Source organism: Roseateles sp. UC29_93 (genome assembly GCF_042695725.1).
Taxonomy (GTDB): Bacteria; Pseudomonadota; Gammaproteobacteria; order Burkholderiales; family Burkholderiaceae_C; genus Roseateles; species Roseateles noduli_A.
Genome location: NZ_CP170545.1, coordinates 1,932,232 through 2,043,950 on the forward strand (window position 1 = coordinate 1,932,232; position 111,719 = coordinate 2,043,950).

Consider the following 111,719-nt stretch of genomic DNA (forward strand, 5'->3'; position numbering starts at 1 on the left):
TCACGCAGGCCGCCGCCCACCTGGACATCCCCCGGGCGACGGCCACGCACGCCATCAAGGCGTTGGAGGCCCGTTTGGGCACGCGACTGCTGGACCGCACCACGCGGGACGTGCGGCCGACGCTCGACGGCCAGGCGTATTACGAGCGCTGCGTGCTCGTGCTCAACGAACTCGACGACGCGGAAGCCTCGTTGAAGCAGGTGGCGGCGAACCCGCGCGGCGTGCTGCGCGTGGACATGCACGGGGTGCATGCGTCGCACATCGTGTTGCCGCGCATCGACGAGTTCCGCGCGCGCTTCCCGCAGATCGAGCTGGTGGTCAGCGGCGGCGACCGGCTGGTGGACCTCGTGCGCGAGGGCGTCGACTGCGTGCTGCGCGCGGGCACGCCGCGCGACTCGACGCTGATCGCGCGCAAGCTGGCCTCGATGCCGCAGGTCGTGTGCGCGAGTCCCGACTACCTCGCCCGCGTCGGCACGCCGCGGCATCCCGAAGATCTGCCGTGGCACCAGACGGTGCGCTTCTTCGCCAGCGGCGGCGGCGCGGACTATCCGCTCGAACTCACGGTGGATGGACAGTTGCGGCGCTATCCGCTGCCGGGATGGATCTCGGTCAACGACGCGCAGAACTACGTCGCCTCCGCGCTGCGCGGCTGCGGACTGATCCAGGTGCCGCGCTTCCACATCGAGCAGGAGCTGGCCGACGGGCGACTCGTCGAAGTGCTGTCGGACTGGGAGAGTCCGGCGATGACGTTGTCAGCGCTCTATCCGCAGCATCGGCAGCTGTCGCCGCGCGTGCGGGTGTTCGTCGACTGGCTGGCGCAGCTCTACGCGGAGAAGTTTCCGGTGCCGTCGGCTGCGGCCTGACCGAGCGCCCACGGCGTCCTCTGCCTCCGTAATCGCAAGGGCCAGGTTGCCCAGGCCGATGCGCGACGTCCCGGAGCGCCGCGGCCTCACCCCCACTTCATCTCGCCCTTGGCCACCTTGGCGCCGATCTGCAGCGCGACGCCCATGCCCGCATTCGGATAGCGCCGGGTCATGGCGGCGATCAGTGCGGCGCTGTCGGCGGCCTTGGCCAGCTCTTCCTCGAACGCCACGAGATAGTCGCGCGTGTATCGGATCGCCGAGATGTCTGTCGCCGCGCCGGGTGCCAGGTGGCCGGGGACCACCACGGCCGGCTTGCGCGCGGCCATGGCATCGAGCGTCCTGATCCACGCCGCACGCGCCTGCGCACCCTGCGTGTCGGCCGTCCAGACGTGAACGCCGGAGAACACCAGCACCCCGCCGACAACGGCGTTGAGCGAGGGCACCCAGAGGTAGCGCCGGTTCTCGAGACCCTCGGCATCCACGATCTCCAGCGGCTGGCCCTCCACCGTGAGGGTCCGGCCGTCGAAGGGCTCGGGCATGACGACGTCCGCCAGGACCTGCGGACCGTTTTCCTTGAGCTGCGGCCCCCAGGTCGCCAGCTTCTTGGCCACATTGCCCTGGATGGCCGCGATCGTCGCCGGCGCGGCGATCACCTTGGCGGCGGGAAACGCCGCCTGGATGGGCGCGAGGCTGAAGTAGTAGTCGGGGTCGCTCTGGCTGATGTAGACGGTCGTGAGCGTCTTGCCGCTGGCCTTGATGGCCTCCGCCAGCGCCCTGCCGTCGGGGAGCGTGAAGCCGCCGTCGATCAGGATGGCGTCGTTGGCGCCGGAGATCAGCACGGGAGCACGGAAGAAGCCGTTCTCGCCGGCAGGGAAGTGCTTCCAGGTCAGTCGTGTCGTTGCAGCCAAGGCGTTCTTCACGCCCAGCATTGCCGTCGCGACACCGGCGGCGCCTGCCGTCTTGATCACATCTCTGCGCGTCGTCATGGGGGTCGTGCCTTCTTCAAAAAGTGGAGGGGGGGTCTGGACCCCATCGTAGGCACCGAGAATTGATCATCAAATACACACGTGATAAACACAATGTATGTTCAAGGCAAACAATCTGGCTGAGAACCGCGCGGGAAGCCACGGCAACCTGAGGCGGCTGACCTACTTCGTGGCCGTGGTGGAAACCGGCTCGTTCACGGCGGCGGCAGAGCGCCTGGGCATCACCAAGGCCGTGGTCAGCCAGCAGGTGGCGCGGTTGGAAAGCGAGTTCCGGACCTCACTGCTGGTGCGGACCACGCGCCGGGTGCAGCCGACCGAAACCGGGCGCGCTTTCTACCTGCGTTGCGCCATGATCCTGCGCGAAGCCGAGGAGGCCTTCGACGAACTGGCCGAGGGGTCGACCGAGCCGTCGGGCGTCCTGCGCTTGACGGCGCCGTTCGACTACGGCGTCGGGATCGTCGTACCGGTCATCGCCGCCTTCATGCAGCGGTACCCCGCCTGCAAGGTCGACGCCATCCTGAGCGACCAGACGCTCAACATCATGGACGGCAACATTGAACTGGCGATCCGTGTCGGCTGGCTGGCGGAAACCGGGCTGCAGGCGCGCAAGATCGGCTCGTTCAGACAAGTGCTTGTCGCCGCCCCGGCGATGGCGCCGCAGCTCGCGCCGCTCACCGGACCGGAAGACATCGCCCGGCTTCCTTTCGTCGCCAACACCGCGTTGCGCGACCACCTCCACTGGGACTTCTCCCTCGGCGAGACCGAACGCCGGGACGTGACCGTGCAAGCGTCCGTCCGTCTCGATGCGACGCTGGCCGTGCGCGAGGCCGTGCGCCATGGCATGGGACTCTCCGTCCTTCCGGATTTCGCCGTCGAAGAAGACCTGGCCGCAGGACGTCTCATCGAGGTCCTGCCGCAATGGCGCCTGCCTTCCGGCGGCATTCACGCGGTGTTTCCGTCGGCGCGCTTCCGCCCCGTGAAGGTGAGAGCCTTCGTTGATCTGTTGGCGGACAGCGAGCAGCGGCGACGGGCCCTCAACGGGTCACAGGCATAGGCGCGATGGTCGATGCCGGATGCAGCCCACTGCGCTTCAGGGCGTCCGCATTCGCTGTCGCGGCCAGATAGCGGATGAATGCCTGTGCTGGCCCGTGATTCCGACTGGAGCTCACCACGCCGGCCGCATAGGGCGTGACCTTCTGAATCTCCTCCGGCAGCTCGCCGACGATGCGGATGCCCTTCACGGCCTGGAGTTCGCTGCGCTGCTGGCATCCGAAGGCTGCCTGGCGTGAGGCCACGATCTCGCCCACAGGCGTCGCCGGGATCTGGCGGCCCTTCGCCTTCACCTCTTCCTCGATGCCGAGCCGCTTCAGCAGCACGTGCTGGATGTACTCACCGCTCGCGCTGTCCGACCAGGCGATGGAGGCGGCGCCCAGGAACGCTGCCTTGACCTTCTCGACCGTGTCCAGCTCAGGCGCCGGCTCCCCGGCCGGCACGGCGCAGGCGATGTACGAATCGGCGAGGACGACCTTCGTCGCCCCGTCGACCAATCCTTGTGCGATCAGCTTGTCCAAGGCCGGGCCCACCATGATCACGACGTCCAGCGGTTCGCCGCGGGCGAGCCGCGCCGGAATCGCCTGCTTCGTCTCTCCCATGGAAGGCCCGAACTGCCGATCGACGATCGCGCCGGGCACGTCCTTCTCATAGCGGACGGAAAGTTCCTTGAACGCCTCGGCGAAGCCGCCCGAGGACACCGCGACGATGCGGTCGGCGGCTTGCGCCAGCGGCGCGGCGGAGAGTGCCGCCATCAGGACGGCAGGGAGAACGAGACGGCGGCGGCTGGACGAGGTCGGGCGTTGCATGGGGAGGTCCGGAATCAAGATGCCTGGATCTTGAGGACCCCCTGCCGATGCGTCCAGTGCAACGTTCAGCACATTCATTGCGCGGCATGCATCACGCCTACCGCGTCAAGCCGCTGAAGCGCCCTTTCGGCGGTCCTTCGGCGTCGCGTTCTGCGCCACGCCCGCCTTCTTCAGCGCCTGCACGAGCAGCTTCGCCAGCACCTCGGCCTGGGTCGAGAGCCGATGCCCCTTGCGCGTGATCAGGCCCAGCGTCCGGCTCACCAGCGGCCGCGTCAGCGGCACGCCCACCAGGTCCTTCGACGAGGTCCCGGTCAGCGCGAGCCGGGGAATCGCGCTGACGCCCAGCCCCGCCCGCACGAGCGCCAGCGCCCCTTCCACGTGATTCACCTCGACATGCGTCGTCGGCCGAGCCTTGGCCTGCGCCACCGCGTTGTCCAGCAGCATCCGGTTGCCGCTGTCCGCCGCCAGCGAGATGAAGCGCTCGCCGACGAACTCCTCCCACCCGACCGACCGCAGCGTCGCCAGCCTGTGCCGCGCTGGCACCGCCAGCACGTAGCGCTCCTTCACGATGGCGGCGAAGTCGATCGACGGCTCCTGCGCGCCGAGGAAGTTGACGCCGAAGTCGGCCTGCTTCTCCACCACGGCCTTGAGCACCTGCGGCGCGCTGTGGTCCAGCATCTTGATCCGCGTGTCTGGCTGCAGCTTCGCGAATTGCGCCAGCACTTCCGGCAGCAGGTGATTCGCCACCGACGGGATGCAGGCCACGGTCACCAGCCCCGCCCGGCGCTCCGCCCGGTCGCCCACGTCGGAGATCGCGTTCTGCAGCGCGGCCAGCGCCTCGCCCGCATGGGTCAGGAACTGCTCCCCGTCCTCGGTCAGGCTCACCCGCCGCGTCGTGCGGTCGAAGAGCCGCACGCCCAGCGCCTCCTCGATGCGGTCGATGCGCCGACTCAGCGCCGACGGCGAGATGAACAGCGCCTCCGACGCTGCCCGGAAGTTCATCCGCTCCGCCACCGCGACGAAGGCCGCGAGCTCACCCAGGTCGAAATTGATTCTCATGGCGCATCAATCGTTCCGTTCTTTGCACTTCCCGCAACTTTGAAGGAAAAGCATGATGCCCCACAAGAGAAAAACCGATTCCGGAGACTGCCATGACCTCTCTGACCGCGTCGGCGACGACTGCGATGCCGCCCAGGATGCCCCGTCGCGCTGCCCTCGGCGCGGTGCTCCGCGTGACCAGCGGCAACTTCCTGGAGATGTTCGACTTCTTCCTGTACGGCTTCTACGCGACCTACATCGCGCAGACCTTCTTCCCCAGCGACAGCGAATACCTCTCGCTGATGCTCACCTTCGTGACCTTCGGCGCGGGCTTCCTGATGCGGCCGCTGGGCGCGATCATCCTCGGCGCCTACATCGACAAGATCGGCCGCCGCAAAGGCCTGATCCTGACGCTGGCCATCATGGCCTGCGGCACGGTGTTGATCGCCTTCACGCCGGCCTACGCGACCATCGGCGTGCTGGCGCCGGTCCTCGTGCTGACCGGCCGCCTGCTGCAGGGCTTCTCCGCCGGGGTGGAACTGGGCGGCGTGTCGGTCTATCTCGCGGAGATGGCCACGCCAGGCCGCAAGGGCTTCTACGTCAGCTGGCAGTCCGCCAGCCAGCAGGCCGCCATCATGGTCGCCGCCGCGCTGGGCTACGGCATCAGCCAGTGGTTCTCCACCGCGCAGATCAGCGAGTGGGCCTGGCGCATCCCCTTCCTGATCGGCTCGCTGATCCTGCCCTTCGTGTTCCAGATCCGACGATCGCTCGCGGGAGACGGAAGCCTTCCTCGCCCGCAAACACCACCCGTCGATCGGGGAGATCGTCGCCTCCATGCTGCGCAACTGGGCCCTGGTGGGCGCCGGGATGATGCTGGTCGTCATGACGACGGTGTCCTTCTACCTGATCACCGTGTACACGCCGACCTTCGGCAAGTCCGTCCTGCACCTGTCCGCCACCAGCGCCTTGCTGGTGACCTTCTGCGTCGGCCTGTCCAACTTCGTGTGGCTGCCGGTGATGGGCGCGGTGTCCGATCGCATCGGCCGCTGGCCGCTGCTCGTCGTCTTCAGCCTGCTCACGCTGCTGACCGCCTACCCGGCGATGTCCTGGCTGGTCCAGGCGCCCAGCTTCGAGCGCATGCTCGCGGTCGAGCTCTGGCTGTCCTTCCTCTACGCCAGCTACAACGCCGCCACCATCGTCGCGCTCACGGAGATCATGCCGGTGGAAGTGCGGACGACGGGGTTCTCGCTGGCCTACAGCCTGGCCACCGCCATCTTCGGCGGCTTCACGCCGCTGGTCTCGACCTGGCTGATCCAGACCACCGGCAACAAGGCCGCGCCCGGTCTCTGGATGAGCGGCGCCGCGGCCGTCGGCCTGGCCGCCACCGCGCTGCTCTATCGCGGGATCGTCAAGGCGCGATGAACGCACGGCCATCCACTTGACGTCTCCCGGAAGAAGTCCGGTCCCCGAGTGAAGTCCTCCGCCGCCTGCGGGATTGACACATCGTCCTGTTGTGTATTACTGTACTGATACACGCTGACGATGCCGTCGGCGCCGCCAATCGCCACTTGCCGATGGACGCCGACCTCCTCTTCAGCATCAACCCGGGCTCCCCCGAGCCGATCTACCGCCAACTGGTGGAGCAGCTGCGCCGCCGCGTGGCCAGCGGGCAGCTGGTGGCGGGGCAGGAGATCCCGTCCGTGCGCGAGCTGGCGCAGGCGCTGGCGGTGAATCCGATGACGGTCTCCAAGGCCTTCGGGCTGATGGAGGCCGAGGGGCTGGTGGAGCGTCGCCGCGGCTTGCCGATGGTGGTGGCGGCGCAGCATCAGAAGGCGATGAAGACGCGCGGCCGCGTGGAGCTGCTGCGCCCCACGCTGGAGAAGGCCGCGGCGGAGGCGCGCCAGCTGGAGCTGCCGGCGGATCAGGTGCTGGCGCTGTTCAAGGCGCTGCTCGAGGACCAGGGAGAGACGCGATGACTCACACGCTGAAGCAGACACTGCACGAGACGCTCGATCACTCGATGACGATCAGCCCGGCGCAGAGCCGGGCGCTGGCCGATGACGCCCTCGCCGCGCCGCCGGTGAGCGCGAGCGGCCTGAGGGTCGACTTCAAGGGCCAGCCGGGCGTGCTGGCGGGCCTCGACTGGACGCTGGCGCCGGGGCAGGTGGTCGGGCTGCTGGGCCGCAACGGCGCCGGCAAGACCACGCTGCTGGAGACGCTGCTGGGCCTGCGCCAGCCGCAGGCCGGCGAGGTGCGTCTCTTCGGCCAGCCGGCGCTGACCCCGGACGACGCGCTGCGCGCGCGGCTGGGCTACGTGCCGCAGCAGGCGGCGCTGTTCGAGGACTTCTTGGCCGGCGACCTGCTGCGCTACTTCCGCAGCTTCTACACGCGCTGGAACGACGCAAAGGTCGACGGCCTGATGTCGCGTTGGGAGATCCCGCGAGATCGCCGTGTCGGTCAGCTGTCGCAAGGGCAGCAGCAGCGGCTGTCGATCATCCGCGCGCTGGCGCACGAGCCCGACCTGCTGGTGCTCGATGAACCGGTCGCCAGCCTCGACGCCGCCGGACGGCGCGACTTCCTGCGTGAGCTCGTCGATCAGGTGCTGGACCGCGGCACGACGGTGCTGTTCTCGACGCACATCCTGTCGGACCTGGAGCGCGTGGCCTTCAACGTGGCGTTCCTCAGCCGCGGCCGCATCGCGCTGCAGGCGCCGCAGGATGCGCTCGCGGACGAGGTCCGGCTGCTGGCCGGGCCGCTGGGCCGGCTGCAGGCGGCGGTCGACGCGCATGGGGGTCAGGTGCTGAGCCGGCGCGACCTTGGCGAGCAGCCGCGCTGGCTGGTGCGTTTCCCCGAGGGGGAAGCTCCCGCAAGGCGATGCCGCGCTGCGCTGCGAGGCGCTCAGCCTTGAGGACCTCTTCCTGGAGCTGACGCAATGAACGCGGCGCTCCCGCTGCCCGGCGTCGGCGGACACGTCGCGGTGCTGCGCGCGACGACGCGGCCCTTGCGCCGGCTGTGGTGGCTGCTGCTGCCGGTGGCCGGGATCACGGGCCTGACTTCGATGAAGTCCGCGTCCGCAGCGGGCGTCGCGTTCTGCATCATGGTCGCGATCGGACTGCAGTTCGTGTGGTGGCTGTGCGCAGGTGCCTTGAGCATGCAGAACCACCCGATCACCGCGCGTCTCGTCCCCGGCCACCTGCGCCTGTTGCGCGAGGTCGGGGTCGCGCTGTTCCTGTTGATCGCCACGGCGACCGGGTTGCTGCTGCATGCCGTGTTCGGCCACTTCCTGCTGTTCACGATGCTGGCGGGGGCTGTGCTCGTCAGCTTCTCGGTCGCGCTGCGCTGGCCGATCGCCTGGTTCGTGATCTGGGTCTTTCCGTGGATCCCGAGCGCGCTGCTCAAGGACACCGTTGTCTGGCGCGAGACCGCGGCGGTGCTGCGCGGCTGGCACGAGCAGCAGCCCGTGACGCAGGCCGCGCTGGCGATGATCGCGCTGAGCGTGATCCTCTGGCACCTGTTCCAGGACGGCGGCCCCGGGCACTTGCGCTCCTGGCAATCGGCCAGGGTGTTCAGTGACCTGATGTCGATGAAGGCGACCTGCGCGACGCGCGCCGCGCGGCCGCCTGCCCACCCGTTCGTGCGACTCCTCGGCAAGCCATTCACCTGGGGCCTGCCGACCTGGACCCGCCACCTGATCCGCACCGCCACGCCGACGACCGACAGCGTGGCGGCGCGTGCCGAGATCGCCGCCATGCGGAACCTGCACTGGTCGGCGACCGTGGGCGTGGCCGCCGTCATCTTCCTGGCGCTGCTGCTTGCGGAACTCGCGGTGCTGTACTGGCTGCCCGCACCGCGCGCGGCGACGGTGCTGCACAACGCGCTGCCGGGCGCCTCGTTCGGCGTGATGTGCGCGTTGTTCGGGCCGACGCTCAGCCTCTCCGCGATGCTGCGACGGACCCGGATGGAGCAGTCCTTGCTGACCCTCGTGCCGGGCATGCCGCGCGGCGAGGCGATGAACCGCGTGTTCGCGCGCCGCATGCTGACCCAGTTCCTGCTGGTGCTGGGCTTCGGGGGCGGCGGTGTTGATGCTGATGGTGGCGCTCGTGCCCGGCGACTGGCCGCGCGACCAGCCGCTGATGGGCCTGCATTTCGCCGCCATCGCGCTGCCCGCGGGGCTGCTGTTGTGGCAGGACTGGTCGCGCAAGCGTCAACCGGGAGCGACGCAGGCCGTGCTGCTCATGCTCGGAGGGATGCTGGTGGCCGGACTGAGCATCGGCGCGAACCGGTTCTTCGAGATCATGCCCTGGCATGTCGTGGCGATCACGGCACCACTGACCGTCGTGCTGGCCGCGTGGCGGTGGCGCGCGGTTCGGCGCATGGCGCCGTTCTGGCCGGTCGGGCGGCACGCAGGCGATTGAGCGGTCGAAACCGCCGCTCAGGTCGTCCGTTCAGGTTGTCTGCTCAGATCGGCAGCTCGGTGTAGTACCGCCCGCCGTGGAAGATCAGCGGCTGCGCCTGTTCGGCGCGGGTGCAGGCCTCCACCTCGCCGACGAAGATGACGTGGTCGCCTTCCTCGTACTGGCTGCGGTTGGCGCATTCGAAGACGGCGGCGCAGCCCTCCAGCACCGGCGCGCCGCCGCAGCCTTCCCGGAATCTCACGCCCGCGAAGCGGTCGATGTCGCGCGTGGCGAAGCGCTGCGCGAGTTCCTTCTGATCCGCCGCCAGGATGTTGATCGCGTAGTGCGAGCCGCGGCTGAACACCGGCATCGATCCGGCCCGGCGCGCCAGGCTCCACAGCACCAGCGGCGGGGACAGCGAGACGGAGTTGAACGAGTTGGCCGTCAGGCCGACCAGGGTGCCGTCCTCGGCGCGCGCGGTCACGATGGTGACGCCGGTGGCGAACATCCCGAGCGCCGCGCGGAACTCCTGCGGGTCGAGCGGCGAGGTGGCGCAGGTCGGAGACGGCGTGATCAGGGGCGACTGGGACATGATGACCGGGATTGTCGCCTGCCTAGAATCTCGCCATGGTTGATGCTGACTTCTCTCCCGATGCCGAGGTTCACCTGCCGTCGGCCCCCGCCTACGGCTTCGGTCGTTGCGATTGCCGCCGCTGCGGCGCCGACGGCGCGCCGCGCCAGCCCGCGCGGCGCCTGTTCACCGGCCTGATCGCGGCCGGCGGCGCCATGGCGCTGTCGCCCGCCTGGGCCCAGGACGGGGTCGACGTCGGCAAGCAGAGCCGCTTCACGAAACTGATCTCGGCCGAACAGGTCGAGGCCGCCGCCCAGCAGCAGTACGTGCAGATGATGCGGCAGGCGCAATCGCAGAAGGCGCTGGCGCCGCCCAACAACGCGCAGCTGATCCGCCTGCGGGCCATCGCGCAGCGGATCATCCCGTTCGCGGCGGCGTGGAACCCGCGCGCGCAGCAGTGGCGCTGGGAGGTGAACCTGATCGGCAGCAAGGAGCTCAACGCGTTCTGCATGCCGGGCGGGGAAGATCGCGTTCTACTACGGCATCCTGCAGCAGCTGCAACTGAGCGACGACGAGGTCGCGATGATCATGGGCCACGAGATGGCCCACGCGCTGCGGGAACACGCCCGCGAGCGCATGGGCAAGAACATGGCCACCAGCGGCGCGATCCAGCTGGGCGCGGCGATCTTCGGCCTGGGCGACTTCGGCCGCGGCGTGGCCAACATCGGCGGGCAGTTGCTGTCGCTGACCTTCAGCCGCGAGGACGAGAGCGAGGCCGACCTGGTCGGCATGGAGCTCGCGGCGCGCGCCGGTTACAACCCGCACGCGGGCATCACGCTGTGGGAAAAGATGGACAGGCGAGCAAGGGCGCGCCGCCGCAGTTCCTGTCCACGCACCCGTCGGGGCCGACGCGGATCCGCGACATGGAGCGCACCCTGCCTCGGGTGCAGGGCCTCTACGCCCGCGCCGCCAAGCCCGAGCAGCGCTACCAGCCGCCCGCGCCGGCGGCCAGGTCCTGACGGAGGTCGGCGGGGGACCTCGGGCAAGCACGGGGAGACACGCCCGGCCTTTCGGGGCCTGATGGCTCGAAAGGCCGATGCCATCGGGCTTCCCTACGGTTAGGTGCTGGCACAGCGATTGCCCACGCGGCCCACGGGGTCCACACTGGCACCTCGTCCAGAAGGGGTCCACATGCCGGGTCAGGAGCCGTCGTCGCACGGGTCGGGTGCATCCACCGCACCCGAGGAAGGCGCCGCGCACGTCGGGGCCGCGCTCGACTACGTCACCGACGCCGTCATCCTGCTGGAACACGACTGGACCATCGAGTTCGTCAATGTCGCCTTCGAACGCGCGAGCGGCCGGCAGCGCGAGGCGCTGATCGGCAGGAATTACTGGGCCTGTCTGGCCGGCGCGATGGGCGACCGATTCGACGTCGAGGCCCGGTCCGCGATGCAGACGCGCGCCGCGCACATCTACGAGGAATTCAACGCCCGCCTCAGCAAGTGGTTCGAGTGCCGGGCCTTCCCGTGCGAACACGGCCTGGTGGTGCTGTTCATCGACGTCACGATGCGCAAGGCCGATGAGCTGACGCGCGTGGACTTCGAGGAAAAGCTGATGCGCATCCAGCGGATGGAATCGCTGGGCACGCTCGCGGGCGGCGTGGCGCACGACTTCAACAACATCCTGGCGGCGATCCTCGGACACGCGGGGATGATGCTCGACGAGCTGCCGGCGGCGTCGCCGCTGCGCGCGCACATGCAGCAGATCAAGCGGGCCGGCGACCGGGCACGCGACATCGTGCAGCGCATCCTGGCCTACGCGCGCGGCGGCGGACATGAGTTGTCCAAGCACCGCCTGCGTCCGCTGGTCGAGGACAGCATCGGTCTGCTGCGCTCGACGCTGCCGGCGTCGGTGCGGCTGACGGTGGACCTGCACGGGGACGACTGCGTGGCGACGGTCGATCCGGCGGAGGTCCAGCAGGTGGTGCTGAACCTCTGCACGAACGCCTGGCAGGCGATGCCGGGCAGCCATGGACGGCTGCATGTCGGGCTGCGCGCGGTGCAGTTCGACGTGCCGCACGCGTTCGCGATCGGCCGCGTGGCGCCGACGCACTACGCGGAGCTCAGCGTGCGCGACGACGGGCACGGCATGGAGGAGGACGTGGCGAAGCGGCTGTTCGAGCCCTTCTTCACGACCAAGCCGCGGGGTCAGGGCACGGGGCTGGGGCTGCACATCGTGCACGGCATCGTGCATGCGCACGGCGGCGCGATCGACGTGCAGTCGCGGCCGGGGAAGGGGACCGTGTTCTCGGTCTATCTGCCGGTGGTGGGCAGCGAGGCGGCGCCGCTGGACACGGCGGCGCTGGCGCGGGTCGCTGACCCCGGCACGGGCGAGCATGTGCTCTATGTCGACGACGATCCGATCGTGCTGATGATGGTCGAGGCGCTGCTGAAGAAGGCGGGCTACGACGTCCGCACCTACGCCGAGCCGGCCGACTGCCTGGCGGACATCGAGCAGGGCCGCGTGCCGGTGCAGCTGCTGATCACCGACTTCAACATGCCGGGCATGAACGGCCTGGAACTGGCGGTGGCGGTGCGCGCGACCCTGCCGGCGGTGCCGGTGATCATCACGACGGGCTACATCGGGGACGAGCTCACCGACTCGGCCGACCGCATGGGCGGCGTGGCGGTGCTGCAGAAGGAGCGCAGCTTCGAGGAGCTCGTGGAGCTCGCCGCGTTGGCGCTGCGGGGCTTCCCGGAGTCGCGGTTCCTCGATACGGGGTTGTCGCCGCTCTGAGCGCGCCCCCGGGCCGCTGCAAACGCTGTCGGGAGACGGCGAGGCCTCAGCCCCAGCGCCCGCCGACGAAGGGGTTGGTGCGGCGTTCCTCGCCGAAGCTGCTTTCCGGCCCGTGGCCGGGCACGAAGACGGTGTCCTCGCCCATCGGCCAGAGGCGCTCGTTGATGGAGCGGATCAGCGTGTCGTGGTCGCCGCCGGGGAAGTCGGTGCGGCCGATGCTGCCGGCGAAGAGCACGTCGCCGACGAAGCAGCGCTTCGCGCTCGCGGAGTGGAAGACGACGTGGCCGGGCGTGTGCCCGGGGCAGTGGCGCACGGTCAGGGTCTCGTGGCCGATCTGGACGGTGTCGCCGTCCTCGAGCCAGCGCGTGGGCGTGAACATCTCGGCCGGCGGGAAGCCGAACATCGCGGACTGCTGAGGCAGTCCGTCGATCCAGAACTGGTCGCCCTGATGCGGTCCGATGATGGGCAGGCCGCGCAGGCGCGCGAGCTCGCCGGTGCCGCCGGCGTGGTCGATGTGGGCGTGGGTCAGCCAGATCGCCTTCAGCGTCAGGCCCAGGCGCTCGACTTCGGCAAGCAGGCGCGGGATCTCGCCGCCCGGATCGACGATCGCGGCTTCCTGCGTGACGTCGCACCAGACGATCGAGCAGTTCTGGCGGAAGGGGGTGACGGGGACGGTCTGGTCGCGGAGGGGCATGGGGGGCGGAGGTTCTGCTGGGATGCAGACTGAAGGATGCCATGACCCCTCCAAGCAGGACGCGGCGCCGACGAGGGGTCGATGACATCCTGGCGGTAAAGGAGTCAAGTCCGCAGCCGCGCCACCGCCCAGCCCAATGCCGGCCACGCGACCCGACGGACGAGGAACGAGCTCAGCGCCAGCACCGAGCCAACGAGGATCGGCAGGATCGGACCGAAGGTCCACGCCATGCCGAGCACGAAGCCGAGCAGGTACTCCGCGCGATACGTTGGCAACGCGACGCCGCTGAGCAGGATCGCGAGGAGCACGACCGCCGCGTGATCGGACGTTCCGAGGCTGAAGGCCAGCGACAGTCCGATGCCCGCGCAGGCGGCGCCCAGCGCGGCGATCAGGATGGCGCGTGTCGCCGGGCCGGAGGTCGCTCGGCGCAGGAAGCGGCCGGAGAGGATCCACGCCAATGCCGGCAGGGCCACGATGCCCCAGCCGTTGGACACGGACGGCAGGTCGGGATTCGCGAGCAGGTGAGGGCTGACGATGCCGCCGTGCGTCCACTGCCACGCGAGATGCGCGAGCTCGAGCACCGCGACCAGGATCGTGATCAGCGCGCGGGTGCGGCGCGTGCCCGTGGCGGTGGTGAGGGACATCGCTCGCTCCTTGAATGGAAGAAGCGGCGATGGTCCGTGAGGGGGCCAGGCGTTGCGCGGCGAATGCGATGAGACGTCGAATGCGTCGGATGGGACGGCGATCAGCGCGGCTGCGGTGCTCGCGTGTTCACCGCCAACTGGTCGGCGAACGCCCGTTGGTAAGCCGGCCGCGACTCGCCGCGCGCGACATAGGCGGCCAGTCGCGGGACCTCGTCGAGGAGACCGGTCGATCGCAATCGCAGCAGCACGTGCACCATCATCAGGTCCGCGGCGCTGAAGGCGCCGTCGAGCCAGTCGGCATCGCCCAGCCGCGCCGACAGCTGTTGCAATCGCGTGCGCACACGCGCTTCCAGCGTGGGGAGTCGGGCGGCGTACCAAGGCTGGTCGCGCTCGAACAACCGGGCCATCGTCAGCTCGAGGATCGGCGGCTCCAGGGTGTTCACCGCGGCGAAGACCCAGGCGACGGCGCGCGCTCGCGCATCGGCGTCGTCAGGCAAGAGGCCGGGATGCTGGTGACCGATGTGCAGGACGATCGCACCCGTCTCGAAGAGCGCCAGCCCGCCTTCCTCGTAGGTGGGAATCTGGCCGAAGGGGTTGAGCGCCAGGTGCGCCGGCTCCTTCATGGCCCGGAAGGAGACGAGGCGGACGTCGTAGTCCAGCCCCGCCTCCTCCAGCGCCCAGCGGACGCGCGTGTCGCGTGCCAGCCCTTTGCCCCCGTCGGGTGAGCGTTCGAAAGCGGTGATGGTGATGGTCATGGCGTCGATCCTTGCACGAGGCGTGTATGGGAACGACGAATGACCCTCGCCGCGATCGACAGTTCAGCGCGAGAAAGCGCGCGCTGGGAGTGTCTTTACCGACCGGCGCGGAAGCCCCGAGCTGCCAGTCGCGCGAGGACGGCAACGACCACGAGCGCAACGCCGTCAAGGACGAACAGCTCGACGCCCGGACCTGCCCGCTTGGCCATGTCGGTGGATTGACCGAAGTGGCTCGCGCCGATGCCATAGGCTTCAACGAAGCTCATGGCGGTGATCCACGCCGCCGTCGCGGCAATCGCGATGGCGGCCACGGTGGCCACGTTGGCCTTCAGATAACTCGTCTTCCTCCGCGTGATGGTCGGCACGTGGTCCGCGCCCGCCGCCACGTCGAGATCTGCCTGCATGTTCATTCCTCCGTCTGTTCGAGGAGGCGTTGTATGAGGAGAGCCCTTTTGAATGGCCCGGCGTGTCGTGAACTGCGGAATGGGGCGTTGAATGGGGCCGAGCCGAGGCCAGACGGAGGCGCGCCTGGGGCGCGTGAGCGACGATGGTTGCGGGGCGAAACGCTCGCATGCTTCAATCACCGCATGCCCCAAGACGCCGCCTTCCTGTCCGGCACCGAGAACCTCTCGATGTCCTCGGCCACGGTCATTCCGGTGCTGCACTACCCCGACGTGGCGGCCGCGGCGGCGTGGTTGGTCCGTGTCTTCGGCTTCACCGAGCGCCTGCGCATCGGTGGCCATCGCGTACAGCTCGATATCGGCGCCGGCGCGATGGTGGTGGCGCAAGGCGATGCGCCAGCGGAGCCCGTCTTCTCCATCATGGTCCGTGTCGCGAGCGCGGACCGGCACGCCGCGCGAGCTGCGGCGGAGGGCGCCAAGGTCCTGTCCCAGCCGCACTCGTTCCCGTACGGAGAGCGCCAGTACACCGTGTCGGACCTGGCGGGCTACGTGTGGACGTTCTCGCAGTCCGAGCGCGATGTGCATCCGGGCGATTGGGGCGGGGAGCTCGTCGCCGACGGGCCGGGTGCGGGCTGATCCCGGTTCGGCGCCAAAGAGTTCGGCGGGCTCAACCGATCTCGAGCAGGTCCACGCAGCCGAGTGGATCGGCCTTCGTCATGAGCGCGATGGCCAGGTTTGCCTTGGCTACCAGCTCCAGCGGTCGGAGCTTCTGCACGTAATGTCCATGCGTGATTCGGTCCATGCCGGCACCGGCCAGCTTCGACACCGTGCGCAGGCTCGCGTTGAGCGCCACGCTGTCCAGACGTGCGCCGTGCAGGATCAGATTGCGCTGACGGTAAAGGCGATGGAAGGAGTCCCCGATCGTGTCCCGAATGACCAGCAGCTCGGGGCCAGGGTTGGCGAGCAGCTTCCTCAGGCGGATCACCGCGGCCTGGTCGGCGACAGCAGGCATTGGTGGCAGACCACCGTCCAGGATCAGTTGCGCTGTCACGCGGGAGCGCGTTCGGTTGACGGTGAGCCCCTGTAGCGCCACGGTCGAGTCCGGATGTTTTCGCTGCGCTTTGTACGACAGTGCAGTCAGCTCAGCTCGGGGGAAAGAGCACGTCACGAGCGTGGCCAGGTTATCGGCCGCGAGAGAGCGATCACTGGGATCGGCGAGCAGCCCCTCGATCGCGGCCCATCCACCGGCGATCGCTGCCGGCGCTGAACTGCTCTCCATGTGTGCGAGCAGTTCCAGGGCCGCATCCACGCTCTGGCTGGCATCTGTCGAAAACACGCGGTCCTCCCGGAACAACTCTTTGACGCCAACACCCCGCGACGCTTCCATCATCGCGGCAGGTTCGGGACTTCCCGCAACCCATAGCAACGGCACGCGGTTGAGGAGGCGGCCGGTGGCGATCAGCGCTCGGGCGGCATACCGGTCCGACTCCTCACGCGCTGCCTTGGCGGCGCCAACGACATCCCGCGCTTTCACCCTCAGTATCTTTGCCACCGGGGCGCGCACGTCGGTGGTGTCGAAGCCGTTGGCTTGCAGCCATGCCGGCACCTGAGGGCCTTGCAGCCAGTCGAGGGGTACTCCGTTGGGAAAGTCCGGAATGCTTGTGAACGCCAGCAAGACTTCGAACGTCCTTGGCGGACTGCTCACCATCTGGGCCGCCAGCTCCTCGCACAGCTGGGCCAGGGAGATCGGCTGCTCTGCGCTGAGCCAAGTGCGGATCAAGTCGTTGAGGTACTGTGCGGCGAAGCCCGCATCCAGGAGATGGGCAGCCACGCTGCGTGCAAGGTGTTCGACGGCGAAGCGTCCGTCGGTGACCGCTTGACTCCAACGCAGGAGATAGTCCCTGCTTACGCGCGACGAAAGTTCTCGGATACCAAAATGGGCTGCGCCATCGGCACGCGGTACTTGCTTCACCTGTTCGCGCAAGAAGGCCTTCTCCGCTTCAGTGAACGCGGGGTGTACACCGACCCGGCGCTGAAGCGAAGAGGCGATGCGCTTGATCGACGCTTCGCTGAGGTGCCCCTGCCTCATGGCCTCACAGGCTTCGAACAATTCCTCCATCGCAAGCACCACGCCGATGCCCCACAGCGAGCGATTCCACGGCATTCGATCGGAGAGAAACTCGAGCAACCGACCCGCAGCGACCGTTCCATCGGATTGACAGACGTCAGCATGGCGCATAATCTTTCCTCAATGGTCAAGACACCTTGACCGACCGTCTAGCGGGGTACGACCTGAGCGGAAGCGGCAGTCTGACTGCTCAATCCAATTGGCTCACGCCCCCAGTTCTGAAAGGCCTCGCGTTGCGGGGCCTTTTTTTCGTCTCGACTCGTCCATCCGGCGACGACGAGGCTTGGGGCCCATGCTCCGTCCGATCACGACTTCGATTTCTGATCTGGATCAAAGACGCCCTGCCTTCACTCCTCAGAGGGAGCAATGGGGGAAGCACGTCCCTCCAAAGGGTCAGTCCTTGACGACGAACAACAAACACCCGCCCGACGCGAGTGCGTGACGAGGAGGCTGATCAAATGAAATCGGCCTGGTGCGCCCCCGAGCTCGAAGACGCCATGAGCGTCTCCCGCTGCGAGTTGCGCACCAGGCCGTCGCCTGGGCGGGGGAGTCGCCTCCCCGTCCGACCCTTAGAGCGAGTTGAGGAACGCCAGCAGGGCCTCCCGGTCCGCCGTGCTCAGCTTGACGAAGCGCTGACGGCTGGCGTCGCCTTCGCCGCCGTGCCACAGCACCGCCTCGGTCAGCGTGCGAGCGCGGCCATCGTGCAGATAGCCGACTTTCACGCCGGTGCCCGCCACGCGCTCGGTGTACCCGATGCCCCACAGGGCCGACGTGCGCCACTGGCTGCCGCTCGCCTGCGATTCGGCGAAGTTGTCGGCCAGCTCGCTGCCCATGTCATGCAGCAGCAGGTCGGTGTAGGGCTTGATGGTCTGGTTGCGCATCTCGGCCAGCTCGGTGCCCGCGCCCGTCTTCATCTCGGCGATGTGGCAGGCCGTGCAACGGATGGTGGAGAACACCTTCGATCCCGCCGCGACCTTCACCGGATCCACGTCCAGATAGGACAGCGGCGTCACGCCCTTCGGGAAGCCGCTGACCACGCTGCGCTGCGCCGGCACGCCCAGCTGAGCCACGTAGCGCGAGAGCAGCTGCAGCTCGGCCTCGGACACGCCCTTTTCCACCTTCTTGTTGTTGCACTGGGCCGGGCCGGCCAGGCAGTCGCGGTTCGGGTAGACCGGGGACGTGACCGACATGTCCAGCAGCAGCGCATTGGCCGTCTGGTGACGCAGGCTCACCTTGGCCGCCTTCCAGCCGTAGCGACCCACGCGCACGGCGCCGGTCTCCGGGTCGTAGACCAGGTTGGCCTGACCCTTCACACCGTCCTCGTCCGGCGTGCTGCGCACCCGCGACAGGATGTCCGCGTCGGTGACCGCCTCCAGCAGACCCATGCCGATCACGGGCTGCGCGCTGCGCAGCGAGTACACCGTCGGCGTCGGGCCGTCGAAGCTGACCTTGGGCTTGCTCAAGGTCACGACGGTGCCGTCGGCCAGCGTGACGTTCTTCGTGTCGAAGCCGGCGACGCGCACGCCGTTGCCCCAGTCCTGCGCCGCACCGGTGCTGAGCGAGCGGGCGTTCATCTGCACGGCCTCGCCGTAGACCGGGTGGGGCAGCTGCTTGCCGTTGCCGTCCAGCGCGGCCACGCGCACGGCCATGGTGTCCAGGCGCTGGTTGAGCACCTGCGGCGCCAGGCTGCGGCCGTTGTTGATGTGGCAGCCGAAGCAGTTGGTCTGGTTGAAGCGCGGACCCTGCAGCTTCACCGCGTCGGTGTTGCGATCGTTGCCCTGCTCGTTGTGATCGCCGGTCCACATGTTGGTGTGGAACCAGCGCCGGCCCTCGACGAAGGTCTGCATGTTCTTCATGCCGATCTGCGTATTCGGCTGCTGGAACATGAAGGTCGAGTTGTCCGCGTAGTCGTAGGAGATCGACCCCGTGCCGCCCGACAGCGTCTCGACCGGCAGCGGTGCGTTGTTCAGCCGCGGCTGGATGCCGTACTGCGGACGCAGGCCGCTGCCCACCACATAGGTCACCTCGTTGGTGTAGTAGCGGAAGTTGCCGTTGTCCTGGATCGCGTCCATCGCCGCGCGGCTGGAGAAGAACGAGCCGGTGAACTCGATCGCGTCGCCCACCTTGAGGTTGCGCGACGGGATGTTGACGCCGTTGGGCACCATCACGCCGTTGGCATTGGGCGCCAGGTCCGAGTGACCGGGCACGTTGTCCAGCACCACGGAGCAGCCGTCGTTCGCGCCGACGATGCCGCCGTAGCCCGTGGTGGGCCGGGCCAGTGCGCCTTCGGGCGGCTTGGGCACCACCGGGCAGGAGGTCTTGTCGACGAATCCGTCCGTGTAGGTGGTGTTGTCCAGCAGCCGACCCGGCGACATCCAGCCGTAGCCGGTGACGTTGGGATCATCGATGCGGCGGAAGAAGGAATGACCGCCGCCGCGCTGCGCCTGCTGGTAGTACTGGTTGACGATGATGCTCGGCTTGGTGACGCCGGCCACGCGGCTGTTGTCGATGAACTCGACGCCCCAGGTGCGGTTCTTGAAGTAGTTGGCGATGAAGTTCAGGTACGCGCCCGGGCCCTTGTCCTGCGGCTTGCCGTTGGCATCCACGGTGTCATTGGGGCCGAAGCCGATCTCGTTCCAGTCCTCGCCGCGCTCGCGTCCATGGCGCGAGCGGCCCACGAAGCCGAAGCGCGTCACCAGCGTGCCGTCGGGCAGCGTGAACTGCACCTGCTCCAGCGTGGGCGGCGTCGCCGGCGTGACCACGGTGCTGTTCGCGGGCGGCGTCGGCACGGCCGAGGCGGTGAGCATCGGCAGCGTGTTGTCGCTGCCGGGCGAACTGAAGCTGACCTCGAGCAGCGAGTAGCCGTACTGCGTGCCGCGGGCCACGCCCTGCAGGCGCACGTAGCGCGCGTTGGCGTTCAGGTTGAAGAACTCTTCCGTCCCGCCCTTGCCGCCGGCCACGTAGCGCAGCTGGTACCAGGTCTGGCCGTCATCGGAGACCTGGATCGCGTACTCCTTGCCATACGCGTTCTGCCACACCAGCTTCATGTAGCCGACCGGCGTCTTGGTGCCGAAGTCGAACTGGATCCAGGCCTTGTCGTCGAAGGCGCTGGCCCAGCGCGTGTTCAGGTCGCCGTCGAGCGTCTTCTGGGCGGTGTCGCCGTTGTTCTCCAGCGCGCTGGACGTCGCCGTGATGCCGGTGATGGCCTTGCCGGGCTTGCTGATGTCCAGGCCGGTGGGCGATTGCAGCGACGGGGGCAGCGCGGGCGTCGTGGGGCTGCCGCTGTCGCCGCCGGTGGGCAGGCTTGGCGGCGCGGGCGCGGGCGGAGGCAGTTCGGGTTCGTCGCCGACGGGCGCGGACGCCGGAGGCGCGGGGGCCGGACCGGGCGCCGGCGCGGGTGCCGGCGCGCCGGACACCGGCGGGCTGCCGCCCGCGTCCGAGCCGCCGCCACCACCACCACAACCTGCCAGCGTGCCGACGGCGCTCAGGGCGACGACGGCGCTGAAGACGATTCCCCAGGGGTTTCGCGGGGAAGGGCATGCCGACGTCGGGTCAGCCTCTGAAATGTTGTGGCGCATGGCGCTCCTGCAGGTCCGTAGAACGAGACACCCGGGGAGCGCGCACGAACGCCTGACCCGGGTGGACTTTCACCCCGTTCAAGCAGAGAGCGTGCCGGTTGCGGTTGGTCACAGAGTGCGGTCAGCGTTGCAAAACGCGAGCGCGCGACGCCTGACCCTAATCCCAAAGAGGTATTTGCGCGATGTGCGGATCGAGGGGCAGGGTCAGGTTTTGTCACGTCTGACATCAGACGCGACAAATAGTGTCACTTCGACTGGCTGGCGCTGGCCGTGGTCACGAGGAGCGCGCGTTGGCCGGCCGCCTCGACGCGGGCGAGCTGCTCGGGTGTCGCGATCACGAGGCCGTCATTCCCCTGGGTGTCCAGCAGACCCAGGCGACGCGCTTCGGACGTCTCCGCCCGGACCTGCTGCCGGGTCTTGGGCGTGCCGGTCAGCGCGGGTTCGTAGTTGTCGCGCTGCGAGCGCTGGAGCTCGCCGCTCGCTTGCGCGGCGGCCAGTTCGGCCAGCACCTCGGCGCGCGTGCGCGGCGTGCCCACGTCGCTGGTGCGCGAGAACGGCGCGTCCTCTTTCCAGTCGCCGTTGTCGCCGGCCGCGTGGGCGCGGATCAGGTCGGCCTGGACCTGCACGCGGGGGAGCGCGGCGGTCTGCGCGGCGGCGGGTTGCGCGATGGCGGCGAGCGTCGCGGCGATGAGGGTGGCGGCGAACAAGGTGCGGGACGTGGCGGTGGTCATGTCGGACTCCAGTGAAGGGTTGGGGTTGGCGTGGGATGGATTTCATCCGTCGCAGGTATCTGGGGTTTGTCCCCGCCCCGTGCTTTCAGCAAGAGCCTGTATGCGCGCCGACGCGCGATACATGGCGGTACAAGCGCGATCCGCCGATGCCCGCCGCGCTACGCGATGGGCGCGAAATCGTTCGCCAGGCCGCGTGCCAGCGCGATGGCCGCCGCATGGGTGCGCGAGTTGGCGCCGAGCTTGCTCATGATGGCGCCCACGTGCGACTTGACCGTGCCGAGCTCGATGTCCAGGGAGCGCGCGATCGTCTTGTTCGACTCGCCGGCGGCCACGAGACGCAGCACCTCCGTTTCGCGCGAGGTCAGCGCCGTGCGCGTCAGGCTGTCGGCCATGCGCTGCGCCACGGTCAGTCCCAGATAACGCTGACCGCGCGCCGCCGCGGTCACGCCTTCGACCAGCTCGCTGAGCGGGCCGCCGAGCAGCAGGTAGCCATGCACGCCCGCCTCGATCGCACCGCGGATGTCGGCCTCGCGCCCGTGGCTGGTCAGGGCGACGACCCGTGCGCCGTCCAGGCCCTGCAGGGCGCGCTGTCCCGGCGCCGCGAGCCGCAGGGCGTCCTGCAGGTCCGAGACCACGACGTCGATGGGCGGATCCTGCCGCCGCTCGTCGACGCCGTCCTTGAACACGTCGATGCCGCCGTGCTCCCCGAGCGCGGTGGTGATGCCCACGCAGAGCAGGGGATCCGGATGCATGACCAGGACGCGGATCCGGGGCGTCGTGGAACGGAGCGTCGTGACATGGGGCGGTTGGGACGGGAACATCATGGACTTGCCTGGCGAAGTGGTCGGAATGCTTGGCGCCGCCGGCATCGGCCGACGGGGTGTCATGGCGCCGACTCTAGAAGTGGAGCCCCCCGCGCAGCAAGACGCTGACCGCCAAAGTGCTTTTGTGATCTCGACAAAGATCGCCGCGGCGATCTAATCGAGTTCGCGCACATGAGAGTCCGGAGGTCCCCATGGATCGGATCGCTGCAATGAACGCCTTCGTCCGTGTCGTCGAGGCCGGCAACTTCACCAAGGCCGCGGAGTCGCTCTCCCTGCCCAACGCGAGCGTGACGCGCCAGATCCAGAGCCTGGAGCAGGACCTGAAGGTGCTCCTGCTGCACCGGACGACCCGCGCCGTCACCGTGACGGCCGAGGGCGCGACCTACTACGAACGTGTCGTGCGGCTGTTGTCGGATCTGGCCGACATCGAGTCCTCGACCCGCCAGTCGAGCGCGAAACCGGTCGGCACCGTGCGTGTCGACGTGCCCGCGGCGATCGCGACGATGGTGCTCGTGCCGGCGCTCGGCGATTTCCGGCGTGCCTATCCGGACGTGAAGATCGAGCTGGGGGTGGGCAACCGCCACACGGACCTGGTCGCGGAAGGTGTCGACTGCGTGATCCGCGCGGGGGAGGTCAGCGAGCAGTTCCTCGTCGCGAGGCGCATCGGCGGCTTCCGCTTCGCCACTTGCGCGACGCCGGCCTTCCTCGACGAGCACGGCACGCCGACGTCTCCGGAAGAGGTCCCCTTCTATCCCACCGTCGGGCTGGCGGGCGGATCGGGCGGGCGCGTGCAGCCGTTCCGCTTCACGCGGGGCGAGGTCCAGCACCGCTTCACGCTCGAGCACACGCTCGTCGTCAACGACACGAATGCCTACCTGGCGGCGGGGCTCGCCGGATTGGGACTGATCCAGGCGCCGTGCTACACGATCGATGCGGCGGTCCTGGACGGACGGCTGGTGTCGCTGCTCGACGAGTGGCATCCCGACGAGAGCCCCGTGCACGTCCTCTATGCGCCGAACCGCTACCTCAGCGCCAAGGTGCGGGTCTTCATCGACTGGACCGTGGACCTGTTCGAGCGCCACGAGCACCTGCGGCGCGGCTGAGGGTTCAGTTCCGCCTACGACTTCGGTCGCAGCGGCGGACGGCGTCAGGTCGGATGTGGTCTCCCTCGGGATCCGCGAGCCTAGCGGCTCCGAACTCCCGAGGACCCACCAAGCATGAACACATACCCGAGCCGACGCCGCCTGCTTGCGGCGGCCGCCGTCGTCGGCGCTTCCAACATGGCCTTGCCCTGGCTGCCCGCCAGCGCCCATGCGGCTGCGCTGAAGGGCGCCGCCATCGGCGACAGCACGGCGATCCGCCCGTTCCGCGCCAGCTTTGCGCGCGCGGATCTGGCCGACCTGCGCCGGCGCATCGCATCGATGCGCTGGCCCACGCCGGAGACCGTCACCGACGCGTCTCAGGGTGTCCGGCTGAGGACCATGCAGCAGTTGGCCCGCTACTGGACGCACGGCTACGACTGGCGGCGTCTCGAAGCGCGCCTCAACCGTCATCCCCAGTTCGTCACGACCATCGACGGCGTGGAGATCCACTTCATCCATGTGCGCTCGAAACATGCGAACGCGCTGCCGGTGATCGTGACGCACGGCTGGCCGGGCTCGGTCGTCGAGCAGCTCAAGCTGATCGAGCCGCTGACCGATCCGACGGCGCATGGCGGCCGCGCGGAAGACGCGTTCGACGTGGTGATCCCGTCCCTGCCGGGCCACGGCTTCTCAGGCAAACCGCGGACGACCGGCTGGGATCCCGTGCGCATCGCCCGCGCCTGGGTCGAGCTGATGCGCCGCCTCGGCTACACCACGCTACGTGGCCCAGGGCGGCGACTGGGGCGACGCGGTCACGGAGCAGATGGCCTTGCTCACGCCGCCCGGGCTGATCGGCATCCACGTCAACATGCCGGCGACGCTGCCGCCCGACGTGGCCCGCGCGCTGAAGCTCGGCGAGCCCGCGCCGGCGGGACTGTCGACCGACGAGCAGCAGGCCTTCGACCAGCTCGACGACTTCTTCAAGCACGGCCTGGGTTACGCGCTCGAGATGTCCAACCGGCCTCAGACGCTCTATGCGCTGGAGGACTCGCCGATCGGCCTGGCAGCCTGGATGCTCGACCACGATGCCCGCAGCCAGGCGCTGATCGCCCGCGTGTTCGACGGTCAGGCCGAGGGACTCACGCGCGACGACATCCTCGACAACGTGATGCTGTACTGGCTCACGAAGACGGCGGTGTCCTCGGCCCGGCTCTACTGGGAGAACAAGCTGGAGTTCTTCGCGATCAAGCAGGTCGCGATCCCCGTCGCGGTCAGCGTGTTCCCCGACGAGATCTACGCCGCGCCGCGCAGCTGGGCGGAGCGCGCCTACAAGCAGCTCATCCACTTCAACCGCCTGGACAAGGGCGGGCACTTCGCGGCGTGGGAGCAGACCGAGGTCTTCGTCCGCGAGCTGCGCACGGGCTTCGCCAGCCTGCGCTGAGCGCTGTCTGAGCGCCCGACAAGGCGTCGCCCTCGTGCGGCGCCTTGTCATTGCGCGTTCAGGCGCAGGGCGCAACCGCCATCGAGAGCACGTACCCCGCGCTGCGCACCGTCTTGATGTAGCGGGGTTCGCGCGCGTCGTCCCGCAGGCGCAGGCGCAGGCGGCTGACCAGCAGGTCGATCGAGCGCTCGAAGGGCTCCGTCGGGCGACCCTGCGTGAGGCCGAGCAGCTGGTCGCGGCTGAGCACGCGCTGTGGATGGTCGAGGAACACGCGCAGCAGCCGGTACTCGGCGCCGCTCAGATCCACCATCGACTCCTGGTCGTCGAGCAGGTGGCGCTCGACGGTGTCGAGCTTCCAGGTGCCGAACGCCAGGCGCGGGACCGTGTCGGTCGACCGCATGTTGGGCGGCAGCATGCGGGTGCGTCGCAGGACGGCGCGGACGCGCGCCAGCAGCTCGCGTTGCGCGACCGGCTTGACCAGGTAGTCGTCGGCGCCCATCTCCAGCCCGAGGATCCGGTCCACTTCGTCGCCGCGCGCGGAGAGCATGAGGATGGGCATCGTCCGGTGCTTGCCGCCGCGCAGTTCGCGGCAGAGGTTCAGCCCGTCGTCGCCGGGCAGTTCGAGGTCGAGCACGATCAGGTCGAACGGGCCCGACTGCTCGAGCGCCGCGCGCAGATGACGTCCGGTCGCGACCGCCGTCACGTGCATCCCGTGTTGCTCGAAGTAGGCCTTCAGCTGCTCGCGCTGCGCGCGATCGCCGTGGACGAGGAGGAGGTGGTCGCTGGTGTTCATCGTCATGCTCGTCGGAACTCGACGCCCATTCTTCGCAAGGAACGGGCACGCGCCATCCGACCTTCGTCGAAGTGCCGGCTGCATCGAACGGTCGGCCGGCGGCAGGCCGGGACCGTCTGCGACTTTGGAACGAGGCGTCGATGCCGAACCAGTCGGATGGCAGGCGGCGGCGGCCTCCGTAGTCTTCGATGCATGGACGTTATCAGGACGTTCTCGCGACAAGGAGCGCCGACGATGGCAACACTGAAATTCCAATTCGACACCACGCTGACGCCGGAGCAGTTCATCGCCGGGCTCACGGATTTCGGTCCGGGTCGGTCGAAGATCTTCCGCTTCAGCACCGACGACTTCCTGCGGGTGCATCGTCAGGGGCGCACGCAGGCGGTCGTCACCGAGGGCTCGCCCAGCCTCTGGGAGCGGCTGCACTACGACTGGTCCGTCCCGACCCGCGTCGTGCTGACAACGATGGATTCGAATGTCTGGGGCGGCCGGTCGGGACACAGCTACACCTTCCATCCGTTGGCGGGCGGCAGGACACGGCTGGAGGCGGTCGTCGTCCGCGAAGGCCGCAACCTCAAGGGCCGGCTGCTGGGTCTCCTGCTTGGCAGCGTGGGCCGTGGCACCTTGAGGAACGCCTTGGCCGCGGCGATCGCGGCCATGGAGGCGCGGTACGCCTGATGTCGCCGCGCCCCCGACGCACCCATGACAATTTCTTCAATGCAATGAACGAGCGATCCAGGACGACCCCATGGAACTGACCGCCACCACCATCCTGGTCGCCTTCGCCGGCGTCTTCCTGATCTGCTTCATGAAGGGCGCCTTCGGCGGCGGCTTCGCCATCGTCGGCATCCCGCTGCTGTCGATCGTGATGGACCCGGTGACCGCGGGCGGCCTGCTCGCGCCGCTGTTCATCGCGATGGACCTCTTCAGCCTGCGCTACTGGAAGCCGTCGACCTGGTCCAGGCCGGACCTGCAGCTGCTCGTTCCCGGTCTGGTGGTGGGCATCGGGGCGGGTTACCTGCTGTTCCGCGTGCTGGACCATCGCGCGATCGCCATCCTGATGGCGGTGATCACGCTGGTGTTCGTCGGCCTGTGGTTCGTGCGAGGCGGCGAGGTGGTGGTGCAGCCGCGGTCGCCGCGCAAGGCCGTCGCCGCGGGGCTGACGTCGGGGATCACCACCATGGTCGCGCACTCGGGCGGACCGCCCCTGGCGATCTATCTGCTGCCGCTCGGCTTGAGCAAGCAGGTCTATGCGGGCACGACCAGCCTGTTCTTCACGGTCGGCAACCTGCTCGAGGCGGCCCCGTGGCTGATGCTGGCCAAGCCGGCCGGCGCCGTCTGGAGCCTGATGGCGATCTGCCTGCTGGCCATCCCCTCGGGCGTCTGGCTGGGGTGGCGCCTGCATGCCAGGCTGGATCAGCGCCAGATGTACAGGGCCTGCTACGCCTTGCTGGTGGTCACCGCCATCAAGTTGCTGTGGGATGGCGTGTCGGGTTACCTGCGCTGAGCAGCGCGGCGGACGACGCCGCTACGCGAGCACGCAGTGCGCCACTGCGCCAAAGTGACAGCCGCTGCCCACCACGACGAACAGGTGCCAGATGCCGTGGGCGTGACGACTGCAGCCCGGGTTGGCGAAGAAGTAGGTGCCGGCGGTGTACGCGCCGGCACCGGCGACGAACAGCGTCACGCAGGCCACCGGCAGTTCCTGCAGAGCGGGGATGCACACCATCGTGGCCAGCCAGCCCATCGCCAGGTAGACCTTGAGCATCGGCCGTTCGACATCGCCCCACACCGTGCGCCGGATGCCCCACAGCGACACGATCCAGATGCTCGCCAGGGCCACCCACCGCCACCAGCCGTCGCCGGTCAGGACCGCGAACGGCGTCATCGTCCCGGCGATCAGCAGGAAGATCGCGCAATGGTCCAGACGGACCCACAGGCGTTGCCGCCGACCCCGGGTGCTGTGGCAGAGCGTGGAGGCCGCGAACAGCGCGATCAGGGCCGCGCCGAAGATGCAGGCGACGGCGAAGCGCCGGCCGCTGCCCGTGCCCAGCGCCTGATGCGCCAGCCACGCGACGGCGGGAAGGGCCGCCAGCAGCCCCAGGAGATGGGTGCCGGCGTTCAAGCGCTCGCCTGGGTACATCGCCGCCTTCACGGTCATGGGATCCCCCAGCGTAGCCCGATCATGTGACGCCACGTCGGGCGTCCGTCCGGTTCAGTCCCGCAGCGCGTGCGCCAGTGTCTTCCGGACGCGTTCGAAGCGATCGGGATCGGTGGCCCGCAAGGTCTTCAGATCCTGCGCGACCCGCTCCAGCCGGTCCTCCGCGCCATCGGCCTTGAGCGCCTCGATGTCCTCGCGCAATTGCTCGAAGCGCGCGAGGGGCCCGTTCGGGCCATCGGGCGCGCCCTCCGGATACAGCACGTCCATCAAGGCCTGCACCGCGTCGGACAGCCGGCCGAGCTGCCGCCCGTAGCTGTGCTGCGAGACGATGCGGGCCTCGGTCTGCGGCGCGCTCGAATTGAACGCGTTGATGTTGTAGGTGATGGGCAGGATGGGCTGGGTCAGCTGGCTCGGCGCCAGCGTCAACGCCCGGAAGGGCCAGCCGATCAGCTGCGAGACATCGAAGGACGGCGACGACGTGGTCATGCGGAGCTCCCTGGGTGCGTGTGGCACGCCGAAGCCTACGGAGATCGCCGCGCAAGCGAATCCCTCATCGAGGGGACGCCCGATCAGGCCAGGATCACGGATCAGGGCAGGCCGCGCGCCGGTGCGTCGCAACGCAGGCCCGCCACGCCGAGCGCCCGCGCCGCCGCGCAGGCATTGATCGAGCCGGACACGCCCATCGAGCCCAGCAGCGCGCGTTTGAGCCGCTCTGCGTCCGCGCCCGGCGCCGCCGCGCGCAGCAGCGCGATCACGCCGGTCGCGTGCGCCGCGGCCAGCGAGCTGCCGGCATCGATGTCGTAGCCGCCGCCCGGCACCGTCGTCAGGACCGATCGGCCGGGCGCGGCGAGCCAGCCTTCGGAGCCCGCGGCCTCGCCCGTGCTGGCCACGACCAGCGCGCCGGGCACCTCGCTCGGAAAGCCCTTGCCGAGCCGCCCCGGCGGCGCCGCCGCCACCAGCACCGCGCCGCGCGACAAGGCGTGCTGCGCGAGCTTCGTCAGCAGCGGATCGCTCGGACCGCCCAGGCTGAGGTTGATCACCTCGGCGCCGTCCGCGATCGCCGCGCCGAGCGCCTGCGCCAGCGTGAAGGAGTTGCAGCGCGCCGGCGCCGGGCCCGCTGCCGGGCCGGCGCCCGCCCGCGCGGCGTCCGTCCAGCACGCGCGATAGCTCGTCACCACGGCGCCCGGCGCGACGCCGACGATGCCCTGGTGGTTGTTCACCTTCGCCACGATGAGGCCCATCACTTCGGTGCCGTGGCGCTCCGGCACGGCATCGACCAGCGCGCCGCCGCCGGCGACGTAGTCCCGCTGACCCGACACCTGGCCGAGCAGATCCGGATGCCGCGCGTCGACGCCGGTGTCGATCACCGCGACCTTCACCCGCGCGCCGACGCTCACCTGCTGCAGCGCCGCCGCGGACATCTGCTGGAAGCCCTTCTGCAGGCCGAAGTAGGGATCGTTGTAGAGCGAGATCGGCGCGGATGCTCCCAGCGCAGAGGCGGGCGGGGACGCCGGTGCAGACGGCGAAGACGGCGACGACAGTGAAGACGGCGAAGGCACCGGCGCTTCCGGCGCGGGGTCGTTCAGCGTCTCGAATTCGTTGAGCGGCTGTGCCAGCTTGACGCGGGCGTCCTGGCGCAGCCGCGCCAGCACCGCGTCAGCGTCATCGCCCGCGCCGAGCGCATAGAGCATGCAGCGCAGGTTCAGCGGCGCGATGGTCCATGCGGACTGCTCGCGCAGTCCGTACTCGCGCGCGAGCGCCTCCGACATCGCCAGGGCCCGCGCGCTGCCGGCGTAGCCTGCCATCCGGCGATAGTCGCCGCGCGCCGACCCGCCGGCGCCGGGCAGCGGCTCGCCGCGGTCCTCGACGGCCAGGATGATCAGACGGGCGTCAGAGGGCGCCTTCGCCGGCGAAGGTGCCGCAGCGGTGATGGCAGCGGCGGACGCGTCGCCGCCGCCCTCGGCCGCACGGGTCGGACTCGCGGACGCCAGCGCGGCGACCAGGATGGCCAGCGCGATGGGGCCGACGGTCCGCAGGCGGCGCGCGATCGCCGATGGCATCGCTCAGCGTCCCGGCGCCGCGGCGCCGACCGGCTCCGCGAGCAGCACGCCCGGCTCCGCGCGCAGGCGTTCCACCATCGCGGGCACGGCCGCCACCGGCGCCGGCTGCAGCGGCGCCAGCAGCAGGCTGCTCGCGTCCTCGTCCGCGCCGACGATCCTCAGGCCGTGGTGCGTCAGCACCTGCCGCAGCCGGCCCATGTCCACACGCTCTTCCGGCACCAGCCTCACGACCGCGCCGGCGGGCAACGCGGCCGGCTGGCTCAGCGTCACATAGTCGGCCGGCGGATGGCCGTCGCTCCACAGGCGCAGTCCGAGCACGCACATCGCCACCGCCTGCACCGCCACCGCCGCCGTCAGCCAGCGCGTCGTGCGCGATCCGCCGTCGTTGGCCGAGGCACCGCGTCGTCCTTCCACCGGCGTCGCCGGACCCGCGTCGCGATCGCGCGCCCAGAGGCGGTCGAGGCCGGCCTGGATCGAGGCCTCCTCGGCCTCGCTGGCCGCCGCGCCCACTTCACCCGCGGCACCCGCGGCGTTCGCCGAACGCGCGTCCTGCATGCCGCGATGGATGTTGCGCTGGAGTTCCAGCTCATCGCGGCAATGCGCGCAGTGCGGCAGATGCGCCTGCACCAGGCGGCGCTGCTCGGGCGTCGCCGTGCCGGCCACGACCCACGCGATCGCGTCCCACACCTGGCGGTGCTCGTTCGGCTGACCCATCGCCGGATCGCCGGCAGGCAGTCCCGTGGGGTCGGAGGGGGCGTCGTCGTGGGAAGTCATCGGGTCGGTCCTTCGGTGCCGCTGGCCGGGCGGTCTTCGCCGCCCAGCTCGGGCAGCACGTTGCGCAGCCGGACGCGCGCATGGAACATGCGGGCCTTCACGGTGCCGGTGGCGCAATTCATGATGCGGGCGATGTCCTCGCAGGTCTCGCCCAGGTAGTACGCCAGTTCCAGCGTCACCCGCTGTTCCACCGGCAAGGCGGCCAGCCCCCGCATCACCCAGTCGCGCAACTCGCGGTCGGCGGACTCGTTGACCGAGGGCTCGGCCATCGCCAGCTCCGCCTCGCTCACCGAGGAGGCGTTGATCTCCTGCGCCGTCACGCCGTCGCGCAGCGCCTTCAGCATGCAGCGGTAGGCGATGCCGTGGATCCAGGTCGAGACCCGCGACTCGCCGCGGAAATTGCCCGCGGTCCGCCACACGATCCACAAGGTGTCGTTGACGACCTCCTCGGCCAGGTCCGGCCGCCCGCAACTGCGCAGCACGAAACGCGACAGCCGCGGTTGGCAGTGCCGGTACAGCTGCTCGAAAGCCGACCGGTCGCCGGCCGAGGCGGCCTGCAACCAGGCACGCAGACGCGACTCGGCGGCCGTGTCCGCTTCATTCGGAACAGGTTGAAACATGGGCGACTGATTTCTGCAGAAGTGTCCCTCATGGGTGCCAGAATCGCCGCCGATGGTTGCCATGCCCCGAAAAAATCCTGCTCGAGCCCTCGCCCTCCTGGCGGCGGGCCTCATCGCGTCGGGGGCGGCCGCCGCACAGAACTGGGGCGGCACGCTGTCGGCCGTGACGGAACGCGTCTCGCGCGGCAACAGCCTCAGCGGCGACCATCCGGGCGCCACCGCCGACCTCTACTACCGCGACGACCGCAATTGGAGCCTCGGCCTCGGTCTCGGCACGATGCACATGTCCAACGGGGCGAAGGCAGAAGCCGTCGTCTCCGCGACCCGCTGGTGGCAGATCGACGACCGCCGCGTCGTCACGCTGTCCGGCGCCCATTACGCCTACGCCGGCGGCGTCAACGCGAACCGGCTGCGCTACAGCGAGCTGTCGCTCGGCGGGCTCTGGGACACCCCCGCGTGGGGGCAATGGGGGGCGACGGTGTCGGTGTCGCCGGACCTGGCCGCTTACTCGTCGTGGGGCTACCTGGGCCATCGCGGCGCGACCATCGCCGAGCTGACCTGGCATCGCCGCCTCGTCGATGCGCTGGCCGCGGACGTGGGCTGGGGCATGGTCTCCAATTCGGGGGCATGGCAGCGGCTCGTACCGCTTCGCCAATGCCGGGCTGGCCTACACCGTCGGGGACTGGCGCTTCAGCGCCGCGCGCTTGTACAGCTCGCTGCCGCAGCGCGGCGACCCGTCGCTGCAGCGCTGGGTCGCCGGCGTGGCGTGGTCGTTCTGAAGGCTCAGCCCGACTGCTGCTCCAGGAAGCGCTGCGCGTCGAGCGCCGCCATGCAACCGGTGCCCGCGCTGGTGATGGCCTGGCGATAGACGTGGTCCTGCACGTCGCCGGCGGCGAACACGCCCGGCACGCTCGTCATCGTGAAGAAGCCCTCCGAGCCGCTGCGCGTCAGCACGTAGCCGTCGCGCAGCTCGACCTGTCCGCGGAAGATCTCGGTGTTGGGCTTGTGACCGATCGCGATGAAGCAGCCCTGCAGCTTGATGTCGGTGGTCGTGCCGTCCTGCGTGCTCTTGATGCGCACGCCAGTCACGCCGCTCGCATCGCCCAGCACCTCGTCCAGCGTGTGGAACACGTGCAGTTCGATCTTGCCGGCCTTGACCTTGTCCATCAGCTTGTCGACCAGGATCGGCTCGGCGCGGAACTTGTCGCGGCGGTGGATCAGGTGGACCTTGCTGGCGATGTTGGACAGGTACAGCGCTTCCTCCACCGCGGTATTGCCGCCGCCGACGACGCAGACTTCCTGCTCGCGATAGAAGAAGCCGTCGCAGGTCGCGCAGGCGCTGACGCCGCGGCCCATGAACGATGCTTCCGACGGCAGTCCCAGGTATTGCGCGGAAGCGCCGGTGGCCAGGATCACCGCGTCGGCCGTGTAGACCGCGCTGTCGCCGGTGAGCGTGAACGGACGCTTGGAGAAGTCGACGCTGTTGATGTGGTCGAAGACGATCTCGGTCTGGAAACGCTCGGCGTGCTGCTGGAAGCGCTGCATCAGCTCGGGACCTTGCACGCCCATCACGTCGGCGGGCCAGTTGTCCACTTCGGTCGTGGTCATCAACTGACCCCCTTGGGCCATGCCGGTGACGAGCAGCGGCTTCAGGTTCGCGCGGGCGGCGTAGAGCGCCGCGGTGTAGCCCGCGGGGCCGGAGCCGAGGATCAGCAGGGCGGTGTGTCGTTGTACGAGGCTCATGTCGGTTCTGCTCGGTGCTGGGGGGTACCGGTCGGTGCAGGTCGGTGCTGCCGGTTTCGTCCCTGGGGTCAGGTCTGCGAGGGTCACAGCCTGGCGCGGTCCAGGCGCTGGGCGAATTCGTCGGCGGGCAGGAAGCCGATCGTGCGGGCGGCGGCCAGCTCCTTCCCCTGCGCGTCGAAGAACAGGATCCCCGGCGGGCCGAACAGCTGGAAGCGCTTGAGCAGCGCCTTCGCCTCGGCGCTGTTCGCGGTCACGTCGGCCTGCAGCAGGCGCGCATTGCGCAGCCGCGTGGCGATCGCGGGGTCGGAGAAGGTGAGGTGTTCCATCTCCTTGCAGGCGACGCACCAGTCCGCGTAGAAGTCCAGCATCACGGGACGGTCCGTCGACGCGAGGGCCGCATCGAGCTGCGCCACCGTCGTGATGCGCTCGAAGGCCGGCGCCGGCGTGCCGCGCGACGCGGCCTCGGCGCTGGCGAGCGGCAGGGCACCCGCGGAACTCCGCGCCAGATGGCGCAGCGGCATCAGCACGCTGTCGCCGCCGGAGAGCGCGCCGCCGATCATCGCGGCGGACCACAGCGCCACCAGCGCGCCGCCCGCCTTGAGGGCGCGCGGCCGGCCGGACTCGAACGCGCCCAGGCAGATCGCCGCGACCAGTGCGACCGCGCCGATCAGGAACATCAGCGCGCCCGTCGGCAGCACCGGCGACACCAGCCACAGCGCGACCGCGATCAGCAGCAGGCCGAAGAAGGTCTTCACGTGTTCCATCCAGCGGCCCGCGCGCGGCAGCAGCGTGCCGGCGGACAACCCCAGCAGCAGCAGCGGCACGCTCATGCCGCAGGCCAGCGCGAACAGCGCGGAGCCGCCCAGCACCACGTCGCGGGTCTGGCTGATGTAGACCAGCGCGCCGGCCAGCGGGGCCGCGACGCAGGGGCCCACCAGCAGCGCCGACAGCCCGCCCATCAGGAACACGCCGACGTGGCGGCCGCCCTTGATGCGGTTGGAGGCGTTGTTGACGCGGTCCTGGATGAAGCCCGGCATCTGGAATTCCCAGACCCCGAACATCGACAGCGCCAGCACCGAGAGCAGCAGCGCGAAGCTGCCCAGCACCCAGGGGTTCTGCAGCGCGGCGGCGAAGCCCGAGCCGAGCAGGCCGGCGACGACGCCGGCACTCGTGTAGACCATCGCCATGCCCAGCGAGTACGCGACGGCTAGCGAGAAGCCGCGCGCCCGCGAGACCGGCGCGCCCTGGCCGACGATGATCGACGACAGGATCGGGAGCATCGGCAGCACGCAGGGCGTGAAGGACAGCAGCAGGCCGCCGAGCAGGAACATGCCGACCACGCGCAGCAGGCTGCCCGACTGGAGCGCGGCGGCGCTGCTGTCGACGGGCGCCTGGTCGGCGGCGGCGGAGGTCGATGCCGTCGAATTCGAGGCCGCGGCCGATGTCGCGGTGGCCGTCGAGGACGTCGAAACAGCCGGCGTGGCCGAGCTTCCGGTCCCCGTCGAGGCAGTGTCCTCGAGGGGCGCGGACAACGCGTCCGGCTGCGCCTCCCAGCGCGCCTTCAGCACGCCGTCGCCGCCTCGCTCCAGATGCACCAGCGCCTGCTGCGGCGGGTAGCAGAGCCCGCGATCCGCGCAGCCTTGATAGCGCACCGTCAGCGCCTTCGGCGCGACGCCCTGCGGCAACGGCTGCACGACGCGGATGGCATCGGCCCACAGCGTCATCGTCTTGTTGAAGTTGGGATCGAAGACCGCCTTGCCGGCCGGCAGGCCCGGCGCGGGCAGCGTCGCGCCTTCCGCCTCGATGGCGAAGCGCTCGCGGTACAGGTGATAGCCGGCGGCGACGTTGAATCGACGATCACCGCGGCCGCGCCTTGGCCTGCGGCCGCGCCGTCCGGGGGCAGCTCGACGCGGGCCCGGCCCGGGAAGGCCTGGGCCGGCTCGAGGAACGCGGGCTCTTCGGCCGCCGCATGCGCGGAAGGGGGAACGGTGACGGCCAGCGCGAACGCGGCCGCCGCACCGGCGAGGAAGGTGGCGAGGAGTCTCATGGCGAAGTCAGAGGTTGAAGCAGTTGTTCGGGGTCGTGCGTGCGAACGTGGCCGTCGGCGTCGACGAGCAGGAATCCGACGCCCGGCGTGCTCAGCCGCGAGGGCGCCTGGGTGCCGATCAGCATGGCCATCGTGGCCAGCGCGCCGGCCGCGACGCACAACGGCGCGACGACGCTGACGGCCTGCCAGTGGCGCACCGGCTGGCCGCTGCGCGGATCGAGGATGTGGCAGCAGCGCCGGCCGTCGGGGGTGATGAAGAAGCGCTCGTAGTCGCCGCTGGTGGCGAGCGCGCCGTCGCTGAGCGGGATGCGGGCGCAGACCTCGTCCTCGCGGCGGGGATGCCGGATCGCGAAGACCCAGGGCTGGTCGTCGGGGCGCGGACCGATGACCCGGATGTCGCCGCCGAGGTTGACGAAGCCGTGCCGCAGCCCGAGTCCGCGCAAGGCGGCGACCGCGCGGTCGGCGGCGTACTCCTTGCCGATGCCGCCGAAGTCGATCTCCATGCCCGGCTGCGGCAGCGCGATCGCCCGGCCGTCCCACTGCACGCGGTGCCAGCCGATGCGTTGAAGCTGCAGCGCCAGGGCATCGGGCGTGGGCTCGCGCGCGGCCTTGAAGTCCCAGGCACGGCGCAGGCAGCCGCTGGTGATGTCGAAGAGACCGTCGCTCTGCCGATGCAGCTCGGCGGCGAAGTTCAGCAGCTGTGCCGTCTCCTCGTCGACGGCGACGGCGTTGCGGCCGGCGCGCGCATTGATCGCGGAGATCACGCTGTCCTCGCGGTAGCGCGAGTACTTGCGCTCGATGCGGCGCACCTCGGCCTCGGCGGCCTCGCAGGCGTCGGCGGCCCGGTCCGCCGCCACGCCGCCGAGCACGATCTCGTTGGGCGAGGCCATCGCGGTGAAGGCATGGCGGTGCAGGGACCACATGGCGCGTTCGTCACTTCCGTTCGTTGTTGCGGGGTCGTCGTTGCGGGTTCGTCGTTCCGGGGCGTCGATGCCGGTCAGAACTTGTGCGAGAGACCGACCTGCAGCCAGTCGGCCTGGAAACGCGCCAGTCCCGGCGAGCCGCTGCCGCCCAGGCGCCAGGCGGCGCGCTGTTCGTAGTGCTCGAGGCTCAGGTCGGCGGTCCAGCTCGGCGCGATCTCATAGGCGACTTTCATCCCGACGGTGATCGCGCTGAAGGCGGACAGGCGCTGGTCCGGGGACAGGTATTGCGGCGAGGTCGCGGTGTAGCCGGGCGGCAGCGGCGCGCCGAGCGCTGTGTCGTAGACGGGGTCGTAATAGAACTTCGCGGCGCGCTGCGTCGTGTAGCGCAGCGTCGGCGTGACCGTCCAGCCGCCGGACAAGGGCTGCACCCAGGCCGTCTCCAGCGTGTTGGCGCGCACGCCGAAGCTGTCGGCGTAATAGCGCCAGCTGCTGCGCAGCGTGGCCTTCCAATCGCTGAAATGATGGTTCCAGCGCGTCATCAGCGTGTACTGCTCGCGCCGGTCTGGGCGGCGGTCCGGGAACTTGTACGGGTCCGAGTACATGCCGTGGCCCCAGCTCGCGCCGAGGCTGACCTGCACCAGGTCCACCGCCGTCCAGGCCTGCGTGACGCCCGCGGTCAGCTGCGTGGTGTTGCGGCCGCGGCTGAGGGTCGGATCGTCGGAGGAACCGATCCAGTCGTCGCTGTACGCGGCGCCGATGTTCCAGGTGGTGTTGTTGTCCTCGCTGGAACGGCGATAGCCCGCGGAGACGGTGCGCGAGCGGTAGTCGTGTTCGGTCGAATACGCCGCGCCAAGGGACCAGGCGTCGCGGTCGTTGTAGCGCGTCACCTGGATGTCGCCGGCCTTGCGGGTCTCGTCGAGCCGCGAAGCGCCGGAGACCGCGCTGTGATAGCGCGGCGAGGCGCCGGAGACGCTGTCGTTCACCAGCGATCCCTCGACGGACCAGCGGCCGGCAACCGGCACCATCAGGTAGACCGACGGAGCGGTGACCTTGATGCGGTCGAAGCCCGGCTGGCGGTCGCGGTAGTGCAGCAGCTTGACGGACATCTCGGCCTGTTCGGGCGGGGTCTCGGCCAGGGCGGGGGCCTGCAGCCCGGGGAGCAGCAGCGCGGCGGCGAGCACGCCGCCCCACGCGTTGCGCCCGCCGGCGCCCGCGTCGACGGCATCGGCGGGCATCGCGGTACCGGCGCGAAGGTCGTGCTCAGTTGCAGCCACAGCCACCCCCTCCCACGCCGTTGCCGCCGGATGCGTTTTCCTTGCTCGTGTAGATGTGCTGCGCGAAGCGGTCGCCAAGGACGTCGCCGCCCATCGTCATCTCGGGACGGGCGAGCGCGCCCTTCTCCCAGGGCTGGGGCGGCTGCAGGGCGCAGCCGGTGGCGGCAAGCGCGATCAACGCGAGGATCGCGGCGCGCGCGAGGCGCCGTGGCATTGGACGTGGGGACATGGGGAACTCCTCGAAAGAAAAGTCGGGTCGAAGAAGAGCGCAGCGACTCACGACGCCTTCAGCGCGGCGACGATGCGCGCCTCGAGCTCGGCCTCGTCCTCGGCACGGAAACCGCTGTGCTGCATCAGCACGCGACCATCCGGACCCAGCAGCACGGAGCTCGGCATCGTCCGCACCCCGACGCGACGGGCAGAGTCACCCTTGGGGTCGAAGCCGAGCGAGACGCTGGCGGGCACCTCCTTGAGGAAGGCCTGGGCATCGGCGCGGCTCGCGTCGAGATTCACCGCGACGATGCGCAGACCCTGCGCGCCGTACTTCGCCTGCATGCGGTTCATCCACGGGAAGGACTGGCGGCAGGGGCCGCACCACGACGCCCAGAAATCGACGTAGGTCAGCTTCGCCTTGCCGTCGTGCAGCGGAACCGGCGCGCCGTCGGCGCTCGGGACGCTCGCGATCGGGAGAGGCTGGCCGATGTCGGCTGCTTGCGCGTCCGTGGGGGTCGAGGAGAAGACCGTCGTCAGCGCGATCGCCGCCAGCGCCAGGGGGGACGCCTTTCGGGAGACCGCCTGGACTGCTCGGCGCCAAGCGCGGGCTCTCCACGGTGCAGGGGGCATCCCTCCGGGAACCCCCAGCACCATTCCGGCCCCAGCATCACTCGCTGCCTTCGCGTCAGTCGCGGTGCTCGCGTCGGTCGCGTTGGCCGCGGTGCTCGAGGTCCTCGTCGCACGGCGGCGCCACAGGATCAGCGCGGAGAGGCCGGCCATCAGCAGCAGCAGCGGGTCGGCAGCGCCGGTGCCCGAGCCGATCGTGCATCCACCACCACCGCTGTTCGAGGGCTCGGTGTTGCCCGGCGTGCCGCGCAGCGCGACCGTCGTCGTGGCCGGCGTCATGTCGCCCTGCAGCGTGAGCGTGCCGGTGTCCGTGCCGGTCGGTGCCGAGGCCGCGCCGGCACCCAGCCAGCGCAGCGTGATCTGGCAGTTCGCGCCGGGCTGGACGGTGAAGGGCGCGGCTCCGCAGGTGTTGGTGCCCGTGATGTCGATCGAGAAGCGGGCGCTGTCGACACTGATCGCGCTGATGTGCAGGACGCCGGCGCCGCTGTTGCTCAGCGTCAGCGGGCGACCCGTCGTGTCGGCGGGACCGAAGTCGAGCGAGGTCGCCGATAGCTGCAGCGCCGGCTGCGGCGGGGCAACACCGACACCGGTGAGCGTCAGCGGCGCGGGCAGCGAGGCGTTTGTCCGCGACGACCGCGGCCGTGGCCGCGCGTGCGCCGACGCCGCGCGGGCTGAAGCCGATCGCGAGGTCGCAGTTGGCACCGACCGCCAGCGTGGCACCGGCGGTGCAGGTGGAACTCGTGTCGACGCGGTAGTCGGCGGCGGCATCGCCGGCGAAGGCGAAGCTGCCCAAGGTGGCGGCGACGTCGCCGGTGTTGCTGAGCGTGAAGTGCTTGAGGCCGCCGTCGGCACCCATCGTGACGGAGCCGAAATCGGCGCCCGTGGCGGCGGTCCAGACCAGGATCGGCGTGTTGGCGAGGACGCCGTTGCCGCTGAGCGCGACCGACTGCGGCGAGGCGGCCGCGTTGCTGGTGAGGGTCAGCGTGCCGGTGGCGGCACCGGCGCCGGCGGGTGCGAAGCTGACGTTGACGGCGCAGCTGCCGCCGGCGGGAACGCCGCCGCTGCAGTTGTCCGTCGTCGTGAACGGTCCGGTGGCGGCGATGGCGCTGAAGCTCAGCGCGGCGTTGCCGGTGTTGGAGACGGTGACCGTCTGCGCGGCGCTGGTCCGTCCGACGGTCAGCGCGCCGAAGCTGAGTTGCGTGGTCGACAGCGAGGAGATCGGCGTGGGCTGCGCCTGGCCGGTGCCGCTCATCGCGATGTTGACGTTGGCGGTGGCGTTGTTGGCCGTGGGCGCGGTCGCCGCGACCGCCAGCGTGGCGGCGCGCGCGCCGGTCGCAGCGGGGGTGAAGGTGGCGGTGACGGTGCAGGTCGCGCCGACGGCGAGCGGTGTGCCGACGGCGCAGCTGCCGCCGCGGGTGAAGTCGCCGGCGTTGGCGCCGGTGACGCCGATGCTGCTGAAGTCCAGGGACGCGGTGCCGGTGTTGCTCAGCGTGACGGTGCGCGCGGCGGAGGCGGTGGCCAGCGGCTGGTTGCCGAAGGCCAGCGTGGTGGCGTCGGCGGAGAGCACGGCCGTGAGCGCGACGTTGGCGGTGCCGCTCAGCGTGATCGGGATGGGCGTGGAGATGCCGTTGTGGCTGATCGTCAGCGCGCCGCTGCGCGCGCCGGCGGCGGTGGGGCGGAAGACGACGCCGACGGTGCAGCTGGTGCCCGCGGGCACGGTGGTGCCGCAGGAGCCGCCCTGTACGGCGAAGTCGCCGCCGGCGACCGCGGACAGGCTGCCGAGCGCGGCGAGCCGGCTGGCGCTGATGGTGATCGTGGAGACCGCGCTCGACTGGCCGACGGCGGTCTGCGCGAAGCTGATCGACGAGGGCGAGTTGCCGAGGTAGGCCGCGATGTCGGCGAGGTCGGTGGCGGAGACCGCGCCACCCACGCCGCTCATCTGCGGGATCGTGTTGATGGCGTTCTGGATCATCGCGGGGTTGTTGCGGCCGCGGTCGACGACGGCCGTCGAGGCCACCGTGTGGCAGGCGGCGCAGACCTGCGAGAAGCGGGCCTGGCCGGCGACCGGGTCGGCGGCGAAGGCAGGACCCGCGAGGACCGCGGCCGTGATCGCGACGATTGCGCCGGGGAGGGCGGTGCGCAAGGGAAGGGTCATGTCGGGAGCCTCGTCAGGATGAGGAGAGGGAAGTGGGGAAGGCCGATGAAATCGAGGTGTGGCTCGGGGCATCGAGCGGGGCGTCGAGCGGGGACGCGAGCGCCGAAGCGAGTACCGAAGCCAGCAGCGGCAGCAGCGTGGGGGCGGCGAGCAGCCAGCAGGCGTTGAAGCCTGCGTGCCAGGCGATGCAGCGGGGCAGGGAGCGATGTCGTCGGTAGCTGCGGCCGATCCACCAGGCGGGCAGGGCGGTGGCGAGCGCGAGCAGCAGCGCGGGGCTGGTGGGCGTCAAGCCGGGCGTGACGATGGCGAGCACGAGGGCGTGCGTCGCGCCGAAAGCGATCGCGGTGAGCGCGACGGCATGACGCCGCGCGGCGGCGGCGCGCGCGGTCGACAGCCGCTCCTGGAGGCCGAGCCGGAAGAGGATCTCTTCGAAGCAGGGCGCGAGCAGGAGCTGCCGGAGAACGACGTCCCAGGGGATCGGGACGGAGAAGAAAGGCAGCATGGGCGCGGCGGAAATTCACGCAGGGGTTCTGCGTAGGTGCCGGCGCGCGGGAGAAAGGTTGCGAAGGGGCGGGGGCGTTACGAGTTGGTCACAAACGGATTCGCGAGGGATTGCTCCCCCGGGGTGCAGCCCCGAGTCAGGCTGGCTCCATGTCGGCGAACGAAGAGAAGTCCATGACGTAGCGCAGTTCCGCCAGGCGCGCCTTGAATGCGTCTGCCTCGGGAATGGTGATCAGTCCTTCCTCGACGCATCGCCAGATCACATCCTCCGTGCGAAGCAAACGCCTCTCACCAAGCATCTCGATGGCAATTCGCTTGGCGTGCTTCTTCTCATCGGTCGCCACCAGGTGCCCGCGCATGAACGCAATCGCGATGCAAGCTGCTTCGCCGATCTCAATCCGTGTGCAGAGGTCCGCGAACAGATCCCTCGTTGCGGAATCGTCGGTGTCGCAGCGATCGATGTGGCGGCATTCGAAGGATGCAGCCAGGGCCAGGGCTTGCGACTCCCGTGTGATTTCGTCGACCACTTGATTCGGAACGGCGCATCGGTAGGAGCACATGCTTCCGAGCAGTGGCAATTGCGCCAGATGAAGGAAGTTGATCAGAACGTTGGTGTCCGTGACCACGACCTCGGGCGCCGGGTGATTCGTCGCAAATGTCATCGGTTGATCACTCCATGCCAAGCGCTTCGACCATCCGCGTGATGGCACCCCGTTCGAAGCCGGCCAGCTGGCCGATCTCATTCAGTTTTCCCCGCGATATCTTCTCCAGTCGATAGGCCTCGCATGCCAGCCCCAGGAGACGGCCGCGACTCTCCCTTCGGCTGTCTGCCTCTGGTGGATTGAACAGACCGAGCAGCGTCGAATACGGTTGGCCGACGCCCCGCGCTTCCTCGGACCTCAGCGCCTCGAACTCCTCCATCGAGACGAGCTGAAGATTGCGAAGGCGCCGGAGGGCCGATCGGCGGCTGACGCCGAACGCTTGCGCTACAGCCGCCACGTGCAGCATGCCCACGGTCGAAGGCTGCAAGATCTCGCGATCGACGGCCATCGCAGGCTGCCGGGCGTGCGACCGCCTGGCGGCGATGCGTCGGACGCCGTCGGCTGGCATGAGGAATGCCGCAGCGAAGGCGTCGGCCCGACGTTCAATCAGATCATCGCGAGCATCGATCCTGCTGAGACAGCCGAGTCGATGCCGATCCATCAGGACATGGCCGTACTCATGAGCAATCGAGAAGCGGCGGCGGGTGAGAGGCTGGGCCGAGTTGAAGAGGACGAAGGCCCCGATGCGGGCTTCAAAAAGCATCACGCCAGAAACGCTGTCCGGCAAGGGCGCTGCCATGCTTCCGACACCCTGCATTTCCAGCAAGTGCTGGATGCGATCGATGGACTGCTCACCCAATCGGAGTCGTAGGCGCTCCGTTGCCGCGATGTGCTCACCTTGCTGAACCGCCTCGTCGAAGTTGCCGGGATCCGCAAGGCCGGCGGCGGTGGGCAGCAACGCTTCCCGGCGGATGCCGAGCATGGCCTCCAGCGAAGTGAACTGCAGAGCATGGGCCATGCCTTCCTGTAGCGCCCTCGTCAGACGGTGTCGATCCCGGATCTCGACATCGGCGCGAAACAGGGCGGACAGGGCGCCGCTGTCCGCAAAGCTGTCCTCGAAGAACTCTCGGAGATTGCGCCCCAAGGCGTAGGCAATGCGCATCAGCGCCCCGGTGCCGAAGTCCTGGGTACCTCGCTCCAGGGCGTCGATATCGGCCGTCGACAGGCCGACGAACTCCCCCAGCTCCTGCTGAGTCAAATGGAATCGTTCCCGGGCGACGCGGATGCGCTCGCCAAACTGCTCGTCCGTCACCGTCATCGCGGCTCCCCGATCGAAGTGGAAAGCAGCAGATGGTGAATCGCGGCGCACTCATTGACGATGACTCAGTCTCATCGTCTTTCGTGCAGCTCCCACTTGTTTGAGGAGTCCCCATCGCGGCGATGAGTGGGCGACGGATTCAGGCGCGTCGCCGCCCGGCCATTTCCTCGCCCATCACACGCAGCACGGTGCCAGGTGTTGCCGCACTCGCCGACGGATACGCGTCGTGATCTTCGGCGTCGATATGACGCCGGTACAGCGTGGCGAAGGTCTGCCAGCGCTCGCGCGCCGCGTCGAGCGTCTCGGTCGGCATCGATCCGTCACGGATCGCCTCGAGGTCCGGCACGATCTCGGCCCAGCGCGCTTCCATCTCCCGATGGTCGGCCAGCAATCGATCGGCGAGCTCGTCGTTGCCCAACTCGCGCAGTCGAGGCAGGACGTGCAGCTCCTCGTCCTCGTGATGCAGCGGCGCAGCGATCGTGAAGTAGCGCAGCACGTCCTTCGCCGCGTCCCGCGCCTGCTCGTCGCAGCCGTGCGTCGCCACATGCGCGCCGATGCGTTCGAGCAGGGTCAGGGTCCGCGCCATCCGCTCGTGGCACGCGGCCATCAGCGCGAAGGGCTCGTCGAAGCCAGCGGCCGGCGCGGTGTGCAGGAGGCTCATGGATGGCTCGCCGGCGTCAGTCCGGGATGACTCCGGGCTCGTTCCCGGATCACTCCAGGTAGTGCCCCATCCGCTTGCGCTTGGTCTCGAGGTAGCGCTCGTTGTGCGGGTTCGCCGCGATGCGCAGCGGCACCAGCGCCTCGACCTCGACACCGCCCGCCACCAGCGCGTCGCGCTTCTGCGGGTTGTTGGTGATCAGCCGGACGCTCTTCACGCCCAGCAGGCACAGGATGTCGATGGCGTCGGCGTAGTCGCGCTCGTCCTCGGCGTGGCCCAGGCGCAGGTTGGCGTCGATGGTGTCCACGCCGGCTTCCTGCAGCGCGTAGGCGCGCAGCTTCTCGACCAGGCCGATGCCGCGCCCTTCATGACCGCGCATGTAGATGACGATGCCGCCCTCGTCCTTCAGCAGGTCCAGCGCGCTCTGCAGCTGCGGACCGCAGTCGCAGCGCAGGGACTGGAAGACGTCGCCCGTCAGGCACTCGCTGTGCACGCGCAGCAGGCCGCCGCGCGCCTGCAGCGGACCGACCGACAGCACCAGGTGCTCCGATCCCGTCGCGGGGCTGCGGAAGGCCCGCGCCTGGAAATCGCCCAGCGTCGACGGCAGGTGCACCACTTCCCACTCGGTCGCCCCTTGCGTCCCCAACGGGATCTTCTCGCAGTGATTCACAGCCATCTCTCCAGCTTCGCCTCGGCGCCCTCGCGGACGTCCCGGTCATGTCGTTCGTTCATGTCGTGCGATGCGCGCCCGTCTGAGCGGCGGCGCGCACGTGCAAGTCCAGCAATTTAACCCGTCTCAGGGAAAACGCGCTGTCGCGAGGTGGAGAGCCCTCTCGGTCGCCGGGGCCTGGGCATGCAAAATCGGCCGCACCGACACCGCCCCTGGGACGCCCATGACCGCTCTCCCGCCCGCCGCCGCGCCCGCGTCGACGCCATCGCTGCCGACGCCGCGCTTCGACGAATTCCCCCGCTACGACGCGCTGACGCAGCTGCTGTTCAGCTACGCCGAGGCCTGTCCCAACCTGGTGTCGGTGCGGTCCATCGGCAAGAGTTTCGAGGGCCGCGAGATCTGGGTCGTCATCCTGACCAACACCGCGACCGGCAGCGATGTCGAGAAGCCCGCCTTCTGGCTGGACGGCAACATCCACGCCGCCGAGCTCACCGCCTGCACGACCTGCCTCTACTACCTGCACGATCTGTTGAGCAAGTACGGCACCGACCCGCAGGCCACCCACCTGCTGGACACGCGCACGATCTACATGGTGCCGCGCCTGAACCCGGACGGTGCCGAGCTCGCGCTGGCGGACCGGCCGCGCCACATCCGCTCGTCGACGCGGCCGTATCCGTTCGACGAGGAACCGGTCGAAGGCCTCAGCGTGGAAGACATCGACGGCGACGGCCGCATCCTGACGATGCGCATCGCCGATCCGCACGGCGGCTACAAGAAGCACCCGGACGATCCGCGCCTGATGGTCGCGCGCCAGCCCGGCGAATTCGGCGGCGAGTACTACCGCCTGATGCCCGAGGGCCTGGTCATCAACCACGACGGCTTCAGCATCAAGGTCAACCGCGACAGCGAAGGCCTGGACCTGAACCGCAACTTCCCCGCGGGCTGGCGGCAGGAGTTCGAGCAGGTCGGCGCCGGTCCCTACCCGACCAGCGAGCCCGAAGTGCGCGCGATGGTGGACTTCATGGTGAGCCATCCCAACATCGGCGCGGCGATCAGCTTCCACACGCACAGCGGCGTGATCCTGCGTCCCTGCGGCACGCGCGGCGACGACGACATGGCGCCCGAGGACCTCTGGGCCTTCCAGCGTTTCTCCAAGCTCGGCGAGCAGCACACCGGCTACCCGGCGGTGAGCATCTGGCACGAGTTCAAGTACCACCCCAAGGAAGTCATCACCGGCACGCAGGACTGGGTCTACGAACACCTGGGCGCGCTGTTCTGGGTGGTGGAGCTGTGGTCGCCCAACAAGGAGGCCGGCATCACCGGCTACAAGTGGATCGACTGGTTCCGCGACCATCCGGTCGAGGACGACCTCAAGCTGCTGAAGTGGAGCGACGAGCACTGCGGCGGCAAGGCGCATGTCGAGTGGACCTCGTTCATGCATCCGCAGCTGGGGCCGGTGGAGATCGGCGGCTGGGACAAGATGAACTTCTGGCGCAACCCGCCGCCGCACCTGCGCGAGCGGGAGGCGGCGCGCTTCCCCGCGTGGATGAACCAGATCGCGCTCAGCCTGCCGAAGCTGGAGCTGCTGCGCACGGAGGTCCGCGCGCTGGGCCCGGACACCTGGCGCGTGCGCATGGCCGTGGGCAACAGCGGCTGGCTGCCGGCCTACGTGACCAAGCAGGCGCTGGCGCGCAAGCAGACGCGCGGCGTGATGTTCGAGATCTTCCTGCCGGTCGATCCCGAGGTCGGGCTGGTCAGCGGCAAGCCGCGCATGGAAGGCCCGCAGCTCGAAGGCCACGCGCCGAAGCAGACGCAGCTCGCGTTCCTGCCGGAGCGGGATATCACCGGGGATCGCGCCTACGGCGAATGGACGGTGAGAGCGCCGAAGGGCACGCGACTGAGCCTCGTCGCCTGGGCTGATCGCGCGGGCACCGTGAGAACTGAAGTCACCCTCGATTGACGTTGGTCGTCCTGCGACGACCGCAGCCCTCACCCCTGCCCTCTCCCGCAAGCGGGAGAGGGAGTCCGCCAAGCTGACTCCTCTTTCACCCTCTCCCGCTTGCGGGAGAGGGAGGGGTGAGGGCCTGCGGCCGTGTCAGTGCCGCGGTTCGTTCTTGTCCTGCTCGGCTGCCGTGAGAACGGCTTCGCGCCAGAGGCGCGCCGGAATGAACGTCCGCAGCTGCTCCATCGCGCGCTCGATGAGCGCCGGATGCAGTTCATGGCCCACATGCGGGAGCACATCCGCCGTGATGTCCGCGCCGAGCGACATCAGCTCGCGCGCGGCGTTGAGCAGCGCGGGATAGGGCAGCTCGCCGTCGTCCTTGCCATGCAGCAGATGGATGGAGACATCCTTCGGCGCATGCTGCGGCCAGTAGGCAAACGCACCGCCGAAGGCGAGCACGCGACCGGCCAGTTGCTCTTCCTGTTGCAGCGCCTCGAGCGCCAGGATCGCGCCCTGCGAGAACCCCGCCAGCGCGACGCGCCCCCACTCCAGATCGAGCTTCTCCGCCCAGCCGCGGACCAGCGCGACCAGCGTCGGCACCGCCGCGCTCAGCCGCAGCGCCCGGAGCGTGTCGTCCCCCTCCTCGGAGTACCACTGGAAGCCCGCGCCGCCGCCCGGGATCGCATCGAAGGGCTCGAAGCCGTCGAGCAGCACCAGCGCGGCGCGCGGGTACTGGCGGTGCAGCGCCTCGGCGAGCGGGCGCATCTGTTCGGCATCGGCGCCGGCGCCGTGCAGCAGCACGAACAGCAGTTCAGGAGCTCCGTCCTTGGGGAGCAGCACATGGGCTTGGGTCATGGCCGCGATTGTCCGTCACGTGCCGTCGATGCGCTCCAGCGCGGCCCGGATATCCGCGGCGTTCGTGGGCCTGACCAGGCGCTCCACCTCCTGCCCGTCACGCATGAAGATCAGCGTCGGCCACAGCTTGACCTTGAAGGAGCGCCCCAGCGGCTGGCCCTTGCCGTCCTCGACCTTGATGTGCTGGACCATCGCGTGCCGGCCTTCGAAAGCCTGCTCCAGCAGCGGCTGCGCCGCCTCGCAGATGGGGCACCACGAGGCACCGAACTCGACCAGCAGCGGATGTTCCTTCGACAGCGTGTCGACGGCGTCGCGGATCGGCTCGGTCAGCGCGTAATGGGGATTCATCGGCATGAAGACCTCCTTGTCGATTGAGGCGGCGCGGCTCAGGCCGCGGCGCGGCGCAGGCTCATCTCGAACACCACGCCTTCCGGCACATTGAATGCCCGGATGCTGCCATCCATCTTCGCCAGGTAGGTCTTCGCGACGAAGAGCCCCTGGCCGCGGCGTTCCCCGTTGACCTGCGGGGCGGTGTCGGAGACACCGTATTCGAAGATCTGGTCGAGCATCGCCGCGTCGATGTGCGGCCCCTGGTTGCGGATGCGCAGCAGGACGAAGCCGGGCTCGCCCGCCTCCAGGGTGATGGCAATGGGCGTGCCTTCGGGCCGGTAGCGGTCGGCATTGCGCAGCACGTGGGTGACGGCGTCCTCCAGCGCGTAGGCCTCCGCGTGCACGGGCTGCGGCTCGGGCAGCTCGGTGGCGAAGGTCACGCCGTCGATGCCGGCGTAATGCGCGTTCGCGGCCACCTCGCGGCAGAAGGCGGCCAGGTCCAGCGCCTCCGTGTGCAGGTCGGCGGATGCCAGCGCCTCGCTCGGCGGCGCGCTGCCGTAGAGCACCTTCACGGCCTGCTGCATCCGCTGCACGTAGCGATGGCTGGGATCGTCGCCCGCGCCGTGCAGCACCATCAGCGACTGCAGCGGCGACATGATCTCGTGACCGACCGCATGCCACATCTCGCGCTCGCGTTCGGCGCGCAGCTGCTCGCGGCGCAGGCCGTCCTTCACGCGGGTCAGCGCGTCGGCCAGGCTGCCGGCCAGGATGCCCAGCTCGTCGCGGCCGCGCAGGTCGGCCACGTCGAGCTCGCCGATGCGCTGGTCCGCCCGCGCGTCCTGCATGTTGTAGGAGACGGCGGCCGCGCGCTTCGTCAGCACCGCGATGCCGCGGATCAGCCCCAGCTCCACCATCAGCCACGCGAGCGCGACGGCCGCCAGCATCGCCGCCGCCAGCCAGGCCAGCGGGCGCGCCTCCAGCGCCAACTGACGGTCGAGGCTGCGCAGGTCGCCGCGCAGGTCGAGCCGGTAACGGCCGCTCGGCGTCGCCACGTCGTCGGACGCCGTCAGCCAGCGGATCTCGGTCGCGTCGGTGTCGGCGCCAACGCCCAGGACCTCGCCCTGCACCGGCAGGCGGCGCATCACGTGGATCAGCCACGGCAGCGCGCGCTCCGACAGCTCCGGTCCGCGGCGCTCGGCGATCGTCGTCGCCTGCTTGCCCAGTCGCTCGATGCGCAGCGTCTCGCCCGGCTGCAGCGATGCGCCGATCCGGTCCAGCGACAGCGCGAGCGACGCGCCCGGCTTGGCGCTGTCGAAGAGGATCGGAGCCGGAGCCGGCGTGGGAGCCTGTCTCGGCGGGGCGATCACGCTGGCGTGCATCGACTCAGAGGCCGCAGCAGGCAGCTCGGTGGGCGCTATGGGTTCGGAAGGCCCGAGCAGCTCCACCCGCACCCGCATCTGGTCGAGGTCCGCCGGCGGCCACACCGGCCGGGCGCGATGGCCCGCGTCGTCGAAGAGCGCGTCCTGGAACGCTTCCACCGGGAGCCGGATCGAATAGAAGGTGCGCCTGGCGCAGTCCGGACCGCTGCTGCCTTCGGCGCAAGGCCCCTCGCGCCAGAGCCAGCCGCGGAACTCGCGCACCGGGCGCGCCTTGCCGGGCAGCTGCGGTCCCGCGCCCAGGAAGCCGGTCAGCCGGCCGCGCTGCGTGCCGTCGGCCGCGGCGGTGCCTTCGAACGGCGCGATCCAGGTCTGCGTGCCGCCGCGCAGCTTCAGCGTCACGCGCGCGCGGTGCACGCCGCTCAGGTCCAGCGCGCCGTGCTCGCGGCCGGCGAGCGGGCCGCTCTCCAGGCTGCCGACCAGGTAGAGAAATCCGCCCGCGTAGGCGTTCGCGCCGACGGCGGCGCACAGGCTCGCGCCGTCGGGCCAGCGCAGGCCGCAGCCGGCCATCTCGACGGCGCGCTGCGCCTTGTTCTGGTCGTCGAAGTCGATCGCCGAGAACGGCAGCAGCACCGGCGCCTGGCCGTCGCGGTCGCCCACGCCCATCGTCGGATTCAGCAGCGCCAGCTGGCCGCTCGGATGGCGCAGCTGGAGCACGATCTCGGCCAGCGACTGCCGGAAGCCCTGCGCATACCGCTGGTAGGCGCGCTGCTTCTGATCGATCAGCACGGTCAGCACCAGGCCGACCGTCGCCAGCGCCAGCAGCAGGAAGGCCAGGTGAACGACCGCGCGGCGGCGGAACGCCGCCAGGCCCAGTCGCGGCACGGCCAGCGCGGGCAGTTCGACCGGTCCGAGCTTCATGCGACGTCCATGCCGACCGTCATCGCGGGCCCGACCACCGGAACCCCCCGCATCGGCACGTTCTCGATCGCGTCGAACGACGGATCGACTTCCTTCAGCGCCTCGCGCAGCGTCGATACGTGCTTGCGCACGTTGTCGCGCGTGCGGCCGCTTTTGACGACGTCGTAGAGCTCCTCGTACGACACCACCTGCGGCGCGCGCTGGTACAGCGTGGCGAGGATGCGCTGCGCCGTCAGCGGCAGGTTGATGCGCTGGCCCTTCCACAGCGGGCTGCGCTGCCACAGCGGGTCCAGCTGCAGCGCCTCCGGCGCGACCGGCACCGGCTCGGTGGCTTCGCGGGCGCGGGCGGCGCGCAGGATGTCGAGGAAGGTGTCGATGAATTCGGCCTCGTCGAAGCTGGTCTTCTGGAGGTAGTCCCAGGCGTCGAGCGCCTTCATGATCCCGCGGTAGATGGCGGCCGGCATCGCCGACACGACCAGCACCGGCGTGCCGGCGTTCAGCTTGTTGATCTCGTTGATCAGCGCGATGCCGGCGTTGCGCTCGCGGCCGAGCTCGATGTCGAGCACCACCATCTCGTAGCGCTCGCGCGCCAGCGCGGCCTCGGCGGCGTCGCGGTCGAACCATTGATCCACCTGCAGCTCGGGCCGCGCGGCGCGGATCCAGCCGGTGAGCTGCTCGCTGGTGGGGCGGTCGTCCTCGATGACGGCGACCTTGTTCCTGGGGATGGCCATGGCGCCGGATTATCGACATCGCCGCGCCCGGCGGCGCGACCCGCCCGTGAAGGTTTCTTCCGGACCGTGAAGGGACCCGCCGACGCCCGCATTGAGGCTTCCGGGGCGTCTGCGGACCATGAGCGTCATCCCAACACCCGAATCAACGGGAACCCCGGAGGACCTCATGAACGACCGCCTGCAATCGATCCGCAACGCCGCCGCGCGGCTCAAGGCTCGGCTGCCCGGTTTCTCCCGCCGCCACCGCGGTGACGAGCTCGGCGACGAGTTCGGCGGCGAAGGCGCCGGCGCTGGTGCCGGTGCCGGCGGCCTTGGCCTGCCGCTGAAGCGCGCCGGCGCCGGCCTGGTCCGCTGCCTGCCCTGGCTGGCCGGCCTGACCGCCGTGGCCGGCGCGGTGGCACTGCTGGTGATGCATCCGCCGGTGCACGAGGTGCCGCGCGGCGCCGTCAGCCTGCGCACGAACATGCTGACCGGCGGCGTGACGGAGGCCCGCTCGGGCTCCATGCTCCAGCTGCCCGGTCTGCACGACGTCCGCGACCTGCCGGTGCGTGATCGCAGCTATCACCCGCAGCGTTTCGCCCGCGCCGACGGCGAGGCGCCGCTCCAGTCGCTCGAAGGGCTGTCGCTGGGCCTGGACCTGACGGTGCGCTGGACCGTCGACACGACGCGGCTGGCGCAGCTGGCGACCTCGCTGCCCGACGACATCGAAGGCGACGTGATCGCGCCGGCGCTGCAGGGCATCGTCTACCGCCAGATCGCGACGCACACGGTGCGCGAGATCTTCTCGACGCAGCGCGGTCCCATCCAGGCCGCGCTGGAGTCCGAGCTGCGCCGCAAGCTGGCGGTGGACGGCATCGTGCTGCGCGGCCTGGAGATCGGCAACGTCGACCTGCCGCAGGAGTACCGCGCCGGCCTGGAGAACCTGCTGTCGGAAGGGCTGGCCAGCGAGAAGATGCGCTACACGCTGGAGCTCAAGGAGAAGCAGGTCAAGCAGACCGAGCTGGAGGCGGCCGCCGAGAAGGTTCGCCGCGAGACCGCCGCCGAAGCCTCGGCGCGCGAGCAGATCATCGCCGCCAAGGGCCAGGAGGAGGCGATGAAGCACGTGCTGCCGTTCAAGCAGCGCCAGGTCGAGCAGCGCCAACTGGAGGCCGAGGCCGAGCGCGTCGCGCGGGTCCGCATGGCCGAAGGCAACGCGCAGGCGCGCGGCATCGAAGCCGAGGGCGAGGCCAAGGCGCGCGAGAAACTGGCCGACGCCGAGGCTTATCGCCAGACGCGCATCGGCAAGGTCGCCGTCGACCAGATGGCCGCCGAGGGCGCACTGCTGAGCCGCCATCCGCTGCTGATCCAGAAGGCGATGGCCGACAAGCTCTCCGACAAGGTGCAGGTGATCATCGCGCCGCCGCCGTCGGACGGTGGATTCATCGGCAAGACGCTGCTGGGGACGAAGCAGGACGGGCGTCCGGAAGGACGCCATGAAGGTCGCTCGGAAGGCGAAGGCGAGGGGACCTCGCAATGAACCGTCACCGTTCCTCCGCGTTCCTGGTCCCGTCCCTGATCCTGAGTCGAAAGGGTTCCGACATGTGCCGCTTGAAGCTCGTGATGGCTGCCGCGATTGCCGCCGTCGCCGTTCAACTGCTGTGCGTCCACTCGGCCGATGCCGCCACGCTGACCGCGACCGCGACCGCGACCGCGACCGCGACTGTCGACGACGCCGCGCCGAAGCCGCCGATCAAGCGCGTCTCGCCGGATGACGCCGCGCCGCGCACCGCGCTGGTGGTGCAGGACAACGTCGCGATGCGCGCGGCGGCGAAGGATTCGTCGCCGGCGCAGGCGCAGCTCTGGCGCGGCGAGGCGCTGGAGATCCGTGGCGAGCGCCCCGACCACTTCCAGGTCTACGACTACCGCCGCGAGCGCGGCGGCTTCGTCCGCAAGACCGCGCTGCTGCCGCTGAACGGCCCGGCCGCGCAGCCGGACGCGCTGCTGGCCGCGCTGCGCGTCGTGCGCCAGCAGCCGGGCGCGGAGTCGCTCGGTCTGGGCCTGGCCGCCGCCTACGTGCAGGCGGCGAGCGCGGCGCAGATGAACGGCGTCGACGGCGCGGAGGTGCTCGATGCGATGGGCACGCTGGCCGAACGGCTGGCCGATCGCGCCTCGCGCACGCCAGCGCGGGCGGACGGCGTGGCGACGGTTGCCCTGTCCGCTGCGGAGACTCAGGTCGCCGCGCAGCTCGACGTCGCCGCGCGCTACGGCCTGCGCTTCCGCACGCTGGAACGCGAGGCCGGCGCGATGCAGCTCTGCTACGACGGCGAGGCGTTCCGCCGCGTGCTGGCGATGCCGGCGTCGATGCCGGAGCAGAAGGCGCGCGCCGCGCTGGCGCTGACGCGCGCCGACTGCCTGGACCCGGTCGCAACGCCGCCGCAGCGCGAGCAGATGGACCAGTGGCGCGCGGATGTCCTCGACAAGGTCGACCTGCGGGATCCGGCGTTGGCGACGCATTGGCGCAACCGCGTGCTGATGCGGCAGTCGGGCGTGTGGAGCAGCCTGGCGTTCATCCGTGCGCGCCGCGCCAGCGTCGCGGGCGTGACCGGTGCTGCCGTCTCGCCCACGACCTTGCAGGTGGACGCGTCGTCGGCCGCGTCGCGCCGGGCGCTCGAAGCCTTCGCTCGCGTCGTCCCTGCGGAGCTCTCCGACGACGACCAACCCACCTACAACGACGCCGCCATGCGTGGCAACGCCATGCGCTGGGCGGCCCTGCCGGCGGGTGCGCCGGAGCAGACGCTCGGCCCCGTGAAGCTGAGCGTGGCCGCCGGCCAGCCGGGCGAGACCTGCCTGACGCTGACGATGAACGGCGCGAAGGAAGGCAGCGCGCCGCTGCTGCGCCACTGCGCCTGGGGGCTGGTGATGACGGCATCGGCGCGCATCAACCGCGAGGGCACGGCGATCGCGATCGCCTCGGTGCCGGCGGACGGCTGGCGCGAGCTCTGGCTGTTGCGCCGCACGGCGCAGGGCTGGAAGGTGTCGGTGCTGCCGCCGGTGGCGGCGCAGCCGGGCCTGGGCTATGCGGAGTTCGCCGGCTGGGTGCCCGGCGGCAAGGAACTGCTGGTCGCGCGTGAGTCCCGCGCGGAAGGCCGCTACAAGCGCAGCTACGAGCTGGTCGACCTCGACACGCTGGAGACGAAACGCCAGGCCGGCGACGTGACGATGCTCGGCGCGTTCCAGCGCTGGCAGGCGGCGGACTGGAAGGGTGCGACGCTCAGTCTGCGGTGAGCTTCACCAGCACCTGCCGCAGCCGCTGCGCGTCGATCGGCTTGGTGAGGAACTCGTTCATCCCGGCGGCCAGCGCCTCGTCGCGCTCCTGGACCAGGGCGGCGGCCGTCAGCGCAATGATCGGCAGCTGCGTCCCGTCGTAACGCTGGCGCAGCTGTCGCGTGGCCTCGTGGCCGCTCATGACCGGCATCTGCACGTCCATCAGCACCGCGTCGAAGGGCTTGCCCATGCTGGCCGCGGCCGTCACCGCCTCCACCGCCTGGCTGCCGTCGCTCGCCTGCGAGACCTCCGCTCCCCACTGCTCGAGCATGGCCACGGCGATCATCATGTTCACCGGGTTGTCCTCGACCATCAGGATGCGGCGTCCCGCGAGTTCCGCGTCATCGGCCGGCGCGCGGCGCTGCGCGCTCACCGGCGCCGGCGCCGCGGGCAGCGGCAGTTCGGCCCAGAAGGTCGCGCCGGCGCCCGGCTGGCTGTCCACGCCCACGTCGCCGCCCATCAAGGTGGCCAGCTCGCGGCAGATCGACAGGCCCAGGCCCGTGCCGCCGTAGCGGCGCGTGGTCGATTCGTCGGCCTGCGTGAAGGGCTGGAACAGCCGCTCGTGCATGGCCTCGGCGATGCCGGGGCCGGTGTCGCTGACCTCGACGCGCAGGCGGCGCTCGTCCAGCCGGCGCACCCGCACCGCCACGCGGCCCTGCTCGGTGAACTTCAGCGCGTTGCTCAGGTAGTTGCTCAGGATCTGCCGCGTGCGCACCGGGTCGCCGATCACCCAGGCGGGCACCGCGTCGTCGACGTCGATGCTGAACCCCAGCCCGCGCGCCTGCGCCAGCGTCAGGTAGCCCATGCGCATCGTCGCCAGCATGTCGCGCAGCGCGAAGGGCACGGTCTCCAGCGTCAGCCGGCCGGCCTCGATCTTGGACAGGTCCAGGATGTCCGACATCAGGCCCGACAGGCTCTCCGCGCTGTCCACCATCTGGTCCAGGTAGTGGCTGCGCGTGTCGCCGTTCAGGTCCGGCTGCTGCAACAGCCGCGCCAGGCCGACGAGGCCGTTCAGCGGCGTGCGGATCTCGTGGCTGATGTTGGCCAGGAACGCGCTCTTGGCGCGGTTGGCCGCCTGCGCCTCGTCCTTGGCCTGCGCCAGCGCGGCTTCGACGCGCCGGCGCTCGGTCACGTCTTCCATGATCCAGATCGTGCCGCCGCGGCTGGGGTGGTTCGGGTCCACGGCCCGCGCCAGGATCCGGCACAGGAAGCGGCCGCCGTCGCGGCGCCGCATCAGGCGTTCGACCTCGACCTGTTCGCCCGCCGCCAGGCGCGGACCGAGCTCGTGGCCGACGGCCTCGTAGTCCTCCGGGCTGGGCCACACCACGTTGCCGGCCTGGCCGATCAACTCGCCCGCGGGCCAGCCGAACATCTCCTCCACCAGCCGGTTGGCCTGCACGAAACGCTGGTCGCGCGTCAGCGCGATGCCGATCGACGCGTTCTCCAGGATCGCGGCATGGACCAGCCGCGTGCGCTCGGTGTCGCTGACGTCGCGCGAATTGACGACCAGGTAGGACATCCCGTCCATCACGAACGGCGCCGCCGACAGCAGCATGGGGATCGGCTGCCCGCGCCGGTTGACGAAGCTCGCCGGCAGGTCGATGACGCGGCCGTGCTGGCGCAGCGCTTCGACCAGCCGATCGCGGTCGGCGATGTCCTGCCAGATGCCGAGCTCTTCCGAGCTGCGTCCCAGCACTTCGTCGGCCGTGTAGCCGCTGACCAGCTCGAAGGTCTTGTTGACCATCACGTAGCGGCCGCTGACGGTCTCGGTCAGCGTGACGACGTCGGGGCTGGTCGCGAACAGGTGCGACAGCAGCGCCTCCGAGCGGCGCAGCGCGTCCTGCGCGCGCGAGGTCTCGGTCTGGTCGATGAAGAAGGACAGCGTCGCGGGACCGGTGGCCGCGTCCACGCGCACGCTGGTGGCCTGCACCAGGCGCCGACGGCGCGACAGGGTCCGCAGCCGGAACTCCGTCATCGGCAGCATCGCGCCGACGGGCAGCGACTCGATCTTGGCGGCGCGCTGACGGGCGCGTTCCTCATCGCCGGGCTCGTAATGCGAGAACAGGTCCTGGCCGATCATCGACGAGCGCTGCGTGTACCCGAACATCGCCATCGCCGCCGGGTTGGCGTCCATCACGCGGCCCCAGCGGTGCAGCACCAGCGGCGACGGCGAGCGGCGGAACAGCTCGCGGTAGCGCGTCTCCGTGGCCACCATGGCCTGCTCGGTCTGGACCTCGTCGGTGACGTCGCGGCCCACGCCCCAATAGCCACGGAAATTGCCCTTGGCATCGAAGCGCGGTTCGCCGCTGATCGACACGTAATGCAGCGATCCGTCCTCGGTCGTGCGGCGCATCACCAGGCCGCGGAACGGGCGGTGCGATTCGAGGTCGGCGCGGTGCGCGTCGAGTTCCTCGTCGGAGAGCCCCAGGTGCTCGATCTCCCACGGCGCGCGGCCGAGCCGCTCCGCCATCGACAGGCCCGAGGCGCCGGGGTTGTGTTCGGTCAGATGCGTGAAGCGGAACTGGCGATCCATCTCCCAGTACCAGTCCGCCGCCATGTTGAGCAGGTGACGGAAGCGCGCATGGCGGTCGTTGACCTCCTGCATCGCGCGCCGGATCAGCTTGGCCGTGCCGAGGCCGACGACCAGCCCCGAGGTGAGCAGCAGCAGTTGCGTCAGCAGCCGGGCGGTGAGTCCGATCGGCGCGCCGTCGACCGGGATCCAGCCGCCGAGTTCCGCCGAGGCCAGTCCGCCCAGCGCGGCCAGTCCGAGCCCGAACAGCGACAGGCCCGCGCCCAGTCCGATCATGCCGGTGCCCAGCGCGACCATCAGGCCCATGATCCCGAGGCTCGCGGCGTTGAGCCCGAGCTGGCGCGACACCGCCAGCGACAGCGCCGTCGCCATCGCCAGGCACATCAGCGTGACCGTCGCCGCGGGGCCGTGATGGGAAGGCAGCCGCCACAGCATGGCCAGACCCGCGAAGGTGGTCACGAGGGCGAGCGCCGGCGGCAGCAGGCCGCCAAAGGGTTCCGACGCGCCGGCGCTGGCCAGCAGCAGCAGGCCGGCCATGCCGGACAGCAGCACGCACGCGGCCATGAACAGCCGCGCGGCGCGCCATTGCAGCTTCGCGGGCAGGCTGTCGCCGCGCGACAGTTCGTGCCCCACCAGACTGCTCAGATCGTCCTGGGAATCCTTGCTCACTCGTCCCCGCCCCAACTCGTTGTAGGTGGACATGCCCTTTCCCTCCGTGGAAAGGTTCCGGGGCGAGCGGCATGCCGGATTGGCGCGTCGACCCGGAATTGCAACGTCCGGTAACGGAGTCTCGGCGAGCGGGGGGTGTTCTGAAGAGGCGAGAAATCCCGAAAGCCGCCCAGTCCGGTGCGCGTTCGGGGTTTCTGCCAATTAATTGGCGGGCGTTGCCGCCGGGGAGTCAGGCGGCGGCGGTGGGACTCAGGGCATCGCGTGTCGCCAGTGCGACACGGCGGGCGGCAGCGGCGAAATCTTCGCCGGCGGAGGCGTACAACACCGCGCGGGAGGAATTCACGATCACCGTGCCCGCATCCTTGCGCCAGCCGGCCGCGACCGTGGCCGCGGCATCGCCGCCCTGGGCGCCGACGCCCGGGATCAGCAGCGGCAGCGTCGGGGCGAGCTCGCGCACGCGCTCGATCTCCTTCGGGTAGGTCGCGCCGACCACCAGGCCCAGCTGGCCGTTGACGTTCCAGTCGCCCTGGGCCAGCGCGGCCAGGTGCTCGAACAGGCGCGGCTGGCCGGGCACGTCGGCCAGGCGCTGCATCTGCCAGTCGTCGCCGCCCGGGTTGGACGTGCGGCACAGCAGGAAGGCGCCCTTGTCGGCGTAGCGCAGGTAGGGCTCGACGCTGTCGCGACCCATGAACGGCGACAGCGTCACCGCGTCGGCCTGGTAGCGCTCGAAGGCCTCGCGGGCGTACTGCTCGGCGGTGGCGCCGATGTCGCCGCGCTTGGCGTCCAGGATCACCGGCACGTGCGGCGCGTGGCGCTTGATGTGGGCCATCAGCTGCTCGAGCTGGTCCTCGGCGCGGTGCGCGGCGAAGTAGGCGATCTGCGGCTTGTACGAGCTCACCACGTCCTTGGTGGCGTCGACGATGGCGGCGCAGAAGTCGTAGATCCGGCCGGCGTCGCCTTTCCAATGGGTCGGGAACTTCGCGGGATCGGGATCCAGCCCGACGCACAGCAGGGAGTCGTTCAGGCGCTCGGCGGCCTGGAGCTTCGACATGAATTTCATGTGCGGTATTGTCCCGCTTTTGTGGGGGACGGCGTCCACGGGGACGTCGGCAATGACGCTGATGATGGCGTCGATGAGGATCCTGACGATGACGCTCACGGGCGCTGGGAGGCGTGGATGGACGTGTCGAGAACGGCGCGCTTGCGCCTGCGGTGGTTTCGGCAATCGGATGCGGCCTTCGTCCGCGGGCTGCTCAACGAGCCGGCCTGGATCGAGCACATCTACGACGCGCAGGTCCGCACCGACGAGCAGGCCGCGGCCTGGATCCGGGAGCGGCTGGAGGCGCGCTACTGGCTGCTGGGCTTCGGCTTCTGGGCCGTCGAGCGGCTGGAGGACGGCGAGCTGCTCGGCCTGGCCGGCGTGATCCAGCGCGAGGGGCTGCCGCATCCGGACATCGGCTACGGCTTTCCGGCGCGCTTCTGGGGCCAGGGCTACGCGCGGGAGGCGGCGGCGGCCACCTTCGACTACTGCCGCCAGGTGCTGGGGATGCGGCACCTGCTGGGCACGACGGCGCCGGAGAACGAGCCGTCCGGGCGCGTGCTGCTCGCGATCGGCATGACCGACGAGGGCCTGCAGCAGACCGAGGCGCACGAAGGCCTGTCGCGGGTCTACGCCTGGCACGATCCCGAGGGGCGGGACGACGCCGGGAGATCGCGGCGTTGCGCGCCCGCTGGCACGCCGCGCTGCGCGGCCCGGCGCGGGCGGCGCTGATGGCGTGCGTGACGCCGGAGACCGTCGATCGCGTGATGGCCAGCCGCACCGACCTGTCGCCGCAGGCGATGGACCACCTCGCGCAGCGCTGGGCGCCGATGGCGGGACGACCCGACGCTGCGGGCCGTGCGCACCCCCGCGGGCTGGCGGCTGGACATTCCGGCCGACCGCTGACGCCCCCCTGTCGGCCCCGCTGGGCGCCGGCCAGCACGGCGCCGTCGGGCGTCGGCGGAAAACACGCGCGTGCGCATGCGCGCTTAAGCGTGGCTGAAGTCGGCGGGGGAGGGCCTCGCCTATGCTCGGTGCCATGGACATTTCTGCTCAGAGCGCCGCGCGCATCCTGCTCATCGAGGACGACGAGCGTCTGGCCCAGCTGGTCGCCGACGCGCTCAGCAAGGCCAACTACGCGGTGACCGTCTGCGGCGACGGCCTGGCCGGCGAGGCGCTGATGCGGCAGGAGCCCTTCGATCTGGTGCTGCTGGACGGCCATCTGCCCGGCAAGGACGGTTTCGACGTGCTGCGCGACACGCGTCGTGACTTCGGCGGCCGCATCGTGATGCTGACCGCGCGGGACGACGACATCGACCAGGTGCTCGGTCTGGAGGGCGGCGCGGACGACTACATCGCCAAGCCGGTGGCGCCGCGTGTGCTGCTGGCGCGGCTGAAGGCGCTGCTGCGTCGCGACGCGCTGCCGGCGGCGCACCCGGTCGGCGAGGCGCTGCATTTCGGCCCGCTGACGCTGCTGCCGCAATCGCGCGAGCTGCGCCTGAACGGCGAGCCCGTCATCCTCACGACCGCCGAATACGAACTGCTGAACTTCCTGGCGCACCGCGCGGGTCAGGTCGTGAGCCGAGACGACATCATGCAGGGCCTGCGCGGGCTGGAGTTCGACGGGCTGGACCGCGCGATCGACGCGCGCATCTCGCGGCTGCGCAAGAAGATCGGCGACGACGCGCAGGCGCCGGTGCGGATCAAGACGGTGCGCGGTCAGGGCTACCTCTTCGCGATCGACTGATGGCCGCGATCACGCTGCGCGCCTCGCTGTTGCGGATGGCGCTGGGACTCGGGCTGGCGGTGCTGGCGCTGATCCTGCTCGTCGAGGGGCTGGTGCTGATCGGCGCCTCCGAGGTCACCAACGATTACGTTCGCAACTTCATGCGCGGCACGGTGGACCTGCTGGTGCGGGACCTCGCGCCGCTGGACCCGCCGGCGCGGCGCGAGCGGGTGCGCGAGCTCGACGCGCAGTTCGACTATCCCGTGCGCCTGATCCGCACCGACCTCGCGCAGCTCAGCGCGGACCAGCGCCGCCGGCTCGAACGCGGCGAGGTGCTGGTCACCGGCTTCAACCGCCGCATCTACGCGGCGCTGCCGGGCGAGCCCGACCAGCTGCTGCTGCTCGGCCCGCTCGATTCCAAGCGGGCGGGCGAGCTGCCGAAGGAGCTCGCCGCGCAACTGGGCGTGGCGGTCGTGATCGCGCTGGCGGTCGCGCTGATCGCGTGGTGGCAGTTGAGGCCGTTGTGGCGGGATCTGCGCGGATTGCAGCGTGCGGCCGAGCGATTGAGCGCGGGCCGGCTCGACACGGAATTGCCGCCGTTGAAGAGCCGCCTCTTCGCGCCGGTCGCCGCGGCGACGCGCGCGATGCTGGAGCGGCTGGCCGCCGCGATGGCGACGCAGCGCGAGCTGACGGGCGCGGTCTCGCATGAACTGCGCACGCCGCTCGCGCGCTTGCGCTTCGCGGTCGATGCGCTGGTCGACGAGGACGACCGCGACCGCCGCGAGCAGGCGGTGATGGCCTGCGAGCGCGACATCGCCGAGCTCGACGAACTCATCGACGCGAGCCTGACGCTGGCGCGGCTCGACATGGGCGCGCTGCAGCCGCATGTGATGCAGGGCAACCTGGGCGACATGCTCGCGAAGGAAGCGGCGTCGCTGGCGCCGTTGCTCGACGGCAAGGCGCTGGACACGGACCTGCGCCTGCCCGATGAATTGCCTTTCGACGAACGCCTGTTGCCTTATGCGATCCGCAACGGGCTGCGCAACGCGGCGCGGTACGCGAAGGGCCGCATCCTGATGACGGCGTGGGTCGAGGCGGGCCAGCTCTGGCTCGCGATCGACGACGACGGCGAGGGCGTGCCGCCGTCGCTGCGCGAGGCGGCCTTCGAGCCCTTCAAGCGGCTGGAGCGCAAGGGGCGCGGGACGCGCGGTTTCGGCCTGGGCCTGGCGGTCGTGCGGCATGTCGCGCATGCGCACGGCGGGCATGCGCGGCTGGGCGAGGCGCCGCGGCTCGGCGGCGCGCGGTTGCTGCTGTACTGGCCCGCCGAGGCGGCCTGAAGACCCAAGTACTACCGCCGCCGCTGGCCCTCACCCCCGCCCTCTCCCGCAGGCGGGAGAGGGAGTCCACCAGGCTCGGTCCTCTTTCCCCTCTCCCGCTTGCGGGAGAGGGAAGGGGGTGAGGGCCAGTGGCCGTCGCGGTGCGCAGACCGCCCCGCGTGAAGCTTCGTCAAGCGCTGCGTGCGCGGCTGTCATCGACCGTCACACAAGCGCTCAACTCGCGCCACAGACGCGGCGAGGCCGAATTCCCAGAATGAGCTCCATGTCGAACGAGCCTGGCGGATGTCCAAGGCAACCCCGGACGACAGATCGGTCAACAGCTCTGAAGGAGTTCCAAATGAACAGCAACAACAACACCCGCACCTCGATCAACGGCAAGAAGGCCGGTCTGCTGGCTGCCGCGGCAGTCGCGCTGACCTTGGGCGTGGGCGTCGCGCACGCCGATCCGGTGACCCCGTACTACATCGGCGGCGACGTCGGCAAGGCGTCGCAACGTGTGGACGGCAACGCGCAGAAGCGTTCGTCGGACAGCTACAGCATCTTCGGCGGCTACAAGTTCAACGAGAACTTCGCGGCTGAAGTGGGCTACACCGACCTGGGCAAGGTCGACTTCGGCGGCGTGACGGCGAAGAACAAGGTGTACTCGCTGGACGGCATCGCCCGCGCGCCGCTGGGCGCCGGCTTCGGCGTCTACGGCAAGGTCGGCGTGGCGTATGCCGAGCGCGACTTCAGCAACGGCCTGGGCGACAAGGACAAGACCGGCCTGAAGCTGGGTGTCGGCGTCGACTACGCGCTGACCAAGAACGTCTCGCTGCGCGCCGAAGCCACCCGCTTCAACAACATGCCGCAAGCCAACGGCTTCGACAAGAAGGACGATCGTCTGAGCATGGGCCTGGCCTATCAGTTCTAAGACGACCGGTCACGGTTGACCGGTGCCGATTCCCCCCGGCACCGGCGCCTGACGGGGCTGCTCCGAGCGACACCCGACCCCCGATTCCCCGGCAGGTGCAAGGGCAGTGCAGAAATGCACTGCCCTTTTTTCATTGCCATCGGACATGCGCGTGTTGTGCTCGCGGTCCGCGCCCGATGTCGTCGACGCACAGGCGGGTCATGGGCGCCGCTCTCCGTTCTCGATGGAATGCATCCGCGCCGTCACCCGACGGTGTGATTCATCGAATCCGACTTCGTGGATCCGACTTCCTTTCGAGAACATCGACATGAACGCATTGAAATCCTCTTGTGAATCGCGCGACCTGGAGTTCCGCGAGCTGACCGACGCGGAGATCGACACCGTGCACGGCGGCGATTCGTGGGCCGGCACGCCCGAAGGGCGCGCCACGGCTGACGCCACGGCCTGCGCCAACACCATCCTCGCGTGGAGCAGCATCGGCTCCACCGTGGGCGGCATCGGCGGCAGCTTCATCACCGTGCTGGGTGGCTGGGCCATCGGCGGCGGCCTGGCCGCGGAGTACTCCAAGGCATGCAACATCACGCGGTGAACACGGACGCCGCCGTCCGGCCGCGGCCGGGGTGCCTGCCCCGCGCCGTGGCGCGCGTGATCGCCGCGGGCGCGGGCGCCCGGCTCGTGCTCGCGCTGCCGGGATGCTGTGCGGCCTGGTCGTACGCCGGGATCTTCCTGGCGATCCTGGCGGCGTTCCTGTGGGGTGTCGTCGTCTTCCGGGTGACGCTGGTGTTCCTGGCGGCAGCCGTCGGCGGCACGCGCCCCCGGATCTCGCGGGCAGGTGTCGCCGCGCTGGGGGTCGTGGTCGCGGCGATCGGCGCGGAGGCCTTCCTCGCGATGGCGGGCGTCGCGACTGAACCCGTGGTGGCCGTGGTGCTCGAGGTCATCGCCGCGAGCTGGGTCATCGGCTGCGTGGTGCTCGTCGGACGTCGCTGGCGTCAGCCGCCGACGGCCGATCGGGAGGCCTGATAGCGAAAAAGGGGCAGTGCCTGTTTGCACTGCCCCATTCTTGCAATCCTGTCGATCGCTCAACGCGGATCGAACGCCGATCGACCGGGTCGATCGGTCGGATCGATCAGATCCGCTTCGCCAGCGCTTCCGCCGTGCCGGTGTAGTTCCCCGGCGTCATCGCCAGCAGGCGCTGCTTCTCGGCCTCGGGCAGTTCCAGGCCTTGGATGAAAGCCTGGATCGATTCACGCGTGATCGCCTTGCCGCGCGTCAGTTCCTTCAGGCGCTCGTACGGGTTGGGCAGCGCGTAGCGGCGCATCACCGTCTGGATCGGTTCGGCGAGCACTTCCCACGAGCTGTCCAGGTCTGCGTCCAGCGCGGCCTGGTTGAGTTCCAGCTTGTCGAGGCCCTTGGTCAGCGAGTCGTAGCCCAGCAGCGCATAGCCCAGCGCCACGCCCATGTTGCGCAGCACCGTCGAGTCCGTCAGGTCGCGCTGCCAGCGGGAGATCGGCAGCTTCTGGCTCAGGTGCGTCAGCACCGCGCTGGCCAGGCCGAAGTTGCCTTCGGCGTTCTCGAAGTCGATCGGGTTGACCTTGTGCGGCATCGTCGACGAGCCGATCTCGCCGGCCTTGGTCTTCTGCTTGAAGTAGCCCAGCGACACGTAGCCCCACACGTCGCGCGACCAGTCCACCAGGATGGTGTTGGCGCGCGTCACGGCGTCGAACAGCTCGGCCATGTAGTCGTGCGGCTCGATCTGGATCGTGTACGGGTTGAAGGTCAGGCCCAGCTGCTTTTCGATCACCGACTGGCTGAACGCCTCCCAGTCCTTCTCCGGATAGGCCGACAGGTGCGCGTTGTAGTTGCCCACGGCGCCGTTCATCTTGGCCAGCAGCTTCACCTCGGCGATGACGGTGCGGGCGCGGCGCAGGCGGGCCACGACGTTCGCGATCTCCTTGCCGACGGTCGTCGGGCTGGCGGTCTGGCCGTGCGTGCGGCTCAGCATCGGCGCGGCGGCGTGGGTCTGGGCCATAGCGGTCATCTTCTCGATGACGCGGTCCAGCGCCGGCAGGATGACCTGGTCGCGCGCGGCCTTCAGCATCAGGCCGTGGCTGGTGTTGTTGATGTCCTCGCTGGTGCAGGCGAAGTGCACGAACTCGCCCGCGCCTTCCAGTTCCGCCTTGCCGGCGAACTGCTGCTTGATCCAGTACTCGACCGCCTTGACGTCGTGGTTGGTCGTCTTCTCGATGTCCTTGATCGCCTGCGCATCGGCTTCGGAGAAGTTCGCCACCAGCGCCCGCAGGAATTCGCGCGACGCCGTCGACAGCGGCTTCAGTTCCGCCAGACCGGCGTCCGACAGCGCGATGAACCACTCGATCTCTACCTGCACGCGGCGGTGCATCAGGCCGAATTCGGACAGCAGCGGACGCAGCGCGGCCATGCGCGACGCATAGCGGCCATCCAGGGGCGACAGGGCGGTGAGGGCGGAGAGATTCATGGCGCGCGCGGGCCGGAACCGGCCATTCAGGGGGTGGGAAAAACCCGGGGATTCTACAGAGCGGGTCACAATGGCCCCCGCTCCGCGCAGCCACCGGCCGAGGGACGGTGTCCGGCAGGTCCGGCGCGGGGATATTGAGGGAAGGTTCGAGGGAAGGCATGCAAGAGAGAAGTCAACGCAAGGGCGCCGTCTGGATGACCGCCCAAGCGGCCGTCATGGCCGCGGCATCCGCCGTCACGATGACCCTGATGAGCGGCTGCAAGCCCGGCGGCGATGCGCCTCGGCCGCTGGCGCCGGTGGAGGCCGCCTCGGCCAATCCGGCGATCAGCGCCACGCTGCTCAAGCAGAGCGACGAGGTGCTGGCGCGCTTCCGCCAGATGATCGTGCTGATGGACGGCGAGTCCGCGCTCAAGCCCGCCGAGCGCGACGCGGTGCGCGCCGTCGGCATGCTGCTCTTCCACGACATGCAGGACAGCATGCGTGCTCTCGGCGAGACCGCCTCGAAGAGCACCGACCCCGCCGGCCTGGCGGCGCTCTCGGACCTGCTCGATCGCATCGAGCAGGAACCGTCGTGGTTCGACGCCGACCGGCTCGCGTTCAAGGAATTCCTGACGCAGCTCTCGCAGCAGTTCTCGACCTCGCAAAGCATCGCCGGACTCAAGCTGGCCAAGCGCGCGGGCGAGGACCTGAGCGTGCTCGCCGAGATCGAGAACGCCTATGAGCAGGAGCTGCGCGACACCTTCGGCCGTTTCGCGCAGCGCGGCATCGTGCCCAAGCGCGAGAAGTGGACCGACTACGTCGCCAAGCTCAAGGGCCTGTACGCGCGCGACCGCATCCTGAAGGACTACGCGACCATCCTGCCGGACCTGCAGGCACGTCCGAGCATCACGGAAGGGGCCGACGAGGCCGTGGCCTCGACGACCGCGGTACCGACCGCCCAGACGGCGCAGACATCGCCGGCAGCGGCTGCCACCCGCGGTCCCAGCAAGCAGGAACGCGAGTTCTTCGGCCGCCAGCTGCCGCCCAAGACGGTGCTGCTGACCTTCGACGACGGCCCGCACCCGCGCTACACCGACGAGATCCTGGAGATCCTCAAGCGCTATCAGGCGCCGGCCGTGTTCTTCGAGCTGGGCCGCAACCTGGGCAGCGTCGACGCCAACGGCAAGGTCAGGCCCGGGCCCGGCAGCGAGGTCGCCAAGCGCGTGCTCGCCGCCGGCCATCCGATCGCCAACCACAGCTTCAGCCACGGCGTGATGTCGAAGTTCGAGCTCGACAAGGTCCGCCAGGAAGCCAGCTCGACCGAGGCCCTGCTCGACGCCGCCGGCCGCGACGGCCAGGCGCTGTTCCGCTTTCCCTACGGCGCGCGCAACGACGCGGCGCTCGGCGCGATCGAGGCGCTCAAGCTGCGCTCGATGATGTGGAACGTCGACTCGCTGGACTGGTCCGATCCGATTCCCAAGTCCATCGCCGCGCGCGTGCTGGGCGAGCTCGGCAAGCAGCAGCGCGGCATCGTGCTGTTCCATGACATCCATGCGCGCACCGTCGAGGCGCTGCCGCTGGTGCTCGACCAGCTCAAGGCCGAGGGCTACAAGTTCGCCGCCTGGAAGGACGGCAAGATCGTCGCGACCGACACGCCCGCCGCGGACACGGCGGCGCCGGACCTTGCGGGCGCGAACCTCTATCGCGACAGCGTCGCGCTCGTGATCGGCATCGACCAGTACAAGGCCTGGCCGCGACTGCAGCACGCGGTGCGCGACGCCCGCGCGATCCAGGAGACGCTGCAGACGCAATTCGGTTTCCGGCCCGAGAACGTCACCACCTTGACCGACGGCGACGCGACGCGCGCCAACATCCTGCGCGCGCTCAACGGCATGGCGCGCAAGGGCGGGGACGGCAAGCTCAAGCGCGACGACCGCGTCTTCGTCTTCTTCGCCGGCCACGGCAGCACGCGCAAGCTGCCGAGCGGACGCGACGTCGGCTACATCATCCCGGTCGACGCCGGCACCGACGACCTGCAGACCGACGCCATCGCCATGCCGCAGCTGCAGGAGCTCAGCGAGGCGCTGCCCGCCAAGCACGCGTTCTTCGTCATCGATGCCTGTTACTCGGGCCTGGGCCTGACGCGCGGCGGCGCGCCGGGCGGCAGCGCCAACTTCGTGCGCGACAACGCGCGGCGGATGGGCCGCCAGATGATGACCGCCGGCGGTGCCGACCAGCAGGTCGCCGACGACGGCCCGGGCGGACATTCGGTCTTCACCTGGACGCTGCTGCAGGCGCTCTCGGGCAAGGCCGACCTCAACGGCGACGGCCTCATCACCGCGACCGAACTGGCGGCCTACGTGGCGCCGGCGGTGTCCGCCATCGCGCACCAGACGCCAGCCTTCGGCAGCCTGCCGGGCAGCGAGGGCGGCGAGTTCATCTTCGAACTCGCGTCCGCGCAGGAGCAGGCGCTCAGCGGCGACAGCAACCAGCTCGACGTCAAAACGAGCGCGCTCGCCAAGCAGGCCGACGACGCCCGCAACGCGCAGCTGCAGCCGGTGGCGCAGGCCTCCGCGCCGACCGGTGCCGTGCCCGGATCGCCGGCGGCCAGCGCGACCTCGGTGCAGGTCACGTTGAAGGGCCTGGACGGCACGGACACGGCGATCGCGACCAGCGCCGCACCGGCGCCGACCAGCGCGCGTATCGCGGCGCAACGCGCCAACGACCGCGGCCTGCAGCTCTACAAGGAGCGCCGCTACGACGAAGCCGAAGCCGCGTTCACCGAGGCGCTCAAGCTGCAGCCGAAGTTTGCGCTCGCGGCCAACAACCTCGGCTTCATTTACTACAAGCGCGACAAGCCGGCCGAGGCGGCGCGCTGGTACCGCAAGGCGATCGAGATGGACGGCAGCCGCGCGCTGGCGCATCTGAACCTCGGCGACGCCTTGCTGCGCGCGGGCGACGACGCGGGCGCGCAGGCGGCGTACCGCGCCTTCATCGAGCTCTCGCCCAAGCACGCGCGGGCCGCGGAACTCAAGGCCTGGATCGAGCATCCGGACAGCGCGAAGAAGCCGGAACCGCCGCGCTGAAACGACGCCCTTGCCGCTGCCGCGTGATCGGCCGGGAGGGGCCTCGAACGGCGACCGATCAGCGATCGGGCCGCGATCGGTCAGCGACTGGAACTGACGGCGACCGGGCGTTGGAAAGGACCGACGGCGGGCGGGTTGTCCCTGATGCGAGGGGCATTCCGCCTGCTGCTTAATCCGTCCTTTCCCGCTCGGTTGACGACTGGTTACCGCTTCGTTCGATGCTTTCCCTGGCCTCCGATGGCGCCGCACCGCGCCTGATCCGTGTGCATCAGATTGATCCCCTTGCCTGGGCGCCGCTGCTGGCGGCCAGCGAGAGCGAGGGGCGGCAGATGCTGCGCCGCCTGATGGACGAATGGCGCAGCGGCGCCAACCGTTACGAGCAGCCCGGCGAATCGCTGTGGGCCTGGCTCGACACGAACGGGCAGGTCATCGCGGTGGGCGGGCTCGACGTCGAGCCGCCACCCGGACGTCCTGGCACCGGCCGCATGCGTCGCTTCTACGTGCATCCCGACTGGCGCGGCCACGGCCTTGCGAAGCGTCTCGTGAACGCGGTGCTCGCCAGCGCGCAGGGGCATTTCAGCCGCTTGCATGTCAACTGCGAAGAAGCCGCGTCCGCGACCTTCTGGACCCGTTGCGGCTTCGCGCCGATCGACGCGACCCTCGATCCCATCGAGCGTCCTGCGCGCTACACCCACGTGCGGCTGTTGCCGCAGTTTCACGCCGCCTGACGACAAGACCTGTCCCTCACCCTTTCCCTCCCCCGAAGTCCTCGGTAGCAAAACCGTGGCAGTGAGACAGTGATGGGGGACGGAGGGCGTGGGGTTTTGGCGCTTGACGCCAAGGCCCCATGCCCTCGCGGCCAACGCCCGTGCCGACGAAGGAAAGAGCGCCTCAGGAAGTCTTGGGCGGCCAGTGCTTTGCGCAGACCTCGGCGACGTGGGGCAGCGCTTCGATGCGCTGGAGCAGCGCGAAGAATTCAGGCCGACTCGCCTCCAGGTGTTTCCTCGACCCTGACCACTTCGACACGATCACTGCCATTGCATCGAGCGCACCGGGTTTGGCGCCGCTGAGCCACGGCTGGCCAGGGAACATGTCCGCGAAGATCTCCCAGTGCTTGTGCAGCCGCGCTTTCGTGCCTGCGATGATGGCCTCGCGGTCGTCCTTGTCGGTGCGGGTCGAGTAGCGTTCCGGGTAGTCGATGACGCTGATGCAGCTGTAGCAGTTGGCGGCGATGTAGACGAGGCCGCGCAGGATCTGGTCGCGTTGGCGATCGCTGTTGCCGAGCAGTGTCGCGTCCGGGAATCGCAGGCCGAGGTGCATCAGGATGGCGCCGCTTTCCGTGAGCACGTCGCCGTCGGGCGTGTGCAGCGTCGGGATCTGCATCAGCGGATTGAGCGCGCGCAGCGCGTCCTGCTCCGACGCGTTTTCCCATGAGGACGCGTGCACGGTGCGGTACGCCTGGCCGCACCAGCGCAGGCCGATCTCGACGATCGAGGAGCCGGAGCCCTGCGTGCCGTAGAGGACGTAGCCGACGTCGGACGCTGAGTGGGAAGTCGAGGTGGAAGCCGAGGGGGAGGCGGTCATCACGATCTCCGCGAAAGTGGAGCGGAGAGTGTAGAAGCCGCCGCCCGCCGCCCGCCGCGCGGCCGGCCCTCGATCAGGGCTGGGCCGGCGCTTGATCAGCGCTCGAAGAACCGCATCCGCTCGTCGTCCGCCGGATGCGTGTTGAACGCGATGCGCAGCAGGTCGCCCGCGCCCGCCTTGGCCCGTTCGCCGACGTCGCGGCCGAGGCCCTGGGGCTCGGAGGCGCGCTCGGCGCGGGCCTGAGCGGAGCGCTTCGATCGCCACTCGCCAAGGCGCTCGAACAGCACCAGCATCGCCCGCGGCGACCGGCCGCTGTCGATCAGCAGCCGCTTCGCCTGCGCGTCGGCCGCGCGTTCGAAGTCGCGCGAGTAGCTCGCCTGCATCAGCACCGCCGGCGCGCCCGCGAGCAGGCTCGAGAAGTCTCCCACCGCGAAGCCCAGCAACCCGCCCATCAGACTCGCGCGCATCGTCAGCCGCAGGCCGTGCTGCTCGCGCACATGGCCGAGCTCATGCGCCAGCACGCCGAGCACCGCATCGGGCTCGTCGCCGAGCAGCTTCAGCAGTTCGTCGGTGACGACGATGTGCCCGCCCGGCAGCGCGAACGCATTCGGGCCGAAGGTCTGGCCGGCGTCGCGGAAGTGCAGTTCGTACGCCGTCGATTCACCGGGCTGGCTGGCGACCATCGCGGCGAAGCGCTCGCGCCATTGCTGCTGATCACGTGCCGACGTCTTGCTCGGCTTGAGCAGCAGACTGTCGATCTGTTCCATCGAGCCGTCGCCGATCGACTGCTCGATCGACGCGGGCAGGTGACGCGCGATCACGTCCGCGGCGGCGGGCACGCCCCAGTGCCAGGTCGCGCCGCCGACGGCCACGACCACGACCAGCGCCACGATCGAATGCTTCCAGCTGGAGAACCATCGCACCGCGAGTCCGCCCCCCAGCCCGCGCCCCTGCGTCGAGTCGTCGGCCCAGGCGTCCCAGTCGGCGGCGTCCTTGGCCATCAGCACGCCGCCGTCGGGCAACTGCGCCTGCCGCTGTCCGTGGCGCGTGCGCTCGGGCCATTGCACCGCGCGGATCGGGTAACGGCGTTCGATGCCCTCCAGCGCCTGGTCGTGGACGACCAGTTGCTCGCGCTCCAGCCACAGCCGGACCGGCCGCGCACGGGCGCTGCGGCCGTCGAACCAGTCGGCGTGGAGCGTCGCCGCCTGCGCGTCTTCCACGCCTTTCGCGTCGTTCGATGCGTTCGATCCGCCCGCTGCCCCCGGCATCACAGGCCCATGTCGATGCCGAAGAAGTCGCCCGCGAGCTCGCCCGCGGCGTCCTGCGAGGCGCTCTCCTGGCCGGCCACCCAGGTCTCGGGATCGCCATCCATCGTCAGGCTCACGGCCTCCAGGCGCATGCGCGCGGTGTGCACCGCGGCGAACGGCCGGTACAGGCCGAGGGTCACCGCCGTCAACAGCCAGTTCTTCAACGTGAGCCCGGCCAGCGCGCCGAAGCGCAACTGGCTGGTGAAGGACAGGTCGTCGGTCGTCGTGCGGTTCCAGAGCAGGTTCTGGAACCGCGCCGTGAAGAAGGGTCCGACCAGCGCGAAGAGCAGCAGGTAGGTCAGCCCGAACGACACGAAGGTCGAGATCATGAGCACCACCTTCGATCCGCTCAAGGCGCTGGCGCCCACGACCGCCATGGCCGCCAGCATGCCTGCGATCACCACGGCCAGCCCGATGCCGGCACCCTTGAGGCACAGCCAGTACACGCTGCCGGCGCCCAGGCGCAGTTCGCCTTGCTGTGCCGCGATGCGGTAGCCGTTGTGCTGGTAGCGCTTGGCCGCCGCGACGATCCATGGCATCACCAGCGTGATGCCGAGCACGGCCAGCAACACCAGTTGCTCGACGATCCCGAAGCGCGGCTTGCCGTTGACCAGCAGCCCGGCCGGGCCGCCGACCGCCTGTGCCACCAGCACCACGCCCGAGAGGATCCAGACCGGCAGCGCCGGGGCATAGGCGCCCTTGAGCGTCCCCGTGAAGCCGAAGCGCAGGCCGCGCCAGCCGGTGTTGCCCAGCCGGAACTGCATGCCCGCGCGCCACAGCGCCGGCCAGATCGCGGCCATCACGACGAAGGCCACCAGTCCCGCCATCGGCGAGAAATGCCCGGCCGCCGAATACGTGCCCATCAGCACCAGCAGCAGCACATGGCCGCGGAACATCTTCCACGGATCGCCGTGGAAGGTCAGCGCGTGGCCGTCGACCAGCGTGTTGGCGTAGAAGTAGCGGATGCGCCGCGCCTTCGCGAACGGCCAGTACAGGCTGGCCGTGACGATCGTCAACAGCAGGTTGACGATCCAGATCCGGAAGTATTCGCTGCCCGATCCGGTGAACTGGATCTCGAGCTTGCGCTTGCGGTACTCCGACAGCGGCCATCCGGTCAGACCGCCGGTCGCCGCTCCCTCCTCGTGCTCTCGCATGATTCCCTCTCTCTGTCGTTGTGGTGGCCGGTCTCCCGGGGAGCCGGTCCGTGTCCATGGGCGCACCGCTTGCCTGATGCGCCGTCGTCGGCCCCCTCGGCCGCGACCCCGCATCCAGGCGGGGCGGGCGGGAGTGTGCGTCACCGGCGCAGGGGACGGCAATACACCCAAATGAGGGCTGCGCCACTGTCGCGTGCGGGAGTCAGTCCCCGGAGGCGACTCGTTAGAATCCCGCGACACCATGAAGCTCATCGGATCCCTCACCAGCCCCTACGTCCGCAAGGTCCGCGTCGTCATGGCGGAAAAGAAGCTCGACTACCAGTTCGAGCTGGAAGACGTCTGGGGCAGCGACAACATCCTCAAGATCAATCCGCTCGGCAAGGTGCCGTGCCTGGTCATGGAGGGGCAGGACTCGATCACCGGCGCGGTGTTCGATTCGCGCGTCATCGTCGAGTACGTCGACACGCTGTCGCCGGTCGGCCGCCTGATCCCGGAGCGCGGGCCGCGAACGCTGCGAAGTGCGCACCTGGGAGGCGCTGGCCGACGGCCTCATCGACGCCTGCGTCGCCGCGCGTCTGGAGCACACCTGGTCCGGCCGCGCGCCGGGCGAGCGCAGCGAGGCCTGGGTGAAGCGTCAGATCAGCAAGGTCCTGGCCTCGCTGCAGGCGATGGCCAACGGCCTGGGCGAGAAGAACTGGTGCTCCGGCAACCACTTCACGCTGGCCGACATCGCGCTCGGCTGCGCGCTGGGCTACCTGGACTTCCGCTTCGCCCAGATCGACTGGCGCGCGGCGCACCCCAATCTCGCGAAGCACTTCGACAAGCTCATGACGCGTCAGAGCTTCCAGGACACGCTGCCCCCCGCGAACGGCTGACGCGCCACTGACTTCCCGCCCGGGTGTTCAAACGGGCTCACAATCGCCCGATCCGGCTCGACATCCGAGCCGTTCTGACATTCCTTTGACGGATCCCGGGAGGATTGGATGGGTGTGAAGCGAGCGTTGGCGCCGATCGGGCGCTTTTTCGGTGGCGTGTGGTGGTTCCTGAACGGCACGCGGCGCGTGGTGTTCACGCTGCTGTTCTGGGTGATCCTGATCGCCCTGATCTGGGCCGCGGCGCACGGCGGCAAGCCGCTGCAGGACAAGACGACGCTCGTGCTGGACATCCGCGGCGAGGTCGTGGAGCAGTTCTCCGGCTCGCCGCGCGACCAGGCGATCGCGCAGATCAAGGGCGAGGCGCGCGCCCAGACGCGGCTGCGCGACATCCTGCGCGCGCTGGACGCGGCGGCCAAGGACGATCACATCGTGCAGGTCGCGCTGAACCTGGACCAGTTCGGCGGCGCCACGCCGGCCGCGCTGCATGAGATCGAAGCCGCGCTGACCCGCTTCAAGGCGAGCAAGAAGCCGGTGATCGCCGCCGGGCTGGCCTTCGACCAGCGGTCGTACTACCTGGCCGCGCAGGCCACCGAGGTCTACATCCACCCGATGGGCGGCGTGTTGATCGAGGGCTACGGCCGCTATCGCAACTACTACAAGGACGCGCTGGACCGCGTGGGCATCACGCCCAACGTGCTGCGTGTCGGCACCTACAAGAACGCGGTCGAGCCCTACTTCGCCAACGGTCCGTCGCCCGCGACGCTCGAGGCCGAGGGCTATCTGTACGACGAACTCTGGGCGCGGTACCAGACCGCGATCGAGACCGCGCGCAAGCTGCCGAAGGGTTCGGTGCAGCGCGCCATCGACGAGCTGCCGCAACGGCTGAAGGCGGCCGGCGGCGATCCCGCCAAGCTGACGCTGGCCGAGAAGCTGGTCGACGGCCTGAAGACCGAGGACGAGGTCGAGGCGCTGCTCGAGAAGCGCGGCGCCAAGGACGAGAAGCGCCTGCGCCAGATCAACCTGGGTGCCTACGTCGCGCAACTGCCGCCCAAGCTGCCCAAGCCCGAGGGGCAGGTCGGCGTGATCGTGGCCGAAGGCGAGATCGTCGACGGCAGTGCCGGCCCGGGCAAGATCGGCGGCGAGTCGATGTCCCGGCTGATCCGGCAGGCGCGCGAGGACGACAAGGTCAAGGCCGTCGTGCTGCGCGTGAACTCGCCGGGCGGCAGTGCGTTCGCCTCGGAGCTGGTGCGTCGCGAGCTGGAACTGACGCGCGCGGTCGGCAAGCCCGTCGTCGTGTCGATGGGCGGCGTGGCGGCGTCGGGCGGGTACTGGATCTCGATGTCGGCGGACGAGGTGATCGCCGACGCGTCGACGATCACCGGCTCGATCGGCGTGTTCGGCATGCTGCCCACCGGCGAGAAGCTGCTGGACAAGCTGTCGATCCACACCGGCGGCTACACGACGACCTGGCTGGCCAACGGCTATGACCCGCGGCGCCCGCTGGATCCGCGGATGGCGCAGGTGGTGCAGTCGTCCATCGAGCACATCTACGCCGACTTCACCGGCAAGGCGGCGCAGGCGCGCAAGAAGTCCTCGCAGCAGATCGACGCCGTCGGCCAGGGCCGCGTGTGGACCGGCTCGCAGGCGCTGGAGCGCGGGCTGGTCGACAGAAACGGCCTGCTGTCCGATGCGATCGCCAGCGCCGCCAAGCGCGCCAAGCTCGGTGACGACCCGTCGGTGCGTTACGTCGAGCCTGACCGCAGCGCCTTCGATCGTCTGCTGACGAGCATGGGCGACGCCGCGGCGCCGTCGCTGCGCGGCATGGTCATGCATGCGCTGGGCGGCATTCCGGCGGTGCCGGCACCGCTGCGCGAGGCGCAGGTCGACATCACCTGGCTGGCCGAGCAGGCCGAGGCCGGCCCCGCGGGGTCGAAGCCGCCGGTGCGCGCGATCGTGCACTGCCTCTGCACCGCGCCGTAGCTATACTTCCGCCGATGGCGCCGATTTGTCCGGCTTGCGGGCGCCTTAGAAATGCAGCTAAAGAGGGACACCCGATCCACGGATCGAGACCCGGTGTTCCGCTTCAAGCAGCGGCGCCGGGTTTTGTTTTTTCGGGGTGTTCCATGGGATCTGTCGGTGACGTCACACCGCAGCGGCTGTTGTTCGACGAGCCGCTGATCTTGCGCAGCGGCGCGCGCATCGCCGGTTATGAGTTGATGGTCGAGACCTACGGCCGGCTGAACGAGGACAAGTCCAACGCGGTCCTTGTGTGTCACGCGCTGAACGCGAGCCACCACGTGGCCGGCACGCACGCCGACATCGACAAGAGCGAAGGCTGGTGGGACAACCTCGTCGGTCCCGGCAAGCCGTTGGACACGGACCGCTTCTTCGTCATCGGCATCAACAACCTGGGCTCGTGTTTCGGTTCGACCGGCCCGATGCACCTGAACCCGGGGACTGGCCGCGTCTACGGCAAGGACTTCCCCGTCGTCACGGTGCAGGACTGGGTCGACGCGCAGGCGCGCGTGCTGGACCGTTTCGGCATCCAGAAGCTGGCGGCGGTGCTGGGCGGATCGCTGGGCGGCATGCAGGCGCTGGACTGGTCGCTGCGGTATCCGGAGCGCCTGCGCCACTGCATCGCGGTGGCGACGGCCCCCAACCTGTCGGCGCAGAACATCGCGTTCAACGAGGTCGCCCGGCGGGCGATCATCACCGACCCCGAATTCCACGACGGCTTCTTCTACGAGCACGGCGTGGTGCCGCGCCGCGGGCTTCGCGTGGCGCGGATGATCGGCCACATCACCTACCTGAGCGACGACGTGATGGAGGAGAAGTTCGGGCGCCAGATGCGTTCGGCGGAGCTGGGGTACTCGACCTCGGACATCGAGTTCCAGATCGAGAGCTACCTGCGCTACCAGGGCGACAAGTTCAGCGAGTACTTCGACGCCAACACCTACCTGCTGATCACCCGCGCGCTGGACTACTTCGACCCGGCGCGCGAGCACGGCGGCGACCTGAGCCGCACCTTCGCCACGGCGCTGTGCAAGTACCTGGTGGTGAGCTTCACGACCGACTGGCGCTTCTCGCCGGCGCGCTCGCGCGAGATCGTCAAGGCGCTGCTCGACAACCGGCGCGACGTGTCCTACGCGGAGATCGACGCGCCGCACGGTCACGATGCGTTCCTGCTCGAGGATCCGCGTTACCACGGCGTGCTGCGCGCCTACTTCGACCGCATCGCGAAGGAGCATGAAAAATCCTTGCCCGGTGGTGCGTCCGCGCCGGTCTCCCACCGTCTGCAGGGGGTCGCGGTATGAGCGCAGCGCAGGGCCGTCCCAAGCAAGCTCACGTCCCGTCGGGGACCGGACGCGGCGCGCCGCGGACGAGGGGAGCCAATCATGAGTGACCGTGCGGTGATGGACATGATCGCGGAGCTGGTCCCGACGGGCTCGCGCGTGCTCGACCTGGGCTGCGGCACCGGCGAGCTGCTGGCGCATCTGCAGGCCACGAAGGGCTGCACCGGCTACGGCGTCGAGCTGGACGATGCGAACGTGCTCGCCTGCGCGCAGCGCGGCGTGAACGTGATCCAGCTCAACCTGGAAGAGGGCCTGGCGATCTTCGAGGACCAGAGCTTCGACGTCGTGCTGCAGCTGGAGACGCTGCAGAACCTGCGCAACACCGAGGCGATGCTGCGCGAGACCGCGCGCGTCGGCCGGATGGGGGTGGTGAGCTTCCCCAACTTCGCGCATTGGCCGAACCGTCTGCAGATCCTCGCGGGCCGCATGCCGGTGACGCGCGTGCTGCCGTACCAGTGGTACGACACGCCCAACATCCGCGTCGGCACCTACGCGGACTTCCAGATCCTGGCGCGCAAGTGCGGGCTGCGGGTGCTGGACAGCTTCGGCGTGCAGGAGGGGCGCCAGGTCCGCGTGCTGCCGAACCTGATGGCCAGCATGGCGGTGTTCAAGTTCGATCGGGACTGAGCCTGGGCGACCCCGGCGGGGCGCTCACGCCTCGTAGCGCCCCAGCCGCACCATCGTCTGTCCGCTTTGACCGGCGCGGCGCGACGGCATGATCAGCACGCAGTCGTCGTGCGGCGTGACCCACAGGCGATCGCCGTCCTCGGCCAGCGGCGTGCCGGCCTTCGGGATCACCTTCAGGTGGTGCGTCGGCACCAGGAACCGGAACTCCGGCGTCACCGCCGTCACGCCCTCGCCGACGCGCACCAGCCGTTGCCGTTCCGGGGACGGTAAGCGCAGTCGAGCGTCCGCCCAGGGCGCGTCGACCATCTCCAGGTGCCGCAGGAAGCGCAGCGTGACGTCGAGGGCCATGTCGGCGCTCGCCGGCTCCCAGTGCGAGCCGCATTCGACCAGCACCGCCTGCCGGGCGCTGCGCGGATCGGCGAAGCCGCCGCGATCGATCAGCCGCAGGCCCGCCGCATGGCCGGTGTCCACCAGCAGCGTCTCCGGCTGACCCAGCGCCCGCGCCAGCGGAACGCTCTTGTCTGTCATGCCGCAGATCGTCAGCGCCGGCGCGCCGGCCTCCTGCATCGAATGCAGATCCAGCAGCACGTCCGCCGCGTCGATGAGAGGGGCGAGCTCGCGCGCCCGCCGCAGTTCGGCCGAGTCGCGCGGACCGCGCAGCACGGCGTCGTCCCAGACCCGGTTCATGTCCTCGTCGACGCAGCGCGACGAGAACGGCTCCATCGCATCGAATCGCCCGAAGGCCTCGACGTTGGCGAAGGCCAGCACCAGTCGCCCGCGCAAGGGCGTGACCCCCTGGCTCAGCAGCGTGTCCAGCGCGATCGCGCCGCACAGCTCGTTGCCGTGCGTCAGCGCGACGACCATCGCCGTCGGTCCCGGCCGGCCGGAGTCCAGCACATGGACGAACTCGACGTCGGTTCCCGGGCCGTGCCGCCAGCGCACGATCGTCGGCGGCTGGAGCCGGACTTCCGGGTTGAAGGGCGGGAAGGACTCGAGCAGGGCGGGCGTCATCGTCTTCGAAACGTGGGGGTCGTCCACGGCGGGGGACATGCCAGGCGATCCTACACTCCGGCCCCATGAAGACTCTCACCGGCCATGACGGCCTCCCGCTGCACTGGCGGGAATGGGGCGCCGACCTGTCGCTGCCCACCCGCGGCACCGTGCTGATCGTCCACGGCCTGGGCGAGCACATCGGCCGCTACGAGGCCGTCGCCCAGCGCCTGAACGACTGGGGCTGGCATGTCGCCGGCTTCGACCAGCGCGGTCACGGCGCCTCCGGTGGTCCGCGCGGGGACATCCCCCGGCATGACAGCCTGCTGCTCGACCTCGCCGCCACGATCGACTGCCTGCGCGCCGACGAGCGCAAAGGGCGGGGGCCCTTGATCCTGCTCGGGCACTCGATGGGCGGCGCGGTCGCCGCCCGCTTCGTCGCCGGCGCCTTGGAGCAGGCCCCGTGGTCGCGGCCGGTCGACGGGCTCGTCCTCAGCTCCCCGGCGCTGGACGCGGGCCTGTCCGCCTTCCAGCGCGGGCTGCTCGGCGCCACGCTGCCGCTGCTGCCACACCTGGCCGTCGGCAACGGGCTGAACCCGTCCTGGGTCTCGCGCAGCGCGGACGTGGTCCAGGCCTACAAGGACGATCCGCTGGTCCACAACCGCATCACCCCGACGCTGGCGAAGATGATCGCCAGCTTCGGCCCCGAGACGCTGCCGCTGGTGCCGCGTTGGACCACGCCGACGCTGCTGATGTGGGCGGGCGCGGACCGCTGCGTCGCCCCCGCCGGCAGTGCCGCCTTCGCCGCCGCCGCTGCCGCGGGCGGCGCCGTGCAGGCCGTGCCCTTCCCGGGCCTGGCGCACGAGATCTTCAACGAGCCTGAGCGCGAACAGGTCTTCGCCCGCCTGCGCGCCTGGCTGGGCTCACGCTCCTAGAATCGGCTGATCCAGCCCCCATTCCCCATCCCGTCACTTTCCGCCCGGACCGGCCGCCCCGCGCGACCCCGGACCCAGCCAAGGCGGCCCACCGGCCGCGCAGGAGACCCGCATGAACGCACGTGATCCGTCGTTGCCGCTGCAGACCGATGAAATCAGCGCCCTGGGCGCCTTCGCCGAGAAGGTCTGGGACCAGGAGATCGTCCCCGCGCTGACCGACTACATCGCCATCCCCGCCAAGAGCCCGATGTTCGACGCCGACTGGCAGGCCAACGGCTACATCGAGCGCGTCGTCCGCGACGCCGCCCAATGGGTGGAAAGCAAGAAGATCCCCGGCCTGAAGCTGGAGGTCATCCGCCAGGAAGGCCGCACGCCGGTCATCTTCTTCGAGCTGCCGTCGACCAAGGCCGAGAGCACCGACACCGTCGTCCTCTACGGCCACCTGGACAAGCAGCCGGAGTTCAACGGCTGGCGCGCCGACCTCGGCCCGTGGACGCCGAAGTACGAGGACGGCAAGCTCTACGGCCGCGGCGGCGCCGACGACGGCTACGCGATCTACGCCTCGATCACCGCGCTGCTGGCGCTGGACCAGCAGGGCATCCCGCGCCCGCGCTGCGTCGGCCTGATCGAGGCCTGCGAGGAATCGGGCTCCTACGACCTGCCGGCCTACATCGACCTGCTCCGGCCGCGCCTGGGCAACGTGTCGCTGGTGGTCTGCCTGGACTCCGGCGCCGGCGACTACGACCGCCTCTGGATGACGACCTCGCTGCGCGGCATGGTCTCCGGCGTGCTCAAGGTCGAGGTGCTGACCGAAGGCATCCACTCCGGCGACGCGTCGGGCGTGGTGCCGTCCTCGTTCCGCATCCTGCGCCAGGTGCTGGACCGGCTGGAGGATTCCAAGACCGGCCGGCTGCTGCCCGAATCCTTCCATTGCGACATCCCCGGCGTGCGCTTCGAGCAGGCGCAGGCGACCGCGGCGATCCTGAAGGAAGAGGTCTACAAGCGTCTGCCCTGGGCCTGCGGCGCGGACGGCGGCCCCGTGCTGCCGGTGACCTCCGATCCGGTCGAGGTGTTGCTCAACCGCACCTGGCGGCCGACGCTGTCGGTGACCGGCGTGGACGGCTTCCCCGAACTGAAGAGCGCCGGCAACGTGCTGCGCCCGTACACGGCGTTCAAGCTGTCGCTGCGCCTGCCGCCGCTGATCGACGGCAACGAGGCGGCGCTGAAGCTCAAGGCGCTGCTCGAGGACAACGCGCCGTACAACGCCAAGGTCAGCTTCGTGCCGGACGGCCGTGCGGGTGCCTACGGCGCCACCGGCTGGAACACGCCGGAGCTGTCGCCGTGGCTGAGCCAGGTGCTGGACGACGCCAGCCAGGCCCACTTCGGCCAGCCGGTCGGCTACATCGGCCAGGGCGGCACGATCCCGCTGATGAGCATGCTGCAGAAGGGCTTCCCGGCCGCGCAGATGATGGTCTGCGGCGTGCTGGGTCCCAAGAGCAACGCCCACGGCCCCAACGAGTTCCTGCACGTGCCCTACGGCAAGCGCCTGACCGCCGCGGTGGCGCAGGTGATCGCCGCGCACCCCTGACCGCCGCGGACTCCCTGTAGGCGGCCCCGCGGACCGCGGGTCGCCATGGTCCGCTGATCGACACGCACAGAGAGGCGGCCCGCGGCGACGCGGCGTCCGCCCGAAGGAGACGGGATGGATCAGGTCAAGGCGATGCGGGTCTTCACCCGCGTGATCGACGAGGGCAGCCTCGCCGGCGCCGCGCGGGCCATGGACCTGGCGCCCGCCGTGGTCACGCGGCTGGTGGCGGACCTCGAAGAGCACCTCGGGGCGCGGCTGCTGAACCGCACGACGCGGCGGCTGTCGCTGACCGACGTCGGCGAGGGCTACCTCGAACGCTGCCGCCGCATCCTCAGCGACATCGAGGAGGCCGAGGCGCTCGCCTCCGCCGCGACCAACGAGCCGCGCGGCACGCTGCGCGTGCTGATCCCGCCGGCCATCGCGATCCATCAGCTGGCGCGGCACATGGCGCGCTTCCATGCGCTGTACCCGCTGGTCAGCGTCGAGCTGGTCGCGCCGGGGCCCGTCGACACGCTCGACGAGAGCTTCGACATCACCGTCATCTCCACGCGCAGCCCGCTGCAGGGCGACTTCATCGCCCGCAAGCTGGCGCGCACCGAGGTGATCCTGTGCGCGTCGCCCGAGTACCTGGGCCGGCGCGGCAAGCCGCAGCATCCGTCCGACCTCAAGCAGCACGACGTCATGCTGCCGCCGATCCATGAGCTGACCCGCGGCGTGACCTTCGAGCGCTGCGGCGCGGACGGCCTCACCACGGAGAGCTTCTTCGCGATCCCCAGCCGGCCGGTGATGACGACCTCCTCGGTCGACACCAAGTACGCCTGCGCGCTGCATGGGCTGGGCGTGGCGGGACTGCCGTCCTTCGTCGTCGGCGACGCGCTGATGGAAGGGGCGCTCGAGCGCGTGCTGCCGCAGTGGCGCATCTACAGCTACCAGCTGTGGGCCGCGATGCCGACCCGCAAGTTCGTCCCGGCGCGCACCCGCGCGTTCATGGATTTCCTGGTCGAGATCTTCGGCGGGAAGGACGAGGATCCGTGGCTCACCGCCGCGGGATGCCCGTCGTATCGGGCGGCGCAGGAGTTCCTGGCCGCGCAGGCCGCCAAGGCCGCCGCCACGCCCGCCGAGGGCGACTGAGGCAGCGCGGGCGCCCGGCCGCGTTGCTTAGACGCCTCAGCGCAAGCTGAAACCGACCTGCGTGTACTGCGGCTGCAGATCTTCGATCAGGCGCAGCAGCGGCGACAGCTCGATGTAGCGCGTCGCCGTCTTCACCACGTAGGCGTAGAAGCGCGGCAGGTCTTCCGCGTAATGCGGCTTGCCGTCGCGGTGCTTGAGCCGGCAGAAGATGCCCATGATCTTCAGTTGCCGCTGCAGCACGGTCCATTCGAGGCGGCGCCAGAACAGGCCGAAGTCCAGCGCCATCTCGTGCGGGTCCTCGCCGTTCGGGTCCAGGCCGAAGAGGCCGGCGCGCTTCGCGCCTTCCCGAGTAGCGCACCGCCCAGTCGAGCTCCTCGGCCTCCTCCCAGGAGATGAACGCGTCGCGCATCAGCGAGGCGATGTCGTAGGTGACCGGGCCCATCACCGCGTCCTGGAAATCGAGGATGCCGGGCCTGGCGAAGGACGCGGTGCCGGCGGCACTGGCAGTGTCGGAGGCGGTTCCCGCCGGGCAGACCATCAGGTTGCGCGGCATGTAGTCGCGGTGCATCGGCACGCGCGGCTGCGCCAGCACGTTGGCCGACAGCAGCGCCACGGTGCGGTCCCAGTAGCCGCGCTGCTTGTCGTTCCAGGTCTTGCCGTGGTGGGCCTGGACGCACCAGTCGACGAAGATCTGCAGCTCGCGGCGCACGAAGGCATCGTCGAACAGCGGGAGCGCGCCGTCGGCGCGGGCTGCGTCGCTGGTCTGCCAGCGCAGCAGCGCGGCGGTGGCGTCGCGCATCAGCACGCGGGGCGTTTCCGAGTCGCCGGCGCGTTGCGCGGCGAGCAGCGCGTCCAGGTAGGACGCGGTGCCGAGGTCTTCCATCAGCGCGAAGCCGAGCCCGGCATCGTGCGCGAGCATCTCCGGCACATGCAGGCCGCGTTCGGCCATCAGGGCGCCGACCTTGACGAAACTCGCCACCTGATTCGGCGAGGCCGGATCGTCCATGACGATCCGCGTGCCGCCGTCCGTCGTGGCGATGCGCAGGTAGCGGCGGAAGCCCGCGTCGCTGCTGGCCGCGGCGAGCGTCTCCTCGCGCAGCCCGTGCGTCGCCACGAGGGGCGCCAGCCAGCGATGGAATCGGGCGGCACGGTCGGCATCGGGCCAGAGCGGGGACGATGCGTGCGGGGCGGAAGGGGTCATCGGCGGGAGAAGCAGAAGGGCCGCTGCGCGAGCGGCCCCGGGGTCGGTGACAAGGCGCTCCGGCGGTCCTGCCGGCTCGCGAGCCTCGTGGATAATGATTCTACAAACCCCCGGGCAGCGCGGCGCGACCGACGCGCGGCCGCCTGACCTCTGCAAGACGCTGCCCGCCTGATGCGCCCACCGGTTCCCCGTCCCCGTCCGATCTCGCTGGCCGCCGCCCTGGCGGTCGCGTTGCCCGCGTTCTCCGCGGCTTCCGCGCAAGCACAGGAGTCCGCCGGCCAGCCGCTGATCCTCAAGTCGGTCAAGCAGTTGCACCAGACCAAGCGCAAGGACGCCCGTCCCGCGATGGCCCTGAGCGCCGACCGCATCACCAGCGACATGGACCAGACCTCCACCGCCGAGGGCGACGTCCAGCTGCGCTACGGCGGCATGCTGCTGAGGTCGAAGACGCTGCGCTACGACTACCCGCAGGACCTGGCCACGGCCGAGGGCGATGTCGAGCTCAGCCAGAACGGCGCCGTGCTGCGCGGACCGAAGCTGGAACTCTTCGTCGACAAGTTCGAAGGCCAGCTCGAAAGCCCGACCTACTTCTTCGCCGCGACCGGCGGCAGCGGCAGCGCGCGGGCGATCCACTTCCTCGGCGACCAGCGCATGCGGGCCGACGAGGCGACCTACTCGACCTGCCCGGTGTCGGAGAAGGGGGAGAAGGACGCCGCCGATGCCGCCAGCGGAAAGGGCAAGCGCGACTGGGAACTGGTCACCAGCAGCCTGAACCTGGACTTCGATGCCGGCGAGGGCGTCGCCAAGGACGCCGTGGTGCGTTTCCTCGGCGTGCCCATCCTGGCCGCGCCGTCGCTGAGCTTCCCGCTCGGCGACCAGCCCAAGTCCGGCCTGCTGCCGCCCAACGTCAACATCGACAACCGCAGCGGCGTCGAGTACAGCCAGCCCTTCTACTGGAGCATCGCCCCCCAACCGCGACGCGACGATCACGCCCTTCGTGATGACGCGCCGCGGTCCCGGTGTCGACACCCAGTTCCGCTACCTGGAGCCGGGCCACCGCGGCCAGATCGACTACGCGCTGCTGCCGCACGACCGGGTCACCGGCATCTCGCGCTGGGACCTGCGGCTGAACGCCGACGGCGACGTAATGCCGAACTGGACCTACAACGTCCATACCGAGCGCGTCTCCGACGACAACTACTGGAAGGACCTGCGCAGCCGCATGCTGTCGCAGACGCCGCGCCTGCTGTCGACGGACCTGCGCACGCAGCGCGACTTCAGCTTCAACTGGGGCGAGATGCAGACCTACGCGCGGGTCCAGAAGTGGCAGCCCCTGCAGGTCGCGCAGGTCGAGGACCAGTTCGCCTCGCCATACCAGCGTTCGCCGCAGATCGGCGTGCGGCTGCAGACCGGTGCGGACGAATCCGTGCTGGCCGGTTACCTGCCCACCGGCCGCCGCGCGCGGCTCGAGGGCGGCCTGGAGCTCGAGTACAACCGCTTCGACCTGCCCGGCGGCGCGCTGGGCTCGCAGACGCAGACCGGCGAACGGGTGCACCTGCTCGGCCACGTCAGCCTGCCCTTCAGCGGCGCGGCGTGGTGGCTGATCCCGAAGATGTCGATCAACGCGGCGAGCTACAACCTCGACCAGGCGATCGACGTGACCGGCCGGCGCTCGATCGGCCGCACCATCCCGACCTTCAGCGTCGACCATGGCTGGATCCTGGAGCGCAACACCTCGCTGTTCGGCCAGGCGATGCGCCAGACGCTGGAGCCGCGCCTGCTGTACGTCAACACGCCGTACCGCGACCAGAGCGCGATGCCCAACTTCGACGCGGCGCCGCGGGACTACAACTTCGATTCGGTCTTCGCGGAGAACCAGTTCTCCGGCGTCGACCGCGTCAACGACGCCAACATGCTGGCCTTCGGCGCGACCACGCGCTGGATCGAGGACGAGCGCGGCGAGGAGCAGCTGCGCCTGGGCATGGTCCAGCGCTACCTGTTCCGCAACCAGCAGATCACGCCAGACGGCAGCCCGCAGACGCACCGCCTGTCCGACGTGGTGCTGCTGGCCTCGGCGCACTTGAACCAGGCCTGGTGGACCGACAGCACGCTGCAGCTGAACTCCGCCGACGGCAAGGTCGAGCGGACCGTGCTGCGGCTGCGTTATTCGCCGGGCCCGTTCCGGACCGTCAGCGCGTCCTATCGCCTGGCCCGCGGGCAGAGCGAGCAGGTCGAGCTGGCCTGGCAATGGCCGCTGTTCGGACCCGACCGCAAGTCGGTCGCCGGCGGACCCGGCTGCGCCGGCGCCTGGTACGGCGCGGGCCGCCTGCAGTACAGCATGCGCGACAAGCGCTTCACCGATTCCGTGATCGGCGCCGAGTACGACTCCGGCTGCTGGATCCTGCGCGTCGGCGCGGAACGCCAGGCCACCGGCCGCGCGGAAACCAACACCCGACTGATCCTCCAATTGGAGCTGGTCGGCCTGTCGCCGCTCGGTTCCAATGCCCTGAAAGTGTTGAGAGACAATATTCCGGGTTACCGTTCGCTGAGCTCCGAGCGCTCGGCTTTTGGCACATATGACTGAACTGCGTTCGATGCGACATCTCAAGCCGGTGGCGGCCACCCTCCTGTCCCTGATCGCCGCCCTGGCCGGCTCGGCATCCTCGGCGCAGACGACGCGCGCTCCAAGCCCTGCGACCGCGGCTTCCGCGCCTGCCGCGGCGGCGTCCGCGCCGGCGGTCAACCGCCCCGTGGTCGAACAACGGCAACTCAAGCCGGGCGACTACATCGCGGTGATCGTCAACACGGACATCGTGGCGGCGTCGGAAGTGATCCAACGCACCGAGCGCGCCCGTGAGGAAGCCCGTCAGCGCGGCCAGACCGTCACCAACGAGCTGCTGCACAAGCAGGCGGTGGACAGCCTGGTCGATGAACGCGTGGTCGTGACCTACGCCCGCGAGAACGGCCCGCGCGTGGACGAGCCGGAACTCGACCGTGTCGTCGCCAACGTCGCCACCCAGAACAAGCTGACCTTGCCCGAGCTGCGCCAGCGTCTGGCCGCCGAAGGCATCGACTTCAAGCGTTTCCGCGAGAACCTGCGCGACCAGATGCTGAGCGAACGTGTCCGCGAGCGCGAGGTGCAAGGTCGCATCCGCATCACGGACGGCGACATCGACAAGTACCTGGAAGAGCGCCAGGCCGCGTTGCAGGGCCGCGCGCAGCTGAACATCGCGCAGATCCTGGTGCCGGTGCCGGAAGGCCTGGGCGTGGCGGGCGTGGCCGAGCGCAAGGCGCGCGCCGATGCGGCGCTGGCGCGCATCCAGGCCGGTGAGGATTTCGCCAAGGTCGCCCGCGAGGTGTCGGAAGACGCCAACAAGAACCGCGGCGGCGAGATCGGCCTTCGCGCCGCGGACAAGCTGCCCGACGTCTTCGTCGACGCGGTCAAGGACCTGAAGGACGGCGAAGTGCGGTCGCAGCCGCTGCGCTCCGAGGCCGGCTTCCACGTGCTGAAGCTGATCGAGCGCCAGACCGGCAAGGCCTCGATCAACGTGGTCGTGCAGACCCGCGCGCGCCACATCCTGCTGCGTCCGTCCGAGCAACTGAGCCCCGAGCAGGCCACCCGCCGGCTGGTCGAGTTCAAGCGTGCGATCGAGTCCGGCCGCGCCACCTTCGAGCAACTGGCCCGCGCCAACTCGGAAGACGGCAGCGCGCAGGAAGGCGGCGACCTGGGCTGGGTCTCGCCGGGCGGCTTCGTGCCCGAGTTCGAGCAGGCCATGGACGCGTTGCCGCTCAAGGGCATCTCGGACCCGGTGCCGTCGCGTTTCGGCATCCACCTGATCCAGGTGATGGAGCGCCGCGACGTGGTGCTCGACACGAAGCAGCTGCGCGAGCAGGCCCGCAATGCGCTGCGCGAGCGCAAGTACGACGACGCCTACAACGACTGGATGAAGGAAATGCGCGCCCGCGCCTTCATCGAGACGCGCGAGTGGCTGGACTGAGCGGCCGGGACTGAGTTCATGGGACATGTCGCGCGCAAGCGCTTCGGCCAGCACTTCCTGACCGACAAGGCCATCATCGATGGCATCGTCGATGCGATCGCGCCCGGCGAGGACCAGGCCATGGTCGAGATCGGCCCGGGCCTGGGCGCGATGACGCTGCCGTTGCTGCAGCGCCTGCCGGCGTCCAGCCGGCCGTTGACCGTCATCGAGCTCGATCGTGATCTCGCCGCCCGCATGCGCAAGCGCGGCGACGTGACGGTCATCGAGTCTGACGTGCTGAAGGTCGACTTCGCCGCGCTGGCCGCCGAGCGCGGCCGCAAGCTGAAGGTCGTCGGCAACCTGCCGTACAACATCTCGTCGCCGATCCTGTTCCACCTGCTGGGCTTCGTGGACCACGTGGTCGACCAGACCTTCATGCTACAGAAGGAAGTCGTCGACCGCATGGCCGCCAGCCCGGGCGGCAAGGACTACGGCCGACTGAGCGTCATGCTGCAGTGGCGTTACGACGTCGAGGCGCTGTTCGACGTGCCGCCGGAAGCCTTCGATCCGCCGCCGCGGGTCGACTCCGCGATCGTGCGCATGGTGCCGCTGTCGGCGCCGGCCCAGATCGACGAGGCGCTGCTGAGCGAGCTGGTCGCGTCGGCCTTCTCGCAGCGCCGCAAGCTGCTGCGGCATTCGCTCGGCAAGTGGCTGGAAGCCCGCGGCTTCCAGGGCGAGTTCAACCTGCAGCGCCGCGCCGAGGAAGTGCCGGTGGCGGAGTTCGTCGCGCTGGCGCTGGCTGTCCAGGGCTGAGCTCGTCGCGACTCCACGCGATTCCACGCGGTTCGTGCGATTCGATGGCTCAAACAAAAAGGCCTTCCGTCGCCGGAAGGCCTTCTGCATCGGACCCGAGGGTCAGTCGTTCTTCAATCCATCACGCGGCGCTGAGCCACATGGACGTATCGAAGGCACTGCACATCATCGGCATGTTCATGCCGAAGTTCGGATTCGGATTCGCCTTGGTGCTCTTGAGCACCGGCTTCGCTTCGGGGGCCACCTCAGTCGCCCGCTCCCATGACCCTTGTTCTTGGGAGCGGGCTACTGAAAAGAATAGAAACACCGGAATGAGACTTTCCGCTCGGCCCAGAAATCGGCCGCCTCGCGGAAGACGTCGAGCAACTGCTCGCGCGCCTCACGGTCGAACTTCGCATGGTCCGGCAACTGGTCCAGCACCACGACGAAACCCGGTTGCGTGCCCGACTTGTGGACCAGATTGGTCATGCAGTCGTACAGCGCTTCCATGTTCTTCCCGAAGTGCGCCGGGAACAGGAAATTGCTGGCAATCAATTCCAGCACGTCCTGTTTGGTCTCCGCTGGAGCCAGGTCGGCGTACAGGAAGTGTTGGCCGGCGTCCTGCGCGGCCTGCATCAAGTCCTCGACCCGGTAGGCTCTGATCGCCTGCACGATGTTGGGACGGACTGTCTGCAAAAGCATTGTCGCGTTCCTCCTAGATGGGGTTCCGAGTTCATGTCCAACCCTCGCCGTGGCCCCGGACAGAACCCGCTGGGGAGCCTGCGATCGTCGGTGGCATGGGTGGGGTCAGAGAGGGTTAACCCTGAACTCTGAAACCGAGATGGTACAGAAACGGACCCGAATGCTCAAGCCGGGGGGCTCCCTGAATGCCCTAAAAAGCGGCACTGTGAGCGTGCGCACACATTCGGTCTTTACTCAGCCAGCGCTGGTAGTCATCCGCCAGAAATTGACTGGTGAGCCGCTACAAACTTTTTATATAGGCCGGGTCGCAGGTCGGGTTTAAAGGCCCTCTGCGGGCCCCGTCCAGGGGCGTGAGGGTCCCGGCGACCGAATATTCTTCGGTCGCCGGGCGCGCGTCCGGGCAGGGACGCGAGACCGCGCGGGACTGGATTTCCGAAGGAATCCGTCAGGATCTCAACGGGCCGCGTTCGCGTCCGCGACGGTCAGGGCCGTCATGTTCACGATGCGGCGGACGGTGGCGGACGGCGTGAGCACATGGACCGGCTTGGCCGCGCCCAGCAGCACCGGCCCGATGGCGATGCCGCCGCCGGCGGCCGTCTTCAGCAGGTTGTAGCTGATGTTCGCGGCGTCGATGTTGGGCATGACCAGCAGGTTGGCTTCGCCCGTCAGCGTGCTCTTGGAGACCAGCTGGTCGCGGTAGTGCGGGTCGAGCGCGGCGTCGCCGTGCATCTCGCCGTCGGCCTCCAGCCAGGGCGCCTGCTCCTTGATCAGCGCCAGCGCGTCGCGCATCTTGACCGCGGACGGGCAGTTGCTCGAGCCGAAATTGCTGTGCGACAGCAGCGCCGCCTTCGGACGCAGGCCGAAGCGCATCATTTCCTCGGCCGCCATCTGCGTGATCTCGGCGATCTGCTCGGCGGTCGGGTCGTAGTTGACGTGCGTGTCGACCAGCATGACCTGACGGCCCGGCAGGATCAACCCGTTCATGCAGGCGAAGGTCTTGACGCCGGGGCGCTTGCCGATGACCTGGTCGATGTACTGCAGGTGCATCGCGGTATTGCTCCAGGTGCCGCAGAGCATCCCGTCGACTTCCCCTTGTGCAGCATCATGGCGCCGATCAGCGTCAGGCGGCGGCGCATCTCGATCTTGGCGAGCTGCTGGGTCACGCCCTTGCGCTCGGTCATCTCGAGGTAGGTCTGCCAGTAGTCGCGGTAGCGGTGGTCGAACTCGGTGTTCACCACGTCGTAGTCGCGACCTTCTTGCAGGCGCAGGCCGAAGCGCTCGCAGCGTTGCGCGATGACCTGCGGACGGCCGATCAGCGTCGGGCGGGCGATGCCCTCGTCGATGACGATCTGCACGGCGCGCAGCACGCGTTCCTCTTCGCCTTCGGCGTAGGCCACGCGCTTGTGCTTGGCCTTCTTCGCGATCTGGAAGATCGGCTTCATCGTCGTGCCGGAGGCGTAGACGAAGCTCTGCAACTTCTCCAGGTAGGCCGGCATGTCGGCGATCGGACGCAGCGCGACACCCGAGGCTTCCGCCGCCAGCGCGACCGCCGGAGCGATCTTCATCATCAGGCGCGGGTCGAAGGGCTTCGGGATCAGGTACTCGGGGCCGAAGCTCAGGTTCGCGCCCGCATACGCGGCGGCGACGACTTCGCTCTGCTCCGCCTGCGCGAGCTCGGCGATCGCATGGACGGCGGCGATCTCCATCTCATCGTTGATCGTCGTCGCGCCGCAGTCCAGGGCGCCGCGGAAGATGTAGGGGAAGCACAGGACGTTGTTGACCTGGTTCGGATAGTCCGTCCCGGCCCGTGGCCATCAGCGCGTCGTTGCGGATCGCGTGGACGTCCTCCGGCTGGATCTCGGGATTCGGGTTGGCCAGGGCGAAGATGATCGGCGTGGCCGCCATCGACGCGACCATGTCCTGCTTGAGCACGCCGCCCGCCGACAGACCCAGGAAGATGTCCGCGCCGGCGATCACGTCGCGCAGGCTGCGCTGCTCGGTGGGCTGGGCGTAGATGGCTTTGTCCGGATCCATCAGCTCGGTGCGGCCTTCATAGACGACGCCGGCCAGGTCGGTCACCCAGATGTTCTCGCGCGGCAGCCCCAGCTTGACCAGCAGGTTCAGGCAGGCGAGGGCGGCGGCGCCGGCGCCCGAGGTCACCAGCTTCACCGACTTGATGTCCTTGCCCGCGACCTTCAGGCCGTTGAGCAGGCCGGCGGCGACCACGATGGCGGTGCCGTGCTGGTCGTCGTGGAAGACGGGGATCTTCATCCGCTTGCGCAGCTCGCGCTCGACGTAGAAGCAGTCCGGCGCCTTGATGTCCTCGAGGTTGATGCCGCCGAAGGTGGGCTCCAGCGCGGCGATCACGTCGACCAGCTTGTCGAGGTTGTGCTTCTCGTCGATCTCGAGGTCGAAGACGTCGATGCCGGCGAATTTCTTGAACAGGACGCCCTTGCCTTCCATGACCGGCTTGGAGGCCAGCGGTCCGATGTCGCCCAGGCCCAGCACGGCGGTGCCGTTGGAGATCACCGCGACCAGATTGCCGCGCGAGGTGTAGCGGAACGCGTTGGCGGGGTCGGCGACGATCTCCTCGCACGCGGCGGCCACGCCCGGCGAGTACGCCAGGGCCAGGTCACGCTGGTTGATCAGCTGCTTGGTGGCCGCGATGGCGATCTTCCCGGGGGTCGGGAACTCGTGATATTCGAGAGCGGCCTGGCGCAACTGCGCACGTTTTTCTTCGGACGTGGACATGGGGGACTCTTCTGGTTGAAACCGGTCCGCCGTCGTGGGCCGGGTCGGCGATTGTAGGAGTCCGCCCCGACGGCGGCAGTGCGGACTATGCGTATGCTGCATGTCGGGAGGGCCGCAGGCACATACGCGAAACTGCGCATCGCCAGGGGCCTCCGGCGCGCCATACTGCCTGCCCCGCACGCGCGCGAGACACTTGCCAGGCGCTTGGCGCAGTGCGCCCGGGCGATCCTTTCAATCGCCTTTCACGCTGCGTTCACGCGTCACGTGCCGACTTCCCTTTCGACGTCCCTTCGATCCGCTTGCCTGCTCCGACCATCATGCGGCCCGCCGCTCCCTTCACCCCGTCGGCACCGGGCGCCCGGCCGCGGCGCTGGCGTCGCGCCTTGCTGTGGGGGACGCTGGTCGCGCTGCTGCTGATCGCGCAGTCGCTGCTGCTGTCGCTGACCTTGAGCCATGAAGCGGCGCGCGCCCAGGAGGCGTCGGACCTGGCGGCGGCCGAGGTGACCGCGCGCGCCAAGCAGCTGATCGGTCGCGACCTGCAAGGGCTGCAGGGCCTCATGTGGGCCGAGGACGACGACTGGCGCGGCAACGCCGCCGCGCAGCTGCGCCAGACGCGCGTGCTGCTGCGCATCGAGCTGCGCGACTCCGAGCGCCAGGTCCGTCGCGCGGTCGACTCGCCTTACGCGCCGCCGCTGTTCTCCATCCTGGCACGCGAGCAGCTGCAGATCGAGACCGAACTCGCCTGCATTGCCGCGCTTCGGCAGGGCACGCCGCTGTTCTCGCGCTCGTACTTCGTGCCGGGTCCGGGCGGCGACGGCATGGAGGTCGCCGACCTCTGCCTGCCGCGCGTGCGCGCCGGGGAGCCGCGCTCCTACGTCGTCGCGACGATGGGCCTGCGGCCGCTGCTGGAGGAGTCGATCTCGCAGGACCAGGCGCGCCGCTTCGAGATGTCCTTCGTCGAGGGCGACGGCACGCGCCTGGCGCGCACCGGCCTGACGCGCGGCAGCGGCTTCTACCTGTCGGAGCGTCTGCTCGACCTGCCCGGCCTGAGCCTCCAACTGCGCGTCGACAACGCGACCGGGCGGCCGCAGCTGATCCCGAACCTGGCGACGGCGCTGGTGCTCGGCCTGTCCATGGCGCTGTTCGCGCTGGTCATCATCCTGGCGCGCGACACCCGCAAGCGCGCGCAGGCGGAACATGCGCTGGCGGAGTCGCTGGCCTTCCGGCAGGCGATGGAGAGCTCGCTGATCACGGGACTGCGCGCGCGCGACCTGGACGGCAACATCAGCTACGTGAATCCGGCGTTCTGCGCGATGGTTGGCTACCCGGCGGAGGAGGTGGTCAACACCGGCCGTCCGCCGCACGCGCCGCCGTACTGGCCGCCGGAGTTCACCGATGAATACTGGCGCCGGCACCACGACCGCGAGGCGCGCTGGGAAGCCGGGCTGCCGCCGCGCGAGGGCTTCGAGACGGTCTTCGCCCGCAGCACGGGCGAGCGTTTCCCGGTGATGATCTACGAGGCGCCGCTGCTGAACGCCGAAGGCCAGCAGACCGGCTGGATGAGCGCGGTGCTGGACCTGAGCGCGCAGCGCAAGGTCGAGGAGCTGTCGCGTCAGCAGTCGGACCGGCTGCAGGCGACGGCGCGGCTGGCGACGGTGGGCGAGATGGCCTCGCTGCTGAGCCACGAGCTGAACCAGCCGCTGGCGGCGATCGCGAGCTACGCGACGGCCTCGATCAACCTGATGGTGCGCGAGGCCGACGATCCCCAGACGCCGGCGATGGTGCGCCAGGCCGTGACGCGCATCGCCGAGCAGGCCGAGCGCGCCGGCCGCGTCATCAAGAGCGTGCACGACTTCGTCCGTCGCCGCGAGGCGGCCCGGGAATGGGTGAACGTGGAGCAGCTGCTGGACGCGGTGCTGCCGCTGATCCGGCTGCAGGCGCGCAAGAGCGGCGCGCGCATCGAGATGGACCTGGCCAAGGGCCTGCCGCGCGTGCGCTGCGACCGGACGATGGTCGAGCAGGTGCTGCTGAACCTCACCCGCAATGCGATCCAGGCGATGGACGGTCCGACGCCGCTGGCCGACCGGACGTTGATCATCCAGGTGAAACGGCTGCAGCCGCGCTGGCTGAGCTTCGCGGTGATCGACCGCGGGCCCGGCATTCCGCCGGAAGTGGCGCGCCAGCTGTTCACGCCGTTCTTCACGACCCGGACCGAGGGCATGGGCCTGGGCCTGAGCCTGTGCCGCACGGTCGTGGAGCAGCACGGCGGCGCCATGGATTTCGAAAGCCGCGTCGCGCCCGCGTCGCCGACCGGGACCGAGTTCCGATTCAGCCTGCCGTGCGAGGATGCGCCTGGTTCGGCCCTGAAGTCCGGGACCGAGCGCTTCCCCGTCACTGGATCTGGAGAGTCGTCCGCATGAAGCCGCAGTCCCTGCCGATGGTCTACCTCGTCGACGACGAGGAAGTGGTGCGCGACGCGCTCGCCTGGCTGCTGCGCTCGCGGCGGCTGTTGTCCGAAGGCTTCGGCAGCGCCGAGGCCTTCGAGTCGATGCTGGACGGCCTGCCGCGCAGCGGGCGCGACTGGCCGTCGGCGCCGAGCTGCCTGCTGCTGGACGTGCGGATGCCCGGGATGAGCGGCCTGGCGCTGTTCGAGCGGCTCATCGAACGCGGCCTGCTGGAGACGCTGCCGGTGATCTTCCTGACCGGCCATGGCGACGTGCCGACGGCGGTCGCGGCGGTGAAGCAGGGCGCCTACGACTTCGTCGAGAAGCCCTTCTCGGACAACGCGCTGGTGGACCGCGTCGAGCATGCGCTCGCGCAGAGCGCGGAGGCGATCTCCGCGCGCGACGCGAAGCTGGCTCTTGGCCATCGCGTCGGCGACCTGACCGAGCGCGAACGCGAGGTGATGCAGCTGGTCGTCCAAGGCCTGCCCAACAAGCTGATCGCGGACCAGCTCAACATCAGCGTGCGCACGGTGGAGGTCCATCGCGCGCGGGTCTTCGAGAAGATGGATGTGAAGTCCGCGGTCGAACTGTCCAACCTGCTGCGCGGCGACAATGCCGCCCATGGGTGATTCTTCTGACGCATCGGGTGCGGGCGGGCGCCGGGACGGCCGGCCGCTGGGCGAGTTCGACCTGATCGACCGCTTCTTCGGCCGCACGGGGCGCGCCGGCCGGACCGAGGGGGGCGCGGTGACGTTGGGCATCGGCGACGACTGCGCGGTGCTGACGCCGTCGGCGGGCCATCACTGGCTGGTGACGGCGGACATGCTGGTCGAGGGCCGGCACTTCCTGTCGACGGTGTCGCCGCGGCGGCTCGGCCACAAGGCGCTGGCGGTGAACCTCAGCGACCTCGCGGCCTGCGGCGCGACGCCGAAGGCCTTTCTCCTGTCGCTGGCGCTGCCGCGCGTCGACGAGACCTTCCTGGCGGGCTTCGCGCAGGGGCTGTTCGAGCTCGCGGACGCGCATCACATCGTGCTCGCCGGCGGCGACACGACGGCGGGGCCGCTCAACATCAACATCACCGCGATGGGCGAAGTGCCGGCTGGCCAGGCGCTGCTGCGCTCGGGCGCGCAGGTGGGCGACGACGTCTGGGTCAGCGGCACGCTCGGCGATGCGCGGCTGGCGCTGGAGGTGTTCCGGGGGACGCTGTCGCTGAGCGCGGCGCAGTTCGACGAAGCCCGCCTGCGGATGGAAATGCCCGAGCCGCGTGTCGCGCTCGGCCGCGCGCTGCGCGGGATCGCGACGAGCGCCGTGGACGTCTCGGACGGGCTGGCCGGCGACATCGGCCATGTGTTGAAGCGCTCCAACGTCGGCGCGACGCTGCGGCTCGCGGACCTGCCGCGCTCGGCGGTGCTGGGCGCGATGCCGGAGGACATCCAGCAGCTGTGCCTGCTGAGCGGTGGCGACGATTACGAACTTGTCTTCACCGCGCCGTCGGAGGCGCGCGAGCGCGTGCTCGATGCGGGGCGCGCGTCCGGCACGCCGGTGTACCGCATCGGCCGCATCGACGAAGAACCCGGCCTGCGCGTCGTCGATGGCGCGGGCCGGCCACTGCAGGGCATGCTGCAGAGTTTCGACCACTTCAAATCATGAGCGCGGTGCGTCCGACTTTCGGCTTTATGGCGAGGCACCCCGCGCACTGGATCGCGATGGGTTTCGGCAGCGGCCTGGCGCCGAAGGCGCCGGGCACCGTGGGCACGCTGTGGGGCTGGGCCGCGTTCGCGATCCTGAACCTGTGGCTGACGCCGCTGCTGTGGGGCGTGGTGATCGCCGCGAGCATCCCGATCGGCTGGTGGGCCTCGACGGTCACCGCGCGGAACCTGCGGACCTGCGATCCGGGCTCGGTCGTGTGGGACGAGATCGTCGCGATCTGGCTCGTGCTGTGGCTGATCATGCCGGCGGGCTTCTGGTGGCAGCTGGCGGCGTTCGGTGTGTTCCGCTTCTTCGACGCGGCGAAGCCGGGGCCGGTGCGCTGGGCCGACGCGCTGTTCAAGATCGAACCCGGACAGCCGGTGACGGTGTGGCAAGGCTTCGGCATCCTGTTCGACGATCTCGTGGCGGCCGGATGTACGCTTGTGGTGTTGGCCGGCGCGAGGGCGTTGCTGCAATGAGGAGATCCCCATGCTGTTTCCCGACGAATCCGAACTGATCGAACGCATCGCCCTGGCGCTGATCCAGCGCAAGGAGCGCATGGGCACCGCGGAGTCCTGCACCGGCGGGCTGATCGCGGCGGCATGCACGAGTCTGGCGGGATCGAGCCAGTGGTTCGAGCGCGGCGTGGTGAGCTACACCAACCAGGCGAAGACGGAACTGCTCGGCGTGCCGGCGGCGCTGATCACCCTGCACGGCGCGGTGAGCGGAGAAGTGGCCGAGCAGATGGCGCGCGGGCTGGTGGCGCACGCGCCGATCGACTGGGCGATCGCGGTGACCGGCGTGGCCGGACCGGGCGGCGGTACCGAGAACAAGCCGGTCGGGACGGTGTGGCTGGCGCTGATGCACGGCCGCCAGCGCGTGCGCGTGTGGAAGGAGCACTTCACCGGCGACCGGCATGCGGTGCGCGCGCAGACCGTGCGCGCGGGGCTTGAGGCGCTGTGTGATGCCCTTGAGGACAGAGATTCCTGACAGGCGTCGATCAGGCTCATGCACGGAAGATCCCGAGGACGTCTCGGGACAGATGCAGGATTCTTTGCACGTGGACGAGCTTCGCAATTGCGTCAACGGTATAGAAGATGCCGTAACTGCGATAGGTCCGACGTCGGAGGTCAGGATGCTCGGGAATCCTCGCATAAGGAAATGCTTCGGCCATGGTCTGCAAGCCATGCACTTTCAGGCGAAGTTCAGCGACGAACGAAACAGCTCGTCGAGGATCGTCGCGGGCGATGTAGTCGCCGATGGACTCCAGATCATCTTCCGCCTCCGGCAGGAGGCGGACGATCATTTTCGAGCGGCCTCGGACATGGCCTTGTACTTCGCACTCAGGCGGTCGAAGACCTCATCGGCAGGCTTGCCGCCGCCTGCAGCGGCGATCGCCTTGCCCCGCGTGATGGAGTCCGAAAACTCCTTGAGCTTGGCCTCACGCCACCCCCGCAGCGCCACGCTGTCGCGCAGCACCTCCGTGCGCGACGAGTACTTTCCCGCTCTCGATCAGATCCAGCACGATGGCCTCCAGTTCGGGTCCCAAATCTGCGTGAATCATCTCGTTGAGTCCTGAGGAAAGAAATCGCTTCAGAGGGGGAGATCGCATTCCCAATCGGCGGGAGCAAAGTGGAGGAATTGACTCGCAAGAGTGAGTGGGTCACCGATGGCCGACGGTCATCCAAGGCAAGACCTGTCCCCCTCACAACCCCGCCAGAATGGTGTTCGCTCTCGCGTCTCCCAGGTCCGGCGGCTGCCAGCCGCGGAGCCAATCGGCGAACTTCTCCGCCGGCATCGGCCGCGACAGGTAGTAGCCCTGTCCCTGGTCGCAGCCCAGCGTCTGAAGCAGCGTCCATTGCTTGGCCGTCTCCAGCCCCTCGGCCACCACCGTCAGCCCCAGGTTGTGCGCCAGCTCGATCGTCGAGCGCACGATCTTCGCGTCGTCGATGTCGCGCTCCATGTTCATCACGAAGCTGCGGTCGATCTTCAGCTCGTCCACCGACAGCTGCTTCAGATACGCCAGCGACGAGTACCCCGTCCCGAAGTCGTCGATCGACAGCTTGAACCCGAGCGCGTGCAACTGTTCGAGGGTCTGCAGCGCGCGCTGCGGATCGTCCATGATCGCGGACTCGGTGATCTCCAGGCACAGCGCCGGCGGCGGCACGCCCGCCACCAGGTCCGCCACCTTGATCGGCAGGTCCTGGTCCATCAGGTCGCGTGTCGACAGGTTCACGCTGATCGGCAACGCGAGGCCATCCCGTTGCAAGGCCATCCACGCCTGCGCCGAGGCATGCAGCACCCACGCGGTGATCTGGCGGATGAAGCCCGTCTGCTCGGCGAACGGGATGAATTCCATCGGCGGCACCAGGCCGCGCGTCGGATGCTGCCACCGCACCAGCGCCTCCGCGCCCGAGATCTTCTGGCCGTGCAGATCCACCTTCGGCTGCAGGAACAAGCGCAGTTCACCGGCGTCGATCGCATGCCGCAACTCGCTCAGCAGCGACAGCGATTCCTGGCTGGCCGCATCCATGCTCGGTGCATAGACCTCGCAGCCGCTCTGGCCGCGCTTGGCCGCGTGCATCGCCAGCTCCGCGCGTGCCAGCAGCAGCATCGGGTCGCGCCCGTGCTGCGGGTACAGCGCCACGCCCATCCCCGCAGACAGATCCACCGTCTGATCGTCGATGCTCAGGGCCCGTTCGAAGTCGCGCTGGATGCGCTTGCAGATCGCCTCGGCCCGGGTCGCGCCGGCGCCCTCGATCAGCAGCAGGAACTCGTCGCCGCCCACCCGCGCGATCAGGCTCACCTCATCCTTCAACAGGTGCTGCAGCCGATCCGCCACCGCGCGCAGCAGCCGGTCGCCGAAGGGGCGCCCCAGCACGTCGTTGACATGCTTGAAGCGATCCAGGTTCAGCATCAGCAGCGAGAAGCGCACGTCGCTGTCCGCCATCCGTCTCGCGAGGGCCTGCTGGAACTGCTCCCGATTGGGCAGGTCGGTCAGCGGGTCCCAGAAGGCGAGGCGGTTCACCTCTTCCTCGCGCGCCCCGGATGCCCTGGCGCATCGCTTCGAAAGCCTCGGCCAGATCGCCGATCTCGTCGCGCGAGGGGCGCTCCACGGGTTGCGCGTAGTCCCCTGGCCGAGCCGGTGCGCCGCGCTCGCCAGAGCCTTCACCGGGCCGCTGATGCGTCGTGCGGTCAGCACCGCGCCGATCGCGAACAGCACCACCCCGGCCAGGCTGACGCCCAGCAGCATCCATTGCAGACGGCGGTAGGGCGCCACCGCCTCGTCAACCGAGCGCAGCAGCAGTACCGCGACGGTCTTCTCCATGTCGCCGCCGTGTGCCAGAGGCTGCAGGCGTGCCTGGAACTGTTCGCCGTCGAGTTCCAGATGGAAGGTGTGCGTGGCGCGCTCCGCCGTCGCGAGCGCCGGCATCGCCTGCACCGCGCGCGCCGTCGCCGCGGGATCCAGCACGCTCGACAGCACCTGCCACTGCCCCGGCGCGGCCTGCGTGAGCAGCACGCCCTGGATGTGAACGATCCGCTTGAGCTCCTCCAGCTGCTCGTTCTTCATCTCGAAGCCGGTGAAGATCCAGCCACCCAGCCCCGCCGCCCGCATGCGCGCGACGACCACCTGATAGGCCTTGCCGTCGAGCAGCAGCAGCTGGCTTTGGGTGCGCCCCTGCTGCTGCCGCGTCACCCCGCGCAGCAGCGGCGCGATCCGGCGTGCGATCGGGTCGGTGGCCGTCACCAGCTCGAAGGCGTCGCTGGCATAACCGATGAAGGCGGCGTCGCCGCGCTCGCTCAGGTTGGTGAACACGTCCTGCAGCGTGGCGCGCAGTTCCTCGCCCTGCAGGCCCTGCGCGACCGCCTCGCGCAGGCCGTGGTCGGACTGCAGCAGGTCGGCCACCAGGCCCCGCTGCTCGTTGTCCTCGTCGATCAACTGGATCAGGATGCGCTCGCTGGCCTCGAGCTCCTCGGCCACCGAGGCCCGCGCGTTGCGACCGATGCCTTCGTTGATGAGCGTGAGGTTCAGCACCTGGACCACCAGCAGCAAGGCCAGGAACAACGCGACGATGCGCCCTTCCAGCCGCCGCAGGTTGAGGAAGTCCGGCCAGCGCATCTCGACGTCAGTCCTTCAGCTCGACCTTCAGCACGCCCGCCGCCCCCGCGCCCACCGTCAAGGGTTGCGCGGTCGGCGCGGCGTTGCCCAGGCGCGTCGCCCACAGACGCAGGCGGTGATCGCCCGCCGGCAGGTTCAGCCTGACCTCGCCCCTGGCGTCCGTGATGCCGAACACCGGCGTGTCGACGACCACGATGTGCGCGCTCATCCGGTCATGGATGTTGCAGCCCAGTTGCGCCACGCCGGCCTTGTCGAAGACCACCGGCTCCGACGGCGTGCCCGAGTACAGCTTGAGCTCGAACTTCTTCGTCGGCGAGAACGAATAGACGTGGTGCCGGACGGTGTCGAAGTCGGGGAAGTTCACCGCCGTGCCGGTCTGCACCACCAGCAGCTGGGGCTGGAACTGGCGGTCCCGCTGGGACATTTCGGCCGTCACACCGGTCGCGGGCCTGGCCGGCTGGCCCTTCAGTTCGACGGCGACGGCCGCGTTCGGCACCGGTGCGCCACCGGCGTCACGGACCTGGATCGTCCAGTCCGCCGCGTGGGCGGCCGTGGCGCTCATCAGTGCGCCCGCCAGTGCCGCGGCTGCAATCGACGAGAGGGCGGAGCGGGAGGGGCTCATCAGCAACGCGAGAGGGAAGACAAGCGTCAACCATAGCGGGTTTTCTGTGCTGGCGGGCGCAGGGCTTGCTCCAGCATCAGGGCCAATCGCCCCAGCGCTTCCCACGGATCGGTGGGCCATTCCGGGTGGCGCAGCCCCTTGACGATGCCGTCGCAGATCTGCGCCGCCACGACCAGCCGCGTCAGCGCCGCGCCGTGCAACTGCGGCACGATGCGTTCGAAGAGGCGCTCCTTCGGCCCCCCAGATGCGGGACTCCCGCAAGGCCATCGGCAGCGGCTTGCCCGCGGCCACCGCGTCGTGGACGCGCTTCAGGCCGCGGATGTCCTCGGCCATGGTCCAGTGCACCAGCACCGCGGCCTCGCCCTCGGCCTTCAGGCCGTCGAGCATGCGCAACACCCGACCCACCTTGCCGCTCAGCAAGGCTTCGCTGAGCTTGAAGACATCGAAACGGGCCACGTCGAGGACCGCCGCCTCGATCTGCTGCAGGCTGAGCTCGCCCGCCGGGTGCAGCAGCGCGAGTTTCTGAAGCTCCTGATGCGCGGCGAGCAGGTTGCCCTCGACGCGATCGGCGAAGAATTCCAGCGCGCGCTGGCCGTCCGGGCCGGCCGCCACCGGCTGCCCCTGCTGCTGCAGCCGCCGGGGCGATCCAGGCGGGCAGCTCGCGCCGCTCGACCGGGTCGACCTTCACCGACACGCCGGCGCTGTCCAGCGCCGTGAACCAGGCGCTGCTCATCTGGGTCTTGTCCAGGCGCGGCAGCGTCACCAGCGTCAGCACGTCCGGCGGCAAACCGTCGACATACCGCTGCAACGCGTCCGAGCCGTCCTTGCCCGGCTTGCCGCCGGGGATGCGGATCTCGATGAGCTGCTTGTCGGCGAACAGGCTCATCGCCTGCGACGCCGCGATCACCGAGGCCCAGTCGAAGTGCGCGCCGCTGACGATGAAGACCTGACGCTCGCTGTAGCCCTGCTTGCGCGCCTCGGCGCGCAGCGTGTCGGCGGCCTCCTGCGCGAGCAGCGGCTCGTCGCCATGCACGACGTACACCGGCTTGAGCCCTTTCGCCAGATGGCCGGCGAGCGCTTCGCCCTTGATCTGCATGCGCGCGGTCCGTCCGGGTTCAGTTGGGCAGGTGCACCGCCGCCAGACGACGCAGCAGCAGTCCCACGGCCTCCACCTGCATCGCCTTCTGCAGCGACGCCTCTTCCTGCTCCTTGGCCAGCGCCGCGCTTTCGCTGTAGTTCATGTCGCGCGTGAGCCGCAGCTCGGTGCGCGGCAGCAGGATGTCCCCGCCCGCCGTGCGCAGCGAGTAGTCCAGCGACAGCCGCAGCTGCCATTCCGTGATCTGCCCGGCCGCGGTCGTCGCCACCGAGGTCTTGTCGCGGATCTCGCGCTCGGCGTCGATGATCACGTCCGCGCGGTTCGGGTCCTCGACCAGGCGCACCGTGCTGCGCTGCACCTGCCGACGCAGTTCCTGCGCCAGCGGCGAATGCGGGATGAAGCCGGTCAGCGCCAGCGTCTTGAAGTGATAGACCGGTTCCTTGCGCAGCTCGAAGCCGCAGCCCGAGAGCAGGGCGGCGGCGGCCAAGGAACCGAACGACAGCAGATCGCGGCGCTTCATGCTCAGACCACCACGTTGACGAGACGGCCGGGCACGATGACGACCTTCTTGGGCGCCTTGCCTTCCGCGAATTTCTCGAAGTCCGGGCTGGCCAGCGCGATGGCTTCGATCGCGGCCTTGTCGGCCGAGGCCGCCACCTTGATCGCGCCGCGCAGCTTGCCGTTGACCTGCAGCATCAGCTCGATCTGGTCCTGCACCAGTGCCGACTCGTCGACCTGCGGCCAGGCAGCGTCCAGCAGCTCACCCAGCTCGGCAGCGAAGCCGAGCTCGGTCCACAGCGCGTGCGCGATGTGCGGGCAGGCCGGGTAGATCACGCGCAGCAGCACCGAGAAGCCTTCGCGCACCGCGGCCGACTGGCCCTCGGCCTTGAAGCCTTCCAGCGCGTTCAGCAGCTTCATCGCGCCCGAGACCACGGTGTTGTACTGCATGCGCTCGTAGTCGTACGAGACCTGCTTCAGCACCAGGTGGACTTCGCGGCGCAGCGCCTTGCCGTCGTCGCTCAGCGCGGCGAAGTCGACGCCGCCGGTCTTGATCGCGTCGGCGTGCTTCGTGCCGAAGCCCCACACGCGTTTCAGGAAGCGGTGCGCGCCCTCGACGCCGGCATCATTCCACTCGAGCGTCTGCTCCGGCGGCGACGCGAACATCACGAACAGGCGGGCCGTGTCGGCGCCGTACTCGTCGATCAGGGCCTGCGGGTCGACGCCGTTGTTCTTCGACTTCGACATCGTCGTCATCTCGTACTCGAGCGGCTTGCCGTCGGCCTTCAGCGTGCCGCCGGTCGGCACGCCGTGCTCGTTGCGGGTGACGTCGACCTCGTGTTCCCAGTAGTAGTGCTTGCCGGCGTCTTCCGGCTTGCGGAAGAACGCGCCCTTCAACACCATGCCCTGCGTCAGCAGGTTGGTGAAGGGTTCGCTGAACTTGATCAGCTTCAGGTCACGCATGACCTTGGTCCAGAAGCGCGCGTACAGCAGGTGCAGGATCGCGTGCTCGATGCCGCCGATGTACTGGTCCATCGGCATCCGAGTAGTCGGTGCCGTCGGCGACCATCTTCTCCGGGTTGGTCGCGTCGCAGTAGCGCATGAAGTACCACGAGCTGTCCACGAAGGTGTCCATCGTGTCCGTCTCGCGCTTGGCCGCGGCGCCGCACTTTGGGCAGCTGCAGTCCAGGAAGTCGGCGCGCTTGTTCAGCGGGTTGCCGCTGCCGTCGGGGATGCAGTCCTCGGGCAGCACGACGGGCAGGTCCTTCTCGGGGACGGGTACCGCGCCGCAGCTGTCGCAATGGATGATCGGGATCGGCGTGCCCCAGTAGCGCTGGCGGCTCACACCCCAGTCGCGCAGGCGCCAGGTCGTCTTCTTCTCGCCCAGGCCCTTGCTGCCCACCAGCTCGGCCACCTTGTCCACCGCCTGCTTGTGCGTCAGGCCGTCCAGCGCGCCGGAGTTGATGCACACGCCGCGCTGCTTGTCGCCGTACCACTCGGCCCAGGCGTCGGTCGAGTAGGCCTCGTCGCCCACCGCCACGACCTGCTTGATCGCGATGCCGTACTTCTTCGCGAAGGCGAAGTCGCGCTCGTCATGCGCCGGCACGCCCATCACGGCGCCGTCGCCGTAGCTCATCAGCACGTAGTTGCCGACCCAGACCTCGACCTGCTCCCCGGTCAGCGGGTGCGTCACGAAGAGGCCGGTCGCCAGGCCCTTCTTGTCCTGCGTGGCCAGTTCGGCCTCGGTCGTGCCGCCCTGCTGGCATTCCTCGATGAAGGCGGCCAGCGCGGGATTCGTCTTCGCCGCGTGCGCGGCCAGCGGATGCTCCGGCGCGACGGCGCAGAAGGTCACGCCCATGATCGTGTCGGCGCGCGTCGTGAAGACGTAGAGCAGGCCGCCCTGGATGGGCTGGCCGTCGTCGCCGGCGATCGCATGCGGGAAGGCGAAGCGCACGCCCTCGCTCTTGCCGATCCAGTTCTCCTGCATCAGGCGCACGCGCTCGGGCCAGCCCGACAGGTAGTTCTTGTCCGACGGATCGGCGACCGCGGCCAGCAGTTCCTCGGCGTAGTCGGTGATCTTCAGGTAGTAGCCGGGGATCTCGCGCTTCTCGATCGTCGCGCCCGAGCGCCAGCCCTTGCCGTCGATGACCTGCTCGTTGGCCAGCACGGTCTGGTCGATCGGGTCCCAGTTCACGACCTGCGTGCGGCGCTCGGCAATGCCGGCTTCCAGCATCTTCAGGAACAGCCACTGGTTCCAGCGGTAGTAGTCGGGCTTGCAAGTGGCGATCTCGCGCGACCAGTCGATCGCCAGGCCCATGGCCTGCATCTGCGACTTCATGTACGCGATGTTGTCGTAGGTCCACGCGGCCGGCGGCACTTTGTTCTTCATCGCCGCGTTCTCCGCGGGCAGGCCGAAGGCGTCCCAGCCCATCGGCATCAGCACGTTGTAGCCCTTCATGCGCAGCTGACGCGTCAACATGTCGTTGATCGTGTAGTTGCGGACGTGGCCCATGTGCAGCTTGCCGCTGGGGTAGGGCAGCATGGAGCAGGCGTAGAACTTCGGCTTGGACGCGTCCTCGACGACGCGGTAGGCGTCGCGGGCGTTCCAGTGATCGCGGGCGGCCTGTTCGACCTCGGAGGGGGCGTATTTCTCGTTCATGGTGGCTCGGGCAACGTAGCCGTCGATTGTAGGAGGCCGCGCACGGTCGCCCCATCCACCGTGGGAGGGCCACCGCACGGGGGGAACGATCAGCGCTTCGGGGGAGTCGCGGCGGCGCCTTTTGCAGGCTCGACGCCGTCGGCCGGTTCGCCGTTCTCGGCGACGAACGCGATCCGGTTCAGGCCCGCCTTCTGTGCCCAGCCGATCAGTTGCGCGACCTTGCCGTAGGGCACGGACTGGTCGGCGCTCAGGCGCAGCTCGGCATCGGGCTGGCGCTGGGCCAGTTGCGCCAGGCGCTCGCGCATGGCCTTGGCATCGAGCTTGTCCTCGCCGAGCACGTACTCGCCTTCCGGCGTGATCGCCAGCGCGATGAAGCTCGCAGCCGGCGCGGGCGAGGCCGCGTCGCTCTTGGGCAGGTCCAGCTTGAGCGCGCTGCCCATCAGCGGCGCGGCGATGATGAAGATCACCAGCAGCACCAGCATGACGTCGATCAGCGGCGTCATGTTGATCTCGCCCATCGGCTTGGGCGCTTCTCGGCGTTCGAGGCGGCCGAACTTCATCGCGCGGTCCGGACGGGAAGGGCGCTCACGCGCCGCCGACCAGCTCGCGCAGGTCGTGCGCGAAACCTTCGAGCTCGGCCTCGCAGGCGGCGACCCACTTGCCGAAGAGGTTGTAGGCCAGCACCGCCGGGATCGCCACGGCCAGACCGGCGGCGGTCATGATCAGCGCTTCACCGACCGGGCTGGCAACCTTGTCGAGGCTGAAGTTGCCCGTGGACGAGATGCTCATCAGCGCGTGGTAGATGCCCCAGACGGTGCCGAACAGGCCGACGAAGGGCGCGGTGGCGCCGATGGTCGCCAGCACGATCTGGCCCCGGCTCAGGCCGTTCAGCACGGCGTGCAGCGCATCGCGCAGGCGGCGCGTCAGCTGCGAGGTCTTCTGCGCGGAGGCCGCCAGCGTGCCCGGCGCACTGTCCTGCATCGCGGCGTCGATCAGCGGCAGCATCAACGCGCCGCGATCGAGCGTCTTGAGCTGGTCACGGCCCTGGCCGACGTCAGGCGCTGCCCAGAACACCGGCAGGCCGCGGCCGAGGTCGGTCCGCGCCCGGGCCAGCGTCCAGCTGCGCCAGAAGATCAGGACCCAGCTGCACACCGACAGCGTCAGCAGCAGCAGGGAAACGAAACGGGCGACACCGTCGCCCGCTTGCCAGAGATGGATCAGTTCGGTCATCGCGTCGCGGGTCGGGCGCCGATCGTGGCAGCGTGCGGGGTCAGGCGATGCCGAGCACGTCGTTCATGTCGAACAGCCCGGTCTTGCGTTCGCCCAGGAAGCGCGCGGCGCGCAGGCTGCCCTGCGCGAACGTGGCGCGGCTCGACGCCTTGTGGCTGATCTCGATGCGCTCGCCGATGCCCAGGTACATCACGGTGTGGTCGCCGATCACGTCGCCACCGCGCACGGTCGCGAAGCCGATCGTCGACGGATCGCGCTCGCCGGTGACGCCTTCGCGGCCATAGACCGCGCAGGTCTTCAGGTCGCGGCCGAGCGCCTCGGCCACGACCTCGCCCATCTTCAGCGCGGTGCCGCTGGGCGCGTCGACCTTGTGGCGGTGGTGCGCCTCGACGATCTCGATGTCGTAACCCTGCGCCAGCGCCTTCGACGCCTGCTGCAGCAGCTTGAGCACCACGTTCACGCCCACGCTCATGTTGGGCGCCATCATGACGGCGGCGCGCTGCGCGAACTCGCCGATCTTCGCCTTCTCGTCCGGGCTGAAGCCGGTGGTGCCGATGACGGTCCGCACGCCCAGCTCGGCGCACAGCGCGAGGTGAGCCATCGTGCCTTCCGGACGGGTGAAGTCGATCAGCACATCGGCCTTGGCCAGGCCGGCCCTGACGTCGCTGGAGATCGCGACGCCCGTGGTCTGACCCAGGAAGGCGCCGGCGTCCTGGCCCAGCGCGGGGCTGCCGTCGCGATCGAGCGCGGCGGCCAGTTCGAGGTCGTCCGCCGCCAGCACCGCTTCGACCAGCATCCGGCCCATGCGGCCGGACGCGCCGGTGATCGCGATCCGCAGACGGCTCATCGGCGGGGCTCCAGCGGCGGGTACTCGCGCGTCGGGCCGATCGGCTCCGGCGTCGCGGTCGCTGCGGTGCGCACCGGCGGGGGCAGCGCCTTGCGCTCCTCTTCCGTCAGTTCGAGCTGGGGCTCCTTGCCGGAGACCTTCAGCGTGTTGATCGACGCGATGAATTCCTTCTCGGTCGGCAGGTCGTCCGGCGCGTCGATCTTCGACAGCTGATCGCCGTTGAAGGTCAGCAGGATGTGGCGGTTCTGCGGTGCGGCACCCTGGCGCCGGATCGTGAAGACGTAGTCCCAGCGGGATTCATGGAAGACGTCGGCCAGCAGCGGCGAGCCGAGGACGTCGCGCACCTGGGCGCGGGTCATGCCGGGCTTGACCGCGGCAATCTGCTCCTTCGTGACGACGTTGCCCTGGACGATCTCGACGCGATACGGCGTGACCAGGCCGAGCACCTTCTCGCCGCTCACGGAGAGCGCGTCGAACTTGGGCATCTGCGAGCAGCCGCCCAGCGTCAGGAGACCAACAACCAAGCCGGCCACGGCGGTGCCGGAGGCGTTCCGGCGTGCAATGCGGGGGATACGGAAATTCAATGACATGGCACGTCTCGGCCGAGGCGCTAGGGCTATGATCGACGGATTCTAGCGGCACGCACCCACGCTATTCCGCAGGCGCAAACCCCATGAACCGGTCAGACGAAATCAAGAACAGCGGGCTCAAGGCCACCTTGCCCCGCATCAAGATCCTCGAGATCTTCCAGACGACCCAACAGCGGCACATGACCGCCGAGGACGTTTACAAAGCTTTGCTCGATGAACGCGCGGACATCGGTCTTGCGACGGTCTATCGCGTGCTCACGCAGTTCGAGCAGGCGGGCTTGCTGTCACGCAATCACTTCGAGTCCGGCAAGGCGGTGTTCGAGCTCAACGAGGGCCATCACCACGACCACCTCGTGTGCCTGACCTGCGGCTTCGTCGAGGAGTTCTACGATCCGCAGATCGAGGAACGCCAGCACGCCATCGCGATGGATCGCGGCTTCCAGTTGCAGGAGCACTCCCTCGCGCTGTACGCGAACTGCGTGAAGAAGGACTGTCCGAACAAGACGGCCCGTTGAGCGGTCCGACGTCGGCGATCAAGACGCCGACAACGACAACGACAAGGGGCTCCGATGGAGCCCCTTTCTCTTTCCTGATCCGCTGGGGATCGAGGCTCAGTTCGTGTCGTTGAGGCCCTGCTCGATCGCACGCTGGTGGCGCTCGACGAACTCGCGGTAGGTGTCGATGCCGCGCAGCTGCAGGATGGTGTTGCGTACCGCGGCCTCGACCAGCACGGCCAGGTTGCGACCGGCATCCACCGCGATCACGACCTTGCGCACCGGCATGCCCAGCACGTCCTCGTACAGCGGCTCGTAGGGCAGGCGTTCGAAGTCCCGCTCCATCGTTTCCTTGCGGACCAGGTGGACGATCAGCTTGAGGCGCATCTTCCGGCGCACCGCCGTCTCGCCGAAGATCGCCTTGATGTCCAGCAGACCGATGCCGCGGACTTCGAGCAGGTTCATCAGCAGCTCGGGGCAGCGGCCCTCGATCGCCGTCTGCGCGATGCGGAAGAAGTCCACCGCGTCGTCCGCCACCAGGCCGTGGCCGCGGCTGATCAGCTCCAGGCCTAGTTCGCTCTTGCCCAGGCCGGACTCGCCGGTCAGCAGCACGCCCAGGCCGAGGATGTCCATGAACACGCCGTGCCGCGTCGTGCGGTTGGCGCAGACATGCGCGAGGTAGGCGCGGACCAGGTCGATGACGTGGCCGGCGCTCTCGGCGGTGGTGAACAGCGGGATCTCGGCGCGGTCGCACATCGCGACCAGCCGGTCCGGCGGCGCCTGATCGTCGGCGACGATGATCACCGGCGGTTCCAGCGTGACGATGCGCGCGATGCGACGGTCCAGCACGTCGCCCGAGGCCTGGCTCAGGTAGCCGACCTCGCGTCGGCCCACGATCTGCACGCGGTACGGATGGATGTAGTTCAGGTAGCCGACCAGATCGGCGGCCGACTGCGCGTCGCGCAACGCGGCTTCGTCGAAGCGGCGCTCAGGATGCGCGTGTCCCGCGATCCACTCCCAACGCAGGGCCTCGCGGTGCTCCTCGAACAACCGGTCCGCGCTGATGGAGGTGGCTTTCAAGTTCGGCGGCCGTGGTCGTGGCGGTGAGGGGTCGGAGGGCTGTCGGCGCTCAGGCGACCGACTTCAGCGGTTCCCAGTCGGCGATCAGGCGATGCACCGTCGCGGCTTCGGGCTCGGTCTTGAGGCGCTCCCGCAGTTCGCGATCGGACAGCATCTCGGCGATCTCGGACAGGATCTCGAGGTGTCTCTGCGTCGCCGCTTCGGGCACCAGCAGGAAGATCAGCAGCGTGACCGGCTCGTCGTCCGGCGCGTCGAAGCCGATCGGCTGCTGCACGCGCAGCACGGCGGCCAGCGGATTCTTCAGGCCCTTGATACGGCCATGCGGGATCGCGACGCCGTGACCCAGGCCGGTCGAGCCCAGACGTTCGCGGGCGAACAGGTTGTCCGTGACCGCGGCGCGGGAGATGGAATGGTTGTTCTCGAAGAGCAGCCCCGCGTGTTCGAAGACCCGCTTTTTGCTGGAAGCGTCCACATCGACCAGCACGTTGCTGGCAGGAAGGATGGCGGCGAGACGGTTCATCGGGCATTTGCCGGTCACGACGACCGGCGGGCTGGGAGAGCAGCGCTGCGCACCAGCGGGGCGCAGATTCGAGGGTTGAGGGACAGGATTATAGGAATCCCGCTACCGACAGGGGGTGTGACGGATGCGACGCTCCTGTGAAAAGGTCGTCCCTGGTGTTGCATTGCAACAATTCTCGGCAAAAAGGCGGCCCGACGGGCCGCCTTGCGGGCGGAACCCCGGGAAATCCCCGGGGTCCGGAGTGGGTTCACCGCCCGGCGTGGGCCGTGGCGGGAACCCGGGAGCCGGTCATCCGGCGCTCAGGTCCATGCGCTTGGCCGATTCATGATGATGGTTCTGCACACGGTCCTTGTGGCGGCAGACCTGCCGATCCAGCTTGTCCATCAGCTCGTCGATGGCCGCGTAGAGGTCCTCGTGCGAGTGCTCGCAGAAGATCTCCCGTCCCTTCACATGCAATGTGACTTCCGCGCGTTGGCGTCGATCCTTCTCCTTCTGCTTCTCCACGGTCAGCAGGACGTTGATGTCCACGACCTGGTCAAAGTGCCGGATCACCCGGCTCAACTTGTTCAGCACGTACTCACGCAGAGCCTGTGTCACTTCGAGATGGTGGCCGCTGATGGTCAGGTTCATAAAGCCTCCTTTCACAAGGGCTTGGTCGGAAACGGTGTCGGAGTCGGCGGCGGATGCCGCGGGAAAAGAGCGGTTCAGGGTCTTGGGGGTCTTTGTGCCTTGAGGCGGTGGGGAAATCGATGTGGGTGGAAGGCCACGCCGCCGACAGGGAGTCGGAAGCGTGCGGGAAGCGGATGGGGGGATCAGAGGATGGCGTCGGAATGAACGGTCCGCGAGGGACCCGGAAGGCCGCGAGGGCCGATGGCATGCGGGTTCTGAGGCGACATCGATGAAGAAGACGAGGCCAGTCTGCTCCCGATCCGGGGCTCGGGCAAGTGATCAAAAGCAAGGTTTGGGGGCGAATATTCCCGCCTTGCGGCATGGCGAGGTCCGTGCTCGAATGCTGGGTGTTGTGCGGCGGACGCTCCGAGGCGCTCTTCCTTGCCGCTCCCGAGAGCGCGATGTGATAATTCCGCGTCCCGATTACTGGAGTTCCCCTTGGACAGCGACCACCCTCGGTGGCCATCCACTCCAGCGTCAATCCGCCGCAGCCCCTGAGCGTTCAGCGTCACCGCGCCAACGCCGCCGCGACGCTTGTCCGGAGTGAGACGGGCCACCTTCGACCTGCATTCCGCGCGCGCCGCTGTCCCGGCGCCGCCCGCTCCCCGACAACTTCCTGCGCCGCGACGATCCGAGGATCCGTCAACGCGCACTCCGGCTTGCGCGTTCGCCAGAGCGCGTCACCGCCGACGAAGGACCTGCATGCTCAATGTTTTCACGCTGGACAACGGCCGCCTCAAGGGAGGCATGGTCCAGGAGGAGATCGCGACCGCCGCCGAACTGCTCGCGCGCACGGACGACGGTCGTGACCCGGTCTGGGTCGACCTGGAGTCGCCCACGCCGGAGGAGAAGGACTGGATCCGCGAACGCTTCGGCCTGGTGATCCCCGAGGACATCGTCGACGAGGATCTGGAGGAGTCCGCCCGCTTCTACGAGGAGGACAACGGCGAGCTGCACATCCGCTCCGACTTCCTGATCGACGACATGGAGGCGCCGCGCAATGTGCGCGTGGCCTTCATCCTGTTCAACAACGTGCTGTTCTCGGTCCACAACGAGGATCTGCCGGTGTTCCGCCTGCTGCGCCTGCGCGCGCGTCGCATCCCCGCCCTGATCGAGGACGCCAAGGACGTGCTGCTCAAGCTCTACGACGCGGATGCGGAGTACTCCGCCGACGTGCTCGAGGGCATCTACGACAACCTCGAGAAGGTCAGCGCGCGCGTGCTGAAGAAGGACGTCAACGACACCGAGGCCGGCGCGGTGCTCGCGGCCATCGCGCGCGAGGAAGACCTGAACGGCCGCATCCGGCGCAACGTGATGGACACGCGCCGCGCGGTCAGCTTCATGATGCGCAGCCGCATGCTCAACGCCGAGCAGTTCGAAGAATCCCGGCAGATCCTGCGCGACATCGACTCGCTCGATTCGCACACGGCCTTCCTCTTCGACAAGATCAACTTCCTGATGGACGCCACGGTCGGCTTCATCAACATCAACCAGAACAAGATCATCAAGATCTTCTCGGTCGCGAGCGTGGCACTGCTGCCTCCGACGCTGATCGCCAGCGTCTACGGCATGAACTTCGACGGCATGCCGGAGCTCCACTGGAAGTACGGCTACGTCTTCGCGCTCGGACTGATGGTCGCGTCGGTCACCGCCCCCTTCATCTACTTCCGCCGCAAGGGCTGGCTCGCCTGATCCCGTCCTAGTCCGCCCAGGCTCTTGCGAGCCAGGGAGGCGTCTGCAAGGCAGAAATACAAAGGGCCTCCGCGATGCGGAAGCCCTGGGTATAAAAGTAGCCTCAAGACGCCCCTGGCCAACGAGGGAGGGAGGGAGGAGGAGGAGAAAGGCCTCGGGATTGCAGCTTCACGAGGAAGCAGGTCTTGCGGCTGAAAGTGGATGCGTTGACTTTACTCCCATCGCTGCCGGGATCGGTGGAAACCCGGAATGCCCTCCTGAACCGCTGCGCCTTCCGGCCCGTTTAAGCGTCCCCAAAGGGACCGCTGCTACCGGCTGTTGGCACTGGCGTTTGTCGTCAGCGATGTGTTGAACGAGCCGTCATGGTGCAGCGCATCGCCGTCGATGTCATCCCATCGATGAACGAATAAGTGAGCAACTGTCACTGTTGTCCCGCCTAGCCGGGACAGTTTTCAGGGTGATGACGAGCCTTCGCTACAGGCGCACCGATTGCCCAACCCCGCGCCCTGAGATCAGTTTTTTCGAGAGAAAATGAGGTGCAGGCGCAGGTTTTCCGATTCAGTGGCTCAGCGCACTCATCTCTGCGGTTGCGCGACCAGCTTTTCCACGGCCTGGGTGAACTGGGTGCTGTCGGGGCTCACACCGGACGCGAAGCTCATGACCTGCTTGCCGTCGCGCGAGATCAAGTACTTGTGGAAGTTCCACTTCGGCGCCTGACCCGTGCGCTTGGCCAGGTCGGCGAAGAGCGGATTCAGATCGGCTTTTCCGGCGGCCACGTTGCTCTTGCTGAACATCGGGAATTTCACGTTGAAGGTGTTCTCGCAGAACTCGGCGATCTCCTTGTTGCTGCCGTACTCCTGGTTGCCGAAGTCACCGGAGGGAAAACCGAGCACCACCAGTCCCTTGTCCGCATAGCGCGCGGACAGCGCTTCCAGCGCCTTGTACTGCGGCGTGTAGCCGCAGAAGCTGGCCGTGTTGACCACCAGCACGACCTTGCCGGCGTACTGGCACAGCGCCTGCGGCTTCTCGTCCTGCAGGCGGGGCATCTGCCGGTTGAGCAGTTCGGGGCACGAGGCGCTCGATGCAGTCGTCTCGGCCGCGGGCGCGGCGTGGGCGGACGTCGCGGCGAACGGCGACACCAGCGCCAGCAGGAGCGCGGCTCGCCTGAAGAAGGAACCGAAGGACTGGGTCATGTCGTTATCTCCTGGGATCGGTAAATCCGGATGGTCCGAAGGCTGCGGCGCTGCGTAAGAAGCGAGCGTGGCTTCAGGTCCGTTGGAAGCGCGATTAGGCCAGATCGCCCCACGGGCGGATGGCGTAAGGGAATGTCATGGTGCGACCGGTAGAATCCGCCGCGCTCAACAGGACGCAGACAGATGCTTTATCCCGAACTCTTCAAGCAACTCGAGG

At 69.3% G+C, this 111,719-nt stretch carries 94 protein-coding genes and 11 pseudogenes (2 of these 105 only partly in view); 43 read left to right on the forward strand and 62 right to left on the reverse strand.

Features of this window, described 5'->3' with window-relative positions:
- On the forward strand, positions 1 to 863 hold the 3' portion of the coding sequence (locus ACFJIX_RS09030) for a LysR family transcriptional regulator (RefSeq protein ID WP_377159261.1). Its footprint begins 55 nt before the window's first position; 863 of the gene's 918 nt are visible here — the last part of the coding sequence; its start codon lies off the left edge, out of view; the stop codon is at positions 861 to 863.
- A gap of 86 nt (positions 864 to 949) precedes the next feature.
- Here the strand turns inward: ACFJIX_RS09030 and ACFJIX_RS09035 are convergent, their stop codons facing one another.
- Positions 950 to 1,849 carry an MBL fold metallo-hydrolase gene (locus tag ACFJIX_RS09035; RefSeq protein WP_377159263.1) on the reverse strand — a complete coding sequence of 300 codons (900 nt, stop codon included), beginning with the start codon at positions 1,847 to 1,849 and terminating at the stop codon, positions 950 to 952.
- Between the two features lie 97 nt (positions 1,850 to 1,946).
- On the opposite strand from ACFJIX_RS09035, the gene ACFJIX_RS09040 reads away from it, so the two are divergent.
- Positions 1,947 to 2,903 (forward strand): LysR family transcriptional regulator, encoded by a 957-nt coding sequence (locus ACFJIX_RS09040; protein WP_377159265.1) that lies wholly within the window; start codon positions 1,947 to 1,949, stop codon positions 2,901 to 2,903.
- On the opposite strand, the gene ACFJIX_RS09045 is transcribed toward ACFJIX_RS09040, so the two are convergent.
- Positions 2,884 to 3,786: a molybdate ABC transporter substrate-binding protein gene (locus ACFJIX_RS09045; RefSeq protein WP_377159267.1), complete on the reverse strand. Its 903-nt coding sequence runs from the start codon at positions 3,784 to 3,786 to the stop codon at positions 2,884 to 2,886. The two genes, ACFJIX_RS09040 and ACFJIX_RS09045, sit on opposite strands and share 20 nt — an antisense overlap.
- A 27-nt stretch (positions 3,787 to 3,813) precedes the next feature.
- Positions 3,814 to 4,767, reverse strand: coding sequence for a LysR substrate-binding domain-containing protein (locus ACFJIX_RS09050; RefSeq protein ID WP_377159269.1), 954 nt, complete (start codon positions 4,765 to 4,767; stop codon positions 3,814 to 3,816).
- Between the two features lie 125 nt (positions 4,768 to 4,892).
- On the opposite strand from ACFJIX_RS09050, the pseudogene ACFJIX_RS09055 reads away from it, so the two are divergent.
- From ACFJIX_RS09055 to ACFJIX_RS09070, 4 genes and pseudogenes are all read left to right on the forward strand, one after another.
- Positions 4,893 to 6,168: pseudogene (locus tag ACFJIX_RS09055) on the forward strand (MFS transporter).
- A gap of 152 nt (positions 6,169 to 6,320) precedes the next feature.
- On the forward strand, positions 6,321 to 6,722 hold the full coding sequence (locus ACFJIX_RS09060) for a GntR family transcriptional regulator (protein ID WP_377159271.1): 402 nt from the start codon (positions 6,321 to 6,323) through the stop codon (positions 6,720 to 6,722).
- The gene (locus tag ACFJIX_RS09065) at positions 6,719 to 7,654 is read left to right on the forward strand and encodes an ABC transporter ATP-binding protein (protein WP_377159273.1); all 936 of its coding nucleotides are present in this window, start codon (positions 6,719 to 6,721) and stop codon (positions 7,652 to 7,654) included. The genes ACFJIX_RS09060 and ACFJIX_RS09065 overlap by 4 nt, the downstream gene beginning before the upstream one ends.
- Positions 7,655 to 7,678: 24 nt before the next feature.
- Entirely contained in the window at positions 7,679 to 9,226 is a 1,548-nt protein-coding gene (locus ACFJIX_RS09070; protein WP_377159275.1) for a hypothetical protein, read from the forward strand.
- On the opposite strand, the gene ACFJIX_RS09075 is transcribed toward ACFJIX_RS09070, so the two are convergent.
- On the reverse strand, positions 9,205 to 9,732 hold the full coding sequence (locus ACFJIX_RS09075; RefSeq protein ID WP_331614856.1) for a flavin reductase family protein: 528 nt from the start codon (positions 9,730 to 9,732) through the stop codon (positions 9,205 to 9,207). The genes ACFJIX_RS09070 and ACFJIX_RS09075 overlap by 22 nt on opposite strands.
- Before the next feature lie 194 nt (positions 9,733 to 9,926).
- Here ACFJIX_RS09075 and ACFJIX_RS09080 point away from each other — a divergent pair.
- Together ACFJIX_RS09080 and ACFJIX_RS09085 are read left to right on the forward strand one after the other, a co-directional pair.
- Positions 9,927 to 10,730, forward strand: a pseudogene (locus ACFJIX_RS09080) (M48 family metallopeptidase).
- A 172-nt stretch (positions 10,731 to 10,902) separates the two neighbouring features.
- Positions 10,903 to 12,507 (forward strand): ATP-binding protein, encoded by a 1,605-nt coding sequence (locus ACFJIX_RS09085; protein ID WP_377159278.1) that lies wholly within the window; start codon positions 10,903 to 10,905, stop codon positions 12,505 to 12,507.
- 46 nt (positions 12,508 to 12,553) lie between these two features.
- Here the strand turns inward: ACFJIX_RS09085 and ACFJIX_RS09090 are convergent, their stop codons facing one another.
- The 4 genes from ACFJIX_RS09090 to ACFJIX_RS09105 form a co-directional block, all read right to left on the reverse strand.
- The gene (locus ACFJIX_RS09090; RefSeq protein WP_377159280.1) at positions 12,554 to 13,201 is read right to left on the reverse strand and encodes an MBL fold metallo-hydrolase; all 648 of its coding nucleotides are present in this window, start codon (positions 13,199 to 13,201) and stop codon (positions 12,554 to 12,556) included.
- 104 nt (positions 13,202 to 13,305) lie between these two features.
- Entirely contained in the window at positions 13,306 to 13,845 is a 540-nt protein-coding gene (locus ACFJIX_RS09095) for a hypothetical protein (protein WP_377159282.1), read from the reverse strand.
- A gap of 101 nt (positions 13,846 to 13,946) precedes the next feature.
- Entirely contained in the window at positions 13,947 to 14,600 is a 654-nt protein-coding gene (locus ACFJIX_RS09100) for a glutathione S-transferase family protein (protein WP_377159284.1), read from the reverse strand.
- A gap of 95 nt (positions 14,601 to 14,695) precedes the next feature.
- On the reverse strand, positions 14,696 to 15,004 hold the full coding sequence (locus ACFJIX_RS09105) for a hypothetical protein (RefSeq protein ID WP_377159286.1): 309 nt from the start codon (positions 15,002 to 15,004) through the stop codon (positions 14,696 to 14,698).
- 183 nt (positions 15,005 to 15,187) lie between these two features.
- Here ACFJIX_RS09105 and ACFJIX_RS09110 point away from each other — a divergent pair, with 183 nt between their 5' ends.
- Entirely contained in the window at positions 15,188 to 15,637 is a 450-nt protein-coding gene (locus ACFJIX_RS09110; RefSeq protein WP_377159288.1) for a VOC family protein, read from the forward strand.
- A 31-nt stretch (positions 15,638 to 15,668) separates the two neighbouring features.
- Here the strand turns inward: ACFJIX_RS09110 and ACFJIX_RS09115 are convergent, their stop codons facing one another.
- The 4 genes from ACFJIX_RS09115 to ACFJIX_RS09130 all read right to left on the reverse strand — a co-directional run bounded on the left by ACFJIX_RS09115 (position 15,669) and on the right by ACFJIX_RS09130 (position 22,190).
- Positions 15,669 to 17,240 (reverse strand): integrase, encoded by a 1,572-nt coding sequence (locus tag ACFJIX_RS09115; RefSeq protein ID WP_377159290.1) that lies wholly within the window; start codon positions 17,238 to 17,240, stop codon positions 15,669 to 15,671.
- 458 nt (positions 17,241 to 17,698) lie between these two features.
- Complete coding sequence (locus ACFJIX_RS09120) at positions 17,699 to 20,707, reverse strand: di-heme oxidoredictase family protein (protein ID WP_377159292.1); 3,009 nt, start codon at positions 20,705 to 20,707, stop codon at positions 17,699 to 17,701.
- Positions 20,708 to 20,952: 245 nt separating this feature from the next.
- Positions 20,953 to 21,438: a hypothetical protein gene (locus ACFJIX_RS09125; RefSeq protein ID WP_377159294.1), complete on the reverse strand. Its 486-nt coding sequence runs from the start codon at positions 21,436 to 21,438 to the stop codon at positions 20,953 to 20,955.
- Between the two features lie 158 nt (positions 21,439 to 21,596).
- Positions 21,597 to 22,190 carry a LuxR C-terminal-related transcriptional regulator gene (locus ACFJIX_RS09130; RefSeq protein ID WP_377159296.1) on the reverse strand — a complete coding sequence of 198 codons (594 nt, stop codon included), beginning with the start codon at positions 22,188 to 22,190 and terminating at the stop codon, positions 21,597 to 21,599.
- Positions 22,191 to 22,471: 281 nt separating this feature from the next.
- Between ACFJIX_RS09130 and ACFJIX_RS09135 the strand changes: the two genes are divergently transcribed.
- Positions 22,472 to 23,365 (forward strand): LysR substrate-binding domain-containing protein, encoded by an 894-nt coding sequence (locus tag ACFJIX_RS09135; RefSeq protein ID WP_377159298.1) that lies wholly within the window; start codon positions 22,472 to 22,474, stop codon positions 23,363 to 23,365.
- 114 nt (positions 23,366 to 23,479) lie between these two features.
- Positions 23,480 to 24,785: pseudogene (locus ACFJIX_RS09140) on the forward strand (epoxide hydrolase family protein).
- A gap of 58 nt (positions 24,786 to 24,843) precedes the next feature.
- Here ACFJIX_RS09140 and ACFJIX_RS09145 read toward each other — a convergent pair.
- A complete protein-coding gene (locus tag ACFJIX_RS09145; protein ID WP_377159300.1) occupies positions 24,844 to 25,578 on the reverse strand; it encodes a response regulator in 735 nt (244 codons plus the stop codon).
- Positions 25,579 to 25,812: 234 nt separating this feature from the next.
- Here ACFJIX_RS09145 and ACFJIX_RS09150 point away from each other — a divergent pair, with 234 nt between their 5' ends.
- Both ACFJIX_RS09150 and ACFJIX_RS09155 read left to right on the forward strand, forming a co-directional pair.
- Positions 25,813 to 26,256 carry a hypothetical protein gene (locus tag ACFJIX_RS09150; RefSeq protein ID WP_377159302.1) on the forward strand — a complete coding sequence of 148 codons (444 nt, stop codon included), beginning with the start codon at positions 25,813 to 25,815 and terminating at the stop codon, positions 26,254 to 26,256.
- 70 nt (positions 26,257 to 26,326) lie between these two features.
- Positions 26,327 to 27,085 carry a sulfite exporter TauE/SafE family protein gene (locus ACFJIX_RS09155; RefSeq protein ID WP_377159304.1) on the forward strand — a complete coding sequence of 253 codons (759 nt, stop codon included), beginning with the start codon at positions 26,327 to 26,329 and terminating at the stop codon, positions 27,083 to 27,085.
- Positions 27,086 to 27,106: 21 nt separating this feature from the next.
- On the opposite strand, the gene ACFJIX_RS09160 is transcribed toward ACFJIX_RS09155, so the two are convergent.
- The 5 genes from ACFJIX_RS09160 to ACFJIX_RS09180 form a co-directional block, all read right to left on the reverse strand.
- Complete coding sequence (locus ACFJIX_RS09160; RefSeq protein ID WP_377159306.1) at positions 27,107 to 27,739, reverse strand: hemolysin III family protein; 633 nt, start codon at positions 27,737 to 27,739, stop codon at positions 27,107 to 27,109.
- Positions 27,740 to 27,793: 54 nt separating this feature from the next.
- Positions 27,794 to 28,225 (reverse strand): hypothetical protein, encoded by a 432-nt coding sequence (locus ACFJIX_RS09165; protein ID WP_377159308.1) that lies wholly within the window; start codon positions 28,223 to 28,225, stop codon positions 27,794 to 27,796.
- A gap of 101 nt (positions 28,226 to 28,326) precedes the next feature.
- A complete protein-coding gene (locus ACFJIX_RS09170) occupies positions 28,327 to 29,799 on the reverse strand; it encodes a S8 family serine peptidase (protein WP_377159310.1) in 1,473 nt (490 codons plus the stop codon).
- A 3-nt stretch (positions 29,800 to 29,802) separates the two neighbouring features.
- Positions 29,803 to 30,573, reverse strand: coding sequence for a zf-HC2 domain-containing protein (locus ACFJIX_RS09175; RefSeq protein WP_377159312.1), 771 nt, complete (start codon positions 30,571 to 30,573; stop codon positions 29,803 to 29,805).
- Positions 30,570 to 31,193 (reverse strand): RNA polymerase sigma factor, encoded by a 624-nt coding sequence (locus tag ACFJIX_RS09180; RefSeq protein ID WP_377159314.1) that lies wholly within the window; start codon positions 31,191 to 31,193, stop codon positions 30,570 to 30,572. Before ACFJIX_RS09180 ends, ACFJIX_RS09175 begins: the two co-directional genes overlap by 4 nt.
- Positions 31,194 to 31,254: 61 nt before the next feature.
- Between ACFJIX_RS09180 and ACFJIX_RS09185 the strand changes: the two genes are divergently transcribed.
- Positions 31,255 to 32,061, forward strand: coding sequence for a hypothetical protein (locus ACFJIX_RS09185; RefSeq protein WP_377159316.1), 807 nt, complete (start codon positions 31,255 to 31,257; stop codon positions 32,059 to 32,061).
- On the opposite strand, the gene trxB is transcribed toward ACFJIX_RS09185, so the two are convergent.
- From trxB to ribA, 13 genes and pseudogenes are all read right to left on the reverse strand, one after another.
- On the reverse strand, positions 31,977 to 32,936 hold the full coding sequence (gene trxB / locus ACFJIX_RS09190; protein WP_377159318.1) for a thioredoxin-disulfide reductase: 960 nt from the start codon (positions 32,934 to 32,936) through the stop codon (positions 31,977 to 31,979). The genes ACFJIX_RS09185 and trxB overlap by 85 nt on opposite strands.
- Before the next feature lie 83 nt (positions 32,937 to 33,019).
- Positions 33,020 to 34,762 carry a protein-disulfide reductase DsbD gene (dsbD, locus tag ACFJIX_RS09195; protein WP_377161692.1) on the reverse strand — a complete coding sequence of 581 codons (1,743 nt, stop codon included), beginning with the start codon at positions 34,760 to 34,762 and terminating at the stop codon, positions 33,020 to 33,022.
- Between the two features lie 217 nt (positions 34,763 to 34,979).
- The gene (locus ACFJIX_RS09200) at positions 34,980 to 35,906 is read right to left on the reverse strand and encodes an FAD:protein FMN transferase (RefSeq protein WP_377159321.1); all 927 of its coding nucleotides are present in this window, start codon (positions 35,904 to 35,906) and stop codon (positions 34,980 to 34,982) included.
- Positions 35,907 to 35,980: 74 nt separating this feature from the next.
- Positions 35,981 to 37,141: a DUF3570 domain-containing protein gene (locus ACFJIX_RS09205; protein WP_377159323.1), complete on the reverse strand. Its 1,161-nt coding sequence runs from the start codon at positions 37,139 to 37,141 to the stop codon at positions 35,981 to 35,983.
- Positions 37,142 to 37,166: 25 nt separating this feature from the next.
- Positions 37,167 to 37,409, reverse strand: a complete 243-nt coding sequence (locus tag ACFJIX_RS09210; RefSeq protein ID WP_377159325.1) for a DUF4266 domain-containing protein — start codon at positions 37,407 to 37,409, stop codon at positions 37,167 to 37,169.
- A 47-nt stretch (positions 37,410 to 37,456) separates the two neighbouring features.
- Positions 37,457 to 38,023 carry a TlpA family protein disulfide reductase gene (locus ACFJIX_RS09215; RefSeq protein ID WP_377161694.1) on the reverse strand — a complete coding sequence of 189 codons (567 nt, stop codon included), beginning with the start codon at positions 38,021 to 38,023 and terminating at the stop codon, positions 37,457 to 37,459.
- A 156-nt stretch (positions 38,024 to 38,179) separates the two neighbouring features.
- Positions 38,180 to 38,299: pseudogene (locus tag ACFJIX_RS09220) on the reverse strand (hypothetical protein); the annotation flags it as partial.
- A gap of 361 nt (positions 38,300 to 38,660) precedes the next feature.
- Positions 38,661 to 40,247 (reverse strand): annotated as a pseudogene (locus ACFJIX_RS09225) (choice-of-anchor D domain-containing protein); the annotation flags it as partial.
- Positions 40,189 to 40,677 (reverse strand): type II CAAX prenyl endopeptidase Rce1 family protein, encoded by a 489-nt coding sequence (locus tag ACFJIX_RS09230; protein WP_377159327.1) that lies wholly within the window; start codon positions 40,675 to 40,677, stop codon positions 40,189 to 40,191. The pseudogene ACFJIX_RS09225 and the gene ACFJIX_RS09230, both read right to left, overlap by 59 nt.
- 136 nt (positions 40,678 to 40,813) lie before the next feature.
- Positions 40,814 to 41,338 carry a hypothetical protein gene (locus tag ACFJIX_RS09235; RefSeq protein WP_377159329.1) on the reverse strand — a complete coding sequence of 175 codons (525 nt, stop codon included), beginning with the start codon at positions 41,336 to 41,338 and terminating at the stop codon, positions 40,814 to 40,816.
- A gap of 7 nt (positions 41,339 to 41,345) precedes the next feature.
- Positions 41,346 to 42,536, reverse strand: coding sequence for a helix-turn-helix domain-containing protein (locus tag ACFJIX_RS09240; protein ID WP_377159331.1), 1,191 nt, complete (start codon positions 42,534 to 42,536; stop codon positions 41,346 to 41,348).
- A gap of 139 nt (positions 42,537 to 42,675) precedes the next feature.
- Positions 42,676 to 43,197 (reverse strand): hemerythrin domain-containing protein, encoded by a 522-nt coding sequence (locus ACFJIX_RS09245; RefSeq protein WP_377159333.1) that lies wholly within the window; start codon positions 43,195 to 43,197, stop codon positions 42,676 to 42,678.
- 49 nt (positions 43,198 to 43,246) lie between these two features.
- Positions 43,247 to 43,870: a GTP cyclohydrolase II gene (ribA, locus tag ACFJIX_RS09250; protein ID WP_377159335.1), complete on the reverse strand. Its 624-nt coding sequence runs from the start codon at positions 43,868 to 43,870 to the stop codon at positions 43,247 to 43,249.
- A gap of 217 nt (positions 43,871 to 44,087) precedes the next feature.
- Here ribA and ACFJIX_RS09255 point away from each other — a divergent pair, with 217 nt between their 5' ends.
- A complete protein-coding gene (locus tag ACFJIX_RS09255) occupies positions 44,088 to 45,824 on the forward strand; it encodes a M14 family metallopeptidase (protein WP_377159337.1) in 1,737 nt (578 codons plus the stop codon).
- Positions 45,825 to 45,959: 135 nt separating this feature from the next.
- Here the strand turns inward: ACFJIX_RS09255 and ypfH are convergent, their stop codons facing one another.
- Genes ypfH through ACFJIX_RS09275 form a run of 4 tightly spaced genes read right to left on the reverse strand, consistent with a single transcriptional unit; the run spans position 45,960 to position 50,019 of the window.
- Complete coding sequence (gene ypfH, locus ACFJIX_RS09260; RefSeq protein WP_377159339.1) at positions 45,960 to 46,661, reverse strand: esterase; 702 nt, start codon at positions 46,659 to 46,661, stop codon at positions 45,960 to 45,962.
- A 15-nt stretch (positions 46,662 to 46,676) separates the two neighbouring features.
- Entirely contained in the window at positions 46,677 to 47,015 is a 339-nt protein-coding gene (locus ACFJIX_RS09265) for a thioredoxin family protein (RefSeq protein ID WP_377159341.1), read from the reverse strand.
- Positions 47,016 to 47,047: 32 nt separating this feature from the next.
- Positions 47,048 to 49,288 carry an ATP-binding protein gene (locus ACFJIX_RS09270; protein ID WP_377159343.1) on the reverse strand — a complete coding sequence of 747 codons (2,241 nt, stop codon included), beginning with the start codon at positions 49,286 to 49,288 and terminating at the stop codon, positions 47,048 to 47,050.
- Positions 49,285 to 50,019, reverse strand: coding sequence for a response regulator transcription factor (locus ACFJIX_RS09275; protein WP_377159345.1), 735 nt, complete (start codon positions 50,017 to 50,019; stop codon positions 49,285 to 49,287). Before ACFJIX_RS09275 ends, ACFJIX_RS09270 begins: the two co-directional genes overlap by 4 nt.
- Positions 50,020 to 50,185: 166 nt before the next feature.
- Here ACFJIX_RS09275 and ACFJIX_RS09280 point away from each other — a divergent pair, with 166 nt between their 5' ends.
- Both ACFJIX_RS09280 and ACFJIX_RS09285 read left to right on the forward strand, forming a co-directional pair.
- Positions 50,186 to 51,535 carry an SPFH domain-containing protein gene (locus ACFJIX_RS09280; protein ID WP_377159347.1) on the forward strand — a complete coding sequence of 450 codons (1,350 nt, stop codon included), beginning with the start codon at positions 50,186 to 50,188 and terminating at the stop codon, positions 51,533 to 51,535.
- A 62-nt stretch (positions 51,536 to 51,597) separates the two neighbouring features.
- Positions 51,598 to 53,283 (forward strand): hypothetical protein, encoded by a 1,686-nt coding sequence (locus ACFJIX_RS09285; protein ID WP_377159349.1) that lies wholly within the window; start codon positions 51,598 to 51,600, stop codon positions 53,281 to 53,283.
- Here ACFJIX_RS09285 and ACFJIX_RS09290 read toward each other — a convergent pair.
- Both ACFJIX_RS09290 and pyrF read right to left on the reverse strand, forming a co-directional pair.
- Positions 53,270 to 56,554 carry a PAS domain S-box protein gene (locus tag ACFJIX_RS09290; protein WP_377159351.1) on the reverse strand — a complete coding sequence of 1,095 codons (3,285 nt, stop codon included), beginning with the start codon at positions 56,552 to 56,554 and terminating at the stop codon, positions 53,270 to 53,272. The genes ACFJIX_RS09285 and ACFJIX_RS09290 overlap by 14 nt on opposite strands.
- Before the next feature lie 196 nt (positions 56,555 to 56,750).
- Positions 56,751 to 57,581: an orotidine-5'-phosphate decarboxylase gene (gene pyrF / locus ACFJIX_RS09295; protein ID WP_377159353.1), complete on the reverse strand. Its 831-nt coding sequence runs from the start codon at positions 57,579 to 57,581 to the stop codon at positions 56,751 to 56,753.
- A 117-nt stretch (positions 57,582 to 57,698) separates the two neighbouring features.
- Between pyrF and ACFJIX_RS09300 the strand changes: the two genes are divergently transcribed.
- The 6 genes from ACFJIX_RS09300 (at position 57,699) to ACFJIX_RS09325 (ending at position 62,553) form a co-directional block, all read left to right on the forward strand.
- A complete protein-coding gene (locus tag ACFJIX_RS09300; RefSeq protein ID WP_377159355.1) occupies positions 57,699 to 58,292 on the forward strand; it encodes a GNAT family N-acetyltransferase in 594 nt (197 codons plus the stop codon).
- Positions 58,293 to 58,599: 307 nt separating this feature from the next.
- Positions 58,600 to 59,307, forward strand: a complete 708-nt coding sequence (locus ACFJIX_RS09305) for a winged helix-turn-helix domain-containing protein (protein WP_377159357.1) — start codon at positions 58,600 to 58,602, stop codon at positions 59,305 to 59,307.
- On the forward strand, positions 59,307 to 60,623 hold the full coding sequence (locus ACFJIX_RS09310) for an ATP-binding protein (RefSeq protein ID WP_377159359.1): 1,317 nt from the start codon (positions 59,307 to 59,309) through the stop codon (positions 60,621 to 60,623). The genes ACFJIX_RS09305 and ACFJIX_RS09310 overlap by 1 nt, the downstream gene beginning before the upstream one ends.
- A gap of 337 nt (positions 60,624 to 60,960) precedes the next feature.
- Positions 60,961 to 61,533, forward strand: a complete 573-nt coding sequence (locus tag ACFJIX_RS09315) for an outer membrane beta-barrel protein (RefSeq protein ID WP_377159361.1) — start codon at positions 60,961 to 60,963, stop codon at positions 61,531 to 61,533.
- A gap of 307 nt (positions 61,534 to 61,840) precedes the next feature.
- On the forward strand, positions 61,841 to 62,122 hold the full coding sequence (locus tag ACFJIX_RS09320) for a hypothetical protein (RefSeq protein ID WP_377159363.1): 282 nt from the start codon (positions 61,841 to 61,843) through the stop codon (positions 62,120 to 62,122).
- Complete coding sequence (locus ACFJIX_RS09325) at positions 62,104 to 62,553, forward strand: hypothetical protein (protein ID WP_377159365.1); 450 nt, start codon at positions 62,104 to 62,106, stop codon at positions 62,551 to 62,553. Before ACFJIX_RS09320 ends, ACFJIX_RS09325 begins: the two co-directional genes overlap by 19 nt.
- Before the next feature lie 106 nt (positions 62,554 to 62,659).
- Here the strand turns inward: ACFJIX_RS09325 and purB are convergent, their stop codons facing one another.
- Positions 62,660 to 64,027, reverse strand: coding sequence for an adenylosuccinate lyase (gene purB / locus ACFJIX_RS09330; protein WP_377159367.1), 1,368 nt, complete (start codon positions 64,025 to 64,027; stop codon positions 62,660 to 62,662).
- A 194-nt stretch (positions 64,028 to 64,221) separates the two neighbouring features.
- Between purB and ACFJIX_RS09335 the strand changes: the two genes are divergently transcribed.
- Positions 64,222 to 67,092 carry a polysaccharide deacetylase family protein gene (locus ACFJIX_RS09335; protein ID WP_377159369.1) on the forward strand — a complete coding sequence of 957 codons (2,871 nt, stop codon included), beginning with the start codon at positions 64,222 to 64,224 and terminating at the stop codon, positions 67,090 to 67,092.
- 218 nt (positions 67,093 to 67,310) lie between these two features.
- Positions 67,311 to 67,820, forward strand: coding sequence for a GNAT family N-acetyltransferase (locus tag ACFJIX_RS09340; protein ID WP_377159371.1), 510 nt, complete (start codon positions 67,311 to 67,313; stop codon positions 67,818 to 67,820).
- Between the two features lie 163 nt (positions 67,821 to 67,983).
- Here ACFJIX_RS09340 and ACFJIX_RS09345 read toward each other — a convergent pair whose 3' ends face one another.
- From ACFJIX_RS09345 to ACFJIX_RS09355, 3 genes are all read right to left on the reverse strand, one after another.
- A complete protein-coding gene (locus ACFJIX_RS09345; RefSeq protein WP_377159373.1) occupies positions 67,984 to 68,676 on the reverse strand; it encodes a glutathione S-transferase family protein in 693 nt (230 codons plus the stop codon).
- Between the two features lie 95 nt (positions 68,677 to 68,771).
- Positions 68,772 to 69,896 (reverse strand): M48 family metallopeptidase, encoded by a 1,125-nt coding sequence (locus ACFJIX_RS09350; protein ID WP_377159375.1) that lies wholly within the window; start codon positions 69,894 to 69,896, stop codon positions 68,772 to 68,774.
- Between the two features lie 47 nt (positions 69,897 to 69,943).
- Complete coding sequence (locus tag ACFJIX_RS09355; protein WP_377159377.1) at positions 69,944 to 71,137, reverse strand: YjgN family protein; 1,194 nt, start codon at positions 71,135 to 71,137, stop codon at positions 69,944 to 69,946.
- 241 nt (positions 71,138 to 71,378) lie between these two features.
- Between ACFJIX_RS09355 and ACFJIX_RS09360 the strand changes: the two are divergent.
- From ACFJIX_RS09360 to metW, 4 genes and pseudogenes are all read left to right on the forward strand, one after another.
- Positions 71,379 to 72,012: pseudogene (locus ACFJIX_RS09360) on the forward strand (glutathione S-transferase family protein).
- 108 nt (positions 72,013 to 72,120) lie between these two features.
- Positions 72,121 to 73,992 (forward strand): signal peptide peptidase SppA, encoded by a 1,872-nt coding sequence (sppA, locus tag ACFJIX_RS09365; protein ID WP_377159379.1) that lies wholly within the window; start codon positions 72,121 to 72,123, stop codon positions 73,990 to 73,992.
- A 143-nt stretch (positions 73,993 to 74,135) separates the two neighbouring features.
- Positions 74,136 to 75,326 carry a homoserine O-acetyltransferase gene (locus tag ACFJIX_RS09370; protein WP_377159381.1) on the forward strand — a complete coding sequence of 397 codons (1,191 nt, stop codon included), beginning with the start codon at positions 74,136 to 74,138 and terminating at the stop codon, positions 75,324 to 75,326.
- Positions 75,327 to 75,407: 81 nt separating this feature from the next.
- Positions 75,408 to 75,992, forward strand: a complete 585-nt coding sequence (metW, locus tag ACFJIX_RS09375; RefSeq protein ID WP_377159383.1) for a methionine biosynthesis protein MetW — start codon at positions 75,408 to 75,410, stop codon at positions 75,990 to 75,992.
- Positions 75,993 to 76,016: 24 nt separating this feature from the next.
- Here metW and ACFJIX_RS09380 read toward each other — a convergent pair whose 3' ends face one another.
- The gene (locus tag ACFJIX_RS09380; RefSeq protein ID WP_377159385.1) at positions 76,017 to 77,042 is read right to left on the reverse strand and encodes a succinylglutamate desuccinylase/aspartoacylase family protein; all 1,026 of its coding nucleotides are present in this window, start codon (positions 77,040 to 77,042) and stop codon (positions 76,017 to 76,019) included.
- Positions 77,043 to 77,068: 26 nt separating this feature from the next.
- Here ACFJIX_RS09380 and ACFJIX_RS09385 point away from each other — a divergent pair, with 26 nt between their 5' ends.
- The 3 genes from ACFJIX_RS09385 (at position 77,069) to ACFJIX_RS09395 (ending at position 80,636) form a co-directional block, all read left to right on the forward strand.
- Positions 77,069 to 77,917 (forward strand): alpha/beta hydrolase, encoded by an 849-nt coding sequence (locus tag ACFJIX_RS09385; protein WP_377159387.1) that lies wholly within the window; start codon positions 77,069 to 77,071, stop codon positions 77,915 to 77,917.
- 112 nt (positions 77,918 to 78,029) lie between these two features.
- Entirely contained in the window at positions 78,030 to 79,505 is a 1,476-nt protein-coding gene (locus tag ACFJIX_RS09390; RefSeq protein ID WP_377159389.1) for a M20 family metallopeptidase, read from the forward strand.
- A gap of 114 nt (positions 79,506 to 79,619) precedes the next feature.
- Complete coding sequence (locus ACFJIX_RS09395) at positions 79,620 to 80,636, forward strand: LysR family transcriptional regulator (RefSeq protein ID WP_377159391.1); 1,017 nt, start codon at positions 79,620 to 79,622, stop codon at positions 80,634 to 80,636.
- A 36-nt stretch (positions 80,637 to 80,672) separates the two neighbouring features.
- On the opposite strand, the pseudogene ACFJIX_RS09400 reads toward ACFJIX_RS09395, so the two are convergent.
- Positions 80,673 to 81,837 (reverse strand): annotated as a pseudogene (locus ACFJIX_RS09400) (aminoglycoside phosphotransferase family protein).
- Between the two features lie 1,000 nt (positions 81,838 to 82,837).
- Here ACFJIX_RS09400 and ACFJIX_RS09405 point away from each other — a divergent pair.
- The 3 genes from ACFJIX_RS09405 to rsmA are packed head-to-tail and all read left to right on the forward strand — an operon-like array spanning position 82,838 to position 86,627.
- Positions 82,838 to 84,421: an LPS-assembly protein LptD gene (locus ACFJIX_RS09405; protein WP_377159393.1), complete on the forward strand. Its 1,584-nt coding sequence runs from the start codon at positions 82,838 to 82,840 to the stop codon at positions 84,419 to 84,421.
- A 10-nt stretch (positions 84,422 to 84,431) separates the two neighbouring features.
- Positions 84,432 to 85,835 (forward strand): peptidylprolyl isomerase, encoded by a 1,404-nt coding sequence (locus ACFJIX_RS09410; RefSeq protein WP_377159394.1) that lies wholly within the window; start codon positions 84,432 to 84,434, stop codon positions 85,833 to 85,835.
- Positions 85,836 to 85,853: 18 nt separating this feature from the next.
- Positions 85,854 to 86,627, forward strand: coding sequence for a 16S rRNA (adenine(1518)-N(6)/adenine(1519)-N(6))-dimethyltransferase RsmA (gene rsmA / locus ACFJIX_RS09415; protein WP_377159396.1), 774 nt, complete (start codon positions 85,854 to 85,856; stop codon positions 86,625 to 86,627).
- A 121-nt stretch (positions 86,628 to 86,748) separates the two neighbouring features.
- Here rsmA and ACFJIX_RS09420 read toward each other — a convergent pair whose 3' ends face one another.
- From ACFJIX_RS09420 to ACFJIX_RS09430, 3 genes and pseudogenes are all read right to left on the reverse strand, one after another.
- The gene (locus tag ACFJIX_RS09420; RefSeq protein ID WP_377159398.1) at positions 86,749 to 86,871 is read right to left on the reverse strand and encodes a hypothetical protein; all 123 of its coding nucleotides are present in this window, start codon (positions 86,869 to 86,871) and stop codon (positions 86,749 to 86,751) included.
- A 41-nt stretch (positions 86,872 to 86,912) separates the two neighbouring features.
- Positions 86,913 to 87,308, reverse strand: coding sequence for a barstar family protein (locus ACFJIX_RS09425; protein WP_377159400.1), 396 nt, complete (start codon positions 87,306 to 87,308; stop codon positions 86,913 to 86,915).
- A 453-nt stretch (positions 87,309 to 87,761) separates the two neighbouring features.
- A pseudogene (locus tag ACFJIX_RS09430) lies at positions 87,762 to 90,059 on the reverse strand (NADP-dependent malic enzyme).
- Between the two features lie 317 nt (positions 90,060 to 90,376).
- Between ACFJIX_RS09430 and ACFJIX_RS09435 the strand changes: the two are divergent.
- From ACFJIX_RS09435 to ACFJIX_RS09455, 5 genes are read left to right on the forward strand one after another with little or no spacing between them, the layout of a single operon-like run.
- A complete protein-coding gene (locus tag ACFJIX_RS09435; RefSeq protein ID WP_377159402.1) occupies positions 90,377 to 92,479 on the forward strand; it encodes an ATP-binding protein in 2,103 nt (700 codons plus the stop codon).
- Positions 92,476 to 93,132, forward strand: a complete 657-nt coding sequence (locus ACFJIX_RS09440) for a response regulator transcription factor (RefSeq protein ID WP_377159404.1) — start codon at positions 92,476 to 92,478, stop codon at positions 93,130 to 93,132. The genes ACFJIX_RS09435 and ACFJIX_RS09440 overlap by 4 nt, the downstream gene beginning before the upstream one ends.
- 46 nt (positions 93,133 to 93,178) lie before the next feature.
- Positions 93,179 to 94,153 carry a thiamine-phosphate kinase gene (gene thiL / locus ACFJIX_RS09445; protein ID WP_377161696.1) on the forward strand — a complete coding sequence of 325 codons (975 nt, stop codon included), beginning with the start codon at positions 93,179 to 93,181 and terminating at the stop codon, positions 94,151 to 94,153.
- On the forward strand, positions 94,150 to 94,671 hold the full coding sequence (locus tag ACFJIX_RS09450; protein ID WP_377159406.1) for a phosphatidylglycerophosphatase A: 522 nt from the start codon (positions 94,150 to 94,152) through the stop codon (positions 94,669 to 94,671). The genes thiL and ACFJIX_RS09450 overlap by 4 nt, the downstream gene beginning before the upstream one ends.
- A 10-nt stretch (positions 94,672 to 94,681) precedes the next feature.
- Complete coding sequence (locus ACFJIX_RS09455) at positions 94,682 to 95,182, forward strand: CinA family protein (RefSeq protein ID WP_067281115.1); 501 nt, start codon at positions 94,682 to 94,684, stop codon at positions 95,180 to 95,182.
- 16 nt (positions 95,183 to 95,198) lie between these two features.
- Here the strand turns inward: ACFJIX_RS09455 and ACFJIX_RS09460 are convergent, their stop codons facing one another.
- The 12 genes and pseudogenes from ACFJIX_RS09460 to ACFJIX_RS09515 all read right to left on the reverse strand — a co-directional run bounded on the left by ACFJIX_RS09460 (position 95,199) and on the right by ACFJIX_RS09515 (position 105,854).
- Positions 95,199 to 95,498, reverse strand: coding sequence for a type II toxin-antitoxin system RelE/ParE family toxin (locus ACFJIX_RS09460; protein WP_377159409.1), 300 nt, complete (start codon positions 95,496 to 95,498; stop codon positions 95,199 to 95,201).
- Complete coding sequence (locus ACFJIX_RS09465; protein ID WP_377159411.1) at positions 95,495 to 95,671, reverse strand: hypothetical protein; 177 nt, start codon at positions 95,669 to 95,671, stop codon at positions 95,495 to 95,497. The genes ACFJIX_RS09460 and ACFJIX_RS09465 overlap by 4 nt, the downstream gene beginning before the upstream one ends.
- Before the next feature lie 226 nt (positions 95,672 to 95,897).
- The gene (locus ACFJIX_RS09470; RefSeq protein WP_377161698.1) at positions 95,898 to 97,220 is read right to left on the reverse strand and encodes a putative bifunctional diguanylate cyclase/phosphodiesterase; all 1,323 of its coding nucleotides are present in this window, start codon (positions 97,218 to 97,220) and stop codon (positions 95,898 to 95,900) included.
- Between the two features lie 58 nt (positions 97,221 to 97,278).
- Positions 97,279 to 97,449, reverse strand: a pseudogene (locus ACFJIX_RS09475) (hypothetical protein); the annotation flags it as partial.
- A gap of 870 nt (positions 97,450 to 98,319) precedes the next feature.
- Positions 98,320 to 98,934, reverse strand: a complete 615-nt coding sequence (locus ACFJIX_RS09480) for a methylamine utilization protein (RefSeq protein WP_377159413.1) — start codon at positions 98,932 to 98,934, stop codon at positions 98,320 to 98,322.
- 26 nt (positions 98,935 to 98,960) lie between these two features.
- A pseudogene (holA, locus tag ACFJIX_RS09485) lies at positions 98,961 to 100,030 on the reverse strand (DNA polymerase III subunit delta).
- A 19-nt stretch (positions 100,031 to 100,049) separates the two neighbouring features.
- Positions 100,050 to 100,550, reverse strand: coding sequence for an LPS assembly lipoprotein LptE (gene lptE / locus ACFJIX_RS09490; protein WP_377159415.1), 501 nt, complete (start codon positions 100,548 to 100,550; stop codon positions 100,050 to 100,052).
- Between the two features lie 2 nt (positions 100,551 to 100,552).
- Positions 100,553 to 103,187: pseudogene (gene leuS / locus ACFJIX_RS09495) on the reverse strand (leucine--tRNA ligase).
- An 89-nt stretch (positions 103,188 to 103,276) separates the two neighbouring features.
- Positions 103,277 to 103,747 (reverse strand): ExbD/TolR family protein, encoded by a 471-nt coding sequence (locus tag ACFJIX_RS09500; RefSeq protein WP_377159417.1) that lies wholly within the window; start codon positions 103,745 to 103,747, stop codon positions 103,277 to 103,279.
- Positions 103,748 to 103,772: 25 nt separating this feature from the next.
- On the reverse strand, positions 103,773 to 104,417 hold the full coding sequence (locus ACFJIX_RS09505) for a MotA/TolQ/ExbB proton channel family protein (protein WP_377159419.1): 645 nt from the start codon (positions 104,415 to 104,417) through the stop codon (positions 103,773 to 103,775).
- Between the two features lie 40 nt (positions 104,418 to 104,457).
- Positions 104,458 to 105,264 carry a 4-hydroxy-tetrahydrodipicolinate reductase gene (gene dapB / locus ACFJIX_RS09510; protein ID WP_377159421.1) on the reverse strand — a complete coding sequence of 269 codons (807 nt, stop codon included), beginning with the start codon at positions 105,262 to 105,264 and terminating at the stop codon, positions 104,458 to 104,460.
- On the reverse strand, positions 105,261 to 105,854 hold the full coding sequence (locus tag ACFJIX_RS09515; RefSeq protein WP_377159423.1) for an outer membrane protein assembly factor BamE: 594 nt from the start codon (positions 105,852 to 105,854) through the stop codon (positions 105,261 to 105,263). The genes dapB and ACFJIX_RS09515 overlap by 4 nt, the downstream gene beginning before the upstream one ends.
- 83 nt (positions 105,855 to 105,937) lie before the next feature.
- Here ACFJIX_RS09515 and fur point away from each other — a divergent pair, with 83 nt between their 5' ends.
- Positions 105,938 to 106,369, forward strand: coding sequence for a ferric iron uptake transcriptional regulator (gene fur, locus ACFJIX_RS09520; RefSeq protein WP_377159425.1), 432 nt, complete (start codon positions 105,938 to 105,940; stop codon positions 106,367 to 106,369).
- 96 nt (positions 106,370 to 106,465) lie between these two features.
- On the opposite strand, the gene hprK is transcribed toward fur, so the two are convergent.
- The 3 genes from hprK to hpf form a co-directional block, all read right to left on the reverse strand.
- Entirely contained in the window at positions 106,466 to 107,428 is a 963-nt protein-coding gene (gene hprK / locus ACFJIX_RS09525; RefSeq protein ID WP_377159427.1) for an HPr(Ser) kinase/phosphatase, read from the reverse strand.
- Positions 107,429 to 107,477: 49 nt separating this feature from the next.
- A complete protein-coding gene (ptsN, locus tag ACFJIX_RS09530) occupies positions 107,478 to 107,948 on the reverse strand; it encodes a PTS IIA-like nitrogen regulatory protein PtsN (protein ID WP_067281138.1) in 471 nt (156 codons plus the stop codon).
- 288 nt (positions 107,949 to 108,236) lie between these two features.
- On the reverse strand, positions 108,237 to 108,578 hold the full coding sequence (gene hpf / locus ACFJIX_RS09535) for a ribosome hibernation-promoting factor, HPF/YfiA family (RefSeq protein WP_067281141.1): 342 nt from the start codon (positions 108,576 to 108,578) through the stop codon (positions 108,237 to 108,239).
- Between the two features lie 741 nt (positions 108,579 to 109,319).
- On the opposite strand from hpf, the gene corA reads away from it, so the two are divergent.
- Entirely contained in the window at positions 109,320 to 110,309 is a 990-nt protein-coding gene (corA, locus tag ACFJIX_RS09540; RefSeq protein ID WP_067281145.1) for a magnesium/cobalt transporter CorA, read from the forward strand.
- 575 nt (positions 110,310 to 110,884) lie between these two features.
- On the opposite strand, the gene ACFJIX_RS09545 is transcribed toward corA, so the two are convergent.
- Positions 110,885 to 111,502 (reverse strand): glutathione peroxidase, encoded by a 618-nt coding sequence (locus ACFJIX_RS09545; protein WP_377159431.1) that lies wholly within the window; start codon positions 111,500 to 111,502, stop codon positions 110,885 to 110,887.
- A gap of 183 nt (positions 111,503 to 111,685) precedes the next feature.
- Here ACFJIX_RS09545 and ACFJIX_RS09550 point away from each other — a divergent pair, with 183 nt between their 5' ends.
- Positions 111,686 to 111,719: the 5' end (the start) of a ferritin-like domain-containing protein gene (locus ACFJIX_RS09550; RefSeq protein WP_377159433.1), read on the forward strand. 848 nt of this gene lie beyond the right edge of the window; the window shows 34 of its 882 coding nt (coding positions 1-34); it begins with the start codon at positions 111,686 to 111,688; its stop codon lies off the right edge, out of view.

Excerpts from the sequence above, each read along its gene's own strand:
- ypfH (WP_377159339.1), bottom strand. The coding sequence starts at position 46,661 with ATGACCCAAGCCCATGTGCTGCTCCCCAAGGACGGAGCTCCTGAACTG.
- ACFJIX_RS09235 (WP_377159329.1), bottom strand. The coding sequence starts at position 41,338 with ATGACATTTGCGACGAATCACCCGGCGCCCGAGGTCGTGGTCACGGAC.
- ACFJIX_RS09135 (WP_377159298.1), top strand. The coding sequence starts at position 22,472 with ATGAACGCCTTCGTCCGTGTCGTCGAGGCCGGCAACTTCACCAAGGCC.
- ACFJIX_RS09060 (WP_377159271.1), top strand. The coding sequence starts at position 6,321 with ATGGACGCCGACCTCCTCTTCAGCATCAACCCGGGCTCCCCCGAGCCG.
- ACFJIX_RS09305 (WP_377159357.1), top strand. The coding sequence starts at position 58,600 with ATGGACATTTCTGCTCAGAGCGCCGCGCGCATCCTGCTCATCGAGGAC.
- ACFJIX_RS09320 (WP_377159363.1), top strand. The coding sequence starts at position 61,841 with ATGAACGCATTGAAATCCTCTTGTGAATCGCGCGACCTGGAGTTCCGC.
- ACFJIX_RS09065 (WP_377159273.1), top strand. The coding sequence starts at position 6,719 with ATGACTCACACGCTGAAGCAGACACTGCACGAGACGCTCGATCACTCG.
- ACFJIX_RS09145 (WP_377159300.1), bottom strand. The coding sequence starts at position 25,578 with ATGAACACCAGCGACCACCTCCTCCTCGTCCACGGCGATCGCGCGCAG.
- corA (WP_067281145.1), top strand. The coding sequence starts at position 109,320 with ATGCTCAATGTTTTCACGCTGGACAACGGCCGCCTCAAGGGAGGCATG.
- ACFJIX_RS09130 (WP_377159296.1), bottom strand. The coding sequence starts at position 22,190 with ATGCATCCGGATCCCCTGCTCTGCGTGGGCATCACCACCGCGCTCGGG.
- ACFJIX_RS09070 (WP_377159275.1), top strand. The coding sequence starts at position 7,679 with ATGAACGCGGCGCTCCCGCTGCCCGGCGTCGGCGGACACGTCGCGGTG.
- ACFJIX_RS09345 (WP_377159373.1), bottom strand. The coding sequence starts at position 68,676 with ATGACCGCCTCCCCCTCGGCTTCCACCTCGACTTCCCACTCAGCGTCC.
- ACFJIX_RS09110 (WP_377159288.1), top strand. The coding sequence starts at position 15,188 with ATGCCCCAAGACGCCGCCTTCCTGTCCGGCACCGAGAACCTCTCGATG.
- ACFJIX_RS09230 (WP_377159327.1), bottom strand. The coding sequence starts at position 40,677 with ATGCTGCCTTTCTTCTCCGTCCCGATCCCCTGGGACGTCGTTCTCCGG.
- sppA (WP_377159379.1), top strand. The coding sequence starts at position 72,121 with ATGGGTGTGAAGCGAGCGTTGGCGCCGATCGGGCGCTTTTTCGGTGGC.
- ACFJIX_RS09035 (WP_377159263.1), bottom strand. The coding sequence starts at position 1,849 with ATGACGACGCGCAGAGATGTGATCAAGACGGCAGGCGCCGCCGGTGTC.
- ACFJIX_RS09170 (WP_377159310.1), bottom strand. The coding sequence starts at position 29,799 with ATGCCATCGGCGATCGCGCGCCGCCTGCGGACCGTCGGCCCCATCGCG.
- ACFJIX_RS09210 (WP_377159325.1), bottom strand. The coding sequence starts at position 37,409 with ATGTCCCCACGTCCAATGCCACGGCGCCTCGCGCGCGCCGCGATCCTC.
- ACFJIX_RS09390 (WP_377159389.1), top strand. The coding sequence starts at position 78,030 with ATGAACGCACGTGATCCGTCGTTGCCGCTGCAGACCGATGAAATCAGC.
- ACFJIX_RS09245 (WP_377159333.1), bottom strand. The coding sequence starts at position 43,197 with ATGAGCCTCCTGCACACCGCGCCGGCCGCTGGCTTCGACGAGCCCTTC.
- ACFJIX_RS09440 (WP_377159404.1), top strand. The coding sequence starts at position 92,476 with ATGAAGCCGCAGTCCCTGCCGATGGTCTACCTCGTCGACGACGAGGAA.
- ACFJIX_RS09500 (WP_377159417.1), bottom strand. The coding sequence starts at position 103,747 with ATGAAGTTCGGCCGCCTCGAACGCCGAGAAGCGCCCAAGCCGATGGGC.
- ACFJIX_RS09385 (WP_377159387.1), top strand. The coding sequence starts at position 77,069 with ATGAAGACTCTCACCGGCCATGACGGCCTCCCGCTGCACTGGCGGGAA.
- ACFJIX_RS09165 (WP_377159308.1), bottom strand. The coding sequence starts at position 28,225 with ATGACCACGTCGTCGCCGTCCTTCGATGTCTCGCAGCTGATCGGCTGG.
- purB (WP_377159367.1), bottom strand. The coding sequence starts at position 64,027 with ATGAATCTCTCCGCCCTCACCGCCCTGTCGCCCCTGGATGGCCGCTAT.
- ACFJIX_RS09315 (WP_377159361.1), top strand. The coding sequence starts at position 60,961 with ATGAACAGCAACAACAACACCCGCACCTCGATCAACGGCAAGAAGGCC.
- ACFJIX_RS09300 (WP_377159355.1), top strand. The coding sequence starts at position 57,699 with ATGGACGTGTCGAGAACGGCGCGCTTGCGCCTGCGGTGGTTTCGGCAA.
- ACFJIX_RS09340 (WP_377159371.1), top strand. The coding sequence starts at position 67,311 with ATGCTTTCCCTGGCCTCCGATGGCGCCGCACCGCGCCTGATCCGTGTG.
- ACFJIX_RS09310 (WP_377159359.1), top strand. The coding sequence starts at position 59,307 with ATGGCCGCGATCACGCTGCGCGCCTCGCTGTTGCGGATGGCGCTGGGA.
- ACFJIX_RS09045 (WP_377159267.1), bottom strand. The coding sequence starts at position 3,786 with ATGAATGTGCTGAACGTTGCACTGGACGCATCGGCAGGGGGTCCTCAA.
- ACFJIX_RS09085 (WP_377159278.1), top strand. The coding sequence starts at position 10,903 with ATGCCGGGTCAGGAGCCGTCGTCGCACGGGTCGGGTGCATCCACCGCA.
- ACFJIX_RS09435 (WP_377159402.1), top strand. The coding sequence starts at position 90,377 with ATGCGGCCCGCCGCTCCCTTCACCCCGTCGGCACCGGGCGCCCGGCCG.
- ACFJIX_RS09410 (WP_377159394.1), top strand. The coding sequence starts at position 84,432 with ATGCGACATCTCAAGCCGGTGGCGGCCACCCTCCTGTCCCTGATCGCC.
- metW (WP_377159383.1), top strand. The coding sequence starts at position 75,408 with ATGAGTGACCGTGCGGTGATGGACATGATCGCGGAGCTGGTCCCGACG.
- hpf (WP_067281141.1), bottom strand. The coding sequence starts at position 108,578 with ATGAACCTGACCATCAGCGGCCACCATCTCGAAGTGACACAGGCTCTG.
- ACFJIX_RS09335 (WP_377159369.1), top strand. The coding sequence starts at position 64,222 with ATGACCGCCCAAGCGGCCGTCATGGCCGCGGCATCCGCCGTCACGATG.
- rsmA (WP_377159396.1), top strand. The coding sequence starts at position 85,854 with ATGGGACATGTCGCGCGCAAGCGCTTCGGCCAGCACTTCCTGACCGAC.
- ACFJIX_RS09255 (WP_377159337.1), top strand. The coding sequence starts at position 44,088 with ATGACCGCTCTCCCGCCCGCCGCCGCGCCCGCGTCGACGCCATCGCTG.
- ACFJIX_RS09265 (WP_377159341.1), bottom strand. The coding sequence starts at position 47,015 with ATGCCGATGAATCCCCATTACGCGCTGACCGAGCCGATCCGCGACGCC.
- ACFJIX_RS09180 (WP_377159314.1), bottom strand. The coding sequence starts at position 31,193 with ATGTTTCAACCTGTTCCGAATGAAGCGGACACGGCCGCCGAGTCGCGT.
- ACFJIX_RS09205 (WP_377159323.1), bottom strand. The coding sequence starts at position 37,141 with ATGCCCGCCGATGCCGTCGACGCGGGCGCCGGCGGGCGCAACGCGTGG.
- ACFJIX_RS09115 (WP_377159290.1), bottom strand. The coding sequence starts at position 17,240 with ATGCGCCATGCTGACGTCTGTCAATCCGATGGAACGGTCGCTGCGGGT.
- ACFJIX_RS09125 (WP_377159294.1), bottom strand. The coding sequence starts at position 21,438 with ATGACCACCGCCACGTCCCGCACCTTGTTCGCCGCCACCCTCATCGCC.
- ACFJIX_RS09450 (WP_377159406.1), top strand. The coding sequence starts at position 94,150 with ATGAGCGCGGTGCGTCCGACTTTCGGCTTTATGGCGAGGCACCCCGCG.
- ACFJIX_RS09050 (WP_377159269.1), bottom strand. The coding sequence starts at position 4,767 with ATGAGAATCAATTTCGACCTGGGTGAGCTCGCGGCCTTCGTCGCGGTG.
- ACFJIX_RS09185 (WP_377159316.1), top strand. The coding sequence starts at position 31,255 with ATGCCCCGAAAAAATCCTGCTCGAGCCCTCGCCCTCCTGGCGGCGGGC.
- ACFJIX_RS09280 (WP_377159347.1), top strand. The coding sequence starts at position 50,186 with ATGAACGACCGCCTGCAATCGATCCGCAACGCCGCCGCGCGGCTCAAG.
- ribA (WP_377159335.1), bottom strand. The coding sequence starts at position 43,870 with ATGGCTGTGAATCACTGCGAGAAGATCCCGTTGGGGACGCAAGGGGCG.
- lptE (WP_377159415.1), bottom strand. The coding sequence starts at position 100,550 with ATGAAGCGCCGCGATCTGCTGTCGTTCGGTTCCTTGGCCGCCGCCGCC.
- ACFJIX_RS09105 (WP_377159286.1), bottom strand. The coding sequence starts at position 15,004 with ATGCAGGCAGATCTCGACGTGGCGGCGGGCGCGGACCACGTGCCGACC.
- ACFJIX_RS09395 (WP_377159391.1), top strand. The coding sequence starts at position 79,620 with ATGGATCAGGTCAAGGCGATGCGGGTCTTCACCCGCGTGATCGACGAG.
- ACFJIX_RS09460 (WP_377159409.1), bottom strand. The coding sequence starts at position 95,498 with ATGATCGTCCGCCTCCTGCCGGAGGCGGAAGATGATCTGGAGTCCATC.
- trxB (WP_377159318.1), bottom strand. The coding sequence starts at position 32,936 with ATGAGCCTCGTACAACGACACACCGCCCTGCTGATCCTCGGCTCCGGC.
- ACFJIX_RS09380 (WP_377159385.1), bottom strand. The coding sequence starts at position 77,042 with ATGTCCCCCGCCGTGGACGACCCCCACGTTTCGAAGACGATGACGCCC.
- dapB (WP_377159421.1), bottom strand. The coding sequence starts at position 105,264 with ATGAGCCGTCTGCGGATCGCGATCACCGGCGCGTCCGGCCGCATGGGC.
- ACFJIX_RS09120 (WP_377159292.1), bottom strand. The coding sequence starts at position 20,707 with ATGCGCCACAACATTTCAGAGGCTGACCCGACGTCGGCATGCCCTTCC.
- ACFJIX_RS09515 (WP_377159423.1), bottom strand. The coding sequence starts at position 105,854 with ATGTCATTGAATTTCCGTATCCCCCGCATTGCACGCCGGAACGCCTCC.
- ACFJIX_RS09095 (WP_377159282.1), bottom strand. The coding sequence starts at position 13,845 with ATGTCCCTCACCACCGCCACGGGCACGCGCCGCACCCGCGCGCTGATC.
- ACFJIX_RS09075 (WP_331614856.1), bottom strand. The coding sequence starts at position 9,732 with ATGTCCCAGTCGCCCCTGATCACGCCGTCTCCGACCTGCGCCACCTCG.
- ACFJIX_RS09175 (WP_377159312.1), bottom strand. The coding sequence starts at position 30,573 with ATGACTTCCCACGACGACGCCCCCTCCGACCCCACGGGACTGCCTGCC.
- ACFJIX_RS09290 (WP_377159351.1), bottom strand. The coding sequence starts at position 56,554 with ATGTCCACCTACAACGAGTTGGGGCGGGGACGAGTGAGCAAGGATTCC.
- ACFJIX_RS09545 (WP_377159431.1), bottom strand. The coding sequence starts at position 111,502 with ATGACCCAGTCCTTCGGTTCCTTCTTCAGGCGAGCCGCGCTCCTGCTG.
- ACFJIX_RS09285 (WP_377159349.1), top strand. The coding sequence starts at position 51,598 with ATGTGCCGCTTGAAGCTCGTGATGGCTGCCGCGATTGCCGCCGTCGCC.
- ACFJIX_RS09325 (WP_377159365.1), top strand. The coding sequence starts at position 62,104 with ATGCAACATCACGCGGTGAACACGGACGCCGCCGTCCGGCCGCGGCCG.
- ACFJIX_RS09040 (WP_377159265.1), top strand. The coding sequence starts at position 1,947 with ATGTTCAAGGCAAACAATCTGGCTGAGAACCGCGCGGGAAGCCACGGC.
- ACFJIX_RS09200 (WP_377159321.1), bottom strand. The coding sequence starts at position 35,906 with ATGTGGTCCCTGCACCGCCATGCCTTCACCGCGATGGCCTCGCCCAAC.
- ACFJIX_RS09405 (WP_377159393.1), top strand. The coding sequence starts at position 82,838 with ATGACGCGCCGCGGTCCCGGTGTCGACACCCAGTTCCGCTACCTGGAG.
- ACFJIX_RS09480 (WP_377159413.1), bottom strand. The coding sequence starts at position 98,934 with ATGAGCCCCTCCCGCTCCGCCCTCTCGTCGATTGCAGCCGCGGCACTG.
- pyrF (WP_377159353.1), bottom strand. The coding sequence starts at position 57,581 with ATGAAATTCATGTCGAAGCTCCAGGCCGCCGAGCGCCTGAACGACTCC.
- ACFJIX_RS09270 (WP_377159343.1), bottom strand. The coding sequence starts at position 49,288 with ATGAAGCTCGGACCGGTCGAACTGCCCGCGCTGGCCGTGCCGCGACTG.
- ACFJIX_RS09355 (WP_377159377.1), bottom strand. The coding sequence starts at position 71,137 with ATGCGAGAGCACGAGGAGGGAGCGGCGACCGGCGGTCTGACCGGATGG.
- ACFJIX_RS09455 (WP_067281115.1), top strand. The coding sequence starts at position 94,682 with ATGCTGTTTCCCGACGAATCCGAACTGATCGAACGCATCGCCCTGGCG.
- ACFJIX_RS09240 (WP_377159331.1), bottom strand. The coding sequence starts at position 42,536 with ATGACGGTGACGGACGAGCAGTTTGGCGAGCGCATCCGCGTCGCCCGG.
- ACFJIX_RS09215 (WP_377161694.1), bottom strand. The coding sequence starts at position 38,023 with ATGCCCCCTGCACCGTGGAGAGCCCGCGCTTGGCGCCGAGCAGTCCAG.
- ACFJIX_RS09150 (WP_377159302.1), top strand. The coding sequence starts at position 25,813 with ATGGCAACACTGAAATTCCAATTCGACACCACGCTGACGCCGGAGCAG.
- ACFJIX_RS09425 (WP_377159400.1), bottom strand. The coding sequence starts at position 87,308 with ATGCTTTTGCAGACAGTCCGTCCCAACATCGTGCAGGCGATCAGAGCC.
- ACFJIX_RS09100 (WP_377159284.1), bottom strand. The coding sequence starts at position 14,600 with ATGACCATCACCATCACCGCTTTCGAACGCTCACCCGACGGGGGCAAA.
- ptsN (WP_067281138.1), bottom strand. The coding sequence starts at position 107,948 with ATGAACCGTCTCGCCGCCATCCTTCCTGCCAGCAACGTGCTGGTCGAT.
- ACFJIX_RS09155 (WP_377159304.1), top strand. The coding sequence starts at position 26,327 with ATGGAACTGACCGCCACCACCATCCTGGTCGCCTTCGCCGGCGTCTTC.
- ACFJIX_RS09160 (WP_377159306.1), bottom strand. The coding sequence starts at position 27,739 with ATGACCGTGAAGGCGGCGATGTACCCAGGCGAGCGCTTGAACGCCGGC.
- fur (WP_377159425.1), top strand. The coding sequence starts at position 105,938 with ATGAACCGGTCAGACGAAATCAAGAACAGCGGGCTCAAGGCCACCTTG.
- ACFJIX_RS09090 (WP_377159280.1), bottom strand. The coding sequence starts at position 13,201 with ATGCCCCTCCGCGACCAGACCGTCCCCGTCACCCCCTTCCGCCAGAAC.
- ACFJIX_RS09505 (WP_377159419.1), bottom strand. The coding sequence starts at position 104,417 with ATGACCGAACTGATCCATCTCTGGCAAGCGGGCGACGGTGTCGCCCGT.
- ACFJIX_RS09275 (WP_377159345.1), bottom strand. The coding sequence starts at position 50,019 with ATGGCCATCCCCAGGAACAAGGTCGCCGTCATCGAGGACGACCGCCCC.
- ACFJIX_RS09370 (WP_377159381.1), top strand. The coding sequence starts at position 74,136 with ATGGGATCTGTCGGTGACGTCACACCGCAGCGGCTGTTGTTCGACGAG.